Raw genomic sequence first — 115,343 nt, 5'->3', positions numbered from 1 at the left:
GACGGTTGATTACTTTGCAGTTGGTGATTTAGTTGCTGAAATCGACAAAGTTTCTGATGCTGATATTGATGCAAAATATGCAGAAATTGCTAAGACTTACAAGTTGGTTGAAGGCGATAATGATCCTGCAACTTACAAAGAACATGTTAGAGAACAATTACGTCAATACTTTGGTATCAAACGTTTCTTAGACAACAATGGTTATAATGCTTATACTGATAATTTTGAAGATCTTTATGGTTTGAAACAATTACCTGGTTTGGCAACACAATTGTTGATGGCTGAAGGTTATGGCTTTGGTGCTGAAGGTGACTGGAAGTCTGCTGCTTTGGGCCGTTTATTAAAGATTATGGCACATAACGACCGGACAGCATTCATGGAAGATTATACTTTGGACTTACGTAAGGGCCACGAAGCTATTTTGGGTTCTCATATGCTTGAAGTTGATCCAACAATTGCCAGTGACACACCTAGAGTTGAAGTACATCCTTTAGATATTGGTGACAAGGAAGATCCTGCACGTCTTGTATTTACAGGTTCTGAAGGCGATGCTGTTGATGTTACAATTTCTGATTTCGGGGATGAATTCCGGATGATCGCCTATGAAGTATCTGGGAACAAGCCTGAAGCTGAAACACCACATTTGCCAGTTGCTAAACAACTTTGGACACCTAAAGCTGGTTTGAAGAAGGGCGCTACTGAATGGATTCAAAATGGTGGCGGCCATCATACAATCTTCTCATTCACATTAACAATTGAACAATTAGAAGATTTGGCTAAGATGTTTGGTTTGAAGTTTGTTAATATTATTTAATTAAAAAATAAGTTGTAGTATATTTTAAAATTTGATTGTTGTTAGTATTTAAATAGCCCTTAGTTATTGTGTGGACAATGACTGAGGGTTATTTTTTTGTGTTTTTAATAAAAGAGTTCAACGTTATTTTGATTAAATGATTTTATAAAATCATCACTTGGTTTTTTGTCCGTTACAATAAATTCACAAATTTCGGCCCCTATGTCAAGAATCCGAACATAAAAATAAGAAAGAATTGAAGTGTGAGCGTTAAATACAGTTAAACAAATCAAATAACAGTCTATTCAATAGAAATAAACCCTCATATTTTAAAATTGAACGCCAGAAGGCGTACTTAAATAACCCTTTCAAAAATTGCTTTTTTTTGAAAGAGGCACATTTTTTGCACTATGCAACGAGAGAAATTCGATCACTATTGTACCAACGAATATAACTGGTAATAGTTCGATTAGGTTGGAAATTATCTATAAGTTATTTCATTAAAATAACTAAAAAAGTTGTAGTTTTAATGAACAAATCTACAACTTTTTTGATGGTAGGATGGCTAAAATAAATAAATTTTGGCCAGATTTTGAACGTCTGGGTTATCCAGAAGTAATTGTGATCTAAACCTAAATAGATTTATCTTTGGTAGCAAAATCAACTGTTCGATACTGATTTCGATAATCAGATGGGGTCAGTTTGACCCACTTTTTAAAAACAGTAGTGAAATTACTTTGTGATTGAAAACTGAGGTAAAGGGAAATATCAACTATTGAACGGTCGGAATGCTTTAATAGGTGACAAGCTGTTTCAATTTTTTGCTTTTGAATATAGTTATGAATGGTCATTCCAGTCTTCTCAGAAAAAATACGTGAAAGATAAGATGCGTTTACTCCAACAAATTCCGAAATTTCTGTTAGTTTGATACGTTGAAAAATATTTCTCTGGATGTATACCTTGCACTGCTCAATGATGTAGCTACTTTTACCTTGACGAGAAAGGTAAACTTTCTTAGCAAGAAACTGGCAGGTATCAACTAAGAGTGTGTGCATCTCATCCAAACTTTTAATCTGACAAAGCTTTTGAAGAGCAGTGTCACTAATATCATAGGCCAAATCAGGTGCTAAACCACCATCAATTGCAGCCCTACAGGCAAGTGATATGGCAGTAACGGTTGTGTATTCAAAATGTTTGAATCTATCTTTTGAGAGTGGCCCCATTTTTTCTTCTAAAGCATCAAATTGACTAAAACTAACATTTCGATAGTCACCTTGGCGAATTTTCATTAAAAAAAGCTTTTCATTCTCCATGGGTAATCGTAGGAGCCTCGCTTCGCTGTTGTTTAGTTGATACTCTGTCACCAGTTTATCTAAATCGTTTGAATAAACCATTGCTTCACCTCATATATAAGATTGTACCATATTTGTTTTCCTCAATTACTATTTGAAGAGATTTGTTTTTTTGCCAATAAGTATTTATAAGTCTATTTTTTGAAAGAATTTTTTACGTTATTGTTATTAGTAATTTTTTAAATAAATTTGTAAAAAATAGAAAAGAAAAAAGTGAAAAAACGCTTACAATTTAAAGTGTCAATAAATCAATATTACTTTTTTGGGGGAAGAAATGAAAAAATTGGAATAGAAAAAGAGAACTAAAAAATAAAGTATCAGAAAGGATTGGATTTATTCATATTGAGACTAATAATCTGAATGATAAGTTGATTTTAAAATAATTTAAAATGTATTAGGAATGTCTTTTCCTAGTGGAGGTTTAACTTATGAAACTATGCTAAATCGTTGATTATCTGAATTACTGGAGCAATTGCAATAGATAAAGAAAGATATTGTAAAAATTGATTGTAAACTAAACAAAAATAAAAATATTAAAGGAGAAAAACATGAAGACTAAAGAGAAAAAGGTATATCCTAATGATTTTAAATCCCTAATGGGTTTTACCCTTCCTAATTTATCTTATGCATTTACTGGTGTTGTTTTTGGCTTATTTTTTCAATATATAACAGACTACTCTGGAATTGATGAAGCTATGGGTGTTAGTGGATTTGCAGTGGCATTTGGGACTGCATTCTTAGTCGTAAGTCGTATTGTAGATGCAGTAGATGATCCATTACAAGCCTGGATTATGGATAGGGGAAAAGAAAAGAAATTTGGAAAATATAGATTTTTTACTCTCTTCAGTCAAGCATTTATGTTAGTCGGAATAACTGGTTTATTTTTCATTCCTCATTTTGTAAAAGCTAATGTAATCTTATTATGGGGTTGGGTATTGTTATCATACATTATCATGGAAGTAGGCTCAGCCTTTAATGGATTGATGCCAATCCTTCAAAAAGCAACTACAGATTTCCCAACGCGTTCAAAAATCATGACATGGATGCGTATGTGTATGATAATTGGTGCTGTACCCGCCAGCCTTGCAGTACCAATTGCAACAATGCTAAATGCCCATATCAATAATATGGGTCGTTCAGTACAAATAACAGTTTTGTTTTTCATGATTATCGCTGTTAGTATTTCCTTACTTGGTATCAAATTGTTACATGAACCGTTTTTCCAAAAAAAAGACACAAAGGAAGAAGAGACAGCTTTAAACTTTAAAGATCTAAAATTGATGGTAAAAACGAATAAAGCTCTATGGGTACATAATTTTGCATATGTAATCGGGACTGCTTCATTTGGGCTTATGAGTGGGATGATGATTTATTATTTAAAATGGCAATATACAGCAGATTTATCTACTGGTGTAGTAGATAATACAAAATACGCTGCAATATATGGGGTTTCTAGTGTTATTTCATTAGGATTAGGCTTTGTAGCACCGATTTTAGCTAATCTCTTCGTCAAAAAAATTGGTAAAGTTGATAGAGCTGCTAGGTTGTTAATGTTAACAGCAAGTATCTTCTATTTCCTAATGTTTGTATTAATTAGGTTAGGTGTGCTTGCTAATTTGCCAATTGTATACGTTGTCCTTAACGCCTTGGCAGGGATTCCGATTAGCATGGCCACCATTCCATTTCTACTATTAAATGTCGAGGTGGCGGACTTTACTGAGTATAAAACTGGAAAAAATATGACCGCGACGACCACATCAGTGAATAAATTTCTTGAGAAGACTGTTGGTGCCTTGACGGGTGCAGCTACAGGTTTCGTTCTAATATTAGCCGGTTATAGCGTTAATGCACAAACAGGGGCATATGCAGGGGATTTAAGTAAAATTCCTGGGATGATCTCAAATTTTGAACTATTTGTTACGGTTATACCAGCAATTTTGTGCTTGTGCTGCTGGGCTATTTATAGATTTATGTATCCAATTACTCCAGAAATAAGAGCTGAAATGAAAAAAACTTTGGAAGAAAAACATGATGTTACTACAGAAAATGAGTAATATCTAGATTAAAATGATACTCTACGATTGTGTTACATTGGAAATTCTACGACAAAAGGCTTGTGGAAAGCAATATCACATCAAACACGGTATAGTATTTTTAATATTAGAGATAGTTCCTTTCCGAAATTGTAAAGAGCCTAACCTTTGACAATCACTCCCGTTCAAAAACGAGTAGCTTATCCAAGTATATACGTGATCGTGGGCACAATTTGTTGAAATTGATGAGAGAAATATACTTACAAATTTTCAAAGTTGTGGCTAGACTACAGTATAATCACTTCTGCTGAGCTATATTTGTTCTAAGTCAACTCAATTTTATTTGTAATATAGTACAAAAAAGCACAACACATTTTCCTTTAGTGTTGCGCTTTAGTTGGATGAAAGGAAAGGATTAAAAATATGAAGAAAATTAATGTGGAAAAACTAGAGTCAAATCTGAGAGCAGTTATGACGCGTACGGTAGAGGCAGGACAGATGTTAGGTGGGATTTGTCAGATAAACCAAGATGGGAAGATGATATCTAGAGTTAGCGTGGGTACAGCTAGATTAGGTGAGGAAAGTCCAGTCCAGGATAATGATATATTCCGTTTAGCATCCATGACCAAAAATATCTGCAGTGTGACCACGATGCAAATGATTGATCAAAATAAAATCACTTTGGATACGGAGATTTCTAAATTTTTCCCTGGATTTAAAAATAAATGGATTGCAAAAGTGGATGATAAGGGAAATATTATCCCCGATCGTAAGTCAAATGTTCCAATAACAGTGAGACATTTGGTAACGCATACGAATGGAATTATGGCGTCCGATCCAGTGGGCGCTAGAATGATATTACAAACAGGTGGCTTTATTAAGGATAGTTTTAAAGACTTAAAAGACGGTGTAGATTTCTACGAGAATGAGGCGATGCTTTCATTTGAACCAGGCAGTATGTGGGCATATAGTGGTATGGCTGGATGTGATTTGCTCAGCCGTATGACAGAAATGATAATGGATATGCCGTATGATGAGTATGTTAAAAAATTTATAACTGAGCCGCTGGAAATGCCGGATACTGTGTTTGAACCCACACCTGAACAATGGAGCCGCTTAGTAACAGTACTGAATAAAGACGAGAATGGAAAATTTAACGACGATCCGGAATCTCTTGGAAAAACAATCTTTTCAGCGCCATTAAGCTACCATTCAGGAGGAGCTTCATTGGTCAGTACCTTGAATGATTATATGAAATTTTCTGAGGCAATTCGCCGCGGAGGTATTGGAAGTAATGGTTACAGAATACTTTCGAACGAACGAGCAAATATGATTGGAAAGCCGTTAACAGCAAGAGGAATGCAAGGGATGTTTTTCCCAAGTATGCAGTTTGGCGTATTAGTGAATATCCGCTCAGGTAGTGATTCTCTACCGGATGGCTGTTACGGATGGGGTGGTGCCTACGGTTCATTAACGTGGATTGATCCTGTAAACCGCATTAATGTTGTATATATGAGAAATTCCAGACTTCTGGCCAATATTCTTGATACATCAACCGGAGACAAAGTATTTGAGAAGTCAGTACTAGATTCACTCTATGATTAGAGTGAAAATATTATCCAATAAAGAGGAATAGTTATGTTAACAGAATTGGAGAAAATTAATTTACTCCCAGAAGAGCAAAGAAATACTCTTCTTGTCATGATGGCATTACGACCTGATGATCTAGTCGAACAACCAGAGGTAAATAAATGGTATACCTATTATCCGGAAAATTGTATTTGTTCAAATAAAGTACCGTATAAAGGTACGATGAAAATAGGGACAGAGAACAAACTGTTAATTCTCTTTTGTGGTGGAGGAGTGGCTGCTGATGCATATTCAGCAGCCAGACCTGACAAAATTAATCAAAGGGATGTAAAAGAGACGTTTTATTTGCCTGATACAGATGTTATCGGTTACTTTTTCGGTAGATCGGGTCTTGCGAATCAAAAAATTGAAGAAAACCCTTATAAAAACTGGTCCGTCGTGGTGATTCCATATGCAAGTGGAGACTTCCATTGTGGGACAAATGATTTCTATTATAACGACGAAGAAGTTGGCGAAGGCGTTTGTCATCATCTAGGCTATCTGAACTTTTGCGCAATGATCGAAAAAATTCAAGAATTTGTTCCCAATCCTGAAGAGGTGATTATTTCCGGATTCTCTGCAGGCGGATTTGGTGCTGCGTTACTAACCAACGATATTATTTCTAAATTTCCGAAGTGTGAGGATTTCTATTGTTTAATTGATAGTTCTTCGTTGGAATACGATGGATGGACAAAGACAGCGGTCAATCAATGGAAAGCACCGGAGTCAATTTCAGAAGTAATGATGAGTAATAATCTTATGGTTGATGCCATATTGGATGCTAATAGTAAACAGGGTAAGAAATTGAAATTAGCATTTACTTGTACGTATCGTGATGCACTTCTCGTAGAAGCACAAAGTTATTTGGATTTTAGAGTAAAGAAATCTGATAAAGTTACAGGTGATCGCTTGCAGCAAGTGTTAAGAAACACCTACGAAGTGTTACATAAAGCAATTCCAAATATGTCATTTTATTTTTATGATATGGCAAGTAATGAATTAGAAGGAACAGGGCTAACAGATCATACGATTATTGGTGTAGAAACAGTATTTAATATGTCGTATGAAGGAATTAGGATGATTGACTGGATAGCTAATACTCAAAAAGGTACGAATCAGAATGTCGGTGTTGAGCTACTATACAAAGAGAATTAAAGTAAGATAATCAATGGGATATTGAATTCTGTAGTTGTCATAGAGATGAAGACAAGAAAGCAAAAAAAGATTAACGTGCTTTAACATGCCGCAACAATGGATAGATTAATTATCCTAATATTTAAGGCATGTCCTCGTTTCTCAAGCAAGAGTTGGAAAGAGCATGGCTTAGAGGGTAGAATCACGTTTCACCCGATACCGGTTTACTCTTAGAAGATAGATTATAAGTGAAGCGATATCTATATCAGAATGTAGAAGACAAAAGTGGAACACGGTTATTTGACGATTATTGGCCTGCAATAGAAGAGGAGAAAGTATAAATGAACGACAAAATATATACAAATGGGTTATTTTTCAACTTTTTCATGGAGGAACAAGAGGAAGATCTCGGAAAAAGGCTTGATCTAGTAAAGAGCGTAGGTTTTAATGAAATTATTGCCAGCTATCAAACTAAGGGAATGGAACCTGCTAAATTTGATGAGACATATTTTAAAGCGCTTGACCGATTGGTTCTGGCGCTGAAGAAAAGAAACATGCGCTTCTGGCTAGAAGATTATGCGCCCTTTCCTACTGGAAATGCTAACGGGGCATATCAGATGGAGGAATACAGAGATTTAAATAAACGCTTTGTTGACGAACGCCATATCGATATAGAGGGACCAGCAAGGGAAGTTGTTCTTCGCACAGATCATTATTACATGCCATGTACGGTAAAGCTATCCATAAATTCGATGTTAAGTCACCTAACTATCGAAATAAGTTGGCAATTGTTGCATGTAAGCTACTGGATGCCGATGCATCACCGTTTCAGGTCGTTCTTGACATGAATACCGTTATCAGATTGGATGAATTTGAACATGGTGGCTTTCTCAAGTGGAATGTGCCCGAAGGTAAATGGAGAATCTTTGTGTTATTTGAGACGCCGGAATCAGCAGGTCGCCCTTACTTTATGAATTTACTAAGCAAAGAGTCAGTTGCTCTGGAATTAGAGAAAGTACATCAACCACTGTACGAGCACTTAAAAGATGAAAGTTCGAAATCGTGGTTGGGCTTCTTCTATGATGAACCGGAGATTGGAAATAACGGAGGCGATGCGGTCTTCGATTACTTTATGTTACCTGGTAAACGAGGCAAAGAAACATCAGACTGTGATACTTTTCCTTGGAGTTCTGAAATGGCAGAGAAACTAGCTGAATTTGATGAGGAATGGCTCCTTCACTTACCAAGCTTGTGGTACGATGCTGGCGATGTCGGAAAGGATTTTCGCAGAGATTATATGAACGCTGTGTCGCTCCTTGTAAGAGATAATTATAATGGACAGGTGTACGCATTTTGCCAAGAAAAGGGCATCGGCTATATTGGCCATGTGTTGGAAGATGAAGGCTGTCATGACAAATTGGGTTGTGGCCCTTCACACTATTTCAGACAGCAGTACTATCAAGATGAAGCGGGAATAGATGTGATTGCTGGGCAAATCATGCCAGGTAAAGACGGCGTATTATCGTGGTATGGAGCAGGAAATGCAGATGGTAGCTTTTATCATTATGGATTGGCAAAACTTGCTGCTTCAGAAGCGCATATCAATCCGATAAAGAATAACCGGTCCTTTTCAGAAGTATTTGCTATGTATGGTCAGCAAGGGATGGCAGAACGGAAGTTTCTAATCGATCATCTTCTTGTAAATGGTGTAAACCGTATGCTTTTTATGGAAGAGTTTATGACAACTGCGAGAGAAGAATATACAGACATCTTGCTTGATTATACAGATCGCATGTGCCAATTGTTACGCACGGCAACACCAATTCGTGAAGTGGCAATTCTTTACCATGCCGAGGCAGAATGGCGGGAAGGGGATAAAGCAGGGAAGTTTCACCGTATTGGATCAGAGTTGGCGCGACACCAAATCGGTTATGATGTGATTCCAGCAGATGTCTTCGCATTTCCTGAGAAATACCTTACAAATACTGATAATGGGTTGGAAATAAATGGTCACGCATATCGATGTCTAATTATACCGGCATGTGAGGCTTTGCCAGAAGAAGTGAAACGATTTACTGAAAAAGCTAGGTTACAAGGATTCCCAATAATATTTGTTGACCGCGTTCCTGATTCAGTGAATATCGAGGCGATTCAGATTTCCGATTTATTTGAAGATGTAAATCAACGATTGTCTCAAAATTTAGAATTCACAGGTACTAATGTCCGTTGGCTTAGAACGTCACACATCCGAATGCAAGATCAAGATATCTACTTGTTGCATAACGAAGCGCCTCAAGGAGCGATGACTGTTCACTGTAAGGTCAAAGATGGCGCGATAGTAAGATGTGAAGATCCAGTTACGAGAGAAAAAGTGACACCGAGCCAAAAGCTATTGTCTGATGGGACGAGAGAAGTAACCTTAACTTTGGGGCAATATGAAATGACGCTTTTAATGACTGAGCAGACAGAAGAAGATACGGCAGTCCAAAGCAATATTGTAATAAGTGAACGACCAATGAAGTGGACCCTGCGGTTCCCTGATGGACAAGTGAGTGACACAGAAGCAAACATTCCAACACCGGAAGATTATATAGGGTATTCATTTGATGGGGCATTAAGTTATCAAACCATGATGGAAATAGAAGACGTACCGAAATGGATCGATTTAGGCTATGTATCAGATTGTTGTGAAATGTTTATCAATGGTGAGAGCGCTGGAAAGAGAATGAGTGCACCGTATCGATTCCGTGTTGATTCCCTTCTGAAACCAGGGACAAATAAAATTGTGGTAAACATTCTGGCATCTGCAGGAAATGGAAATGATAGCAGAAACTTCTTTGGAGTACCCGCTCAGTTTCTGACGGCTTTACCTTACAGTGAAGTTTTACCAATGGGACTTCGAGGACCAGTATGTGAGATAAGTGAGATGTAAGGGGTACAGTTATATGAAGGGCAAATAATACTTTGTAAACTGATGTGTTTGACCAATAAACGATAAAGTAGGAAGAAATAGTCAATGAGTAAATTAGTGAACGAAGCATCAATACCTGCTCTGCTTGAAGAAATGACTCCAGAAGAGAAGGTAGACTTTTTGGTAGGGAAAACAGCTTTTACTACTCAGGAAATGCCAAAGTATGGCATACCGTCAATATTATATCTGGATGGAGCAACTGGTGTAAACCTACTCCAGTATGTTATGGAAATGATTGGAGAAATTATACCATCAGAAAATAATGATGAGTATGAAGAGACGGAGCAGTCCAGTAACGAAAGCGGTGCTGGAGCGATGGCATATATGAAGTATGTTACAACGGATATTCCTGTACCAGACACATTTAATTTGAAGGAACAGCAATTAATAGAAGCCTTACGACAAAGGGTGAAAGAATTGCGCCCGAATGGCGTAGAGCCCGGATGCTTCCCGCCGGGGACACTTCTAGGAGCGACGTGGAATCCAAGCGTTGTCTATAAAGTGGGTGAGGCAGTTTCGAGAGAGGCAATGGCATACAATGTGGATGTATTGCTCGGGACACCAAATACCAATATTCATCGAGATCCAAAGAATGGCCGATTGTTTGAATCTTTCTCTGAGGATCCTTATCTCAGTGCTAAGCTTGCACCAGTTTTCAGTAAAGCTGTGCAGGATCAAGGAATGGTTGCGGATGTTAAGCACTTTGCGGCAAACAATCAGGAGACGTTACGTCAAGGAGTTGATGAGTTAATCTCGGAGAGGGCGCTCAGAGAGATTTATTTGCCAGGCTTTGAAGCAACAGTAAAAGAGGGAAATGTTCTGTCGGTCATGAGTGCTTATAACTCAATTAATGGTGTGCCGTGCTCACAAAATCATTGGCTTCTCACCGAAGTCCTAAAGGAAGAGTGGGGATTTGAGGGTCAGGTGGTTTCCGATTGGGGTGGTGTATATGATCAGGTAGCAGCACTTCAAGCGGGGAATGACTTGGATATGCCTGGGCCGAGAGGAAAGGAGAAACTGTACCGTGCAGTAGAAAGTGGGACAATCTCCCTGGAACGACTGGATGATGCTGTAACCCGTACGTTAAAAGTGATATTAAAAACTCCTAAGTTTAATGGGAAGAAATATCCTGAAATAGATACTAAACTTTCAGAAACGGCAGCATATAATGCAGCTGCTGAAGGAATTACGTTACTAAAAAATGAGAATGTTTTGCCATTAAATAGCGGAGCTAGTATCTCACTGTTCGGGAAATTATCTAATCGTTTTATTGAATCGGGTTCAGGAAGTGCTCAGGTCGATACGTCAAGATTTACAAGCTTAACAACAGAACTAGCTAGATATACGGAAAATATCTGTACAGAAGAAATTTCAAAAGACACAGAATTTGTTATTATCACAGCTGGTGCTTCTGGTCAAGAAGGAAAAGATAGACCAGATATGGATTTTGATGTGGAAGATCAGAAGATGTTGGAAGAGTCGATTCGATACGCAAAATCCGAGAATAAGAAAGTGATTCTATTGCTCAATGTGGCTGGGCCAGTAGAACTGATGCCGTATATAGATTCGATTGATGCTTTGGTATGCATGTATTTTCCAGGAATGGAAGGTGCGAGGGCTATGGCAGATATTCTGTTTGGTAAAATCAGTCCAAGTGGTAAACTTCCGATCACGTTCCCAAAAACATACCGTCAGACTCCGACGGCAATTAATTTCCCAGGAGAATACGGCAAGGTTAATTACGGGGAAGGAATCTTTGTAGGATACCGATATTATGATTATAAAGGATTTGAACCACTTTATCCTTTTGGGTTTGGATTGAGCTTTAGTAAATTCTCAATACCGAAAATAGAACTAACAGAGAAAAGCTATGATAGTCGTTCAGAGAATCCGCTTAGAGTGAAAGTAGAAATCAAGAACGAAGGACTAATAGAAGCGAAAGAAGTAGTACAGCTATATATTCACAGTGATAATTCAACGCTTCTAAAACCAGAAAAAGAATTGAAAGGCTTCAAGAAGGTAAGCCTTCTTCCAGGAGAATCAATAATTGTAACGATAGAACTATTTCCAAAGGATTTTGCGTCTTATGATACGCAGCATAAAGATTGGACTGTAGAACCTGGAAATTATGAAATTCTGGTAGGAAGATCGTCTCGACAGATTGATAAAACCATATCAGTTGAAATTACAGGACCGAACCCTTATGGCTGTTCTTTAAATAGCACAATTGAATTCATTGAAAAACATGAGTGTGCTGTAGAAGTATGTAAGGAAGTTCTTGGAAACTACTTTGATGAAGAACGATTAAAGAATAATGTCATTTATTTTGGCAGTACACCTCTAAAGGTTTATCTGGAAAAAACAATTCCAAAAGTAAACGAAGAGGAATGGGAAAGACTTCTTCATTTATTGGAGCAAAAACTAGTACAGTGCGATGTGAAGAAATAATTTAGTTATGTTGTAGAATTTTCTATCCTAATCAGATTTGACATGAGGAATGAGTTATTAAAATGAAAGAAAAAATTAAACTTTTGAAAAACTTTCAGTACGAAAACACTGAAGTAGATAGTGTTCAATTTATTGAAAATAATACAGATCCGATAACAGAGGCAGTTGGTAATACAATTCCATTTTATCGAGTAGAATTGACAGTTCACACACCAGAAAATACATCGTTTAAAGTTGCAGTTGGATTACCAATAGAAAAATGGTGGAACGGTAAATTTCTTGGTACCGGGAATGGTGGAGCAGCTGGAGGAATCGTTGAAATCTCTATTATTAATGGCGTCAGTAGAGGATATGTAACTGCCAACACTGATATGGGGGTTAGTCAAGATACGAATAATGATATAGGAAAGATTGAGGTTTGGAAAAATTACGGTTATCGGTCAACGCACATCATGACTCAAATCGGGAAACAATTATGTGAGTATTTCTACCATCAAAGTCCTGAACACTCATATTTCATGGGAGGCTCAACAGGAGGCCAACAAGCATTGAGCTTAGCTCAACGGTTTCCGACAGATTATGATGGTATCGTTTGTTTATCTCCAGCGTTTAATCGAGTTGATCTCCATACTTTCTTCCTATGGAATTGGCAACACATCCATCGTCGATTACCTAATGGTTTCAATAAAGATACTCTTGAGAAATGGCATAAAATAATTATCGATAAATATGTACTTGAAGCGGAAGGAAAGATTGGTGATAACTACTTAACACATCCACATCTGATTTCCAATCCTCTAAAGAATACAGAGATGTATACTTTAGCACAAGAAATATTTACAAATGAGGAAATTGATGCTCTTTTTGAAATATATGAGGGACCGAAAGACCTTCTTCCACATTTGGCCTACTTCCCGGGAGCAGAATTGGAGAATTTAGGGCTGATGGATCTGAGCAATAAAGAACAGTTTGCCAAAGACTACTTCTATGTATTTAGATGGGCTTTAGGAGAAAATGTAGATTTATTGAATACGGATATTGACGAGTTGTATGTAAAGACCAAAGCTATTTTAGCAGAACACTTGGATGCAACGAGCACCAATCTTGACGAGTTTAAAGCAAATGGAGGAAAATTGCTTAACTTTGTTGGAAGCAGCGATGCAATTATTCCTTACCAGACCATTATGAACTATTACGAAGAAATTAAACGTGTTTATTCACCCCAAGAAACACAAGACTTTTACAGATTCTCAATTATTCCCGGATGGGGTCATATTTATGGAGGCCCAGCTATTTTAGATATCGGAATGATTGGACTAAAGGCCATTCCAAGAGTAGCAGAGCATGATGTATTGTCTTGTCTTGAAGCTTGGGTAGAAAAAGGCATCACACCAACAAAATTTAGTGGAGTTCATCTAAAGCGAGAGGAAAATGATTTAGTGTTTGACTATTCAATTGATAGTATTGTGACTTAAAATAGGAGTTTGTAGACGTTTAGTGTTTGCTCGAAATTGCAATAATTTAATGTAAAAATACAATGAATACGTATTACGTGGAGAAATTATTAACAAGGCTTAGGCTCCTATACTAGAAATACGGACAAGTTGTTCGCTATAATCTATTAAAGAAGTTTTTATTATGCAAACAAAAACATCAGCTACAAGATATTCAAAAGAATTTAGAGAGTCAATGGTATCACTAAGTCAGACCGGTCGGTCTGCTAACTCACTTTCGAAAGAATACAATGTAAGTGTTTCTACACTTACAAAATGGATACGGCAGGCAGATCCATTGGATCGAAATGTTCTTTCAATAAAAGAACGTGAATTGCTAAAAGAAAATAAACGTTTGAAAGAAGAAATTGACATTTTAAAGCGAGCGGCGGTGTTTTTGGCAAAGAATTAATCAATAAGGGACGGGCTACTGTACTACGAGTAGTTCGTGTCAATTTAGAAGCAAAGCACCGTGTTACTCGCATTTTAAGCGTTCTTAAGATTCCTAGAACAACGTATTATGATTATTTAAATTGGCAACCAAGTAAGCGAATGATTAGACGACAACAGATAAAAGAAAAGGTATTAGCGTCCTGGTTAGCTTATCCGATGTATGGGTATCCGAGGATGACCAAGTATTTTAATGAAGCGCTCAACTGGTCAGTTAGCCGCTACCTTATCTATCGCCTTATGCGTGAGCTCGGCATACACTCACGGATGATTAAAAAAATGAAAAAACCTAAAACGTATACTGAAGTTCCCCAATTACCAAACCTAATAAGAAAAATGACTGACTGGTCTAAAGTACTTTTAACAGATATCACATATATCCGAGTCAAAGGGAAATGGAGGTATTTAGCTAGTCTATATAATCCAGAAACCCGAAGGGTTATCGCCCATAAGATCGGAGCCCATATGACAAAAGAGCTGGCCACGAGTGTGTTGGAAAAAGTAGATTTGCGCAAACTCGGCGTAGAGATTGTACACAGTGATATGGGGAGCCAATACACAAGCGATTTATTCAATCAGGCATTACAAAATAAACAAATAAAGCACTCCTACTCTCGAAAAGGGTGCCCAGGAGATAATGCTAGAATAGAAAGTTTTCACTCGATTTTGAAGCGAGAATATGTCAATTTTCAGTCCTTTCAAACACTGGATGAAGCCATTGTTGGTATTGATAGTTATATTCGTTGGTACAATAGTGATCGAATTTCTCTCGTTGCATAGTGCAAAAAATGTGCCTCTTTCAAAAAAAAGCAATTTTTGAAAGGGTTATTTAAGTACGCCTTCTGGCGTTCAATTTTAAAATTTGATTGTTGTTAGTATTTAAATAGCCCTTAGTTATTGTGTGGACAATGACTGAGGGCTATTTTTTTGGTGTGGTATTGTAGAAAATATATGATGCAGTAACCATTATAAAAGCTTCAGTGATTCGTTTTAGTGAGGACACGTTAAAATTACAAGATAGCTGTTGTAGAAAGTTCAAAACGCAGTAGTATGCGTCATTAAGTGTGATTATCCGGAACCTTTCGCCTGAACCAAGCGTAGCTGGCTTTTGTTGGTAGGGGAGTGGTATTGCACTGTTGTTTTTAGTATTGCTGAAGCGCAGTAACAGTATTTGGATATATTTTAATCGGATAAGAGTCGACAAGGAAGCGTCGTTGTATACAAATATTAGAAGAATAGATTGATAAACAAATAAAGCGGCTAGGTCAAAAATTAATTCTTGACCTAGCTGCTTTCATGATAATAGTAGAACTAAGGAATACTATTTACTTTACGAAAAATTTGTATTTACGATTTCGTAATTGTACAAATGAAGCAAGTAATACACCAATAACTGTAAAGATAATATCAATCCAAAAGACTTTAAGCACGCTTGTTGCAGTGGAATCAATGATGAAACTTGAAACGAATGGACCGACGAAGTAAGTTAGAGCCGCTGCAAAACTATAGTAACCAGTGACACGTCCTTTTTCATATGGGAAGTAGGTTGTTAAAACAGATAAGCCTAATTGCCATACACCACCAGCGGCGAAGAAACCAATTACAGCACTGGTAATTCTGGCTAATGCAACGCTTGGAGCAATGGCTAAGATGATTAAGAAAATAACCGAAATGAGTGGATAGAAGATAACCAGATAGATTGGTTTGATTTTTGTAACTAGGAAAGTTGTTGCAAAAACAGAGATTAATGAAGAAATGGCATACCATGAAATTAAAGTTTTTGCAGCACCTTCGGCTAAACCTAAAACGGAAATATCAAAGTTAGGAATATATTGAGTATAAACATAGAATGTAAATGAAATTGTGAAACCTAAGGCAATAAGCGCAATACCGTCAATTTTCATACTTGGTTTTGGCCGATTATCATCAATTTTTTCAGCCTTAACAGGGGTATCTTCGTTAGCAACGGTCTCATCTTTTTTTGTAGTTCCTTGTGGTGCGAATTTACTAAAAACGATAAATACTATATCGAGAATAATGATTGCAACAAGGATCCATAATGTAATTTTGGCATTTGGAATTGTAGCAACAACAAATGGTATTACGAATTGTGCCAAAGACATTGCAGCTTTTACTAATGAGTTCATACTTGCTGATTTAGCTGGAAATGCTTCAGAGAGTGCCGGATAGGCTGCAGCATCACCAAAAGAATTTGTGAAGCCTAGGAATAAGGAAAAGATAGAAGCCATAATTATATTAGTACTAAAAATTAAGCCAACGAAGAACACAACGGTACAAGACATACCTACGAGAAGGATAGGTTTTCTACCAAATTTATCTGAGAAAACACCTGCAAAAAGAATCGTTAAAAGTCTACCAATCCCCATCATTGAGATAACGGTTGAAATACCTGCTAAATTAGTGTTCCAGGATGATTGAAAATATGAACTATATTGAGAAATGATAATTTGGGCAATACTTAAAACGGCATAACAAATATAAATACCTATAGCTGTTGGTATAAAATTAGATTTCGATGTTGTAACTTTATTATCAGACATCAAAAAACCTCCTAAGTTTAGTGTGACACTAACAGACCTAAACTAGAAAAATTATCATATCAAAAAGAACTCTTTTCTAATTTAGGGGAAAACTTAAGAGGATGGAATTATATTAAATTACGTCAAGTTAAAAGGTTCACTAATTATTTTTAATAATAACAGATTTCTATAAAAAAACAATAAGAACTAGTTTTTATTTTTAATGAGATATTCAAATTGACTAATATCATAATCTAAAATAAATCGAATAAAGGATTCGACTTCTTTACTTCTAGGGGATGAATTATTGTAGGCTACATAAACAATTCTGGTATTAGCTGGGATTTTCAGTGGGATCTTAGCTAAATCGAATGGTGCTAAAAATGAAGTATCCGCACAAATGCCAACGCCTTGGCCAGAAGCTACTAATCCAGCAATACCAACCTCATCTATCTGTTTATTGTTATTGTTTATGTTTGATAGCTTGGACAGTACATCTTTTTCAATTGTTTCCCCAATAGGAATTTCGGGTGTATAAGTAATAATATTTTGATGATTAAGTTGACTAAGTGTTACTTTTTTGACTTTTGCAAGCTTGTGCTCCTTAGGAACGAGAACAATAATTTCTTCAGCATAAAAGGGAATAAATTTTAAATCGTCGTATCCAGATTTATACGAGCAGATACCTACATCGAAAGCTTCTTTTGTTAATCCGTTCATTACTGGAATAGAAGCCTTGCTGGACAATATAAAATGCGTAGACTTATTAATAGATTCCTTGAAGTCTCTTATGATCTTAGGTAAGACAGTCCCAAAAGTAGTAGGTAAACAAGCAATTTTTATAGTATTGGGCTGTTGATTCAACAGTTTTTGTGCTTCGCTAATACCATGATCTAATTCATCTAAAGATGTACAAATAGTTTCATAAATGGATTTACCAAATTGAGTAAGCTGCATTTGGTGTCCATTTTTTTTTAAGAGTTTTCCACCAAGCTCTTCTTCAAAAGATTTCATAGAGTTACTTAAACTAGGTTGACTTATAAATAGTTTACTAGCTGCCTTTGTATATTGTTTTTCTTCTACAAGGACTCGAAAATAACATAATTGATTTAAGTTCATAAACTCCTCACTCCATTCAACTAAACCAGATTTATAACAGTTCTGAGCAAATATCTTATTGAATGCAAACTATGAAAATTCATAAATCCACAACAATAGAATTATTCTATGGTTCGTTAACATTCTATCATAAAAAAGTCTACATATATTAAGTTAGCAAAATTAATAACAAAATATTGCTGATGTATTTATTTTACAAATAATTCCATAGTTAAAAAGAATTTGAATATAACATACTGCGGGGTTATTGTGTATGCAAGGGGATGGAAAGCGTTTTCTTTTTTATGAAAGGGAACTAATCTAAATTGTAATACTCGTGAGGTGAATTTCAAAAATATAGAGATTTAATTGGTTTTTATTGCAACTATGTGAATGTATTATCAGAATTAACCTAATAATTGATAGAAAAAATCTATTAAAATCATGGAGGAATTTTCAATGGCTAAAAAAGTTAATCTTACACCAGGACAAAAAGTTTCAGAAAAGGATTTTGAAGATTATTTGATTCAAATTAAAGAGTTAGCAGAAGGTCCATTTGATGAAATGCAAAAGGAAGTAGAAGTTACTAATACTTTCCCAGAAGAGTTCTATAAATTATCAATTGAAAATGATCTATATCGATTCGCTTTACCACTAAAATATGGTGGCTTTGGTTTATCCCAAAAACAAATTTTCCAAGTTCAAGAAATGTTTTCTAGAGGCCCTGGTGGTATGCGGATGCACTTACATCATGCTGCCGACTTAAACTGGCGTATCATGGACGAATTTGGACAAGAAGATTTAAAAGCAGAAGTATTGCCAAAAGTTCAAGATAAAACAATCTATACCAACTTTGCTTTGACGGAAGAAACTGGTGGTACTGGTGCTGACGTACATACCACAGCCATTGAAGATGGTGATTTCTACATCTTGAATGGTGAAAAATTCTTAATCTCCCATACAGACTGCAGCGATGCAACTTATGTTGTAGCTGTAACAGATCCAGAAAAAACTGGTGACGATCGCTTAAGTGCTTTCTGGGTACCCGTTGATTTACCAGGTTACGAAATTGTTCCAATGCCACATATGATGGGCTGCCGTGGTGCAGGACATGCCGGCTTACGTTTCACAAATGTCAAAGTACCTAAACGCTATTTGTTAGGCAAACGTGGTGAAGGTTTGCACGTTGCAATTTCTGCATTATCTATTTCTAGAGCACATATTGCTGATAGTAATTTAGGGATGGCACAACGGATGTTAGAAATGTCCATTGCTCGTGCTAAGGATCGTGTTACTTTTGGTAAACCATTAGTTAAACGTCAAATGATTCAACAAGAAATCGCTGATATGGGTACTGAAATTTTCGCATTACGTTCTATGTTATATGACTTAGCAGAACAATACGATAAAGGCGAAGATATTGAAGAAAAAGCAGCAATGTGCAAACTTCAAAGTATTAATACAGTAAGAATTGTTTCTGATTATACTTTGGAAATCTTTGGTGGCATTGGCTACTTTGAAGATAATGAATATGGTCCAGTAGAACGTATGTATAGAGATTGCCGTGCTATGTGGCTCGAAGAAGGTCCGCGTTCTGTACAGCGGGTTACAGCAGCTCGTAAATTAATTCAAGATAACGGTGTAATTAAGTAAAGATTTCGATCTTTATGCCGATAGCGGCAATTCAATTTTAGAATTTAGCTGTTATCGGCATTTTTTGGAGGGACATTAAATGGACGGTATTCTTAAAGGCGTTAAAGTTATTGATATGACTACTTTTCTTGCTGCACCAACTGTTGCCAGAATTCTTGGTGAATGGGGTGCTGATGTTATCAAAGTGGAGTCACCAAAAGGAGACCCCGGTAGAACACAAGGTTCTGTCTTCAATATGCATTATTCAGACGATGAAAATTTAGGCTTTGATATTTCTAATATGAATAAACGCTTTGTCACATTAAATACTAAGAGTGATGAAGGGTTAGATATCATGTATCAATTATTAAATGATGCAGATATTTTCTTAACTAATATCAGAGCAAAATCATTGGCTAAGATGGGATTAGACTATGAAGCCTTACACAAGAAATTTCCAAAATTGATTTTTGGACAAGTGCTAGGTTACGGAGAACATGGTGACAAAAAAGACGCTGCAGGTTTTGATGCTACTTGTTATATGGCTCGTGGCGGTATCTTAGGTACTACCATGGAATTAAATGAAACACCTATGAATCCTTCCAATGGATATGGTGATTTTCAAGTGTCTATGTGTTTAGCCGCAGGACTTTGTGGTGCATTAGTAAAACAAAGAGCAGATGGAATTGGTGAAAAAGTAACGGTTAGTTTACATCATGCGGCTATCTTCATGCAAAATGTAGCCATGGTGTCTGCGCAATACGGCAACACTTATCCTAAGACAAGAAAAGAAATTGCTAACCCATTTAATAATACTTATAAAACAAAAGATAATCGGTGGTTAGTAATGTGCGTTCCGGTTTATGGTCGAGACTACAACAAAGTAATGACTGTATTAAATCGTAAGGATTTAGTAGATAATCCGCGCTATAACGATGTAGATGAAATTAATAAAAATCACTTAAATAACGAGTTTGTTGCCATTATGGGAGAAGCTTTCCAAAAAGAAACTTTAGATCATTGGGTCAAAGTTTTCTCAGAAAATGACTTGCCGTTAGAGCCTTGCTACGTACCAACTGAAATTTATAAAGATGAAGAAGCATTAAAGAATGATGAATTAAGAGAAATGACTTTCCCTTCAGGTGCAGACCGGATGATTCCAACGAATCCTGTGCGATTTGAATCTCAAGGGAATCCAGAACTTAAAGTTTCTCGTGCTCAAGGATCAGACACAGCTGAAGTTCTGAAAGAATTGGGTTATTCAGAAGATACCATTCAAAAAATGCAAGCAGATGGCATTATTGGTTTAACAAAAAATATCTAGAATTGAAAAACTTTTAAAGAAGGTCGAGGGGTAAAGATGGCTTTACAATATACAGAAGATCAACAAGACTTTATTAATATGGTGCATGAGTTTGCTGAAGCTGAATTAAAACCACATGTTAGAGAATGGGATGAGATGGGACTTTGCCCCCCTGAGGCTTTTGATAAAGCTTTCGAAATGGGTCTGCATATGTTAGAAGTACCAGAAGAACCAGGTGGTATTGGGTTACCTTTTGAAACAACAGCGATGATTTTTGAAGAATTAGCTAAGTATGATGCCGGTTATGCAATTACTTTGGTTTCTACCTTCGTAGCATTAAGATCTGTTATTTTAACAGGGGATGAAAAGCTATCTAAATATTTCGCCGACATCATTGCGCCAGGTAAATTTGCGGCTTTCTCTTTAAGCGAAAATAATGCGGGTACTGACGCTGGCGCTGTTGCAGCAACTGCAAAAAAAGTTGGTAATGAATATGTTTTGAACGGTGAAAAAACATTCGTGACTAACGGTAATTTGGCAAGTTTATATGTTGCCATTTTTAGAACTTCAGATGATGGTAATCGTGGCTTAAGTGCATTTCTTGTTGAACGTGATAGAGAAGGTATTACAGTTGGCAAGCATGAAGATAAAATGGGGTTACGGTTGTCAGATACAAGTACAGTAAATTTTGACAATGTTCACATTCCAGAAGATAACTTAATTGGAGAAGAAGGACAAGGCTTCAAAATTGCCTTAAATTCTTTAAATCTTTCCAGAGCATATGTAGCGACACTTGCTGTTGGAATTATGCAACGTGCATTGGATGAATCCGTAAAATATGCCCAAATGCGAGAACAATTTGGTAAACCAATTTTGAAATTCCAAGCAGTTCAAGAGATGTTAGCAAACATGGCTATTCAAACAGAAGCTTCAAGATTGATGGTTAATAATACCATGAAGATGATGGATCAAGGTTTATCTGTTCGTAAAGAAGGTGCTATGACAAAGACCTTTGTTTCAGATTTAGCGCAGGAAGTAACTTCTAATGCGGTTCAAGTTTTTGGCGGTTACGGCGTCTCTAAAGAATACCCTGTTGAAAAATTGATGCGTGATGTTAAAGTATTCCAAATTTTCGAAGGCACAAATGAAATTCAGAGAATGACTATTGCCAACGAATTGAATAAAGAATACGCAAAGAAATAAAGTAAATTTGGAGGCAAGCCATGAATATTGTTGTTTATGTAAAAGCGATGGTTGATCCTGATAAAGCAAGTGATGATTTAACTTTGGTATCAGAACCGGCTAAAAATGGCACTGCAGTTATTTTAAATCCCTATGATAAGAATGCTATCGAAGTAGCTTTGCAATTGAAGGAAAAATATACTGGTGAAGTTACTGCCGTTTCATTCGGTGGAGATATTGAAACGGAAAAGGTCTTACGTGAGGCACTTTCGTTAGGCTGTGACCATGCGTTCAAGGTTAACGATGAAGGTTACGAATCTCTAGATGCTTTTTCTCCAATGCTTGGTAGCGTTTTAGGAAAAGTTCCTGTTGCCGATGTATCATACTTTATTACTGGTCGAGAAGCGGCTGATGATAATCAATCGATTATTGGTGCTAGTATTGCAGCTGCAGTAGATGCAGATTTTGTAGATAATGTGGACGAAATTGAGTTTTTAGAAAATCACAGTTTAAAATTAGTTTCTAGATGGGATCAAAGTGAGTTATCTGGAATTTATGAAAAAACACCATTAGTTATTTCTGTTACAGATACAATTAATACGCCTAGATTACCTAGTTTCAAAGCCAAAATGCAGGCTAAAAAAGCCAAGTTAGATGAAGTTAAAGTTTCAGACTTAACGGACCTTGACTTGACTCAATTGAATAATCTACGTGAAAAAGTAGATAGCACTGGCGTTTTTGAACCAGAAGTTATTAATAAAGAGAATATTATTTATGACTTAGAACAAGATGAACAGGCTGTGGATAAGCTTATGGATAACTTAAAAGAAAAAGGTATTTTATAAAGAGGGGCTACTTATGAATAATCAAACAGTATACTTGTGTGCTACAACGGATGATCAATCAGAAGTAGAAGCACTTCAAAAAGTTGTTCAAGAAAGCTTTTCTACAGCATCTATCACAGTTGTTGCTTTTCAAAGTGAGGCTTTAGATCAAACAAAATTTCAAGCTAGTTTTGATCAAAATGTAGACGCAATTACTTTTTTAAATGTAGAGAAGCTGTCAGTTTTAGATCCTAATGCAGTGGCCAAAGCGTATAATCAGTATTTCCAAAAAAATGATGCTGGTAGAATAATTTTTTATGCTAATAGGTTTAATAATGGTATTGCTGCACGGGTAGCTGCTTCTAACTTAAGCGCTATTGTTACAGATGTAGAAAAAATTGAAGCAACTGATGATCATTTGAATTTAGTAAAGAAATCATATTCTGGCGCATTAAAACGTCAGATTACGGTGACTGATGCAGCACCATTAATCATTACAGTAAATAACTCAAATATAACCTTAGAGAAAGTTGCTGCAAAAGAAACTGCAGTAACTGAAGAAACTCTAAGTATTGACTATCAAGTACCGAAAACTGCAGTATATAAGTCTTTAGTGGATAATGATAATTTAAATTTGGACAATGCTGAAGTCGTTGTTGCTGGTGGTCGGGGGCTTAAAGGTGCTGAAGAATTTAAGAACTTAGAAAAATTAGCAGAGAATCTCAGCGCTGCTGTGGGTGCTTCTAGACCAGTAGTGGATAATGGCTGGGTACCTAATACATTAATGGTAGGGCAATCCGGTAAATCTATAGAACCAGATATTTATTTTGCTTTCGGAATTTCAGGTGCTGTGCAACATACAGTAGGTATCGAAAATGTCAAAACTATTGTGGCTATTAATAGCGATGAAAAAGCACCAATTTTTAAAATAGCAGATTATGGTATTGTCGGAGATGCGAAAGAAGTTATTGAGAAAATGACAGAAATTACAGCTCAAAAATAGTAGAGATACATGGAGGGCGTTGCCCATGTCTAATGAAAAGCAAACAAATTATTCAAAATTTAAATTTAAAACATTAGCTGAAGCCTGGGCAAGGCGTTGTGAGATGTCACCACAACATATCTTTTTAATTGAAGAAGGCCAACAAATTACTTATGAACAGATGGATAGACTAAGTAACAAGGTAATTGAATTCTTCAAACAACAAGGTATCCAAGCAATGGATTTAATCGCTATGCAATTGCCAACAAGTATTGCGTCTATTGCAGTCGTGATTGCGAGTTTTAAAGCGCATGTAGTGATGATGCCATTGAGTATGCATCTCGATGCCAAGGAATTTGAACGTATTTTTAAAAAAATGGCGCCAAAGATGTTTATTCTTGCTAGTTCAGATTTATGTACTGAATTAAAAAATGGAGAAGTACAGTATCATTCAGTGGATTCAAAGCTGTTTGATGGTGCATGTTTGATAAATACTGATAAGATTGGGTCTAAACTGTCTCCGAATATTGCGGCAATGTTAACTACTTCAGGAACAACCGGACTGCCTAAAGGCGTATTACTCTCTCAAGAAAATATTTTGTACAGTGAATCGCACTTTACAGATATTTATGAGATAGATCAGACCGATCGATTATTACTAGCATTACCTATTAACCATGCGATCGGGTTTCACCACGGGATTGTTTCAACCTTTCTAACGGGTAGCACCTGTGTCTTACTAGAAAGATATGATTCTGAGAAAAGTATAGAGTTAATTCAAAAATATCATTGTACCTATGCATTAGCTGTGCCTACAACGGCTTATGATCTATTTAGAAAGGCACCGTATAAAGGATTTCTAAAAAAGATTATATGTGGTGGCTCCCCAATTTCTGATCAATTATTAGAGGCATCTATAGACAAAGATGTACCTATATATAATGTCTTTGGAACAACGGAAAGTGTCCCATTTGTTTGTACAACGCCAGAATACTATAGACGAAAAAATGGCCATACGACAGCAGGCTTTCCTATTCCGGGCGTTGAAGTACGATTGATTGATTCTAAGAATAAGGACATTACTGAAAGTCATCGGTCTGGTGAAATCTATGTTCGAGGACCAATTGTATTTGAAGGATACTTTCAAAACGACATTGCAACACAAAAAGTCTTAGATGAAGCTGGTTGGTTCCATACTGGAGATTTAGGTTATTACAATCAGGATCTAGCACTGGAGGTTACCGGACGAATTAATGATATTATTGTTCGCGGTGGAGAAAACATTTCTTCAGTTACAGTGGAAAGTGTTGTTTCTGAGTATTATAAGATACGTCAAGTAGCAGCAATTGGCTTTAAAGATTGTCGACTTGGTGAGCGTATTGCTGTCTGTGTAGTTTTAAAGCCAGCATATGCACATATTACTTTAAATGAAATCACTCATTTTTTAGAATTAAAAAATGTACAAAAAAAATTCTGGCCAGAGAAGATTATTGTCTATAAAACAATGCCTATGACTGACTCAGGAAAGATTATAAAAAAAGCTTTAATTCAGCAGCTTAACGATTATAAAGATTGAAAACTGATTAAAGAGGTGAAGGCTAGTGTCAGCGTTAAATCGAAAATTTAGCATTACAAGGTCTACTGCAATAAGACGACCTTCTCTAATTAGACATACACCTAAGTTTTATCGATTGAAGGGTCAAGATCAAATTTTTGCAACGATCTCCAAGGATGATAATTTTAAAGATGCTCCAGATATTTTTGAAACCATCATCCCGGTTATGAATGCAGATAGTAGTTTTACACCTCAATATCAGATTATCGGTGGATTCAATAATAATGCGATTCAAATTACGCTACCGGACGACAGCCAAGAAGAATCATCAAGTGATGTTATCCAATGGATTTGTTTGTTAACTTTCACAGGATTTCAATTCAAATATATTGGGCCAAACACCAAAAGAAAAGTTTTGTTTGCTCTAGCTGATGAAGATGCCTATTGTTACTGTGACAAAGATCCTTGTATTGAGTGTCGATTTAAATGTAAGAATGGTTTTGCTGTATACACTTATTGGCGTGATAAGGGATTGTACGGGCAGGACATATCAGCTTTTAGTAATAAATAATACAATTTATAAATTTTAGAAAGCGAGGAACTTTCGATGGAATTAAAAGATAAAACGGATATTTTCAAGATTGTTAGCCAAGTAGTGCCCGAAAAACAATTAATTCAAAAAAGTGAGATCTCTGAAGATTACGGTCATGATGAGATGGGGACGATCTTCCATTTACCAGACCTTGTTGTAAAAGCTCAATCTACAGAAGATGTTTCAGCAGTCATGAAGATTGCTAATGAATATAAGATTCCGGCAGTTGTTCGTGGTGCAGGGACAGGTTTAGTTGGTGGCTCTATTGCTATAAAGGGTGGTATCTTAATTGATTTGTCCGGGATGAATCAAATTAAAGAATTAGATGCTGACAACTTAACGTTAACTGTTGAACCTGGTGTACTGTTGATGGATATTAAAGAATATGCTGAGAAAAAAGGTTTCTTTTACCCACCAGATCCAGGTGAGAAATCTGCAACTATCGGTGGAAATATCTCTACTAACGCAGGTGGTATGAGAGCTATTAAGTACGGTGTAACCCGGGATTATGTCCGAGCATTAACAGTGGTAGCACCTAGTGGAGACATAATGCATTTAGGCGGTAAAGTAGTTAAAAATAGTTCAGGTTTTGACCTGAAAGATTTAGTAATTGGCTCTGAAGGGACATTAGGTATCGTTACTGAAGCGACTCTAAAACTTATTATGAAACCAGAGTATACAGTGAGTCTATTAGTACCTTTTGAAAATTTTGAAAGTGCTATTAGTACTGTGCCAGTTATCTTAAGATCTGGTATTACGCCAACAGCCGTTGAATTCTTCGAAAATGATTCAGTTAATTTTTGGGAAGAATTCTCTGGAAAGGTTTTCCCAGAAGCTAACCATCAAACATACTTACTATTGTCTTTTGATGGTCAAAGTACAGAGCGCGTCGAAGAAGATTATGAAAAAATTGCAGAGTTATGTTTTGAAAACGGCGCTGAAGATGTTTATGTATTAGATGACGAAATCCAACGTAATCAAGTTTGGACAGCCAGAGGGGCATTTTTAGAAGCTATTAAGAGCTCTACAACAGAGATGGACGAAGTAGACGTTGTTGTACCAAGAAGTAAGATTGTTGAGTTTATTACATTTACGCACAAAACGGCGCAAGAACAGAATATTCGCATTCCTGGGTTTGGACATGTCGGGGATGGTAACTTACATTTTTATATTTGCCGAGATGACTATGATGATGCAACTTGGAAAGAAAAGTTAAATAACGTATTTGAGCTTTTGTATACAGAAGGTAAAAAAGTTGGTGGACAAGTATCCGGTGAGCACGGGATCGGTTTAGCCAAAAGAGAATATTTGGGTCAATCGTTAGATGATTCTGTAATTAGCATGATGCGTTCTGTAAAGAGTGCTGTTGATCCTCATAATATTTTAAACCCTGATAAAGTTATTTAGGTCGTTAATCCCGCTTCGTGTTTATTGTAAAAGGTAGTAAACATGGAACGGGATAATTTTATATGTGGATGAAAATATGAAACGAGGGAGTAACATGGAGCGTTCAGAAAGATTAAGGACGAGTATTAATTTATATATTAACTATTTAGTTCATGGGATGGCTATTGTAATTTTAGCTCAAAATATGACAGCCTTGGCACAACAATGGAATGCTACAGATGCTGGTGTTTCTTTTGTAATTTCTTCTCTAGGTATTGGTAGACTGCTAGTTTTATATATTTCAGGTGTATTATCGGATAAATATGGTCGAAAAATATTTGTAGAATTAGGTATTTTAACTTATATTCCGTTTTTCATTGGTATAACACTAAGCCCTAATATGTATGTGGCCTATTTCTTTGGAATACTTGCAGGGATGGCGAATTCATTTTTAGATTCAGGAACATATCCTGCACTTATGGAGCTTTATCCTAATAATCCAACAACAGCGAATATTTTAATTAAGGCTTTTGCATCTACTGGGGAATTAATTCTTCCTATATTAGTTACCGTAATTGAACACTTCAACCTATGGTATGGCTGGTCATTTATTGCTTGTACCGTAATTTTCATAGTTAACTTTATGTTTATTAGTAGAGATAAATTTCCTAAATTATCGACTGTACCAAAAAATAAATCAGAGCAGAAAGTTAAAAGACAATGGACATTCAGTGAAAAGACTAATGCAGTTGCGTTAACTATTTATGGTTATGTATCCATGTCCACATTTTATTTAGTGAGCCAATGGCTAACAAAATATGGACAGTCTGTTTTAAATATGAATACGGCACATGCAAGATATTTAGTGAGTATATACAGTGTAGGTTCAATAGTTGGTGTAATTGTTTCAGCTATTTTGACAGGATTACATATTCGTTCTACACGATTAATGGTAATTTACACACTGATCTCTTTCATCACATTAATGGGTATATCGTTTATTTTGACACCTACAATCTTGTTCGTAGGCTCGTTTGTTATAGGCTTTTCAGCAGCTGGTGGTGTTATGCAAATTGGGTTAACTATTATGAGTGAGTTATTCCCAGATCGTAAGGGATTAATTACCGGCGTATATTATACCGCTGGAAGTATTTCATCATTTACGATTCCAATAATTACAGGATATCTTTATAAGACAAGCGTGAGAAGCATAATGTTATTTGATTGTTTCATTGCAGCGCTTGGTTTATTAATAAGCATCATTATTGCAATAAATACGAGAAAAATAAAATTAGCTTAATTATTAAAAATCAAAGCATCTTTCCGGTATCAGAGAAATTTTCTTTGCAATAGGATTCCATAAAGCTTCTGAATCTAGTGACAGCAGGTACCATAAAACGGTTATTTTGATAGACCAAATATATCTGATGGTAGGTAGGGTTTCCTTGTAAATGGATTAAATGGACTAGTTTCTTATCAAGTTGCGGTAAATTTGGAATTAGTGCAATACCATAATTATATTGTACAAATCCTACTATTGTATGGTCTTCTTCTATTTCACAGATGATATTTGGTTTGACATGGGCATGTTTAAAGATGCCATCAATTAGTGGCCGTAAACCACTGCTTTTAGAAAAATAAACTAACGGATACTTTGCCAATTCTTGAATAGACACAGTATTTCTATCAGCTAAAGGATGATTTGGTGGCACTGCTAATACGATCTCTTGTTTGACAAGTGGAATAAATTCTAAAGAAGATGTGGTTTCTTGATCGTTGATCTGAGATAGGTAGGAAGATACAACTAGATCATGTTCATTATTAAGAAGCTGCTTTAATAAAGTGCGCGTATTATTTTGAACAAATTCAAAGTTGATCTTCTGATCAGCTTGCCTTTGTTTAAATTGCGTGATTAGTTCAGGAATTAACCGCTGCCCCATTGTGTATGTGAAGCCAAGTTTTACACGGCCAGTTCCGGAGTCTAAGGACTGTTCCAGTGTTTCTTTACCTCGATCAATTTCAGCTAAACCTCTAGTAATAAATTGTAAGTAAATTTTTCCAAGATTTGTGAGTCGGATATTTCGACCATCTTTTTCAAAAAGTGGTACACCAAGCTCTTCTTCAAGTTTATCAATAGCATAACTCAGCGTTGGTTGAGATATACCTAAATTTTCAGCGGCTTTGGACATGTGTTGGGTTCTAGCTAACTCTTTAAAAAATAATAAATGTCGCATATTCATAAGTAAAATCACCTCAAACAAATTATAGAATAATTGAATTAATATATCCATTAACTTTTATTTATTCTATAGAATGTGCATGTTAATCTTATTGTGAATTAATTATAAAAGTAATTATATACAACTCTAGGAGGACTATAAAATGACAACAAGAATTGATGGACACACGATTTTAATTGGTTTAATGGCTTATCCAATCAGACATTCTATGTCGCCAACAATGCATAATAGTGCATTTGAAAAACTAGATTTGAATTATGCTTACCTTGCTTTTGAAATCACAAATGATGAGTTACCAAATGCGATCGAAGCTATTCGGACTTTGGATATGCGTGGATCCAACGTATCTATGCCAAATAAACAAAAGGTCATTCCTTTGTTGGATAAGTTAGATCCTGCTGCTGAATTAGTGGGGGCTGTAAATACTATTGTTAATGATAATGGTGTTTTAACTGGATATACAACTGACGGTACTGGGTTTATGAAATCTTTAGAAGATGAAAACTTAGATATTCGTGGCGAAAAAATGGTGTTAACAGGTGCTGGTGGTGCAGGAACAGCGATTGCAATTCAAGCAGCCCTAGATGGTGTTAAGGAAATTTCAATTTTCAATCAAAAAGATAGTTTATGGGAAAATGCTCAGCGTAACGTTGCAATTATTAACGAAAAAACAAATTGCAAAGCAACTTTATTTGATCTTTCAGATCAAGATACCTTTAAAAATGAAATTGCTGATGGCTTAATATACTGTGATTCTACAGGTGTTGGTATGAAACCTTTGGAAGATTTATCTTTAGTAAATGATCCAAGTTGGTTTAGAAAAGATATGATTGTTTATGACACTGTTTATGCACCTAGAACGACAAAATTAATGAAGGTAGCTGAAACGGCTGGTGTTAAACATGTATTCAATGGTTTAGGGATGATGTTAGAACAAGGTGCAGAAGCATTCAAGCTTTGGACTGGTGAAGACATGCCGACAGATTACATTAGAGACTTATTATTCTCTGAGTAATGAAAAGCGTAGTTGAATAGGGGGTAGCTATCTTGATTGAAAAAACAGGTATAGAAGTTAGAGATATTACAATCGGTTCAGGACAGCCTAAAATTGCTGTACCGATAACTGGCAAAACACAAACTGAAATATTAAGTCAAGCTCAAGACATCATTGCAGCAGATCCGGATATTGTAGAATGGCGAATTGATTTTTTTGAAGACGTCACCAATCCTGATAGTTTGAAGACAGCAGCACAGGCGTTACGTAAAATTCTGAAAGAAACAGCTTTATTAACAACTTTTAGAACCAAAGGAGAGGGCGGTGTATTAGCCCTAGCTGATGATGCTTACTTTAATATTTGTAAAAATGTAATTGAAAATAAATTTACGGATTTGATCGATGTAGAATTGATGCACGATGAAACAGCCATAAAAGAATTAATTACATTATCCCATGAAGCAAATGTTTATGTTGTTATGAGTAATCATGATTTTGAAAAAACAGCCTCTCAAGAAATACTTTACGGAAAATTAGAGCAGATGGCAGATTTAAATGCGGATATCGTTAAAATTGCTGTGATGCCTCAAAGTGTTGATGATGTTTTAACGCTATTATTTGTTACTAATGAAGCTAGAAAACAATTGGGTATGCCTGTTATCACGATGTCTATGGGGGATATCGGGAAAATTTCACGTATTTCTGGGGAAGTGTTTGGATCTGCCGTCACATTTGCCACGGTTGGTGCGGCTTCAGCACCAGGACAGATACCTATTAAAAATTTACGACAAGATTTAAGCGATTTAAATTTGAGTTAGGAGCAAATTAGATGAAAACATATTCACATATTTTTAAACCATTAACTGTGAATGGCATGACCTTGCGGAACCGTATTATTATGCCACCTATGGGCTCAAATTTCGCTAATTTTGATGGTAGTATAAATAATGATCACATTAAATATTACGAACAAAGGGCAAAGGGCGGTACAGCATTAATTACTTTAGAAAATGTTTGTATTGATTATCCAATGGGCACAAATGGGACCACGCAGTTGCGAATGGATAATGATCAATTTTTACCAGGCCTTTGGAAATTTAATGAACGCATGCATGCTTATGGTGCTTGTACATCTGTTCAGATTAATCATGCAGGTGCTTCAGCAACTGGCCTGAGACTCAATGGACAACAGCCACTCTCTGCATCGGATGTTCCTTCAAAAATAGGCATGACGCACCCTAGAGCTTTGACGGTTGAAGAAATCCATCACATTATTAACTGTTATGCTGATGCTGCTGATCGTGCTAAAAGAGCGGGTTTTGATTGTGTTGAGGTACATGCCGGTCATAGTTACTTATTGGATCAATTTTTATCTCCTCATTATAATCATCGTACAGATGAATATGGGGGCACACCTGAAAATAGAGCGCGCCTTGCAAAAGAAGTGTTACTAGCTGTTCGTAAAGCAGTTGGACCAAGATTTCCAATAGCTGTTCGCTTTAGTGCAGATGAATTTATTGATGATGGGAATTCTTTAGAGGATACATTACAATTATTATCATATTTTTCTGAACCTGCTGATATTCTAAACGTTTCTGCAGCTGTAAACCAGAACTTGCAATATCAAATTGATAAAATGAATTTACCAGACGGTTGGCGTTCATATATGGCCAAAGCTGTGAAAGAAAAATTTCATAAAATAGTTGTTACTTCAGGTAACTTTAGATCTCCAGAAATAACGGAACAAGTTTTAGCGGATGGAGATGCTGATTTGGTTGCTATGGGGCGGGGGCTGCTAGCTGAACCTAATTGGGTTAACAAAGTTAAAACAGGTCAAGAAGACTTATTGCGCAAATGTATTTCTTGTAATATTGGTTGTGCTGATCACAGAATTGCTAAGGGATTACCAATCAGATGTACCGTTAACCCGGATGTAATTAATGAAGATGATTATAAACAAGATGCAATTAAGCAATCTGTCAAACTTGTTGTAATAGGTGGTGGAACAACCGCATTGGAAGCTGCTTGTTCTGCTGCTGAAATTGGTGCGGAGGTTATTTTATTTGAACAAAAATCTTATTTGGGTGGACTAGCACATCAAATTGCGCAATTACCGGATAAGTGGCGTATTGATGACTATGTTATCTACTTAAAACATCGAGCTGAACGATTGAATAATCTAGAAATTCATCTCAATGAATCAGCCACTATGGATAAAATTAAGGCGTTAGATCCAGATATCGTATTAAACGCTACAGGTGCACACTCTTTTCTACCACCAATTACGGGCTTAAAAGACGCACTTCAAGCTAAGAAACCTAATGTATTTACGATTACGGACCTATTAGAGAACATGTCTAACTTCACAGACAAAGATGAAGATATTTTAGTAATTGGCGGTGGAGCGGTTGGTTTGGATGTAATGGAGTATTACACTGAGCACTATAATGGTCATGTAACTATGATTGATATGCTACCAGAAATAGGTAAGGAATTGGATCTAATTACCAAGATTGCTATGAAAGAATTACTGAATAAATATGATGTGAAACAATATGTTAATACAAAATTAGAAGAAATAGACTCAGATAAAGCAATTGTTTCAGATCATGAAAAAACATTTACGATTAATTTTGATAAAGCGTTTGTTTGTTTAGGTATGAGAAGTTATGTACCAATGATGGCAGAATTAGATCAATATGTGTATGAAAATGATAAGTTATTAGTTAACCTGGGAGACAGTAAAAAAGCACGTAGAATTTATGAAGGCTCTCAAGAGGCTCGTCAAATCATTAATGCGGTACACATGATTGATCAGCAAAAAACTACTCAAATTATTAATCGTCAAAAAAATCTATCCTATTGATAGTTTGAGTTAGGGGTAATGTTATTTGACTAATAATCGATTTTATGAAGTTACTTCTGGAAATTTTTTAGTCACACCGAATATGCTGAATCATATGGAAATTTTACATGGCGGAGAGTTATTTAAGCACTGTGATTCAACAATAGGGTTGTTAGCTTCCGAGTATGCGCAATCTAGGGTAATGACTGTTGGTGCAAAATCATTTAATTTTAAAAAGAAGGCCTATGTTGGGCAGCAGGTATGTTTTTGTACCACATTGATAGCAACTAGTCAGCATACAATGACTTTTTACACAAGAATTACGGCCAAAGATTTTGATGAATCAGAATCGATAGTGATTGGTGATGGTGTATTGATATTTATTGCTGTAGATCGGAATCTGCAACCTAAAATTGTTCCAAAACTAACTGTATTAAATTTAGAAGAAAGAGATTTTATTGAACAAAGAAAACAAGATTTTCAAATTGAATAATTTATAGAGTCAACCTGGGTACCCGTCGTATGGCTTAACTTGATCATTTTTTAAATGAGTTAAGTCATATGACGGGTATCAACTTTATGACTTCAAACCAATGCGAAGAACAGAGAAATGTAAGCGATTTACTAATGAAGGGAAGTTATCGGAGCATGTGGCTTAATTTTATTTTTGCACTCATCCCAATTATCTGGCTAGTAGTTGCCTTAGGCGTTCTCAGAATGGCCGCAGATAAAGCGTGTACGATAGGCTTAATTATCACAATATTCTTAGCAATTGTAGCCTTTAAATTACCGGCAGTAGACACCTTTACCGGTGCGTTGGAAGGCATTGTTATGGGGATCTGGCCCATAGTATATGTGATTTTAGCAGCTTTATTTACTTATAATGTCACCACAAAATCAGGTAGTATGCGAACCATTCAAGACATGTTGTCCGGCATTACAACAGACAAGCGAATTTTAGTATTAATCATTGCCTGGGGCTTTGGTGGCTTTTTAGAAGCTGTGGCCGGGTTTGGGACCGCTGTCGCCATCCCAGCAGGTATATTGATAGCCTTTGGGATAGACCCGATTAAGGCCTCAGTCGTCTGTTTAATTGCTAATACAACACCTAATGCCTTTGGTGCAGTGGGCCTGCCAGTAATTACATTAGCAAATCTAACACATCTGAAATTAATGCCCCTTTCTTTAATCGTCACCTTACAATTACTACCGCTAGTAATCTTAATCCCATTCATTATGGTAACGATGATCGGCGGTAGCGTAAAAGCAATTAAAGGCGTAGGATTAACAACGCTTATGTCAGGATTATCCTTTGGTCTAGCTCAGATCGTTGCAGCTAAGTTCATTGGGGCAGAATTACCCGCAATTGTCGGCTCAATTGCCAGTATTTTAGTGACCATCCTTATGGCACGTTTTCAAGGCGAAAAAGACACAGAAGTACTCAAAACAATTCCTAAACATAGTCCGGCAGCCTTGTTTAAGGCCTGGTCACCGTTTATTTTAATTTTTGTAATCGTTTTACTGGCGTCACCTTTAGTAAAACCAATTAATACGGCTTTAGCAAAAGTGGCCACAAACTTTAACATTTACACAGGGGCCAATGCAGCCCCCTATACAATCAATTGGCTTTCGGCACCGGGGACCTTAATCATTATTGCTGCTATTATTGGCGGTACAATCCAAGGTCTATCCATAAGTACAATTTTTAAAACATTGATTGAAACAGCCAAGACAATTTGGCATACATTAATTACCGTATGTGCCATTGTTGCTTTAGCCAAGGTCATGGGCTATTCGGGGATGACTCAGAGTTTAGCCGTGACATTAGTCGCAATTATGGGACCGTTCTACCCATTAATTGCACCAATTATTGGGGCATTAGGGACATTTATTACCGGCTCAGGCACATCAGCTAATATTTTATTTGGAAATTTACAACTTCAAGCAGCTAACACACTGCAAGTTAGCAGTTATTGGGTTGTTAGTTCCAATGTAGTTGGCGCAACCGCCGGAAAGATGATGTCACCGCAAAGTATTGCGATTGCGGCGGCAGCCACAAAACAAGAAGGTCAAGAAGGGCAGATTTTGAAAGCGGCCACAAAATGGTGCGGTCTTTATCTAGGTATTATTTGTCTATATTTATATGGCACTGGGTTATTATTAAATTATTTATAGAAATAAAAAAAGAGGCTGGCTCAAAAGTAAAGTTAACTTTTGGGTCAGCCTTTTGCTAGTTAGTGATCAAAATCTTCTAATTCAGTACTTTTATCAGCCCATTGTTCTTCTAATGGGGCCATTTCAGCGTCAATATCATCCAATTGTGCTTGTAATGTCTGCATTTTGGAATAGCTGGTTGCAATTTCAGGTGCGGCCATTTGTTCTTGGATTTCTTGACTTTGATTGGTTAAATCATCAATCTTTGTTTCTAAAGCCTCAACTTCTCGCTGTAGCTTTCGTAAGGCCCGTTGCTGGGTTTTACTATCTTTATAACTAATTTGAGCTTGGCTAATATTAGAAGCTGCTGCATCGGGTTCATTTTCTGCTGCTTGCTCTGCTAACAAGGCTTCCTGTTCTCTTTTTTTCTCCAAGTAATATTCGTAATTACCTAAATAAAGGGTGCTGCCATTAGGGGTAATTTCAGTAATTTCAGTGGCTAAATAATTAATGAAATAACGATCGTGAGAAACGAATAAAACGGTACCGTCAAAATTCTTTAGCGCTTGCTGTAAAACTTCTTTACTATCAATATCTAAATGGTTCGTCGGTTCATCCATGATCAAGAAGTTATCATGTTCTAAGGCTAATTTTGTTAGCAATAGACGTGCCTTTTCGCCCCCTGAGAGTTGTGAGACGACTTTTGCCACATCGTCTCCGGAAAATAAGAAACTACCTAACATAGAACGAACGTCTTTTTCGGGCATTGTAGGATGCTCATCCCAAATTTCATCTAAAACGGTCTTAGAGGGGTGTAAATTCTTCTGTTCCTGGTCATAGTAACCAATGGAAACATTTGTCCCTAAATCAATTTCACCTTTTAATAGAGGAATTTGACCAATAATGCTCTTTAATAAGGTAGATTTACCAACCCCATTCGTGCCGATAACGCCATGAATGTGCTGCCGTTTAACATCTAGTTCAACCGGCTGTGCCATAACAGCTTCAGGGCTGTAGCCGATCGCCGCATCTTTGACTTTTAAAACATCATTGCCGCTTTTTTTAGATTCTGAAAAGCGAAAATGAATCGTTTTATCTGAGCCATCTGGACGTTTTAAACGGTCCATTTTTTCTAACTGTTTTCGGCGACTTTGGGCCATTTTAGTTGTAGAAGCACGAACAATATTTTTATCAACATAGTCTTCCATTTTCTTAATGTCGGCTTGTTGTTTTTCATAAGCCTTCCATTCGAGGTCCACTCGTTTTTGTTTTTCATCCAGAAAATAGCTATAATTACCAGTATAGTGGTCTAAGCGATTCTCATGAATCTCGTAAACTTCTTTAGCAGTGTGGTCTAAGAAATAGCGATCATGTGAAACGAGTAACAATGCGCCGGGATAGCCTTGCAGATAGCCTTCAAGCCAAGTTAAGGTATCAATATCCAGATGGTTTGTTGGTTCGTCCAAGATCAGTAAATCACGTTTTTCTAATAGAAGCTTAGCTAATGCTAATCGTGATTTTTCACCACCAGAAAGTGTATGAATTGGCTTGTCTAAAACGGTTTCGGGGAATTGAAAGCCATGAAGGACACTGCGAATTTCAGCCTCATAACCATAACCATTTTTGTCTGAAAATTCAGTTTGCAATTGATCATATTGTTTTAAAATATCTTCATTATGATGATCTGTACCCATTTTAGCTTCTAAAGCACGCATACGCTGTTCCATTTTTTGCAGTGGTGCAAAAACCGTTAGCATTTCTTCATATATTGTACGTTTAGAGTCTAGACCAGTATCCTGGGCTAAATAACCCATGGTCATATCTTTAGGGGTGGTGACTTGACCTTCATCTGGCGGATTGAGGCCAGCTAAAATTTTAAGAAGTGTGGATTTACCAGCGCCATTCGGGCCAACGAGGGCGGCTCGATCACCGGTTTGAATTTCTAAGTTGATGTTTTTGAAGATATAGTCTCCGGAAAATTGACGGGCGACTTTTTGAGCTTGTAATAAAATCAAAATAATTAACCTTTCTTTAAAAAAATGCTAAACTCTTATTAATGGTAAGTGTATAGGCATTTCTAGGATTTTTTCACAAACAAATTACATGTTCAGAAGATAATTTGTTTGATTTTTACTGTTCAGTCAAGTAATATACTTTTGAGTTCATTTCTTGAATAGACTATTATTTCACAAATGAAACTTTATAGGAGAGGAGCTACACAGATGGCAGATATTAAAATACCAAAGGCAACTGCTAAAAGATTGCCGCTTTATTACCGTTATTTGAACTTTTTACATGATGCAGACAAGAAAAAAGTCTCGTCCACAGAATTATCAGAGGCAGTCAAAGTTGACAGTGCTACGATCAGACGAGATTTTTCATACTTCGGTGCACTGGGTAAGCGGGGCTATGGTTACGATGTAGAAGATTTATTGAACTTCTTTAAGAAGACTTTGAATCAAGATCGTTTGACCAATGTTGCCTTAGTCGGTGTTGGTAATTTTGGACATGCCTTATTAAATTATAATTTCCGTCAAACTAATAGTATTCGGATTAGTGCGGCGTTTGATGCAAATGAAGATATTACAGGTACGATTCAGGCAGGTGTGCCAATTTATCCAATGACTGAAATGCACCAACAGTTACAGGATCAGCAGATTGACATTGCAATTTTAACGGTACCAAATCCGGCAGCCCAAGAAGTTGCTAATCGCTTAGTACAAGCCGGTGTTCGCGGTATCTTAAATTTTACATCTTTGCGTTTATCTGTACCAGAAAATGTTCGCGTACAAAACGTGGACTTGGCTAATGAACTTCAAACTTTAATCTATTTTTTAGATCATTATGATGATCGTTTGAATACTAACAGTAGCCTTATTGATGAGGCAGATAAGACAGAGTAGAATTTATTTTATAACCTTAAGGCCAAAACAGATAGTTGTTTTGGCCTTTTTGTCTGCCTTTAAACGGTGATTAAGGGCCCGTGAGCTTTACGGGCATTGTCACCCGTAACTTTTCCCGCTCTGGATTTGAAACGCGTTCCCAAAGACTGATTTCTGCACTTAGCTACGTCTAACTTGTAAGCGAAGCCCGCTCACGGCGTTAGCCTAGGCTATGCTCAAAATCAACCCGTCTTTGGTCACGCTCTGGTTCCAAAACGCGCTCAAGGTCACTGACTTTTCACATAACTACAAATTACTTGTAAGCCAAAAACGGGCTTCCGGCGTAATTTTAGGTTATGCTCAAAGTCAAACCGTGCCCTTTCGCGCTCTGGTTCTACTATATCAAATTTTAATGGTAAAAGCTTTGAATAAAAACGAAGCTATTCATTAAGATGTGGGCGATCATGGTGGTCCAGATGCGGCCGGTGCGGTTATACAGGTAACAAAATAGAAGGCCGATGAGGCTATACATTAAGATGTGGCCGTCTTGGTGGGCGAAGGCAAAGATTAAGGCGGAGATTATGGCGGCGCCGATTTTGCCGGTGAATGGGCTGAGTTCACCAAAAATTGTTTTTCGATACACAATTTCTTCAATAATTGGTAAGAAAATAAGAATACCGATAACGTAATAAGGATAAGATTTCATTGTCGCCAATAAGGTGGCGGTGTTTTGCGAGGTTGTTTGCAAGTTAAATAGTAATTGCTCTAGATAAACGGCTAAATATTGGACTAAGACGGCGGCGACGGCACCTCCTATGCCCCAGACAACTACTTTTGGTTTAGTAGTGTAAGGGTTGGCAACTTCGATTGAATTTTGCGGTGTATATCGCTGCGTCAGCCATAAAAAACCCACCATGCCGATAAAATACCAAAGTGTAACGACTAAAAAGTAGCCGTTCTTAACGGGGATAAAGTGTGCAAATAAATTGGGCATGAGTAATAAAATTAAATAGAGCAGTAGTGTGATAGCGGTGCTGTTTCGTGCTTTCAATGGATCAACTCCCTGTGAAAATTTTTGGAAAATTCATATAAAAAACTTGCAATAATACCTAAACATGTATATTATATTTCTTGTAGTTAGCACTTGTCTATCAAGAGTGCTAAAATTTAATTGGAATATATCATTTGGAGGGATTTCTTGTGTTAAAACCATTAGGTGACCGCGTAATTGTCAAAGTTGAAGAACAAGAAGAAGAAACTGTTGGCGGTATTGTTTTAGCCAGCAATGCTAAGGAAAAGCCACAAACTGGTAAGGTTATTGCCTTAGGTGAAGGTGCTTTAGCTGATGACGGCAAACGTATCCCTTTGTCTGTTAAAGAAGGGCAAGTTGTCATGTTTGACAAATATGCCGGCTCTGAAGTGAAATACGAAGGCGAAAATTACTTGATCATGCACGAAAAAGATATTATGGCAATTGTCGAATAATCTTTTGTGCGTGATAGCTCAAAATAATAAGAAATAAAAAAATAGTAAAACAAAAATATTATTGAGGTGGATGTATAAAGATGGCTAAAGATATTAAGTTTTCTGAAGAAGCACGTTCCGCAATGTTACGCGGTGTTGATAAATTAGCAGATACTGTCAAAACAACATTAGGTCCTAAAGGCCGTAATGTCGTTTTGGAAAAATCTTACGGTGCACCAGAAATTACAAATGATGGTGTAACAATTGCTAAAGATATTGAATTAGAAGATCACTACGAAAATATGGGTGCCAAATTAGTATCCGAAGTAGCTTCTAAAACAAACGATATCGCTGGTGATGGGACAACAACAGCAACTGTTTTGACACAAGCTATCGTTCGCGAAGGTTTGAAGAACGTTACTGCTGGTGCTAATCCAGTTGGGATCCGGACTGGGATCGAAAAAGCAACTGCTGCCGCTGTTGATGCGTTACATGCCAATTCACATAACGTTGAAACAAAAGATCAAATCGCCCAAGTTGCTTCTGTATCTTCTAGCAGTGAAGAAGTTGGTGCTTTAATTGCCGATGCTATGGAAAAAGTTGGTAATGACGGGGTTATTACCATCGAAGAATCCAAAGGGATCGAAACTGAATTAAACGTTGTTGAAGGGATGCAATTTGATCGTGGCTACCTATCTCAATATATGGTAACAGATAATGACAAGATGGAAGCAGATTTAGACAATCCTTACATCTTAATTACTGACAAAAAGATTTCTAACATCCAAGAAATTTTACCATTATTACAAGAAATCGTACAACAAGGCAAATCTTTATTAATCATCGCTGATGATGTTGAAGGTGAAGCTTTACCTACTTTAGTTTTAAATAAAATTCGTGGGACATTTAATGTCGTTGCTGTTAAAGCACCTGGCTTTGGTGATCGTCGTAAGGCACAATTGGAAGATATTGCGATCTTAACAGGCGGTACTTTGATCACATCTGATTTAGGCTTAGAATTAAAAGATACTAAGTTAGAACAATTAGGTCAAGCTGGTAAAGTCACAGTTACTAAAGATGATACAACAATCGTTGAAGGTGCTGGTGCCGCAGCTGACATTAATGAACGTGTAGAAACGATCAAGAAACAAGTAGACGATACAACATCTGACTTTGATCGTGAAAAATTACAAGAACGTTTGGCTAAATTAGCCGGCGGTGTGGCTGTTGTTAACGTTGGTGCAGCTACTGAAACTGAATTAAAAGAACGTAAATATCGGATTGAAGATGCCTTGAATGCAACACGTGCCGCTGTTGAAGAAGGCTATGTAGCTGGTGGTGGTACAGCATTAATGAATGCTATTCCTGCAGTTGCTGCTTTGAAAGAAGACGGCGACGTACAAACTGGGATTAACATCGTCTTACGTGCTTTAGAAGAACCTGTTCGTCAAATTGCCTACAATGCAGGTAAAGAAGGTTCTGTCATCGTTGAACATTTGAGAAATGAAAAAGTTGAAGTTGGTTATAATGCTGCAACTGACAAATGGGAAAACATGGTTGAAGCCGGCATCATTGATCCTACTAAAGTAACACGTTCTGCCTTGCAAAACGCAGCTTCTGTAGCTTCATTGATTTTAACAACTGAAGCCGTTGTTAGTGATATTCCAGAAGAAAACCCAGCGCCAGCTGCACCCGCAGCACCAGGCATGGGCGGTATGATGTAGTCAAAAAGCGTGTGAACTAGAACTTTGCTCTAGTGAACGTATTTAAAAAACCAAGTCAAAGTAATTTTTTGGCTTGGTTTTTTTATTTCAAAAAAATAAATTTTTAAGTGCATAATTGACAAGTAGTGTTAATATATATTTATAAAACGTTAACACAAGTTCATCTTTTGCACATAAAAAAGACAAAGTTTAGACCTTGTGTCATTTGAAGATATTTCTTATAATTATAATAAGAAAACATAGATAGGAGCTGATTTCATGCACTTGATTGAATTACCAATTAAATTAAATGCCAGTCTACACAAAATGATTCCAAGAACAATTAGTTATCTTTATGGTAAATCCGGGATTAAATATTTTAGAACTTACACTTTAGGCAACTTACATGTTTATTACGTAGATGCATTCAATCGAATTGACATCATCATCATGGCGGATAGTCGTCAAGTTAAGTCAGAAGAGATTGATTTTGCAATTGAAAACTTAATGCCAGGCGTTGATAAAGCAAGTCTTGAAATCAACGAAGAGGCAAAAGCGGCAGTTGAAGCAGTTGCTAAGAAAAAATTGCAGTATGCGGATATCGTTATCATCGAACAAAAAGTTAAAGCATAACCTTGCAGATAATACTATGAAAACAGGGCGTTGTGACCTCGAAAAACAAGGGGCACATTGCTCTTTTTTTCGTAGACAATTGTTATGACTTCAATGGTTAAACTTAGAAAAATAAAGCTGTGAAAATGATTATAAATTATTTGAATTTATAATAAAATAAACCATGGTAATTCTCTTTTGAATGTTGTAGACTACAATAGATTGCGATTGCAATATCAGATTATAGAATTTTCGAGGAGAAACAAAGATGCAACAGTTTAAGCGGGTTTTCATTGGCCGCCCATTAAAGTCTTCTGAAGAAGGCGGTCAAAAGTTAGGTAAGCTAAAAGCTTTGGCAATGCTAAGCTCTGATGCGTTATCTTCTGTCGCTTATGGGACGGAACAAATTGTTTTGGTTTTAACACAATTATCCGTTGCAGCGATTTGGTATTCGTTACCAATTGCGGCCTTCGTTTTAGTTTTGTTATTGTCCTTAACCTTATCTTATCGGCAAATTATTCATGCCTATCCTGGGGGTGGCGGTGCCTATAAGGTATCTAGTGATAATTTAGGGCAAAGAGCAGGCTTAGCGGCTGGCGGCTCATTGTTAATTGATTATATGTTGACGGTATCAGTTAGTGTTTCTGCCGGTGCGGAGGCGATTACCTCGGCAATACCTGCACTGTATGGGCATCAAGTAGCCATTTCACTAGTTATTATTTTAGCTTTAATGTTGATGAATTTGCGGGGAATGAGCGAATCAGCATCATTCTTGATGATTCCGGTTTATTTATTTGTGGCAATGATGACTTTAATGATTGTTGTCGGCTTATATAAAATTTTGAGTGGGGCTATTCCATTTAAAGCAGCTGCCACGGTTGGCAGTGTTGTGCCAGGTATCAGTATGGCTTTGATCTTCAGAGCGTTCTCATCTGGGTCATCTTCTTTGACTGGGGTAGAAGCGATCAGTAATGCGGTGCCATTCTTTAAAAAACCTCGGGCCAAACATGCTGCGGAAACATTGGCGATCATGGCTGCAATTTTAGGGTTCTTCTTTGCGGGCATTACCTTTTTGAACTATTGGTACGGCATTGTACCCGAAGCTAAGGTAACGGTCTTGTCACAAGTCGCTAGCACAACTTTTGGACATGGCTTTTTATTTTATATGGTGCAATTTGCCACGGCCTTTATTTTGGCAGTTGCTGCCAATACCGGATTTTCTGCTTTTCCGGTTTTGGCTTATAACTTAGCCCGAGATAAATATTTACCGCATAATTACATGGATCGGGGCGACCGGTTAGGGTACTCAAATGGGATTATGACTTTGGCGCTTGGCTCTGCCTTTTTAATCGTTTTATTTAAAGGGGTTACTGCCAATTTAATTCCGCTTTATGCCGTAGGGGTATTTATTCCGTTCACATTGTCTCAATCAGGGATGATTGTAAAATGGTGGCGGGAGCGGCCTAAAGGTTGGATTGGGAAATCTATCGCCAATTTCACAGGGGCTTTGATTTCTTTTGCCATCTTAATTATTTTATTTGTCTATCGACTAACGGATATTTGGCCATTCTTCATTATCATGCCCGTCTTAGTCTATATCTTTTACAAGATTCATGACCATTACAAAAAAATTGCGGAACAGCTGCGTTTGGAAGCAACGGATGCCGTCTTACATCACTATGATGGGGCAACGGTCATCGTCTTGATTAGTAACATCACGCAAGTTACAAAGGCCGCATTGAGTTATGCGGAATCTATCGGTGATTACGTTATTGCCGTCCATGTTTCCATGGATGAAAATCCGGATAAGGAAAAAGAAATTCAATCTCAATTTAAAAAAGATTTTCCAGAGGTTCGTTTTGTGGATGTGCATTCCAATTATCGGTCCATTGCCAAGCCAGTAGTCCGGTTTACCCATGTGATTAGCAAAAATGCCTTACGCCGGAATTATTCAACGACTGTGTTAATTCCGCAGTTTGTGCCGCGTAAACCTTGGCAGCAAGCTTTGCATAATCAAACGGCCTTACGATTACGCCAAGCCTTTGCCAATCAAAAAAATATTTATGTGACCACTTATTCTTATCATTTAAAAAAATAATTAAAGTCAGTAAGCGATTAAAACAACTTGTAAAATTTTGTTTTGATTGCTTCTTTTTGTTAAAATGGCATATAGACTTTAACGAGGGAGCTACTATTTTGCGGATATTATTTATAGGAGATGTCGTTGGCCAATTGGGCTTAAAATTAGTGCAACGCTATCTACCAGAACTTAAGCGACAATTAAAACCACAAGTGACCATTGTGAACGGCGAAAACATTGCAGATGGCAAGGGCATCACTGAAAAATTATATAAAGCTTTATTGCAAGCTGGGACAGATGTCGTCACTTTAGGAAACCATGCTTTTCGCAAGCGGGATATTTTAGATTTTATTGATGATGCCGCAAAATTGGTACGACCAGCTAATTTTCCAGCCGGTGTACCTGGGACCGGTTACACGATCGTCAATGTCAATCAGACGAAATTAGCAGTTATCAATCTACAAGGGCGTATTTTCTTAGATGCGATTGATGATCCTTTTACGGTGGCTGATCAGCTTTTAACCGAAATTTTAAAAGTAACCCCACTTGTATTTGTGGATTTTCACGGCGAGGTTACTAGTGAAAAATTGGCATTGGCTTATTATTTAGATGGCCGCGTATCGGCAGTTATTGGGACGCATACCCATGTTCAAACCAATGATGCCCGTATTTTACCAGAGGGGACTGCCTTTTTAAGCGATGTGGGCATGACAGGCTCTTATGAAGGTATCCTTGGGGTGAAAAAAGAACCCGTCATTCACAATTTTTTAACAAGATTACCGGCCCGCTTTGAACCGATCGAAGAAGGCACCGGGCAATTAGGGGCTTGTTATATAGATATTGATGAAAAAACAGGCCAGGCCAAAAAAATTAAAACAATTCGAATTGATCGAGATTTTCCATTATTTGAGGTATAACGATGGCGACTGACTTACAAAAACAACTACAAGCATTAGAACCAAATATCGCTGAAGCTTTAGCCGTATTAGATGCGGCTTTGGTGGCTGAACCAATCATTGAAGATTATCAAAAAATTGAGGCGCAAGTTTTAAATAGTCCGCATTTAAAAGAATTACAGGCGGATTTAAAAAAAGCACAGCGGGATATTGTAATTTATCAAAAATTAGAAAAGCCAAAGGCGGCTAAGCAAGCTGCGATGAAGGCCGATACGTTAAAACAAAGTATCGAGCGGGATCCACTAACGATTGCCTATCGCCAAAGTTTATATGAAGCCGATGAAATTTTAGAACACATTACCGGCTTATTTGAAGCTGAATTACAACAGATGATGGCGCCTAAAGCTCAGTAGAAAGGGAGATTTTTGATGCCACAAAAGACGAAAGACACACCAATGATGCAACAATATCAAGTCATCAAGGATCAATATCCTGATGCTTTTTTGTTTTACCGACTAGGTGATTTTTATGAATTATTTTTTGAAGATGCTATTAAAGGGGCACAAATTTTAGAGTTGACCTTAACTTCACGGAATAAAAGTGCCACTGATCCCATTCCAATGTGCGGCGTTCCCCATCGTGCGGCCCAAAACTATGTGGATATTTTAGTCGACAAAGGCTATAAAGTGGCGATCTGTGAGCAAATGGAAGACCCACGGACGGCAGTGGGCATGGTTAAACGGTCGGTGGTGCAGCTAGTTACACCAGGAACGATGATGGCCGAAAAACCGGGGCAAACGAAAGAAAGTAATTTTTTAACCGCAGTCTATCAACAAGATCAGCTGTATGGTTTTGCCTACACAGATCTGGCCACGGGTGAAATTTACGTTTCAGAATTAACTGATTTTGAGGATGTCTTAAATGAATTATTGAGTCTACGTACAAAAGAAGTGGTTGTGCCCGAAACGCTTGATCCTGAAACACGTACTAAGTTGGCACAATTAAATATTTTAATTTCCACACAAGCAGATGCTAAGGCCAGTGCCGAAGTTAATTTTGTCAGTCAAGGTTTAGAAAAAACCACTGAACGGGCAGTTTTGAAGACGTTAGTTTTGTACTTGGTGGCGACGCAAAAACGGTCGTTGGCCCACCTACAAGTTGCTGTAGAATATGAACCAAGTCAGTTCCTACAAATGGCGCATCAAGTAAAAGATACTTTAGAAATCATGCGCTCGATGCGCAGTGGCAGCCGGCATGGCACGTTATTATGGCTGTTGGATCGGACAAAAACAGCGATGGGCGGTCGCCGGTTAAAGCAATGGCTAGATCGGCCGTTATTATCTAAGCAGGCAATTACGTTACGTCAAGATCGTGTTGCCGCTTTTAGTGCACATTTTTTTGAACGCAGCACGTTACAAGAAGCGTTAACTAAAGTTTATGATTTGGAACGTTTGGCTGGTCGAGTAGCTTTTGGCAGTGTTAATGGCCGTGACTTATTACAATTAAAAGATTCACTACAGCAAGTGCCGATTATCAAAGATATTTTAGGCCAAATGCAAACGCCGGTCTTTGATACGTTAATACCGCAAATTGACGGTGTCCCCGAGGTTTATGATTTAATTGATCGGGCTATTTTAGAAGATGCGCCGATTTCAGTAACTGAAGGTGATATTATTAAAAATGGCTATAATACCCAATTAGATGCCTATCGAGATGCCATGAACAACGGGAAGCAATGGATTGCCGCCCTGGAAGCTCAAGAACGAGAAGCAACTGGCATTCATAATTTAAAAATTGGCTTTAATAAAGTCTTTGGCTACTTTATTGAAGTGACCAAAACCAATCTTAATCAAGTGCCTAAAGGCCGTTATGAACGGAAACAAACATTGACTAATGCGGAGCGATACATTACGCCGGAACTAAAAGAAAAAGAACATTTGATTTTGGAAGCACAGGAAAAATCGACGGCTTTGGAATACCAGTTATTTACGACAGTTCGCGAACAGATTAAAAAACAAATTCAGCGACTACAGCAGTTAGCGAGTGTTTTATCAGAAATTGATGTTTTACAAGGCTTTTCAGTAGTAGCTGAAGCTCAACATTATATTAAACCAACCTTTGTCAGCCATCAGCAAGGTATCCATATTACCAATGGCCGGCATCCCGTTGTGGAAAAGGTTTTAGGACCTGAACAATATATTGCCAATGACGTGACAATGACACAGCAGACGGATATTTTATTGATTACCGGACCAAATATGTCAGGGAAAAGCACGTACATGCGGCAGCTGGCTTTAACGGTAATCATGGCTCAAATTGGTTCTTTTGTACCAGCAGACACTTGTGAACTGCCAATATTTGATCAAATTTTTACACGTATCGGTGCTGGGGATGATTTAATCTCTGGTAAAAGTACGTTCATGGTAGAAATGATTGAAGCCAATAACGCATTAAGTCATGCCAGTCAACGCAGCCTGATTTTATTTGATGAATTAGGCCGGGGGACAGCAACATATGATGGTATGGCTTTAGCACAAGCCATTATTGAATACATTCACGATAACATTCATGCCAAAACGTTATTTTCGACCCATTATCATGAATTAACAAGCCTCAGCGAAACTTTGACACAGTTAAAAAATGTTCATGTTGGGGCAACGGAAGAAAATGGGAAATTAATTTTTATGCACAAAGTATTGGCCGGCCCAGCAGATAAATCTTATGGGATCCATGTGGCTAAACTCGCCGGTTTACCAGACAATTTACTGCAGCGGGCAGACCATATTTTGAACCATCTTGAAAAAGACAGTTCGGCGGCAACACCGGCTGCCAGCACAACGTCAGCTTTTAAAGTCGCTGAACCAGCACCAGCACCATTGACCGTCAAAACCAAAACGGAAGCACAACTTTCTTTGTTCCCGGAACCAGTGCCTGAAACAAAACCAATACCAAGTAAGGCTAAAAAAGTGCTAGCAGACTTAAAAACAATGGATCTGATGGATACAACGCCAATGGATGCCATGAATTTGATTTATCAATGGCAAAAATTATTAAAAAAATAAGTTTGATTTGTGGAAAGCGGGGGCAAAAATATGGCTGAAATTCACGAATTATCGGAACAATTAAGTAATCAAATCGCTGCCGGCGAAGTCATTGAGCGACCGGCTTCAGTAGTTAAAGAATTAGCAGAAAATGCCTTAGATGCTCAGGCCACCCAGATTGACATTAATGTCGTTGATGCTGGCTTAAGTAAAATTACGATTAGTGATAATGGACAAGGTATTCCTAAAACACAAGTTGCCTTAGCTTTTTTGCCCCATACAACGAGCAAAATTACGAGCCGGGATGATTTATTCCGGGTGCACTCTCTAGGTTTTAGAGGTGAAGCTTTGGCTAGTATTGCGGCAGTGGCTAAAGTAACAATGCTGACCGCCACAGAATCAGGGCTAGGAACGCAAATCGACCTTGCAGGCGGCCAAGTTTTGGCGCAAAAATCGCAAACATCCCGACAAGGGACTTTTATTTCAGTGAATGATTTATTTTATAATACCCCGGCCCGTCTTAAATATGTTAAATCGGTGAGCACAGAACTGGCGCACATTGCAGATATTGTGAATCGTTTAGCCTTAGCGCATCCCCAAACAGCTTGGACGTTTGCCAATAACGGCAATATATTGCTAAAAACCAGCGGCTCCGGAGACCTTTTGCGGACGATCACAGAAATTTATAGTATTAGTATTGGCCGGCAAATGCTGCCATTAAAAGGGCACGATTTAGATTTTCAAATCAACGGTTTTGTCTCACTTCCTAAATTAACTCGAGCCAGCCGTAATTACGTCTCTTTATTTATCAATGGGCGCTACGTCAAAAATGCCGCTTTAACGAAGGCATTGATTGCCGGTTATGGTTCTAAGTTAATGGTAGGGCGTTATCCGCTAGCGATTATTAATTTGCAGATGGATCCATTTTTAGTGGACGTCAACGTACATCCCACCAAACAAGAAGTCCGTTTAAGTAAAGAAGACGCCTTAGGACAGTTGTTGACAACAAGTGTTTTGAACACCTTGCAGCCGCAAAATTTGATTCCCGATGCCGTGGCTAATCTGTCAGGGACGACTGCGCCAAAAATTAAAAAAGAGCAGTTAGCAATGATGCTAGATGCCACCTCTAAGGATTTTTTGAGTCAAAGCAGCCCTGATGCGCAAACAGTACAAGAACCAGTGGCTCAGAATTATCAGGCGGTTAATTCGCCAGCACCGATAACGAAGCCGGCTGAGCCAACCGTAGAGCCAGAATTGCCGACAACTTCTATTTTTGATGAGCCTAAACGTTTGGCTGCTTGGGATAGTCGTTATCAAACTGAAAAAAATGTCTGGCCATTTGGGCAAGCGGCAACCGAAGAAGTAGCCGCGAAAGCACCCCCGGTTTCTGCCTTGGCCGATCAAACGGCAACCCGGTTTCCAAAGCTGCGCTATATCGGCCAAATCCATGGCACGTATTTAATCGCTGAAAGTACCGATGGCTTTTACTTAATTGATCAGCATGCCGCCCAAGAACGGGTGAATTATGAGAAATATCGGCAAGCGATCGGTGAAGTCAGCCAAGATCAGCAGAATTTATTGGTACCGATTGTTTTGAATTACAGCAGTGCCGAACAGCTAGCCATTCAAGATCGACTGCCACTTTTACAACAAGTTGGCGTACAGTTAGAAAATTTTGGTCAAAATAGTTTTATTGTGCACACCCATCCCACTTGGTTCAAAGCAGGGCAAGAAGAAGCAACCATTCGAGAAATGATTGACGGTATTTTGGCGGATAAGCAAATGACCGTGGCCAAATTCCGTGAAAAAACGGCGATTATGATGAGCTGTAAGCGGGCGATTAAGGCGAACCATCATCTGGATGATCAGCAGGCAAAGGCGTTATTAGTGAAGCTAAGTACCGCAGAAAATCCCTTTAATTGTCCCCACGGCCGGCCGGTATTAGTCCAGTTTACGGAAAAAGATTTGGGGCACATGTTTAAACGAATTCAAGATGCCCATGAAAGCTATGGGCTATAAAAAAAGTTTTCAATTAATTTAAAATGTGCTAAGATAAACTCAAGTTAATTAATTAAACGGAGAATTTCGGCTCTTAGAATGTGGCCATGCATTCTAAGGGCTTTTTTTATTTTATAGGAGTGAAATAAATGAGTTATTTAAAGTTAATTTCAGCAGGCTTACTTGAAATTATCTGGGCCTATACGATGACGTTGTCCCATGGATTTACACGACTATGGCCGACGTTGATAACTTTAGTTGTTTTATGGATTAGTTTTAAATTGTTAGAGTCTGTCATTAATGAATTTGGCGTTGGCGTATCTTATGCAGTTTTCACCGGGATAGGGACTGCCGGAACCGCGTTGTTAGGGATGCTTGTTTTCCATGAATCCCATAATTTATTAAAATTAATTTCACTAACTGTTTTACTGATTGGCATTATCGGTTTAAAATTAGCTGATGGAAAGGCGCGTGCATCGTAATGGCTTGGTTATTATTAATTATTGCGGGTCTTTGTGAATTGGGCTTTATCGCTTTTGTCAGCCGCGCCCAGGCTACTGGGAAACGTTATTATAGTTTGCTGTCGATGCTCTTTGTTTTTGTGAGTATTGGTATTTTGAGTGTGGTTACCAAAACAATCCCATTGAGTATTGCCTATGCTGTTTGGACAAGTATTGGTGCTGTGAGTTCCGTAGGCTATGGGGTCATCGTCCTTAAAGAAAATTTTAATTGGCAAAAGGGCTTTTTTACCTTGTTAATTGTTTTTGGGGTGGTTGGCTTACGATTATTTGGTGCTTAATAAATTATATGCTACAATTAAATAACGCAAACATTTGTACCCCAACTTATTGGTTAAGGAGTTTTCTTCATGTATGAATATTTTATTGGACAGGTGACCGATATTCAGACCGGCTATATTGTTTTAGAGGTCAACCAAATCGGCTATAAACTGTTAGTTGCTAATCCGTATGCTTTTGAAACAGAGCAAACGACTAAAATTTATATTCATCAAACAATTTCTGATTCAGCCCATATTTTATATGGTTTTGTAGATGCGGCAGAAAAACAATTGTTTGAATTATTAATCGGCGTTACGGGAATTGGCCCTAAAAGTGCGTTAGCTATTTTAGCTGCCAGCAACCATAATGGCTTAGTCATGGCTATCCGCCAAGAGGATTCACGTTATTTGACGAAATTCCCCGGCGTGGGTAAAAAAACAGCACAGCAAATTATTATTGATTTGAAAGAAAAAATCACTAAAATTGATGATAGTACCTTACCGCCAGCAGAGACGCCGGTCATGACAGAGACCGAACTATTACCGTTAGGGGTCAAAGATGATGCCTTATTGCAAGATGCTGTTGCGGCTTTAGGGGCTTTAGGCTTTAGTCGACGGGATATTGACAAAGTTATTCCAGAATTGACAGACTTTAATGCCGATACAACGGATGCTTATTTGCGAGAAGGGTTACGATTATTAACCAGAGCTTAGATTACGTGACAAAGGAGCAATTTTTAAATGGCAGAAGAATTTGATCAAGACCGGCTTGTTGCTCAAACTTCAGATGATCATCAAGAAGCGATGATTGAGAAATCTTTGCGGCCACAAACGTTAAAAACTTATATTGGTCAAGAAAAGATTCGACGGGAGCTATCTGTTTATATTCAGGCGGCCAGCAATCGCCAAGAATCTTTAGATCATGTCTTATTGTATGGTCCACCAGGTTTGGGGAAAACAACATTAGCGTTAGTCATTGCCAATGAAATGCAAGTCAACGTACGGACGACAAGTGGCCCAGCCATTGAAAAGTCTGGTGATTTGGTAGCTTTATTGGCAGAACTCAAACCTGGGGATGTTTTGTTTATTGATGAAATCCATCGGCTGCCTAAAGCCGTTGAAGAAGTACTTTATTCCGCAATGGAAGATTTTTATATTGATATTGTAGTGGGCGAAGGGCCTGCTGCCCATCCTGTGCATTTTCCATTACCGCCGTTCACCTTGATCGGGGCGACGACTAGAGCGGGGTTGCTATCTGCACCATTGCGAGATCGTTTTGGTATTGTGGCGCATATGAGCTATTATAGTGTGGCAGAATTGATGCGGATTATTAAACGGACAGCTTCTATTTTTAATTTGACGATTACAGAAGACGGTGCTAGAGAAATTGGGCGGCGTTCTCGAGGGACACCACGAGTGGCCAATCGGCTGCTAAAGCGAATTCGTGATTTTGCGGAGGTCAGCGGGGTGGATGGCGTAGATGCGACGATTGCCGCGCAAGCCTTAACCCAATTAGAAGTTGACGATGATGGCTTAGATCAAGTAGATCGCAAAATTTTACAAATTATCATTGAATTTTATAACGGTGGCCCGGTTGGTTTAAAAACGATTGCGGCTAATGTTGGTGAAGAAGTTCAGACCATTGAAGAAATGTATGAACCTTATTTATTACAAAAAGGGTTCTTAAAACGGACGCCTCGTGGTAGAATGGTCACCGATAAAAGTTACACACATTTGGGTTTCACACGACGAAAACCGGATTAATTAAGAAGTAGAAAGTGGCGGAATATGTTAACAACTGAAGATTTTGATTATAATTTACCAGAAGCGCTAATTGCGCAAACACCTTTAAAAGACCGGGATGCTTCTCGCATGTTGATTTTAGACCATCAAACTGGGACAATGACGGATGCGCATTTTTATGATATTTTGGATGAATTACACCCAGGGGATGCGGTCGTGATGAACGATACCCGGGTCATGCCGGCCAGATTATATGGTGTCAAACCTGAAACCGGCGGTCATGAAGAGGTCTTGTTATTGCGCAATGCCGAAGGGGATACTTGGGAAACCTTGATGAAACCGGCGCGCCGTGCAAAAGTAGGGACTGAGGTCGTTTTTGGTGATGGTGCTTTAAAATGTACCGTTACTGAAGAGTTAGATCATGGTGGTCGGATGGTTAAATTTGACTATGATGGTATCTTTATGGAAATTTTGGAAAGGCTTGGGGAAACACCATTACCGCCTTATATCAAAGCAAAATTAGATAATCCAGAAATGTATCAGACCGTTTATGCTAAAGAAAATGGTTCTGCTGCTGCACCGACCGCTGGTTTGCATTGGACGAAAGAATTATTGCAAAAAGCGGAAGCAAAAGGGGTTAAGCTCGTTTATTTGACGCTACATGTTGGCTTAGGGACATTTAGACCAGTTTCTGAAGATAATATTGAAGACCATAAAATGCACTCAGAATTTTATCGGCTAACGGAAGCTGCTGCTAAAACGTTAAATGAAGTACGGGCGAATGGCGGCCGGATTATTGCAACAGGGACTACTTCCATTCGAACATTAGAAACAATTGGAACTAAATTCCATGGTGAAATAAAAGCAGATAGCGGCTGGACCGATATTTTTATTAAACCTGGTTATCAGTGGCAAGTAGTGAATGCCTTTATTACTAATTTCCATTTACCAAAATCTACGCTGGTGATGTTAGTTGCAGCCTTTACAGGTCGGGATACTATTTTAAAAGCTTACCAGCACGCAATTGATGAAAAATATCGTTTCTTTAGTTTTGGGGACGCAATGTTCATTAAATAAATTTTAAAGAAGCCGGTTTAAAATAACTTTTGACCGTGCTTTTTTTATTGGCGCCTTAAAACCCAGACTTTAGTTTGATTTATTAAAGGATAGGTTGACGACAAGCTGATATATTGCTATATTGTGGAGTGGACTTATTAAGAGGAGTTGTTTACATGGCACCAGCGATTACTTATCGCTTAATTAAAGAAGAAAAGCATACCGGCGCACGTCTAGGAGAGGTAACAACCCCTCATGGCAGTTTTTTAACACCAATGTTTATGCCTGTTGGGACATTGGCATCTGTTAAATCAATGGCGCCGGAAGAATTAAAAGATATGGGTGCGGGGATTATTTTATCCAATACCTACCACCTTTGGTTACGACCCGGCGAGAATATTGTAAAAAAAGCCGGTGGTCTGCATAAATTTATGAATTGGGATCAAGGTATTTTAACAGATTCCGGTGGTTTTCAAGTTTTCTCTTTGGCAGATACGCGTAATATCACCGAAGAAGGGGTCACTTTTAAGAATCATTTGAATGGCGCTAAGATGTTTTTGTCTCCTGAAAAGGCGATGCAAATTGAAAACGATTTAGGTGCTGACATTATGATGAGTTTAGATGAATGTCCGCCATTTTTCGAAAGTTATGATTACGTTAAAAAATCAGTTGCTCGGACGAGCCGCTGGGCAGAACGGGGCTTAAAGGCGCACAGCCGTCCTGAGGATCAAGGCTTGTTTGGTATCGTTCAAGGTGCTGGATTCCAAGATTTGCGGACTCAAAGCGCAAAAGATTTAGTCAGCTTGGATTTCCCGGGTTATGCCATTGGTGGTTTATCGGTTGGGGAATCCAAGGCAGAAATGAATCGAGTTTTGGACTTTACGACCCCATTGTTACCTGGCAATAAACCAAGATATTTAATGGGTGTTGGTTCACCGGATGCTTTAATTGATGGGGTTATTCGGGGTATTGATATGTTTGATTGTGTCCTACCGACACGAATTGGCCGTAATGGTACGGTGATGACATCTCATGGCCGCTTAGTCGTGAAAAATGCCAAATATGCCGAAGATTTTACACCGTTAGACGATAATTGTAATTGCTATGTCTGCCGAAACTATACACGGGCTTATATCCGACATCTGATTAAAGCAGATGAAATGTTTGGCTTACATTTAGCAAGCTATCACAACTTGTACTTTTTAATTCATTTAATGAATCAAGTTCGTCAAGCCATTATGGATGACAATTTGTTGGAATTTCGTGAAAGCTTTTTTGAAGCCTATGGTTTTAATAAAGAAAAGGCAAAGAATTTTTAGAATTCTAGCTAATAATATGAATTTTTGCTAAAATTGAACTAATTAAATAAAATGGGGTGTTTTGAAAGTGAATTTTCTTGCAGCAAGCAGTAATATGTCTTTCATTCTGATCTTAGTGGTCATGGGTGTTGTGATGTACTTTAGTATGATTCGACCACAAAAGAAACAACAAAAGAAACGTCAAGATATGTTTAGTCAAATGAAAAAAGGCGATAATATTGTGACGATTGGCGGTTTACACGGCACAATTGATTCTATTGATAATGAAGCTCAAACAGTTGTTATTGACAGTGATGGCATTTATTTAACCTTTAATTTAGGCGCTATCCGTGATGTTAAACCAGTTGGTACAGCTGCTGTCCCTGGCATTACTGAAAAAGCAGAAGCTAAAGAAGTAGAAGCTGAAACTGAAGATGCAAAAACAGATTCAACTGAAAAAGCAGAAGACACTGAAGATAAAACTGATAAATAAGCCAATTTCTTAAAAATTGGCTGATGTGCATAAAAGAGCGATATTCGATTATTTCAAATTGAATATCGCTCTTTTTGTGAATTTTGTGCATTTGTAAAGGGCTTTCATTTTCGTTTGATAATGATCAAACTACGGTATTATAAGGATTTAAAGGTACGGGCCTTTTATTGAAAATAAGAAAAACAACTAAGTTAAATGCTTGCTATAACTGGAATATAGAGCTATCAATGGATTTAATTGTCTATTTATTTTTTACAATTAAAAAGTGTGAAAAAAATCACTAAATCACTTTACAAAGAAATTTGAATCAGGTATGATACTAATTGTGAAATGAATAACAAAGAAATTAACGATATTAAACCCAAACGGAGGTATCATTATATGCTAAATGTTGGCGATAAGAAAAATACACCTAAGAAGGAAACAATGACCACTGAAACAATGGTGGACAACTTAGTTAAAGATGCGCAAACTGCATTAGATATTATGCGGGGCTTTGATCAAGAGAAAGTGGACCGAATTGTTCATGAAATGGCAATTGCCGGATTAAACAAGCACATGCATTTGGCCAAATTAGCAGTTGATGAAACTGGTCGTGGGGTTTATGAAGATAAAGCAGTCAAAAATATGTTTGCCACTGAAGAAATCTGGCATGCGATCAAGCGAGACAAGACTGTCGGTGTTATCGAAGACGACAAGGAAAAAGATATCATCAAAATTGCAGAACCTGTTGGGATTATTGCCGGGGTGACACCGGTTACCAATCCAACTTCAACGGCGATGTTTAAAGCGATGATTGCTATTAAAACAAGAAATCCAATCATCTTTGCTTTCCATCCCGGGGCACAAAATTGTTCCGCTGCGGCGTTAGATGTTGTGAAAAAAGCGGCCGTTGCTGCTGGGTTACCAGAGGGGGCTTTAAGTTATATTCCAAAGCCAAGTATCGAAGCAACTAAAGATTTGATGAATCATCCCGATGTTGCGACAGTTTTAGCAACTGGGGGTCCAGGCATGGTTAAATCTGCTTACTCTACTGGGAAGCCCGCATTAGGCGTTGGGGCCGGTAATGTACCTGCCTTTGTGGAACAAACAGCAAACATCAAACAAGCTGTTAATGATATGATGCTTTCTAAATCTTTTGATAATGGGATGATCTGTGCTTCTGAACAAGCAGCAATCGTTGAAGCACCAATTTATCAAAAAGTAAGAGATGAATTTATTGCACAAGGGGCTTACTTAGTTAAACCTGAAGAAATTAAACAATTATCTGATGTTGTAATCGATCCTGAAAAACATTCAGTTAACGGGGCAATTGTTGGTCATTCTGCCTTAGAAATTGCTAAATTAGCTAAATTAGATGTTCCAAAAACAACGCAAGTTTTAGTTGCTGAAATTGACGGTGTTGGGGATGCTTATCCATTATCCCGTGAAAAATTATCACCAGTTCTAGCTTTATTAAAAGCAAAAGATAAAGAAGATGGTTTCCGTCTATGTGAAGAAATGTTGGATCTAGGCGGCTTAGGCCATTCTGCTGTATTGCATACAAATGATGATGATTTGATGATTGAGTTTGGGATTCGCATGAAAGCTTGCCGGATTTTAGTGAATTCACCATCTTCAGTCGGTGGGATCGGGGATCTTTATAACAATATGATTCCTTCATTAACGTTAGGCTGTGGCTCATACGGGCATAATTCTATTTCACATAATGTTGGGACGGTTGATCTATTGAATATTAAGACAGTGGCAAAACGCCGGAATAACTTACAATGGGTGAAATTACCGCCAAAAATTTATTTTGAAAAAAATGCCATCAATTATCTTGAAAAGATGCAAGATATCAATCGTGTATTCATCGTCGGCGATCACGACATGGAAAAATTAGGCTATGTGAAAATTGTAGAAGATGCCTTGAAGAATCGGGCACAACCTGTAGAATTTGAATCTTTCTTAGATGTTGAACCTGATCCATCTTCAAACACCGTGTTCAAAGGACAAAAGATGATGAATGCCTTTAAACCAGACACCGTTATTGCGATTGGTGGGGGCTCTGTAATGGATGCGGCTAAGGGCATGTGGATGTTCTATCAAGCACCAGATTCTTCATTCTTTAAAGCAAAGCAAAAATTCTTGGATATCCGTAAACGGACTTATAAGTTCCCTAAACTGGATGATGTTAAATTGATCTGTGTGCCAACAACTTCTGGGACTGGCTCGGAAGTAACACCGTTTGCAGTAATTACAGATAGCGATACAGGCGTTAAATATCCGTTAGCAGATTATGCTTTGACACCAGACGTTGCGATTGTGGATAGTAAGTTTATCCAAACCGTACCAAAGGCTGTAGTGGCAGATAGTGGTTTAGATGTTTTGTGTCATGCAATTGAAAGTTATGTTTCTGTAATGTCTAGCAACTATACGCGTGGTTTGAGTTTACAAGCTATCAAGATTGTTTTTGAAGACTTGAAGAAGAGTTACGATGGGGATACAGAAGCTAGAAGTAATATGCATGATGCTTCCACAATGGCCGGGATGGCTTTTGCCAATGCCCTATTAGGGATTAATCACTCTATTGCCCACAAACTAGGCGGGGAATTCCACTTGCCTCACGGTCGGGTCATTGCCATTACAATGCCGCATGTTATCAAATATAATTCCATCATACCTGAAAAACGGGCACTTTGGGCTAAATACACGTACTTCAAAGCCGATAAAGATTATGCAGATATTGCACGTTACGTTGGTTTGAAGGGCAATACAGATGCGGAACTTGTAGATGCTTTATGCACGGCGATTGCTGATTTAGCAGAAAGCTTGAATGTGAAGATGTCCTTGAAGGATCAAGGCGTTACAAAAGCGCAAGTCGAAGCAGCTGCAGATAAATTGGCAGAATTAGCTTATGAAGATAACTGCACCATCACCAATCCTAAGGAACCATTGATTGCAGATATGGCCCAAATTATTCGAGATGAATGGGCTGGTCCAAAATCAACATTTTAGGAATTGACATTAGTTTCAAAAAGAATATACTTTATGTAAGTAAATATAAAGAAGCTAGGACACTGTGTCCTAGCTTCTTTGTTAAGTTACTACGATTATTGAATGGACACTCATTTTCATGATGTTCAAATATGACAGCTCTATTTTCAGACGATTTATGATTTTGAATGGTACGTATCAATAGCGTTAATTGTAAATAAACTATCGAGATAAGGTCCTTTTGTATTGCATATTTTTCATTTTGCTTTAGAATATAATAGGCACATACTGGGTTTTATTTATCGATTATCAAGGAGGTTTCTTCGTGCAAGATTTATCAGAAAACCGTGTATTGATTTACATTTTTGGTGCTTCAGGCGATTTAGCGCACCGTAAATTATATCCAGCATTATTTAATTTATACCGTAAAGGCTATATTAAAGATCATTTTACGGTAATTGGCACCGCCAGAAGAGAGTGGACCAATGAATACTATCGTAACAATGTCTTAAAATCTTTAGAGGAACTTCCCGGTTCTTTTAATCAGAAATTCTCTTTTATCCAACATTTTCATTACCAATCCCATGATGTTACGGATTCAAAACATTATGATACATTACGTGAACTTGGTGAAAGTTTAGACCGAGTTTATGAAACACAAGGGAACCGCATTTTTTACATGGCCATGGCGCCTGAGTTCTTTTCAACGATTGCAGAACATATCAAATCACAAAATCTGTTGTCGGATACGGGTTATAACCGGATCATTATTGAAAAACCATTTGGCCGGGATTACGAAACAGCAAAGGCTTTAAATGATTCTATCAGCAAGGCTTTTGACGAAAAACAAATTTACCGAATTGACCATTATCTTGGTAAAGAAATGGTTTTAGGCTTATTGCCAATTCGTTTTAGTAACCCAATGTTTGAACAAGTTTGGAACCGTAAATTCATTGATAATATTCAGATTACTTTGTTTGAAGCCTTAGGTGTTGAAGATCGTGCTGAATATTACGATCATACCGGTGCTTTACGGGATATGGTTCAAAATCATATCATCCAAATTTTGGCGTTATTAACTTTGGATAAACCTGAAAAGTTGACCGCCGAAGCTTTGCGGGCACAAAAAGAGAAACTTTATGAAGCATTGCGAATTTATCCAATCAAAGAAGTTGCTAAGAAATTCGTTCGTGGGCAATATGGTTCTAGTGACATACCAGAGCATGAACCGGCTTATCGTTCAGAAACAAAAGTAGACCCTAATTCTAAAATGGAAACTTTTGTGGCTGGTGAAATTAATATTGATAATGATCAATGGCGCGGTGTACCGATTTATATCCGAACCGGCAAACGCATGCCTGAAAAACAGACCCGCGTGGATATTGTGTTTAAAGCGTCTGATCAAATCTTTGATAAACCAGCGGATAAGACGATCATTACGATTGATATTGAACCAACAGAAGGTATTTCATTACTGATCAACGGTAAGAAGATTGGTTTAACTACGGATCCTGTTGGTTATCAGTTAAGCTATCACCATTCTGCAGAACAATTAGCAGAAGTGTTAGATGCTTATGAACGTTTGATTTTGGACGTTATCAAAGGTGAGGCAACGAACTTCTCTCACTGGCATGAACTTGAAGCAACTTGGCATTTTATTGATGTCATCCGTGAGTATTGGGATAATAATGCACCAACAGATTTTCCAAACTACAAGAGTGGTACGAATGGTCCGGAAGCTGCGGATCAATTGTTGAAACAATCTGGTCGTAGTTGGGTCTATAATCCAGAGCCACGGACAAAACGTTAAGCCGTATTTTAAAAGTCTGACCTGATATTTTTATACGAATAAACTGTATTACTACAATTTTAAAAAAAGCTGATATATCCTATTATATCGGCTTTTTATTTGTTATAATGTAAATATCTTCTGTTACTGTTCTTAAGACAAAGGATGGACGGTGTTTGAATGTCTCAAAAAATGTTATTTGAAATGCCAATTTTAAACAATATCGACCGCAAAATTATTCATGTGGATATGGACGCTTTTTATGCGTCCATTGAGATGAAGCGCCATCCGGACGTGCGGCACAAACCGCTGATTATCTCCCATGATCCACGTAAAACCCATGGTAAAGGGGTGGTAACGACTGCAAATTATGTGGCTCGACAATATGGCGTCCATTCAGCGATGGCGGCTCAAAAGGCTTATGAGTTAGTTCGGGGCCACGATCCAGTTTTTATAACACCAGATTTTGCCACATATCACCGAATTTCAGATGAAGTGCACGAGATTTTTCATGAAGTGACCGATGTTGTGGAGCCACTAGCCTTAGATGAAGCTTACTTAGAGGTGACGTCTAATAAGTTGGGGTTTAAGCAGGCGATTGACAGTGCTTTATATATCCAAAGTAAAATTTACAAAAATCTGAATTTAACTTGTTCCACGGGGATTTCCTATAACAAATATTTGGCAAAACTTGCTTCAGATTATCGTAAACCATTTGGCAGAACCGTCATTTTACCACAGCAAGCAGAACTTTTTTTGAAACGATTACCCATCGAAAAATTTCAAGGTGTCGGTAAAAAGACGATTCCTAAGATGCATGAATTAAACATTTTTACAGGGGCGGATCTGTATGAATACTCGGAATATGATTTGATCCAATTATTCGGTAAGATGGGCTATATGCTTTATCGCCGCGTTCGAGGGGTTGATGATCGTCCAGTAGAATCGGATCGGCGGCGTAAATCTGTTGGTAAAGAACGCACGTATAATCCGGTGGTCTATGACGAAGCTTTTATTCAAACACAGTTACAAAAATTTTCTGAAGAAGTTGCACAGATTTTACAGCAGAAACGACTGCAGGCAAAAACGGTTGTTTTGAAGATGCGTAACAAAGATTTTGTCACAACGACAAAACGAGTGACGCTGGAAGAATATATTTCTACAGCCTCGGCGATTTTGAAAGTGGCAAAAGAATTATGGACAGAATATGGCACGTTAACAGATGGTATCCGATTACTGGGGGTTACTGTCACCACATTGTTATCTAAGAATTATGAAAATATAATTTTGCCCTTATCATTCAATTAAAATATCGAGGTTAGAAAAGTGACGACAAAACATGAACAAATTTTAGACTATATTGAATCCGTACCAATTGGCAGTAAAATTTCGGTTCGTTCGATTGCCAAGGCCTTAAACGTCAGTGAAGGCACTGCTTATCGGGCAATTAAAGCCGCTGAAACAAAAGGCTTAGTGACAACCATTGAACGGGTAGGCACGATGCGCATAGAGCAGCGGTTAAAAGGTAAAATTGAGAATTTGACCTTTAGAGAGATCGTAAAAGCGATTGATGGCGAAGTCTATGGCGGGATGAACGGTTTAGATAAGCTATTAGATAAGTTTGTCATTGGGGCCATGACCTTAGAGGCTATGGAACGCTATATTACGCCTAAATCTTTAATGATTATTGGGAATCGAGAAGATGCTCAGCGCTTAGCCTTACAAAATGGGGCTGCGGTTTTAATTACCGGCGGCTTTTCAACATCACAGGCAATTATGGATCTTTCAGAAGAATTGGCTTTACCAGTGTTAGGGACAACTTACGACACGTTTACGGTGGCCGCGATTATTAACCGCGTGTTGACCAATCAGTTGATTAAAAAAGAAATTGTCACTGTAGGGGATATTTATCAACCAGTGACACAAACGGAATACTTATTAAATACGGAAACGGTCCGTGATTATATTAAATTGACCCAAAAAAGCGGCCATTCCCGGTTCCCAGTAACGAATAAACAGCAACGGCTATTAGGGGTTGTTACGGGCAAAGATATTTTGGAACGATCGGATAAAACACCGATCGAAAAAATTATGACAAAAGAACCGTTAGTCGTCCGTAAAAGCAGCAGTGCAGCTAGTGCGGGGCATTTAATGACTTGGAATAGTTTGGAAATGATTCCAGTCGTTGATGATAAATTACAACTTCAAGGGATTGTTTCTAGAAAAGATATCATGGAAACAATGCAGCTGGCGCCTAGACAGCCGCAAGTGACCGATACATTCTATGATCAAATGATTGGCGGTCTGCAAGATAACGATAAGGATATTACCGAACAAGGGCTGGCCCAAGTTAAGGAATCTTATCAATTTGAAGTTCAGCCGCAGCTGGTGAATAATTTAGGGACAATTGCCTTTGGGGTCTTATCCGAAATTGTTGTGGATAGCTGTCAACGGTTATTAAATACCCATTACAAAAAGAATGCGGTTTTTGAACAAATGGACTTGCATTATATGAAATTGATTCAATTAGAAAGTAAATTAACAGTGGAACCATTAATTTTAGATATCGGTCGTCGCTTTGCCAAAATGGATGTCAGTGTGTATGTGAACCATACTTTGGTGGCCAAGGCTATTGTTATGTGCCAATTATTGGAACGCCGTTAATCAAAATATAATTACAATAATGACTTATAAAGTTGTATAATACGATCTTATTGATTTCTTTATACAATCTGATTAAAGCGCCTATTGAAAGGAATGACATTATGACAATCTTCAAAGATATACTTACTAAGATCGAAGCCTACGAGACGATCATTATTCATCGCCACCAAAGTCCGGATCCAGATGCACTTGGTTCCCAGACTGGTTTAGCCAGTGTTTTAAGATCAGCTTTTCCACAAAAAAAGATCTATCAAGTTGGCGGCGATGTTGGGGATTTGGATTGGATTGATACGATGGATGACATTGAGGATACAGTCTACCAAGGCGCCTTAGTCATTGTTTGTGATACAGCAAATACACCACGAATCAGTGATCAACGCTATGATCAAGGCGATTTCTTGATCAAAATAGATCATCATCCAGATGAAGATCATTATGGCGATCTTGTTTATGTGGCTGCTGAAGCTTCAAGCTGTTCTGAAATTATGGTCACATTTGTCAATGCTTGTTCAGATAAATTACATTTGACAGATGACGCAGCACGCAAGTTTTATGCGGGGATCGTTGGCGATACAGGCCGCTTTTTGTACCCAGCTACATCTTCAGAAACGTTCAAGATTGCAGCGGAATTAGTAACTTATGATTTCGCCCACAGTCAAGTAAGTCAGCATATGAATGAAGTTACGTTGCCTCAAGCTAAACTACAATCTTTTGTTTATGAAAATATTCAGTTGAGCGACAACGGCAGCGGCTGCGTACTTATCTCGCAGGCGGTATTACAAGAAATGGGTATCACTGAAGAACAAGCTAAAGCAGTTGTTTCCACACCTGGCCATTTAAAAGGCTGTTTAGCTTGGATTTTAGCAGTTCAACAACCAGACGGACATTATCGGCTGCATTTACGTTCTAAAGGACCAGTGATCAATGGTTTGGCCAAAGCCCATCATGGCGGCGGACATGACTTGGCCAGCGGTGCTAAAGCAGTAGATCAAGCTGAGATTCAGCAAGCTTTTGAAAGTTTACAAAGTCTTGTTGCAGATTACAAGAAAATTGAGGGAAAACATTAATGGCAGCAACTTTTAAACAATTTAATTTATCAGAACAGATGATTCAGGCACTAGAAAAAATTGGTTTTCAAACACCAACCTCTGTTCAAGAAAAACTCTTACCACCCGTTTTGAGCGGTAAAGATGTGATTGGCCAATCGCAAACCGGCAGTGGCAAAACACATACTTTTTTGATTCCTATTTTAGAAAAAATTAATGCAAAATCTGCAACGGTTCAAGCGGTAATCACCGCACCTAGTCGGGAACTAGCCGTACAGTTACAGCAAACTTTTGAGGATTTGATTGCGACTTATAATCCGGATATCCATGTGGCCAACTACGTGGGGGGCACAGATAAAAAACGGCAAATCGAAAAGTTACAGCATCGGCAGCCGCAAATTGTTATCGGCACGCCAGGTCGTATTTTAGACTTAGTAAATAGTGCGGATTTACAAATTCAGACAACACAAATTTTTGTAGTGGATGAAGCAGATATGACATTAGATTTAGGCTTTTTAAATGATGTAGATAAAATTGCCGGTAAAATGCCAGATGATTTACAAATGCTTGTATTTTCTGCAACGATCCCACCAAAATTGCAACCTTTCTTGCGTAAATATTTACACAACCCATTGTTTGAACAAATTAAGGCCAAGACGCTGATTCCAGCGACAATCGAAAATGATTTATATTTCACTAAAGGTAAAGACAAAAAACAAGTATTGCAGCGATTAATCACTTTAGGGGAACCTTATTTAGTTTTAATTTTTGCGAATACTAAAGAAAAAGTTGATGAAATCTTCTATTATTTAGAAGCACAAGGCTTAAATATTGCTCGGATCCACGGGGGTATTCAAGCTAGAGAACGTAAACGTATTATGAGAGAAGTTCAGAATTTAAAATATCAATATGTTGTGGCCACAGATTTAGCGGCTCGCGGGATCGATATTGAAGGTGTTTCAGAAGTTGTCAACTTTGAATTACCAACGGATTCAGAATTTTTCATTCATCGTGTTGGTCGGACTGGCCGCAATGGCCTTGCAGGCACGGCATTAACCTTATACGGTCCGGACGACGAAGCAATGATAGACGAATTAGAAAAAATGGGTGTGCAATTTAAACCAGTCCGGTTGGAAGATGGTGAATTGGTACAAGCGCCTAAACGGGATCGGCGACAAACCCGGAAAAAGAAACAAACTGCTTTAGATCCAACGATTCGAGGCTATGTTAAAAAGGCAAAACGGAAGAAAAAACCAGGTTACAAGCGTAAAATCAAAGAGACCATTGCCCAAGATGAATTCCAAAAACGGAAATTAGAACGGCGACGGGTAAAACGTCAAAAGAAACGGGGTTAAAGTCATGGCCTTGGGTGAAACTTTAATGTTGCCCCAATGGCTGACATTAACGGATCAGCAGCGTCGGCACCAATTTGAACAATTGGTCCGTTATTTTGTGAGCCCATTGGCGAGTGTTGATCAAATCCGACCTTATCAATATCTATTTAAAAATTATCAATTTGAGAGTTATCAAGCATTTGTGAATGGCATTGATTTTGTGTTTATTCCGGGAATTTCAGATTTTATCACGGGACTTGATTTGCCGGCTAAACGGCGGTTAATACAGCAGTTACCAAGTGCAGCGAAAGTAGCAGATCAACGTTTTGTTACCCGTGAAACGGTCATTATCCCGCCAATGCTAGTCGCTAAAAATCCGATCAATTTAACGCAACAGGTTAAAGGTGTTTTGAATGTGTTAACCGGATTTTTTCAAGGTGATTTATTTTTTAAAAAGCGGCGACAACAAGATATTCAAAAAGTTTTGTCGGCATTGCAGCGGCCTAAAACTGCCGATCCATTGACCTTTGAGTTGCCAAAATTTTTTGAAACAGCGATGGGGCAAGTGCGCTTATTGCCAAATTTAGCGGATTATCAATTTTCGGTGAACCGTTTAGATTTAACGGGTGATACACTTTTGTCAGAGCTAGCGCGCCAAGGCTTCGGTCTTGCGGATCGTTATAGTTATTTATATTTGCGGACGTTTAAGCAGCAAACTTACTTTCCTTGGGGCGATACCAGTCAAGCAGCGACGTCAGCACAATTAGACGGGGCGACTTATTTCGGGCTGAATTATGTGAAGGCGCCGACACAAGCTGAATTTTTGCTGGATCAAAGCTTAGTTGGTGCCAGTGCAGATCCGATAGAAACACAAACTGGTTTATCGGCTAGCCCTTATTATCTTGGGCAGACAACGTTAGATCAATTTGTACCAGATCAAGTGTTTTATCGACCAATTATCAATATTGTTTTTCCAGATTGACTTTAAGCTCCAGTCTGCTTATAATAAAAAGGCAAATCAATAGGCCATGATTAATTAGCGCTCATTTACAGGAACGAATGGTTACTGAGAAAATTCGACTGATCTAATTAATCGCTACCTAGCTGTAATTCAGTAAATAAAACTTATAAGATAGATAATTGAGTGGCTAACGAAGACATCGTTGCAATCAAGGTGGTACCGCGTTTAGGCGTCCTTGAACAGCAAAGGTGTCTTTTTATGTTGAAGATTAGGGTAAATTAACCCTGAAACAAATTAAAACGGAGGTAATTTTTTTTATGAAACAACTGACTAGCGGTGAAACCCGTCAAATGTTTTTAGATTTCTTCAAAAGTAAGGGGCATGATGTTGAACCAAGTGCATCGCTAATTCCTAAAGATGATCCAACTTTATTATGGATTAACTCTGGTGTAGCAACGTTGAAGAAGTATTTTGATGGTAGTGTCATCCCTAAGAATCCAAGAATTACCAACGCTCAAAAGAGTATTCGGACTAATGATATTGAAAATGTTGGTAAAACAGCCAGACATCATACTTTCTTTGAAATGTTAGGTAACTTTTCAGTAGGTGATTACTTTAAGGAAAGTGCAATTCCATGGGCTTGGGAATTATTAACGAGTCCAAAATGGTTTGATTTTGAACCAGAAAAACTTTACATTACAATTTACCCTAAAGATACAGAAGCACACCGTATTTGGCATGAAGTGGTGGGTGTACCTGAAGATCATATTTTAAAGGCCGAAGATAACTTTTGGGATATCGGCGAAGGTCCAAGTGGCCCGGATTCTGAAATTTTTTACGATCGTGGTGAAAAATACGACAACTTAGCTGCCGATGATCCTGAAAACTATCCTGGTGGTGAAAATGAACGTTATTTAGAAATTTGGAATATTGTTTTTTCTGAATTTAATCATCTGCCTGATGGGACTTATGTGGAACAACCTCATAAGAACATTGATACGGGGATGGGGCTAGAACGGATGGTTTCAATTATTCAAGATGCACCAACTAACTTTGAAACCGACTTATTCTTACCAATGATTCACCAAACAGAAGCTTTGAGTACGGGTAAAAAATATGGTCAAAATACAGCTGATGATACTTCATTTAAGATTATCGCTGATCACGCTCGGGCAGTGACTTTTGCCATCGGTGACGGGGCAATGCCTTCCAATGAAGGTCGGGGTTATGTATTAAGAAGACTAATTCGTCGGGCATCATTAAACGGTCAAAAGTTAGGAATTAATCATGCCTTTTTATACGATCTAGTACCGACTGTTGGCAAGATCATGGAGAGCTATTATCCAGATGTTTTAGAACAAAAAGACTACATTGCTAAAGTGATCAAAGCTGAAGAAGAACGCTTCCACGAAACATTAAAAGATGGTTTAGACTTATTGAATAATTTGATCGATAGTGTCAAAGCCAGCGGTGAAAAGCAATTAAATGGGGCAGATACGTTCAAACTATTTGATACGTATGGTTTTCCATTGGATTTGACTGTGGAATATGCCAACGATGAAGGCTTGAAAGTGGACGTAGATGGCTTTAAGGCTGAAATGCAAAAACAAAAGGAACGTGCACGTAATGCTCGGGGTGATGTGCAATCCATGGGCTCACAAAATGAATTGTTAATGGCTATCAAAGAACCGAGTGAATTTACGGGTTATGTAGAACTTGTTGATGATCAGAGTACTTTACGAGATATTATTGTCGAAGACCATTTAGCTGATGAAGTGGCCACTGGTAAGGCAACATTGATCTTTGATGAAACGCCATTTTATGCTGAAATGGGTGGTCAAGTTGCGGATCAAGGGGTTATCAAAACTAAAGATGGCCAATTAGTTGCTAAAGTTACGAATGTAAAACATGCACCTAATGGGCAACCGTTGCATTTTGTAGATGTTTTGGCACCAATGCATAAAGATACACAATATAGTTTGCAAGTGGACGCTGAATTCAGACGTAATGTCCGGCGCAATCACACAGCAACGCATTTGCTGGATCAAGCTTTACGTGAAGTTTTGGGTGCTCATACTCACCAAGCCGGTTCTTTAGTAGAACCAGATTATTTACGGTTTGACTTTACAAATCTCGGACAAGTGACGGCAGAACAGTTACAACAAGTTGAAGCAATAGTTAATGAAAAAATCTGGGCAGAAATTCCAGTAAAATCTGTTGAAACGACGATTGATGAAGCTAAAAAGATGGGCGCAATTGCTTTATTTACTGAAAAATATGGTGATATCGTGCGTGTCGTTAATGTAGGTGATTGGTCCATTGAGTTATGTGGTGGGACCCACGTTAGCAATACTTCTGAAATTGGGCTATTCAAGATTAAGTCTGAATCTGCTGTAGGGGCAGGTGTCCGTCGGATTGAAGCGGTCACAGCTAACGATGCCTTCGATTACTTGAATCATCAACAAACACTTTTGAAACAAGCTGCTCAAAGTCTTAAAGTTGTTAAAACAGAAGATGTTTTGGCTAAGATTGAGCAACTTCAAGAACAATTACGGACGGTTAATAAAGATAATGAAAGTTTGAAAGCCAAATTTGCACAACAGCAAGTCAGCAGTATTTTTGAAGAAAGTCAACAAGCTGGCGCGCATACAATCATTACCGGTGAAGTACAAGTTGACGGCATGAATGCTTTACGGCAATTAGCCGATCAATGGAAACAAAAACAAGCTTCAGACGTTTTAGTTTTAGGTACAGCCAATGATGGTAAAGTAAGTTTGATTGTGGCCGTTGCAGATGGAGCTGTTAAAAAAGGCATTAAAGCCGGGGACCTAATTAAGACGATTGCACCGTTTGTAAATGGCGGCGGCGGCGGTCGACCAGATATGGCACAAGCCGGTGGTAAGAAGCCAGAAGGACTGCCTGAAGCAATGAAAGCAGCCTCAGAATGGTTGGCCCAGAAGTAGGGCTACAGATTAAAATTGTGATTTAAACGCAAATCAGTTACAATTAGCTGTAATGAGCATACGAAGTGGGGGTAAGTTGTTATGAGTTCTTTAGATGAGACAATGCATTTTAATTTTGGTGATAATAACAACAAGAATGTCAAGGAAACATTGGAAGCTGTTTATCAAGCACTAGAAGAAAAGGGATATAATCCGATTAATCAGATTGTAGGGTATTTGCTATCTGGAGATCCGGCTTATATTCCACGGCATAACGATGCCCGTAATTTGATCCGCAAACATGAACGGGATGAAATTATTGAAGAATTAGTACGTAATTATTTAGAGAAAAATAAATGAGTCGATTAATGGGCTTAGATGTTGGTTCACGGACTGTAGGGGTCGCTGTTTCAGATTTATTAGGCTGGACTGCTCAGGGCGTGGAAATTATCTCAATTAATGAAGATGAGGCCGAATTTGGCTTAGACCGCGTGGCAGAATTAGTTAAAGCACACGATGTCAGTGGTTTTGTAGTTGGACTGCCAAAAAATATGAATAACACCATTGGACCTAGAGCTGAAAAAGCGCAGGAATATGGGGCACTACTGACGGAAGCATTTGGGCTGCCCATCGATTACATTGATGAGCGTCTGACAACCGTACAAGCAACGCGCATGTTGGTTGAAGAAGCAGATACTTCTCGAAAAAAACGCAAACAGGTTATTGATAAACTAGCTGCAGTAATGATTTTACAAAACTATTTAGATGCAAAAGGTAAATTAATCGACTTATTACATTAATCTATTTTCAATTTGGCCAACTGGCTATGATGGAGGCAAACACATGAGCGATCATAAAGATAATGAGAACTATGCGGCAAATATGGACGACCAATTTATTACGCTTGTAGACGATAAAGGCAATGAAGAACTTTATCAAATTTTATTCACTTTTGACTCAGAAGACTATGGTAAGTCCTATGTCTTATTATATCCAGCAAGTACGGATGAGGATGAAGAAGTAGAAGTCCAAGCATTTTCATTCAAACCAGATCCTAAAGGGGATGTGGGCCAAGGGGATCTTTACCCAATTGAAGATGATGCTGAATGGGCAATGGTTGAAGAAGTGTTAAATACATTCATCGATGATGATGGAGCTGACTATTAATCAAGAATTTAATAAACGAACTGGTTTCTTTTTCTAATTTTGGAATTTATGTTAAAATTATTTCTAATCTGTTCGTGTTTAAAGGAGAGTCCTCATGAACGAGGAAAAACGTCGCTATAAAGCTGAGATTGACGGCAAGACCTATGTCATCATAGGCCCAGGCAGCGAGGGACACATGGCTGCTGTGACGCAAATGCTAAATACACAGCTGGCTGAGATTCAAAAGCTGTCTCCTAGCATTTCTAAGCAAGATGCTGCAATTTTATTAGCTTTTAATGCTATATCAGATCAAATTAAATATGAGAAAGAACTATTCGACTTAAAAAACCAAAAGAATCAAAAATCTGACGAATAGTCTATAGTTGGTGAAGGAAAGAGTATGTTAAGCTTTTTAATTATTTTGATTTTAGCTTATGGTATGTATATAGGCGCTAGAAGAGGGTTAGTTTTACAGTTGTTCTTTACACTTGGTTATCTCGTGTTTTTTGGGATTGCTTATTTAGTGTATAAAAATCTCGGGAAAAATTTAACACTATTAGTACCTTATCCTTCGGCAACAACAAATAGTCAATTTGCGTTTTTTGATTCTAATTTAGGCTTAAAATTGGATACAGCATTTTATGCTGGTTTTGCCTTTGTGTTCATTTTATTTATCGGCTGGCTGATTATGAAATTTGCTGGTATTTTTGTGGCCCACTGGGCATTTTATCCAATGAACTATTCCGTAAGTGTTATCGGCGGAATTGTGCTAGCCTTTTTGACCAATTATGTCGCCGTCTTTTTACTCTTATATTTAGTTGCTTTGATTCCAATCGATAGCTTACAAAGCGTTTTAGGCCAATCGTGGGCTGCGGTGTCAATGGTACGTTATTCTCCAGTTTTAACACATTTGATCACCCATTGGTGGATTGTAGCAGCTTAGATGCTGATAAATAAATTTAGTTTGAGGGGTCGGGGCAAAACCGCGGTTTTGTTTGTGGCCTCTTTTTTAAGTTGAATTATCCGGTTTTGAAAAGGAGTTTTTATGAACCAGAAAATTTTAGAAACCTTAGAATTTAGAGCAATTACAGAACAATTAAAAAATTATGCAGAGACTGCTTTAGGGCAACAGCAGATTATTAATTTACAACCCAGTACAGATTTCCAAACAGTACAGCAGCAGATTGCTGAAACTGATGATGGGGCGCAAATCTATCGGTTAAAGGGGGGTATTCCCCTAGGTAGTTTAGAAAATATTGGACCGCATTTAAAAAGATTACAGATTGGTGCCAGTTTAAATGGCCGGGAATTAGCGGATATTAGCCGGCTTTTACGGACAACCACAGCCATCCATCGTTTTTTTGAAGATTTACAAGATGATGAAGTGGCGTTGCAATATGCCTATGAAATTGTGGCAGAATTAACATTATTACCGCAATTATCGCAAACGTTAAGACGCTCCATTGATGAAGGCGGGGCAGTTTTAGATGAAGCTTCAACGACTTTAAAGTCAATTCGAGGGGGTATTCATCAGCTGTCCGATCAAATTCGTAGCAAAATGGATAATTACACACGAGGCAGCCAAAGTAAGTATTTGAGTGAACCCGTGGTAACGATCCGTGATGATCGCTACGTCATTCCAGTCCGTTCTGAATACCGTGGCCAGTTTGGTGGGGTAATCCACGACCAAAGTGCCAGTGGCCAAACGGTTTACGTGGAACCACAAAGTGTAATGGACTTAAATAACCGTCTGCGGCAGCAGCAAATGGCAGAGGCTCAAGAAGTCCAACGGGTTCTAGCAGAATTATCAGAAGCATTAATGCCTTATTTAAGAGAATTAGGAGCTAATGGCGAAATTTTGGCGCATTTAGACTTTATGAATGCCAAAGCCCGGTTTGCTAATGATATGAAAGCAACGCGTCCGGTGCTGAATGCGGAAAACGAAGTTGATTTAAAAAAAGCACGGCATCCGTTAATTGCACCGGAAAAAGTTGTCCCCAATGATATTTACATTGGTAAAGACTTCCAGTGTATCGTCGTAACCGGGCCCAATACCGGTGGGAAGACGATCACCTTAAAAACATTAGGCCTTATTCAATTAATGGCGCAATCAGGGTTGTTTATCCCAGCTGAAGAAGAAAGCCAAGTTGGTGTTTTCTCAAATATCTTCGCGGATATCGGGGATGAACAGTCTATCGAACAAAATTTAAGTACTTTTTCAGCACATATGGAAAATATTATTTCTATTTTGCGGCAAGTTGATGATAAAGGATTAGTTTTGTTAGATGAATTAGGTGCTGGTACAGATCCTCAAGAAGGGGCATCGCTGGCCATTGCTATTTTGGATCATTTAGGGACTGTAGGCTGTTATGTGGTGGCTTCTACCCATTATCCAGAATTAAAGGTTTATGGTTATGAACGGCCCAAAACGGTTAATGCCAGTATGGAATTTGATGTCGCTACGTTGCAGCCGACTTATCGCTTGATGATTGGGGTACCTGGCCGGAGTAATGCCTTTGATATTTCTAGTCGTCTAGGGATGCCGGAAAGCATTGTGACCAGCGCTAAAACATTGCTGAATGCTGAAAGCCAAGATTTGAATAACATGATTTCAGATTTAGAAAGTCAGCGTAAGGCTGCGGAAACAGAATATCTAGATTTGAGTCAGCAGCTCAAAGAAGCCCAGCAGTTACATGATGATTTGGAATCGGCTTATCATGATTTCTTTGTCGCTAGAGAGAACCAAGAAAATGCGGCGAAAGAAAAAGCCAATGCGATTGTGGCAAAGGCGCAAGAAAAAGCGGATAAAATCATTAATGATCTGCGGCAGATGCAGCTTAATGGTGCGAACACGGTTAAAGAAGATCAATTAATTGCCGCAAATACGAAGTTGAAGAACTTACATCAAGAACCGACTTTAAAACAGAATAAAGTTTTACGTCGAGAAAAACGGAAACAAGTTTTAAAACCTGGGGATGATGTTAAAGTACTATCTTATGGGACACAAGGGACGCTATTGGAAAAAGTTAATGAGCATGAATGGCAAGTTCAAATGGGTATTTTGAAAATGAAAATTGCCACGGATCAATTGCAAAAAGTAGCTGCTTCTGAAAAACAAGCGCCAACTCGGCAATTTGCGACATTGTCTAGTAGTGGCAGTCATGTGTCAACGCAATTAGATTTGCGAGGCAAACGTTATGATGAGGCGATGGCGGACTTGGATCAATATATTGATGCTGCTTTATTAGCAGGTTATCAACAAGTTACGATTGTTCATGGGAAAGGCACCGGTGCGATCCGGACGGGTGTTCAAGAATATTTGAAGAATAATCGGCGAATTAAGAAATTTAGTTATGCGCCGGCATCTGCTGGTGGTAACGGGGCAACCATTGTCACTTTTTAATTCACTAATTTTTTGTAAGAAAAAATTGTTGCAATCAAGCTTGTTTTTGGTAAAATGTGACTATAGATATATGGAGGTGTCAATTAATGGTTCAAGAAATAACAGATCAGAATTTTGAAACCGAAACAGGAAGTGGTGTTGTTTTAACAGACTTCTGGGCAACTTGGTGTGGCCCTTGTCGGATGCAATCTCCAGTGATTGAAAAATTGGCTGAAGAAAATGATGATGTTAAATTTACAAAAATGGATGTTGATGCAAATCCAGCGACACCACAACAATTTGGCATTATGGCAATTCCAACACTAATCGTAAAAAAAGACGGCGCAGTCGTTGAAAAATTAGTAGGTTACCAATCTAAAGAACAGCTTGAAGCAACTTTAGGTAAATATACGGATTAAGATAGAGCGCATCAAAATATGAGCCCTTAGTAAATTTTAAGTTTACTAAGGGCTTATTTTTTTGCCTAAAAATGATTAGATACCGGTCGTAGCAAAGCATTGATCGGCTTACCATTTTGTAAGATTGATGTGAAGATTTTGTACATGGTATTTAAGATGGTGCTGACTATAATAAATTGTAAATCAAAGCAATCAATCAACTGGAGGTGAGTACCGTGCACGAGAAGTGGCAGAATTTTAAACATAAAGATGGCGCACGTTTTTGGCTAAGAACATTACTTTATTTTGGCATCTTAGTTGTATTGATGTACTTATACAGTTATAGCGGTATCAATAATAGCGGCTTTATCTACAATGAATTTTAAAGGAGCGCAAAACGATGACTATTTCTAATATCATGACACAAATTGATCGTGTGGCCGAACGTTATCCACAACGTATCTGTTATCAAGATGGTCTTCAAACTTATACTTATGCACAGTTAAAAATCGAATCTGATCGTGTAGCGGCTTTCTTACAGGCACAGAATTTAAGACAGCGGGCACCGGTTGTTGTTTATGGTAATCAGACGTTTGAAACTGTCGTTACATTTTTAGGTGCGGTTAAAGCTGGGCATGCCTATATTCCAGTGGACAGTCACTCACCTAAAGAACGCCTTGTACAAATTAACGAGGTGGCGCATCCCGCAGCTGTTTTGGAAGTTGTGGATTTACCATTGGAATTAGATGGGCCGCAAATTATTAAGCAACAAGCGTTAAAACAAGTTAGAAATCAAGGCAGTTTGACTTATGATCGGCAGCAAAGTGTAACCGGTGATGCTAATTTTTATATTATCTTCACCTCTGGAACGACCGGTGTCCCAAAAGGGGTTCAAATTAGCCACAATAATTTATTGAGCTTTGTGAATTGGATGTTAGCTGATTTTAATCTCTATGAAGGCATTCGGGCATTATCCCAGGCGTCATATGCCTTTGACTTATCGGTGATGGATTTATACCCAACCTTAGCGCTAGGGGGCACTTTAGTCGCATTGGACAAAGCAGTGACTGATAATTTTAAACAATTATTCGCTACTTTGCCGCAATTAAAATTAAACGAATGGGTTTCCACACCGTCATTTATTGAAATTTGTTTATTAGATCCAAACTTTAATCAAAAGAACTATCCCACATTAAATCGCTTTTTGTTCTGTGGTGAAGAATTGACGGTTAAAACAGCTTCAAAGTTACAAGCACAATTTCCGGACGCTGAAATTTACAACACTTATGGGCCAACTGAAGCTACGGTTGCAGTGACTAGTGTGCAAATCACAGCGGCGTTGTTAAAAAAATATGACCGTCTACCAATTGGAAAGGCTAAAGCAGATACGCAGATGTATGTGGTCGATGAAACTGGCCAACCATTGTCTACTGGTGAAAACGGTGAGCTGATTATCACTGGTCCTAGCGTTTCCAAAGGTTATCTAAATAATCCTGAAAAAACAAAAAAAGCTTTCTTCCAAGTTGATACGCAACAAGCTTATCATTCCGGGGACTTAGGTTTTATTGATGATCAGGGCTTGATTTTCTATCGAGGTCGGACGGATTTTCAAGTGAAGATGCACGGCTATCGGATTGAATTAGAAGATGTTGATCAGAATTTGTTGCAATTAGATTTAGTAAAGCAGGCTAGTACGGTACCTTGTTATAACGATATGCATAAAGTAACCCAGCTTGTCGCTTATATTGTACCGAATGCCAATGATTATACTGATAAATTAACGTTGACCAAAGCAATCAAAATGGCGCTGGGACAGGCAGTTATGCCGTATATGATTCCACAACGGCTGGTTTATCAAGATAAATTACCTTTAACCATAAATGGTAAGGTGGATCGCAAATCTCTGATGGCTGAGGTTAATCAGTCATGATCAATTTACAGCCTTATGAAAATCCCATGTATTTCGGGTATTTATTGATTGGGTTACTCCCGATTATTATTGGGATGTTGTACGAAAAAAGGTTTCGTTGGTATGAAACTTTATTTTCCTTTTGTTTCTTAGTTTTAATTTTTGACGGACCTAAGTTAGGCCAAGGGATTGCTTTAATTGGTTATACAATTTTTGAAGTTTTACTGACTTGGGGTTATGTCCGTTATCGAACAAGACCCAAGGGTGCAAACAAAACGAGCATTTTTGTTTTAGCTGTTATCTTAAGTATTGCGCCCCTCGTAGTCGTCAAATTTACACCGTTGTTTGATCCACAGCATCCTTCAATTTTTGGATTTCTAGGTATTAGTTATTTAACGTTTAAAGTTGTCGGGATGATTATGGAAACTCGAGATGGCATGATCAAAGAATTTAATATCTTGAAGTTTTTACAATTTTTACTATTCTTCCCAACCATTTCATCCGGGCCAATTGATCGTTATCGCCGATTTATTAAGGATTATGATCGAGTACCTACAAAAGAGAAATATTTAGAGCTGTTAGAAAAAGGCGTTCATTATGTGATGATTGGCTTTTTATATAAATTCATTCTAGGTTATTTCTTTGGCACGTTGCTGCTACCAAATATTGAAAAAATTGCTTTAATTAACGGCCATAGCAATGTTTTGGGCTTATCCTGGTCCTTAGTTGGGGTTATGTACGCTTATAGTATGTATTTGTTCTTTGACTTTGCCGGCTATTCTTTATTCGCTGTTGGCATCAGTTACATCATGGGTATCCAAACGCCGATCAACTTTAACAAACCCTTTGCATCTTGGAATATTAAAGAGTTCTGGAATCGTTGGCACATGACGTTATCATTTTGGTTCAGAGATTATATCTATATGCGTTTTGTTTTTTTCATGATTAAGCATAAGGTTTTGAAAAGTCGAATTGCCATCGCAAATTTAGGTTATGTTGTCTTATTTCTAATCATGGGGATCTGGCATGGTGAGACTTGGTATTACATTGTTTATGGCTTATTCCATGCTACGGTGATGATTTTAACAGATGCTTGGCTTCGATTTAAAAAGAAACATCCAGATTTACTGCCATCCAATCGGTTTACAAAAGTGATGTCCGTTGTTTTAACGTTCCATGTTGTTTGTTTTAGCTTTTTGATTTTTTCAGGGTTTTTAGACAAACTCTGGTTTGGTTTTAGATAATAAAATATAAAAGAGGTAATTATAATGGATAACGTACGCGAAACTGTATTAGAAATTTTAAGTGATTTAACGGGTTCTGATGAAATTAAGGCAAATCCAGATATTAATTTGTTCGAGACTGGCTTATTAGATTCTATGGGTACTGTTCAGCTGTTATTAGAATTGCAAGCGCAACTAGACGTGGATGCTCCGGTTTCTGAATTTGACCGTACAGAATGGGCAACACCGAATAAAGTGGTTGCAAAAGTGGAAAGCATGCAATGAAACGCCGCAGAAGACTCTGGCAGATTTTTGGGCCTTTGATTGTTGCAGCGGTCGCAATAACTATGATCATGGTATTACCGATCAGTTTTAAACAGGCGAATTCAAAGACGGTAGAAAAAGCGGCAACATCCTTATCAGCCAATGTTTTAAAGGGGGAATCTCTTAAGGATCAGGCGATGAGTTCTTCAGGTAATTATGTGCCGTTTATTGGTTCTTCTGAATTATCCCGGATGGATCCGTTTCATCCGTCGATTCTGGCTAAAAAATATCATCGAGATTATCAGCCCTTGTTGCTAGGGGCGCCTGGAACCCAGTCATTAACGCATTTTTTCTCAGTGAACGGGATGAGTGCATCGCTGAGAAATAAAAAAGCAGTGGTCATTATTTCGCCACAATGGTTTGTGCGCAAAGGGGTACAGCCGAATATGTTTAGCTTTTATTATTCGCCATTGCAAACGACAACTTTTTTAGAACATGCTAAAAATAATGCAATGGATCGTTATGCGGCGAAACGGCTATTACAAATGCCTTCGGGTACTTCAGATTCAATAATCCATCAGGCGTTATTGCAAGTTGCTGTTGGCTTACCATTGACTAATTTCCAGAAATTCTATATTCAAGATATTAAGGGGAATGCTTTAAAAACCCAAGATGATGTCTTTAGTCGATTGTTCTTAAAAGATCGGGAACGCTATATTCAAAAAGGGCTCAAACATTTACCTTCAAAATATAATTTTACAGAATTAGATGACCTTGCTGGACAATTAGGGGCGGGTGAAACAGGTTCCAATCCTTTTGAAGTAAAAGATAGTTTTTATAGTCGGCGGATTGAACCTTTAGAGCCAAAACTAAAGGGTTCTCAAAGGCACTTCAACTATCAATATGGTCCAGAGTATTCAGATTTTCAATTATTATTAAATAAGTTCAGTCAATTGCATATGGATGTTTTGTTCGTAATTCCACCGGTCAATTATCGCTGGGCTGAATATACTGGTTTGCCGCAAAAGACGTTACGCAATTTTGATCGGAAAATTACGTATCAGTTGCGATCCCAAGGGTTTAATAATATTGATGATATGACGAATGATGATAAAGAAGATTATTTTATGCAAGATACGATCCATCTTGGCTGGCGGGGCTGGTTGGATTTAGATCAGGAAGTTAAACCGTTTTTAGAGACAACTAAAGCGGCACCGCAGAACTATCAAATTAAGCAGCATTTCTATACTAAGGCTTGGCAGAAGACGCCAGCAAAAGCTGTGCCAAATATGGTAAAGACAGCTGATTAAATACAAATAAAAGCAGTTAGATCAAAGTTGATTTTTGATCTAGCTGCTTTTATTGTGCGTTTAACGCCGTCTTTGGTCACGCTCTGGATTCGAAACGCGTTCCAAGCTACTGACAATTTACATAACTACACCTTACTCACAAGCCAAGTTCGGGCTTATGTCGTAAGTTTAGGTTATGTGCATTGTCACCCGTAGCTTGTCACGCTCTGATTCTGAAACGCGTTCCCAAAGACTGATTTCTGCGCTTAGCTACGTCTAACTTGTAAGCAAAGTACGCTCACGGCGTTAGCCTAGGCTATGCTCAAAATCAACCCGTCTTTGGTCACGCTCTGGATTCGAAACGCGCTTACTAGAGCAAAGCTCTCGCCTAACTACGAATTATTCATAAGCAAGATACGCTTATGAATAATTCGTAGTTAGTTCTCGAGGCTTTCCCGCTCTAGTTCACGCTCTGGCTTAAACGCGTTCACCAACACTGATTTCTACATATAACTACGCCTTGTTGTCAGTCGCAAGCGACTACCTGCCAAGCCTAGGCTATGCTCAAAATCAACCCGTATTGGCTCACGCTCTTAAATTTTCTATAATTTCCTTTGGGTCGGTTTGCAAGGTGATTTTTGCGCCATTTTGTTTTTTCGTGAGTTCACTCATGCCTTCTACGACGATGCCTAATTGATATTCCAATGATTGTGCTAAAAAGCCGGTTTCAAATTGGAAGTCTGGGGTGTCTGTTAGTTTCAATCGTTCTTCAACGGTGGTTCCGGTTAATGTAAAGATATATTGGTTGTGTTTTTGTTTGCTTAAGCTCAAATCTCCTAGACTTGTCAAAACAAAGAAGTCTTGGACGGCTTCCAATGTTTCGAGCGGAATTTTTCGAGCGACGGCTTTACCGGCCCAATACAAAATGGGTCCTGTATCTTTGGATAGTAATTCGGGTATTAAGATATCTCTAAGTAAAGCGGTGCCTGCAAAACTCCCGCCAGCTTCTATGTTATTCAGTTTTGAATTTAATTCATCGGACAAATTTGGCCCCTCCTGTGTCACTAATAATACTATTATACTTTTGCTGGCGCATTCGTGCTACTTATTCCTGAGGAAAACTTGAATTTTTAATCAAAAAAGGCCAAAATGATTAAAGCACGGAAATTGTATTTTGAGCTAAAGGGAGAATGGTAATGAATAAGCAACCCATTGGTTATTTAGATTCTGGTGTCGGTGGATTAACCGTTGTTAAAGAGGCTTTACGGCAGTTACCCCATGAAAAAGTTATTTTTATCGGAGATCAGGCACGTTTACCTTACGGCCCTAGACCTGCGGAACAAGTTATTGAGTTTACATGGGAATTAACGCATTTTTTGTTGAAAAAAAACATTAAAATGTTAGTGATTGCTTGTAACACGGCAACGGCTGCGGCTTTGAGCGTCATTCGTCCTAAATTAAACATTCCAGTTGTCGGTGTGATTTTACCGGGCAGCCGTGCTGCAATTAAAGCTACTAAAACTGGTAATGTGGGCATTATTGGTACAAACGGGACGATTAAATCAGATGCCTATGCTCGAACGATTCATCGTAAGAATCAAAATATTCAAGTCACAAGTGTGGCTGCACCAAAACTTGTATCGCTTGTAGAAAGCAATGAATATCAATCTGTTATCGCCAAAAAAGTTGTGGCGGAAACTTTAGCACCTTATAAAAAGCATCCTGTGGACACGTTGATCATGGGCTGTACCCACTATCCACTGTTGCGGCCAATTATTCAAAACGTAATGGGGGATGGGGTTACTTTGATCGATTCTGGTGCAGAAACGGTTAGTGAAGTTTCTACACTATTGGATTATTTTGATATTGCTAATGATGATCAAAATTATCATCCCGAACATGAATTTTATACAACCGGTTCTGCGCAGATGTTTGATACAATTGCAGGGGATTGGTTAGGGATGTCTCAGATGCATGCTGAAAAAATAGATTTAAAACGACTAATCCCACAAATTTCAATGGAAATGGAGCAATGATTAATGACTGAATTACCTAAAACTGTTGTAATTGCTACAAAAAACCCAGGTAAAGCTAGTGAATTTAAAGCTATGTTTGCTAAAGATGCCATCAAAGTTAAAACGTTATTGGATTATCCTGAAATTAATGAAATTTCCGAAACTGGACATACATTTGAAGCAAATGCTCGTCAAAAGGCAGATACCGTCAGTGCTTTATTAAATTTACCCGTGTTGGCAGATGATTCTGGATTAATGATTGATTATTTACACGGTCAGCCAGGCGTCTATTCTGCCCGCTATGCTGGTGATCATAATGATGCGGCCAATAATGCCAAAGTTTTGGCTGAGTTGGCAGGCGTATCTCCTGAAAAAAGAACAGCGACTTTTCATTCTGTTTTGGTATTTGCCAAACCCCATGCCATGGCGCATGATTTGGTAGTGAGTGGTCAGCTCGCTGGTCAAATTGCATTAATTCCTCGAGGGGATAATGGCTTTGGCTATGATCCGTTATTTTTACTGCCAGAATTACAAAAAACAATGGCTGAATTAACATCAGCACAAAAAAATGAAATCAGCCACCGCGCCCAAGCAATGAAAGCTTTAGAAACACAATGGCGGCAGTGGTATTTAACAAAATAATTTTAAGGTGGGCTTAATATGAAATACTTAATTGTGAGCGATAATCATGGCGATCAAGCTATTTTACAAACCCTTTTAAAAACTTATAAGACACAAGTGGATGCTTTTATCCATTGCGGGGATTCTGAGTTGAATTTTAAAGATCCGATGGTTCAAGAAATGACGATCGTTTGCGGGAATATGGATTTTGATGCGCAATTTCCAGAGTCAGCCACTTTAGAAGTTGGCACAGATCGTATATTCGTGGCTCACGGGCACTTGTGGGGCGTCAATTATGGATTGGATAAGTTATATCAGGCCGGTCTCAAAAATCAAGCTAATCTTATTTTTTACGGCCATACGCATCAATTAGCCTGCACGATGGATCAAGGCCGCTTATTACTGAATCCAGGTTCTATTAGTCAGCCACGGGGACAGTATGCTTATTTACGGGGTACTTTTGCAATAGTGACCACTGAGGCAAAAAAAATAGTTGTCGATTATTATAATCGACAACTTAAACCAGTTCCAAATTTACATTTTGAATTTAAAAAATAAGGGCTATAAGAATACTGTTTTATAAAGGGCAATACCTGCAATACCAGCTAAGATAGGGGCCAAAACGGGCACCCAACCATAGTCCCATTGAGAAGAACCTTTATGTTTCAGTGGTAAAATGGCATGCAGCAATCTAGGGCCTAAATCTCTCGCAGGGTTTAAGGCTGGTCCAGTAGGGCCCCCAAGTGAGGCTACTAAAGTCATAACCAAAAAGCCCAATGCTAAATGTGCAGTGCCTAAATTGTCTTGGAAAAAAGGTGCTTTCGTAATGCCTAGTGCTGAGAAGAATAAGATAAATGAACCGACAAATTCTGAAATAAAGCCGTTGAGTTTACTAGTTGTTGCGTCAATTGTAGAAAATGTGCCAAGAATATGTTCAGGATCTTCGGTAATGTCGTAATGGGGTTTGTACATGGCAACAACGACGGCTTGCCCTGCGATTGCCCCAATCATTTGAACAATGATGTAGGGTAACACTTCAGCCCATGGAAACAGGCCGCTGACAGCCAAACCGATTGTAAAGGCCGGATTAATATGGTTCCCAGAAATACTACCAAAGAGTAGCGCTGGAATCATAACCCCACAGCCATAACCTACAGCGATAACCATCCAACCTGCACTATTACCCTTTGTGCCTTTTAATTCGACGTTGGCTACAGACCCGTTACCTAAAATAACCATAATTGCCGTACCCAAGCCTTCAGCGACTAGGCGTGCACCTAATGAAAACATGTATTGCGCCTCCTAAATTGTGTATTAACTTTCCTATTCTATCAAAAGCTTATAGTCAAGTAAATGGCTGATTATAGTTATTTACTGAAAATAACTCAGTTTAAGAGATATTTAAGGTAATTTTCGGCAGTTGTTCATAAATCTATAGGTGAATCTACAAATTTCTAAGGTACAATGTACAGTATAATCAAATAAGGAGAATTTCAATTAATGATATCAACTGAAATTAGCGATATGCTCATGAAGAATAAACGACATTTTTTAATACCAGCCAGTCAAGTTGCTTCATTAAATGCGGATAATTCGTTAGCCCATGCTTTCTTAGTGCTGACAAAAGTGCGTTACAGCCGGATTCCGGTATTAGACCATGAGTCTAAATTTATGGGTGAATTATCCATGCCGTTAATTACAGAACAAATGTTAGGTTTAGATGATATTGACTTACAGCGTTTGGACGGTATGACGGTTGGTGAAGTGATGGATCGGGAAATCGATACTGTTCAAGATCCTTATGATTTAGAAGAAATTTTACATTTATTGGTGGATAATCCATTTTTACCAGTTGTTTCCCAAGATCAAGATTTTGTAGGGATCATTACAAGACGTGAAATGATGAAAAGTTTAAATTATTTAGCCCATAACTTTGATAAAAATCTGAATTTAATGGATAATAGAGATTAGTAGAAAATTAAATAAAGATTAAAGGAGATTTTGTATGGCTTTAAGTGCACAAGAAATCATTAATTATATTGGAAATGCTGAGAAAAAGACGCCGGTAAAGGTTTATCTTAAAGGGGATTTGGCAAAATTAACAATTCCTGAAGGTATTGAAGATTACTTGGAATCCAAGACGGGTACGATCTTTGGCGATTGGTCAGTTATTGCACCTTTCTTAAAGGAAAATGAGGCTAATATTAGCCAATATCATCTTGAAAATGATGCTCGAAATTCAGCGGTACCATTAGCAGATTTGAAACAATACAATGCTCGAATTGAACCGGGGGCCATCATTCGTAATCAAGTCACTATTGCAGATAACGCTGTAATCATGATGGGGGCTATTATTAATATTGGTTCTGTCATTGGTGAAGGCACAATGATTGATATGGGCGCTGTTTTAGGCGGCCGCGCAACTGTTGGTAAGCATGCACATATTGGTGCCGGTGCGGTTTTAGCAGGGGTCGTTGAACCGGCTTCAGCAACACCTGTCATTGTGGAAGATGATGTTTTGGTCGGTGCAAATGCGGTCATTATTGAAGGCGTTCATGTGGGCAAAGGTGCAGTTGTTGCTGCTGGCGCAATCGTAACAGAAGATGTTCCAGAAAATACCGTTGTGGCAGGTGTCCCTGCTAAAGTTATCAAGCATATTGATACTAAGACGCGAAGCAAAACAGAATTACAAGATGCTTTGAGAAATATTTAAGAATAAAAAGGGTCAAGACAAAACTTAAATTTTGGCTGACCCTTTTATTTCGAGCAGTTATTTTATTAAAAGTGAGGTCAACTTATGTTATCAGCAGCGCAATTGATTGAAATTCGGCGTCAGCTTCATCAAATTCCAGAAATTGGATTGGAAGAAGTTGAGACTCAGGCTTTCTTACTTAAAACAATCCAAGCATTACCTCAAGATTATTTGACAATTAAGACTTATCAAACCGCTATTTTAGTTCATGTCACCGGTAAAAAAGATGATTATACAATTGGTTATCGGACAGATATTGATGGTTTACCTGTTGAAGAAGCCACAGGATTGCCGTATGCTTCTAAACATCCCGGTCGCATGCATGCTTGTGGTCATGATATCCACATGACGGTGGCACTTGGCTTATTATCGCGTTTTGCCGATGAACAGCCAGCACATAACTTATTATTTATTTTCCAACCCGCTGAAGAAAATGCTAGTGGTGGTAAACGTTTGTATGAAGCGGGGGCATTGAATGAATGGCTGCCAGATGAAATTTATGGCCTGCATGACAATCCACAGCTGCCCACCGGTGCTATTGGCTGTTGTTTAGGCACTTTATTTGCTGGTACTTGCGAGATCCATATTACCTTACATGGGAAATCTGGACATGCCGCTTATCCGCACATGGCAAATGATATGGTCGTTGCTGGGGCGGCCCTGGTGAATCAATTGCAAACTGTTGTGAGCCGGAGTGTCGATCCAATTGAAGGGGCGGTTGTGACATTAGGTCATTTTTCAGCAGGCACGACGATGAATGTGATTGCTGGACAGGCACAAATTGATGGCACGATTCGAGCACTGACGCAAAAAATGAATTTACATGTGCAGCAACGGGTTCGTGAAATTGTTCAAGGTATTGAGGTCATGTACCAATGCAAAGCGGATTTAACTTTAGAACAGGGCGGGTATTTACCTGTTGAAAATGACGAAACACTGACACAAAACTTTATGGATTTCATGAAGGCACAAGCGGATGTGAACTTTATTGAAACAAAACCAGCAATGACTGGTGAAGATTTTGGCTTTTTGCTTTCTAAAATTAAGGGCACCATGTTTTGGTTAGGGGTGGACAGTCCTTATGCCTTACATTCTGAGCATTTAGCACCAGATGAAGCAGCTATTGAAAAAGGGATCAATGCGATTGAACCGTTCTTAAGATATCGAGATAAGCAGGTGTAAAAATTGACAGAATATGAAGTCGCCACTGGTGCAGTTATTTATAGCCGAATTGCCGGTAAGTTGCAGTACTTATTGGTTGAAAGTAAGGATCGGCATTTCTGGGGTTTTGCTAAAGGACATGTGGAAGCTGGCGAAACAAAAGAACAAGCCGCTATTCGAGAAATTAAAGAAGAAACAAATTTGGATGTTACGGTAGATATGAATTTTACTGAAGAAATTCGCTATCCGCTGCCTAATGGCAAAACAAAAGTTTCGATTTTTTATGTGAGCGAAGTGGCACCTACTGTAGAAACGACAAAACAGTTAGCTGAAATTAGTGCGATCCGATGGTTTGACTATGAGGACGCTTTGGCTAAATTAACCTATGATAATTTAAAAAACGTCTTAATAAAAGCTAACCAGTATTTGACAAGAACGTGAAAAATTATGGTTAAACGGTGTGCATAACTTAAATTTATAAAATAAATAGGCTTCTAAATCAAAAGTAAAATTCTGATTTAGAAGCCTATTTGATTAGATGACAGAAAACTTACAATTTTGCAAGGTCAGGTTGTTTCTGGTTTATCTAAGAAGATAGTTGCTAAAATACCAATGATAATCATAAATGGGATCCAGAGCAGATCGAGCCAAGTTGTTGCCGGCGTCATTGCCGGTTGGATACCACTTTGCCATAAAATAATACTTGCGGCTAAGACAACACCTAAGACACCATAGTACACTTGACTTTCAAAATGTTTTAATAAGTAATGCATTAATTTTGCAACTAAAATAGTTCCGATCAGTGCACCTATAATAAAGGGGCCAATTAAAAGCACAGTCTGAAAACTTGCTTTAGCAGCGGTAAAATCACCTTGTAGTAGATATTTAAGCAGATCTACAATTTGCCCCACTGCGTTGTAAACCGTACCATATTGGGCAATCACCATCAGCATGATCGAGCCGGAAATTCCCGGAATAATCATTAAAGCAACTGAAAAAGCACCGGCAAAAACCATTTGGCCAGCATCTGACCAACTGGAAAGGGCGGTTAAGCGAATGTAACTTTCAGAATGACCGCTACCAAGATAAGTCAGACCTAAAATTAACAAAAAGCCACCTAGTGTTAATAGTAGATAAGGCCATTTGAAATGGATCTGCTTAAGTTTACGCCAGATAAATGGCAGAATGCCTAATACGAGACCTAGGAAAAAAGCATACGCAGGGATGGGAAAACGCTGAGACAGCCACAAAACAACTTTTGTGGAAAATAAAACACCGATAACAGCGCCGATACCAATTGGTGTTAAGAACCTTAATTGCTGTTTAGGGGCTTTTTTAAAGTCATTGATCGCTGCAATTAAAGGTTCATACAGACCGACAATGACGGCAAAAATACTGCCAGAAAGACCAGGAATAACTAAAGCAATCCCGATTAAAAAGCCTTTAATAGAGTTAAGAAATTGCATCATGAGCTCCTTAAGTTATGACTTGGGGGGCGTATAATTTAGATTTAGACCAGTTTCTGGCAAATGAATATTTTCTGCTTTTAAGGCATCTAAGTAAGCTTTTAAAAAGATACGTTGAATGCGAATTTCATCACCATGTAATGTAAACATTTGAATTTGGTAGGCTAACTGGCCTTGACCTAGATCGGTGAGACCTAATAATTCTGGACCTTGTTTAATTTCTGGAAAATCTGGAGTAAGTGTTTGGTTAGTTGCTTTTATAATTTGTTCCAATTGGTCAATGTTTGTATCGGTATGCACCCGAAGATTGATCAAAACTTGGCGGTCACCGCGAGATTTATTGCTGACGATTGAAATGTTTCGGTTAGGGACAAAGTTCAAAGTCCCATCTGCACTACGGACTTGGGTTGTCCGCAAACCAATAGCACTAATCGTTCCGGTGATGGCACCGATTGTAACCACATCGCCAACATCAAACTGCTGTTCAATGAGGATAAAAATACCAGTGACTAGGTCGTTGACGAACCCTTGGGCACCAAGACCTAATGCTAAACTTAAAACGCCAGCACCGGCGAGTAAGGTACCTACAGGGACACCTAAGGTAGAGAGCATGGCGTATAAATAAAAAAATAGTAAAACATAACTAAATAAATTCATCATCAAAGAGTGGATTGTACTGACTCGATTTAAAGAAAAATTTTTATTGCGGCCGTAGCGTCTAAACAAATGGTTGATAATTCGACGGCCAATTTTATTTAAAATCCAAAACAAGAGGCTAAAGGCGAGTAAGGTTAAGAAGGTGGAAATAATTTTAGAGACAACTTGATCCCAGTTAATGCTAGACCATAGTCTTTGAAAAACATTTGTATTCTTTTGAATTGCTTTAACAGAACTCTCAGCAATTGATTCACTTGCTAATAAAAACAGGCCATTCACGGCAGTCACTCCATCATAATTTTGTAAATTTAAGTTTATCACGGAATGAAGCCGGAATAAAATTTTTCCAATAAATTGAAGCGAAAGTTAATTAATGATATGCTAAAAACAATAATCAAATAGCGGAGGTATATGAAATATGTCAGGTGGAGAAATTGCGGGATTAATTGCGGCCGGTGCCTTTTTAATCTTAGTGTTATTCATTGCTGTATTATTGACAAAATTAACAAAAGTGACGTCAGAATTGAAGAACAGTGTCAAACTTGTCAATCAAACGGTTGAAATCGTCAATGATAAGGCTGAAATTTTAGCAACACAGGTGGAAGGCTTGTTAGACAAAAGCAACAAACTATTAGATGATGTGAACGGCAAAGTTCAGACCATCGATCCAGTATTTCAAGCAGCTGGTGATTTAGGTGAAAGCTTGCAAGATCTAAATGCCAGTTCTAGAAATTTAGCATCTAAAGTGAGTGCCACTGCAGAATCTACATCTAAGCTGGGAGCATTTGCCAAGGGCGTTGGTGCCTTTAATCGTTTTAGAAAGAAGCGTCAAGGCTAGATAATAATTGTAATTCTTAAAAATGGAGGACGATGTTATGAGTAAAAAAAATGATCATTTCTTTTTAGGCTTCACTTTAGGTAGTACAGTTGCCTTTGCAGCGGCTTTATTGTTAGCACCTAAGACAGGGGCACAAACTCAAGAGAAATTACAAGATTTGAAAGAAAAATTGACATCTACAGGTAAGCGTTATTATGATTATGCGGCTGATGCTGCCGAGGATTTGAAGGCGGGTACTGGTGAGAAACTCAGTGATTTTTTAGATAGAGCACCAGATATTGACTTAGGCGATAAAGTAAGTGCTGCTAAACAACCGTTTGATCATGTAACTTCTAACTTACGTGCTCATTTTGATGCTGCTAGAGAACAATTAGAGGAAAAAACAGATCGGGACGATTATGATGATATTGTCATTGATGCGACTGATCCACTAGATGCACAAGCTGAAGATGCTGCTCAAGTTCAATCTGCTTTTCAAGAAGCAAAAGCTGAAGATGGTGTTGATCTTAAAGTGGCGGATGCACTAGATCCTGAGCCAGAAGTAGATATGGACGATACGGATGCAGAAGATACGCAGACGCATCCTGAAGCTTAATAGATTATTTAAGTAAATAGATAGCGCTGAATTAAAAGCTAGTTAACTTTTGATTCAGCGCTTTTTTTGTAGCGATTTTGAATGTTGGTTCGTGCTTGTATGATCAAAATTTAATTTCAGAGACGTATTCTAGTTGTCGGTGATAATCTAATTCAATAAAGTCTGTTGGTTGGACGTGTCCCGGTTGTTTTTCAAAGTAAGTGATGTCGGCAATTTGGAGCATTTTATAAACAAACTGTGAGCAAAACATAATGTTACGCCGTAAGGAGTGTTTTGTGACAAGACCCAAAATATTATAGGCACTGCCGGTTTCATTGATTTTGGAGATTGTATCTAGCACAGTTTGTTTTTGGGCTCGGGTAACTGGTAGGCGGTAGATGAGAATGGAGGCGTCAGGTTTCTTGTGAAACGAGGCAACCATTTCGGGATTTAAACCGGGTGGGTAAACCCGTTCGCCACCGTTGTAACTGATGATCGTATCTAAGTCTGGATCAAAACTCAAAGAGGTGTGGTTAAATTGCTTTTGTGTGAATAAAGCGATGAGTTCACTGGCAGCGCTACCGGTATTTGATACCGCAATATACAAATAAGGATCATCTAAAGTTGCAGCGGCTCTTTTGAAATAATCGGAATTTAAGGTGCCATTGTTAATGTAGTGGGTGGCACTGTGTCGATGCAGATCGCTAAAAATAGGTTGTAGGTTTGTTGGCCTTAAAACTTTTTTAAAGTGATTAGCATTATGTAGCAGCTGCTGGATTTTAGCTTGATTTTTTTGAAAGGCTGCAAAGCTGATGGTTTCTAATTCATCAACAGATGGTAAATAAAAAGATTTTAAATTGACACGGGTTAAAATAGGTGCAAGTAAGAACGGTAGTGGTAACAATAAAGCAGCGATCAAATGTAACGTAAATGGTGTGTGACTGGTAGTGGAAAATGTGATGGTTGTGTTAAAGACGATTTGCAAAATCATCATAATTAGATAGCTACTGCTCAAAATAAACTTTAACTGCCGATTAGCATCTAGCGTTGTAAAAGTTTTTAACAGCAAAAAAGTGGTAATAAAAACGATAGTTAGAATAAAAATTGGTAAATTTCCCCAAAAAGCGAGTATCAAAAGTAAGCCAAAAGTAATTTGATATAGTCGCCGATGATAAATCGCAATATTTTGCATAACAGAGCCCCATTTGTTTTTAAAATTAACGTAAATTTAGCTTATCATAATTATTATCAACTCAAAATGGGCTTAAGACTGAATCTTACTCAGACCATAAAAAAATGGATTTAGGAACAAAATACAAATTTTGTTCCAAATCCATGTTTGTTTTTTTAGTATAATTAAACGATCGGTAACTCTAATAAGTCTTTACTTGTTTTTGTAAAAGGCACATTGCCTGTCTCTGTGACATGAATGCAGTCTTCAATTCGAACGCCAGCAACACCAGGAATATAAATCCCTGGTTCAATAGAAAAGCACATGCCCGGTTCAATGACAAGATCGTTACCAGCCATAATTGAAGGATATTCATGATCGGTCATACCGATGCCGTGGCCAAGACGATGATTGAAGTATTCACCATAGCCAGCTTTTGTAATGATTGAGCGCGCAACATTATCTAGTTCTGCAGCGGTAATGCCAGGTTTAGCGGCATCCATAGCGGTTAACTGAGCTTCTAGACAAACATCATAAATTTCTTTTGACTTAGCATCAATTTTACCAAAAGCAACTGTTCTAGAGGCATCACTATTATAACCTTGATGAACCGTTCCTAAATCAAACAAAACTAAAGCATTAGGCGTCATTTTATCTGGTAGGGCAGCGCCATGAGGATTAGCGGCATTAGCACCACTTTGAACAATTGTATCAAAGCTCATGTGCATAACGCCTTGTTTCATCATGTGATATTCGATTTCAGCAACAATTTGTTGTTCTGTCCGATCTTTAGAAATAGCTTTAAAAGCCGTTCTAAAGGCTTCGTCAGCTTCAGCGCCAGCAGCCATCATCAAGTCGATTTCGGCGGCTGATTTGTATAGACGCTGATGTTCAATGAAGTCTGTGGCATTCACATCAAAACTAGCTTCTGGGAAGTTTTGAATTAAAGCTTCATAACGGTGAACTTGTAACTGTGGTTTTTCAATAGCCCATTTTAAAGGGTTTTTAACACGTTGTTTAATATAGTCACTAATTAATGCATAAGGTTCTTGGTGATCTAAGTAACCGTAGACATCATAAGGCCAATTTAAGCCTTTGATAGATTCTACTTCTAAAGCGGGTGCAAAGATGAAAGGATCTGCATCGGCAAATACAAACAGACCTAATGTCCGTTCTAGAGGATCGCTACCAAAGCCAGTGTAATATTCGATATTTTTAGGGTCGCTGACGTAAGTAACATCCAAGTGTTGTTTTTGGGTCCATTGTCTTAGCTGGTCTAATTTATCCATATCTAACCTTCCTTTTTCATAGTCTATGGAATAGTATATCACAGCTTTTATTTTCATTTTCAAAAAACGCTAAGGTTAAAATGACACATATTTTCATGAAATTTTCATAAAAACGCTTGCATTTTTGTTCTAACAGTGTTAAATTTATTTTTGAGAAATGAAAGGGAATTAATATGGAGGTAAAAATATCATGGATAAACAAACAATTACAATCTACGATGTAGCAAGAGAGGCTAACGTTTCGATGGCTACTGTCTCACGGGTTGTAAACGGTAATCCCAATGTCAAGCCAGCTACACGGCAACGCGTTTTAAAGGTTATTGAAGAACTAGATTATCGACCAAATGCGGTGGCTCGGGGATTAGCAAGTAAGAAAACAACAACAGTTGGGGTTATTATTCCTGACGTATCAAACATCTTTTTTGCATCTTTAGCTCGGGGTATTGATGACGTTGCCACAATGTATAAGTACAACATTATTTTGGCAAACTCTGACGAAAGCGGTCAAAAAGAAGTTCAAGTTTTAAACAACTTATTGGCAAAGCAAGTCGATGGCTTAATTTATATGGGTCATACATTGTCTGATGATGTTCGGGCTAAGTTTTCACGTTCAAAAACACCAGTTGTCTTAGCTGGGACAATTGATCCAGACGAACAAGTGGGCAGTGTTAACATTGACTACAAAGAAGCATCTCGCTTTGTAGTGGATAAACTTGTCAAAGACGGCAATGAAAAAGTAGCCTTTATTTCTGGTAGTATGGATTATTCTATTAATCGAGATTATCGCTTAGAAGGTTATAAAGCAGCCTTAAAAGAAAATCATTTACCATACGATGAAAGTTTAATTTTTGCCACAGATTACAGTTACAAAGCTGGCGAATCACTATGGGCTAAGCTAACGGCAATTGGTGCTACAGCAGCTTATGTTGTGGATGACGAATTAGCAGTTGGCGTATTAAATGGGATGTTGGATCACGGGATGTCTGTACCTGAAGATTTCCAAATTATCACAAGTAATAATACAATTTTGACGGAAATGGTCCGGCCAAAACTTACTTCTATTAGTCAGCCATTATATGATATGGGCGCGGTTGCAATGCGGCTATTGACTAAGATGATGAACAAAGAAGAAATTGAAGAAAAAACAATCTTATTACCTTATGATATGATTGAACGTAATTCTACAAATTAAATTTGCATATAAAAAGAGGTGGAGTCAAAATAAATTTTGACTCTACCTCTTTTTTATCACCGTACTTATGTCATAAGTCTAGGTTACGCTCTGTATAAATGCGCTCACCAACACTGATTTCTGCGCTTAGCTACGGCTAACTTGTAAGCAAAGTACGCTCACGGCGTTAGCCTAGGCTATGCTCAAAATCAACCCGTCTTTGGTCACGCTCTGATTCATGCTCTAATCTTTATCTAGTTCTTCAACTTTTTCCATGGCTGTCAAAACGTTACTGGCAGTGATATTGGCGTCAATTAGTCGGAAGCTTTCATGATCACTGGCAGCAATTTCGGCAACTTTTTGCAATGCATCTTGATTGTCGTCAGTAACATTAAGTTGTGCTAGATTAGTTGGTAAGCCTACTTTTTTATAGAATGGTTTCAAACGCTTAATTTCATCAAAATCTTTAGTAAAAGCAAGTTGTACTAGTATGCCATAAGCGACTTTATTGCCATGTAACACACTGTGCGTTGCTGGGATAAAGGATAGACCATTATGTGTAGCATGGGCACCGGCCATTCGACCATATTCAGCGGCAAAGCCACCGACAGTACCGGCTAAAGCGATCACGGTATCCGCAATTCGACCAAAGGCTGGGACGACTTTTTGAGTGTTAATCGCTGCTAAAGCTGGATCGGAATCTTCTAATAGAATATCTAAAATTTGTTTGGCACTGGCAATACCTAAACGGATACCAGCTGTTTTTTCTTCACTTTGTAAGTGGCGTGTTAAACCTTCAATTTCATACCATTTTGCTAAAGTATCACCAATACCGGCGACTAAATAAGCAGGTGGCGTTGTTAACAATAATTCCCAATCAACCAAAGTTAAATCCGGAGCTTTTTTGAAATAAGCAACCCGTTTAAAGGTATGATCGGGATGGTAAATGGCGCCGATTGGTGTGAATGGCGCACAGTTGGAAATTAAAGTTGGGATGGACACCATTTTGGCATCTAAAAATTCAGCGGCATCTTTAGCCGTGTCTAAAACGCGACCGCCGCCGATTCCAATAATAGTATCAATTTGTTTGATTTCATCGGCTAACGCCTGTGCGTTTTCATCACTAGAACTACCATCATAACGATAAATTGGTAAATCTAAAGCTTTACCATAAAACTTAGTAAAAGCCTCAAAAGATTTTGTACCCGTAATAATGGCGCACTTGCCAAAATCTTCTAAATAAGCTTCTAAATTTTCTAGGACATGCGTCCCACCGACATAACGGTTTGCGCCGGGCCGGATTTCACTAGCTGCATTAACACCTGACATATAAAAAGCCCCCTAATATAATAAAAAACTAATACTATTCTATTGTTTAGCTCATTAAAAGTCAATTTTTATTAGAAAAGAGTGTGTATAAGATGAGAATATTTGAAATAAACCAGAATTCAGTGAATCGAGTTTGCCTCATACCTAATCTGACTTATCAAAATACAGCTTTTTGGTTTGACCAAACTCGCCGTGACTGGCAATTAGATCTATTGCTGCCTTTTGACTATGCGCAGCAGCCAGCACATCCGGTAATTATTTGGCTAAGTGGTGGGAGCTGGCAGATGATGGATCGTCAATCCTATTTACCGGAACTTACTTTTTTAGCGCGAGCAGGCTATGTTGTGGCTAGCATGGATTACCATTTGGGTGCGCAAGGTGCTTTTCCCATGCAAATTAAAGATGTGCGGCAAGCATTAGCTTACTTAAAAACGCAACAGGCCATCTATCATTTAGATCTAAATCAAGTTACGTTAATGGGCGATTCTGCTGGGGGGCATTTAGCCTTATTGCGGCAGCAAACAGCAACCAAAGCACAGCTGCAAGCCGCTAGTCCCATTCATTATGTTCAGGCAAATTTACCTAGGACTTTGTTATTGCAAGGTGATGCAGATCAATGGGTGCCTTTTGAGCAAGCGCTTTATTTAACGCAAGCGTTGCAGGCTGCCGGAAATCAGGCAGAATTGTTCAAGCTAAATCAGGGGCAGCATGTGGATCCACGTTTTTTTGCACCAGTAATTAATCAAAATGTTTTGGCCTTTCTGCAAAATAAGTAAATTCTGTTTATAAGAAAAAACTCATTTAAAAATATTAATTTAGCACGATAAAATAAGCATATTTAGCGTATAATGTAAAAATATGACAAAATAATATTAAAATGAGGGGATTCTAATTTATATAGTGGGGATAGGGACGCTAGTTAATACTGGTGCTGTCATTTTAGGTGGTTTTATCGGTTATCTTGGGCAGCGCTTTTTAACGGACCGTTTACAAACAACGATTATGCAGGCGATTGGTGTTGCTGTAATTTTTATTGGTATTTCTGGGAGCTTGAGCCATATGCTAGTGCTTAAAGGGCAGCAGTTAAGTACACAGGGGGTAATGATGGCGACAATATCCTTAGCTTTGGGCGCTTTAATTGGTGAGGCGATTAATATTGAAGGTCGTTTTGTAAAAATTGGTGCCTGGTTGCGGCAACGAGCCGGTCGGGGGAACGATTCAAAATTTATTGATGGTTTTGTGATCGCTTCTTTAACAACGTGTATCGGGGCAATGGCGATTATCGGCCCATTACAAGATGCTTTGGGACATGATCCAACAATGTTGTTTACGAAAGCGATTTTAGATGCGGTGATTGTGGCTTTGTATACGTCATCGTTTGGTATTGGGCCGATTTTTAGCGCACTTCCAATTTTTATACTTCAAGGCCTGGTGACCTTGTTAGCTGTATTTATTGACGATTATTTAACAACAGCGATGACAAATGGTATTTCTTTAGTGGGCTCAATGATGATTTTTTGTATTGGTATTAATTTGTTATTAGATCGAAAAATAAAAGTGGCTAATATGTTACCGGCACTAGTGATTGTTATATTTTATGCTGCTTTATGGCCGATGTCGTAAGCTTAAGCCCATCGTAAAAACAAAAATAGGTTTCTGAAAGTTGGCGATATGCCGGATACTTTCGGAAACCTATTTTAATTAGTAGCCGTTACCACTTAGGCCGGTTGAACCGGTGGTATTGTAAGTACCATAAGTGGAATTGCCGCTGCTATTGGAATAACTGTAATTACCGGTACCATATTGATTAGACAGGCCACTAGAAGTGGTGGTGCCGTCGTCACTAGTACTTGTGCTGCCGCTATAATTACCTTGACTGTAGCCGCTATAGTTGCCACTACCGAAACTGCCAAAGGTGCCATAGGAACCGTTACTATAATAATATTGGGATTCATTATCATCAACACTAGCACTCTTGCTACGGACGGTTTTACCTGTGTAGGTAGAGGTGATACCGTAGTCGTTGCTTCTGCCGAAGAAGTAATTCCAGAACAGTTTGTAATTCTTTTCGCTACCACCAATGGCGAATTTATAAGTTAAATCTTTAGCGCTGCTATCATTAAAGAGCGCTTTTGTTTTTTGCCCGCTGACTTTAGTAGTGACATTATTATATTCAATACTGCCGGCTAAAGTGCCGGTGTCTTCCAGCACAGAAGTGGTCTTAACCGAACTTGGTTTAGACATCTGCTGGTTAAGTTTAAAGATATTCGAATTATTTTCATAAACCGCTGATAAAATATGTGCCCAGTAGGTCAAGTTGTTAGTGCTGGCGTTACTATCTAAGTTGTAATTGTGACCGTAGAAATTATCGTAGCCGATCCAAGACGCCATTGTTACCCCTGGTGTAGAACCGATAAACCAAATATCTCGATAATCATTGGATGTCCCGGTCTTACCAATTAACTTAGATGTGGAAAATGGTAACTGACCACTCAATGATTCGGCAGTACCTTCGGAGACAACGCCGGACAGCATATTTTGCATAATATAAGCGGTACTCTTAGAGAAGACACGTTGTTTGGCTTCAGGTGCTTGATAGATCACTTTACCAGATGGATCTGTAATTTTAGAAATCACGTGTGGTGTGACGTGCACCCCTTGATTGGCAAAGGTTGAAAAGGCACTGGCTTGTTGTAAGACGGTGACCCCATTTGTTGTCCCGCCCAAAGCGATCCCTAATTCACTATATTCTTTGTCACTTAGGTGAATGCCCATTTTTTCCATGTATTCTTTGGAAGTTTTACCCTTTTGTAAGGCGTGGTAAATATTAACGGCAGGGATATTGTAAGATTCAGCTAAAGCTTCACTGACAGACATGAAACGGTTTTGAATTTGTTGTCCATAATCTGTTGGGAAATAACCGCTATAGCTGACTGGGAAGTCGGCAACCATCGTTTGATTGCTAATCAGTTTTGTTTGGACTGCAGGGCCATAAACCAACATTGGTTTGATGGAAGAACCTGGAGAACGTTTTGTGTCAAAGGCGTGGTTCAATTGGAACTTACTAAAGTTACGACCACCGACAAAGCCTAAAACAGCACCGGTTTGATTATCTAATAAAACTGTCCCATTTTGTACATATTCGGTGAATTGTGTTGGCTGCTGCGTTGTGGGGTCAGTAATCGTTGATGTCTTAGATTGGCCTAAATAGCTGGCATATTCTTTGGAAGCCGTCTGCATTTCATCATAGATCTCACGATTGATCGTACTGTGTACACGATAGCCCTTTTGCCGCAGCAATTGATCAGCTTGCTTCCAGTAAGTGTTGTAAAGCTCTGTATCTTTTTTGACAGTTTTTAGCTTTTTGCCATCTTGCTTAACTAAATTATCAATTAAAATATCCCGTGCTTCTACGGTAATGAGATTGTAGACATAACCATAACCACGTTTTTCAGCTTTAGGCGTTTCTTTAGCTTGAAATTCACTCGTAAGATCGACTTTTCTAGCAGCCTCATATTCTGCTTTTGTAATGTCATTATGACGATACATTCGGAATAAAACCGTATTTTTCCGGTCTAAACCAGCAGAAAGATCACTTTTTAAGCTCCCATTTTGTTTGTATGGGGTGTAAACTGAAGGACTTTGCGGTAAACCTGCAATATAAGCCGCCTCAGCTAAGGTTAAATCGCTGGCGTGCTTGTTAAACAATCCCAAGGCTGCTTGTTCCACACCGCCGACGTTTTGCCCCTTATTATTGCGACCAAAAGTTGCCGCATTGAGGTAGTCTGTTAAAATTTCAGATTTAGAGAAATAACGATCTAAGCGAATTGCCAATAGAATTTCAATGGCTTTACGTTTAAACGTTGTTTCAGAAGATAGAATTTTCATTTTAACAAGCTGCTGCGTCAAGGTAGAACCACCAGTTTGTGTCCCAACACCGGCTAGATCGGACAGTAGGGCTCGGGAAATGGCTTTGGGCACAATTCCGTTGTGTTGGTAGAAATATTCATCTTCTGTAGCCACAATCGCTTTTTTCAGATATGGTGAAATTTCATTGCTCTTAACCGGTGTTCGTAACAGATCGGTTGTAATATTGCCCAATTTATCGTTTTTGGCAAAGTAAAAAGCGGCTGATTCATTGGAATCTTCAATTTGGTTTTTCATATTTTGGTAAGTAGGGACGTCTTCTTGACTTGCCAAAGAGGCAAAATAACCCATACCAACCCCAAAAACCAAACTAAAAAGAATGAATGCAGCACTGACTAAAATTAGCAGTAGTGTTTTAACTGAGCTAATTGCCACATTAAAATAAAAGATGATTCGTTGCCAAACACTAGCATTCGCTGGCATTTCGGACGAATCTTTACTATCTACGACTTCTGGGCTTTCATGACCATCATCATATGTAAAAAAATTACCGATCCTTTTGAAAAGGTTTCGTAATTTCTGCCACCATAACTGTGGTTTTTTCAAAATGCTTCCCACCTTTTTTTATACAGGCTATATTATATAACATATTGAAATGGGAAGGTACTGTTTGTCACGAACTTTAAAATTCTTTAGCAAGTGGTTTTGAATAAATCTTGGCGATTAAAGCGAAGAATAAGTGGTAAAATAGGGCTAAACATATTTTGAGGTGACGGTGTGTCTTATAAATTTTTATTATTTGATTTGGATGATACAATTTTTAATTTTAGTGCCGCTGAGTATACGGCATTGGCGGCGATGTTTACTGAAATTGGTATTGAGTTAACACCAGAACTCCGGCATCAATACCATCTTTTTAATCAACGACTTTGGCAGATGTATGAAAAGGACCAGATCACGCGCGCCGAGTTGTTAAAGACCCGATTCATTTTATTTTTCAAAAAAATGAAGTTGGATAATCGGGGGATGAATATAGACCATTTATACCGGGACTGTTTGGCAGCGCAACACCAGTTACTGCCAGATGCAGAATTGTTACTCCAGACGCTACATAAAACTTACCGGCTGTTTGCGGTTACCAATGGGATTGCCCAGACGCAAAATCGACGGTTAACAGAATCAGGTATTGACCGATATTTTGATGATATTTTTATTTCAGAAGCGATTGGTCATCAAAAGCCGCAAAAACCGTTTTTTGATTATACATTTGCGCATATTCCAAATTTCGAGTCTACCCAAGCTTTACTGATTGGTGATTCTTTATCAGCTGATATTTTAGGGGGACAGAATGCAAAGGTTGATACTGTTTGGTTTAATCCAGACTTTCAACCTAACCGTACAAAAATCTTACCTATTTACCAAATTTCACGGCTGCTAGATTTGAATCAATTACTAATCGAGCAAGATTAAAGGTATGCTATAATATAGCTAAATTTATGTTGACGGAGAAGAATATATGAAACAAAATATGATCGAGCAATTTTGGGATAAATATCGAAAAATAAATACACAAGCACCTGAGCATTTCCAAGCTTGGTCGTTTGGCTCTAATGCCCAGACGGCTGATGAATTGGCTAACTTGGTGTTAGCTGGTCGTAAAACGGCAACGGCTTCAAATGCTTTATTATATGAACTGACGAATGAACCCATTCCCAAAGTAGGCGATTTGAGTATTGTCTTAAATGGGTCACAATTGCCAGTTTGCATCATTCAAACGACAGCTGTGCAAGTGGTTGCTTTTAATCAAGTGACCGAGGCCCACGCCCAAAAAGAAGGCGAAGGGGATCTGTCATTAGCTTACTGGCAGCAAAGCCATCGAAAATTCTTTGAAGCAGAATTTAAAACATTAGACCGAGAATTTTCTGAAGATATGCCTGTTGTTTGCGAAGAATTTAAAGTCGTATATAGTTAATAAAAATAAGCACATAATTAAAGACGAGATCGGATCAAACTTAATTGATCGGATCTCGTCTTTAATTTTGAAATGAGTTCTTATTTTGTAAGCCGGTAAATAGCATCTGCATAAATTGCAGTGGATTTAAGAATTTCGTCAATTGGCATGGCTTCATTAGCTTGATGCATCAAATCTTTAGTATCTGGGAATTGTGCGCCAAACGCAACGCCTCGTTTTAGAGCCCGACCATAAGTACCGCCGCCGACAATAACTTCTTGTTTTGGCAGGCCTGTGTGATCGCCATAAACGTCTAACAATGTTTTGACTAATGGGTCTTGACCAGAAACATAATGCGGTACTTCTTGGTGAGGTTTATCGTTAACGGCAAAATCTGTGCCTAAGACGTCGGTCATTTGGGCACCGATTGTCTTTGTATCTGTACCTTGAGGATAACGAATATTAACCGTAATCGTTGCTGTCTGTGTCGCAGTATTATAGTCAAATACTGTTGGGCAAGCAGTTAATGGACCCATTAGGTCGTCTGTGAAGACAATACCGATTTTTTTGCCAGGAACATCTTCGTGGAGTGTCGTACCAATGGTTGTTAGATAAGTCGCGCCATTGGCATCAAAGGCGAAGTCTTTAAGGAATTGGCCTAAGAAAGTCGCCCCATTACGGCCTTCTTGCGGATGTGCTGCATGCGCCCCTTTACCATGTAATTCTAAAGTGTAGGCTTCATCTGCAAAAGTGATCGTACCGGTTAGTTTATTTTTAGTTAAGTAAGTTTGAAATGCCTTTTCAAAAGCAACATCTTGGGCGTGTTTGACGACGGCAGTTGCTGCATGGGGTACCATATTATCGCGGATACCACTTTGGAAACGAATTAAGGTATAGTCTGCTGGGGCTGCCGCTGTTAATTTTTCAGTTAAAACAAAGGAAACAATGCCTTTTTCGCCATTAATAATTGGGAAAGCAGCATCTGGTGAAAAACCATAATCCGGTGTCGGTTCATCTTTTAAGTATTCATTTAAGCCAACCCATTCACTTTCTTCATCTGTACCAATGATAAAATGAATTTTTTGTTTTGGCGCAATGTTTAATTTTTTCAAAATCTTTAAAGCATAATAAGCGGCGATTAACGGGCCCTTATCATCAGAAGTTCCACGGGCAATAATATTACCGTCTTTAATTACGGGCTCAAATGGAGCTGTTTCCCAGCCGTCACCAGCAGGAACAACGTCAACATGGGCTAAAACGCCTAAAATTTCGTCACCTTGTCCGAATTCAATTCGACCGGCAACATTTTTAATGTTTTTAGTGTTAAAACCATCTCGTTGACCAAATTCTAAAACTTTGTGCAGTGCCTTTGCTGGACCAGGGCCCAATGGAAAATCGGCAGTTTTATGTTCGATGTCTCGAACACTTTCGATTTTTAATAGCTCAATTAAATCACGCATTAAATCATCTTTGTAAGCATTTGCTTCTTGTTCCCAGTTGATAGACATGTGGATAAACCTCACTTTAGTTAGAATTTTTTTCATTCACGTGCTCTAAGACAAGCCGGAATATATTAATCACGTGGTCATCGGCTAGAGCGTAAATTACTTCCTTACCGACTTTACGATTCTTAACAAGTTTTGCTTCTTTTAAAGCTCTTAGCTGATGTGAAACAGAACTTTGGGACATATTTAGAATACTCGCAATATCTAAAACACGCAATTCGGATTCGAATAAAGCGTATAAAATCTTAGCGCGGGTTTTGTCACCAAAAGTTTTGAGCATTTGCGTCATTGAATCAATTGTCTTTTCTGAAGGTAAAGACTGTTGAACATTGGCGATAAGTGCTTCGTGGTTGATTTCGTCATTTTTTAACATTAGTTGATCATCCTTTGGTGTTGTTATTAGTATAACTTAAAATCAGAGGGTATAAAGCTTGTTCTTGCTTTAAGGCTAATAGATTTTCAGTTGTTTGCGATGTGAAACGATCATAATTACGTTGTTGGACATAAGTTAACATAGACGGCAGACTAGCTAAAATATTAATGTTGTTCGTCCGCTGGCTCGCATCTTGAGACAAATAGAGTTTCAAGGCTGTTTGGCTGTCATTGGCCATAGACTTAAATTGTACCAGAAATTGACTGCTTTGAACCCAACCAGCTTTAATTTTAAACCAAATTGAACCGGAAACGGAGCGGACAGCCCTAATTTTGTAGTTCTTATTAGGTAAGACAATGCCAGTTGTCCGTTGAGGATAAAGGGGGGAGGCGTAAGCTGTTTGCGTGGTTCTTTTAGGTTTTAATTGAATTTTTTGATTTAAATATAAAGCGGCACTGGTTAAGTCATCCGCAAGATTCACGGCGTTAGCTAAGACAAAGCGATTTTCATCTATTTGATAGTAGGTTTGATCGCCGATGCTAATTCGTTGGCTGACATGAACTGGTGTAAAGGGCTGCAACGCTTTTTTAGTTAGATCATAGCGGTAAGGATTAACAAAAGTTTTAACGGCAGTGTCGCTGACTAAAGCGGCGGTGCTATCCATGTCTGAAATTCGGGCGTTATCTTTGAGCTGCTGATAACTGGCACCGATGCTAGGATAATTGGTCACCACACCATCAATCGGCAAGTTTACAATATAATTCCAGCTCTTTTGTTTTTCAGTCATTTCATCCCAAACGTAAACCTGTTTGCCTAAGTAATGCAGCTCATCAATTAATTGAGCCGTCACCAGTTCGGAGGAAATGTTGATGGCATTAACGTACTGCAGATTTTCAAAGTTAATCCGCTTTAAGCTGCCAACAATAAAAATTCTAGGAATTTCTGGCATTAACGTTTGCATTTGTTCCATACTTTTTTGTGAAAAAGAGTGGACCATGACACGATCAGCCATATTATATTTTTTAATCGTTTCTACAAGCAATGCTTCCATATCTTTAGGATTGCCGGCTTTAGTTTTTTTAGTCTCTACTAAGAACTTTGCATTGGGATTATTTTGATAATGGGCAAAGACTTCATCTAAACTATGGATCGGTTCACCGTTGGCTGTTTGCAGCTTGTGCAATTCTGAGAACGGCTGAGATGAGACGATGACACTTTGACCAGTGACGCGTTCTAAGTTACGATCATGAGAGACCACTAAAACACCATCCTGAGAACGATGCACATCTAATTCCACATATTCTGCACCTTCATTAAAGGCAATGTCAAAGCTTTGAAAAGTTTCTTCAGGAGCATTAATCGGATCCCCCCGATGCCCCACAACTGTAAATCCTGTGGTAAAATAGAAAACGCAAATTAAAAAAATATAAAATAGCCATTTAGGGTATGTTCGTTTGGAATTTGAAAACATAAATCAATCACTTTTCCTTTATTCTGGTGCTTATAATTATTAAACATACCATGAATTTTTAGTTCAAGCTACTTTTTATGGTAGGAGGTTATTTGTCAAAATGATTACAAAATATCAGCAATTAGACTTAATTGAAGAGATTACACGCGTGGATGGGTCAACTTATTATGAAGTTGCCAATATTTTTATGAATGGCCGTGCAGAGTTGGCGGTTATTAGAGGCTTATTAAAAAAAGTTCGGATTTTACAGTTAAATATCGCCCATTCCACAGCGGTAGATATTTATGAGAAATATATTAATGAAACTTATGATTTTCCTGAGGAAGATTTTGATACTTGGGTAGAATGGGCTAAACCAGAAGGGAAAATTCGGGATGCTGTTGATGAAATATTAAAGGCAAACCATATCGGATAACCCTTATAATACGGTTTAGACAGGCTTGTTTTTAGAATAATTAATCTAAATACCATTAAGTTTTAATTTTATGTGAATTAATCCATCTTTTTACTTTACATCTTAAGTGAAGCTTGTTATTATACTAATATTCATTGGCCAGTAGTTCAGTGGTAGAATGCCAGACTGTTAATCTGTGGGTCGTAGGTTCGAATCCTACCTGGCCAGTCCTATTGGTAATCATAAGAAGCGGTTGAGTCAAAAGTTAGCTTTTGGCTTGGCCCTTTTTTTGTGTTTTCAGCAAAATTAAGCTCAAAGTTAATTTGTCACAAGATTGTCACAATCCGCACTTATAGTATGCCTTTGTAAAGGAGTGACAATCATGAAATGGTTTTATCGAGTAACATTAATTATTGGGAGTTTTATCTTAATCCTATCGGGGATTTTAATTTATGCATTTAAGATTGAGCCTTATCGGTTAAAAGTGACAGACTATGTTTTAAGTCAAAGGCAATCCGATACGTTAGAATTAAAAATTGTGCAAATTTCAGATTTACATCTTAAAGCAACTTTTAATACGCATAACTTGGAAAAAGTGGTACAAAAGGTCAACCAGCAAAAACCAGATGTTGTTGTATTTACAGGTGATTTATATGATAATTACGCACAATACCATGATGATCAGCGGGTGAGCCAGACATTACGTCAAATAAAGACAAAATTTGGTAAATTTGCTGTATATGGCAATCATGACTATGGCGGTGGTGCCGGGCAGCATTATGCTAAAATTATGGCGCGATCCGGATTTTTAGTTTTACGGAATACGAGCAAAACAATAACTTTGTTAAATCATAAAAAAGTGCTATTCACAGGGCTAGACGAAGCAATGCTGGGGCATCCGGCAATTTCGGCAATGACTGCAAACAAAAGGGTGGACTATCGCGTTTTATTAATGCATGAACCTGGAATGGTCACTCAGTTTTTAAATTATAGTTATGATATTGCTTTAAGTGGCCATAGTCACGGTGGACAAATTAAAGTACCGGGTTTGCCAATTGTTAATCAAAAGATTTTAGCACAAACAGCTTTAGCGGAAACTTATAGTCAAGGTTGGTATACACTGGCCAATAATTTACAATTATTTGTAAATACAGGTATCGGCACGAGTCATGTTGCGGCACGGTTTGGTGTGGTACCAGAAATTTCAGCGTATCACATTTATATTTAGATAAGGAGTGCGTAGGGATGTTTATTTTAGTTGCTGAAGATGATCCGAATATGGCCAAAATTTTAAAAATGTATTTGCAAAAGGCCGGCTATCAGGTGATGACTGTTGCTGATGGCAGTGCCGTCTTACCGATTTTAGAAAATCAGCCGGTTGATTTATTGGTTCTAGATTGGATGTTACCCAAAGTTAGTGGCCTTGAGCTGTGCCAAGATATACGGCTGCTCAATTTACCAGTCAAAATTATGATGTTGACCGCTAAGACGACTGCAGCAGATGAGTTAAACGGTTTGACCAATGGTGCGGATGAATATGTTAAAAAGCCCTTTGATATGGCTGTCTTTTTAATGCGGGTCAAGAAACTCTTAGGCGCAAAAACAGTCTTATCTTTTGACAAAATTGAATTAAATCCCACTACATTTAGGGTTTCTAAAGCAGGCGTACCGCTGAAACTCACGAAAAAGGAATACGCATTATTAAAGTATTTTTTGGAAAATCAAAATATTGTGCTCACTAGAACCCAGTTGTTAGATCATGTTTGGGGTCTAAATTATGATGGAGATATTCGAACGGTGGATACGCACATTAAACGATTACGGCAAAAAATTGGGGCAGACTATATCCAAACTTGTTTTGGGACAGGCTACAGTCTGCAGGTAAGTCATGCATAAAATAGCCCATAAATTTATCGTCAGCATTGTCTTAGTTTTGAGTCTGGCGAGTTTGACCACAATCTTATTTAATACCCAATATTTAGAACGTTATTATTTAGCGCAAAAGAAACAAACATTACTTACGGTCAGTCAGCAATTAACGAAGCAACTGAAGAAAACGCCTAATTCGGGCCAGGCAATTTCAAAGATTGAAAAAAATCAGCAAGTGGTTATTGCCCAAGTTTCAGATACAACATCATTAGATAATGACACGCTAAATGAGGCAATTCGCAGTGCTTTACAGGCTAAAAATATTGGTTTTCAAAAGTATTGGCTCTGGCAGCAAGATTACCAAGATATCTTAAAAGGCCAACAGCGCGTACGGCTTTATCAGCAACAAGATTTAAGCTATAGCCTGCTGGTGAATTATGTCCAAATTAAGCGGCAATTATTTGCGGTTACGATGATTATCCCGGATATTTCAGATGCGTTTAAGATCATCAATCATTTTTTGATTGCCGTGAATCTGGTGACCATCGCCATTGCGATTATCTTGATTATTTTGTTAGTTCGCAATATTACAAAACCATTGGGGGCTTTTGAACGCTTTGCGGCAAATATGCAAAAAAATAAATTTGTGCCCTTAGTTATTCAAACTCAAGATGAATTAGCCACCGTGGCTACTAGTTTGAATACCATGGGACAACAGCTGGATCATTATCAAACAGCATTAAAAACAAAAAATGCTGAGATGACCCAATTGATGAACAACGTTGCCCATGATTTAAAGACGCCGATTGCCTTAATTCAGCTTTATGCCACTGGTTTAAAAGATGGTTTAGATGACGGCACGTTTTTAGAAACGATTACAAATGAAAGCCAGCAAATGGCTACGGCTTTAGATCGTCTGTTATATCTTTCCAGAATTGAACAAGAAGAAGTGGCCCGAACAACCGTGGATTTAACGGCTTTAGTTCAAAAACTCATCCAAGACTATCAGCCTTTAGCGACTAGCAGTCAGCGGGTATTTGCGGTGGCACTTGAAGCGGGGCTCAAAATAAAAAGTTCAGAGGCGTTGTTGACCTCATTATTGATGAATTTAATTACAAACAGTGTCAAATATGCAGCCAGTTCTGAAATCAAGATTAGATTATTCCAAACTAAGACGGAGATTAATTTCTTAATTACAAATACATTGGCAAATAACGATTTAAACTTTGATCAAATGTGGGCACCTTATTATGTCGGGGAAACTTCCCGAAATAAAAATTTGTCAGGTACCGGCTTAGGGTTATCAATTGTGGCCAAAATTTGTCATAAGCTGCATTATTCGATAACCTATAAAGTAAAAGACCAACAGCTCACCTTTTGGGTAACGTTGCCCAAATCATAGCTTAAGCCAATGATTAATTAAGAAAAGAGCTTAGAATATGGATTATTTTATTGCGGATACGCATTTTTTTCATCAGACTTTATTAGAACCTAATGACTTTGCGCCACGGCACTTTGAATCTGTTGCGGCGATGGATGCCCAATTGGTCACAGCTTGGAATGATCGGGTGACCGCCCATGACACTGTATATCATCTGGGGGATATTGCTTTGCGTCCCGGAAATTTCCCGAAACCGCCAGAAGTTTATACGCAAATAGAAAAATTAAACGGGCATATTATTTTTATTAAAGGGAATCATGATGCCCGTGAATTATTTAAATATATTTCAGCTCGTAATTATGACTTATTGGGTCAGCCTAAATATCAATTTCACGATGTGGGGGCCCTGATTAAATTTAATCATGCGCAGTATTATTTGACCCATTATCCAATGTTTTTAGGGATTGCCACACAGATTTATAATTTGCACGGGCATATTCATCATACGATGATGCCCAGCGCACTAAATATTAATGTGGGTGTAGATGCGCCGGAACGGGACTTATTAACAGTGCCGCTACCGTTTGGGACACCGCTAAAAGCGATTGAAATTGAAGAGATGATTCAGAAGAAACAGGCCTTAATTCAAAATAATAAGAAAATAAAATGATTTTCACATTTATTTTTAATCTTTCTTAGGTTATACTAATTTAAAATACATTTTAGGAGGGGATAGTTTGTTACAGGCCCAAAGCTTGATGCAAATTCGTAGTAAGTTGTTAATGATGACAAGATTAGATAAACATGAGGACGTGGCAGCAATTTTGATTTTAGCTTTTCGCAAATATCAAGCACACAAACTATCTCAAGGTTATTTTGATTACAGTCTGATGCCGCAGTTGATTCCTTTAGTTAAAGCAGCAGAGTTACAAAATGTGGAGAACTTACTAAAACCTTTAATTCAAACAGATTAAATTAAACAAGCGTCTACTTTAGAACAATAAGTTTTGAGGTGGGGGCTTTATTTGTTGTTCAAAAGTTGACAGATTCGGACTAGATCCTTAAGGTAAAATTATTAGTAATATGGCAAAAACTGTCATCATATAGAAAACGAGGCGGCAGGTAATGGTATTTGAGAGAATTCAGATTTTACATACGAATGATTTACATTCACACTTTGAAAATTGGCCTAGAATTCGGCGGTTTATTCAACAACGGCAAGTTCAAGCTGAAACCCAAGGTATTGAAGTTTTTAAATTTGATATTGGGGATGCCGAAGATCGGGTACATCCCTTAACCGAAGCCACTATGGGGCAGGCCAATATCCAGCTATTAAATGAAATTGGTTACGACGGGGCAACGATTGGGAATAATGAAGGTATTGGCAATAGTCATGAACAACTGTGTCATTTGTATGACCACGCTAATTTTGATGTTTTGTTAGCCAATCTCAAAGATGAGACGGGACAAATACCTAAATTCGCGAAACCTTATAAAATTATAACGACTAAAAAAGGTACCCGACTAGGTGTCATCGGCTTAACGGCGCCATTTCTTTTAACGTACCAACCGAATCACTGGTATCCAGAATTAGTTCAAGATGCGTTACCACCGTTATTAGCAGAGTTAAAACCCCAATGTGATTGTTTGATTTTACTGTCGCATTTAGGGATTACTATGGATCGATTTATTGCTCAACATTTCCCTGAAATACAAATCGTATTAGGTGGACATTCCCATCATTTATTGCCTACTGGCGAGCCACACGGGCAGACAATGCTGACGGCGGCCGGTAAATGGGGAGAATATATTGGTCAAGTGGATTTGGATTTAAATACCCAGCATCAGCTTACAAAAGTAACCGCGACTGTTCAAAAAACGGCTGAATTACCGGAAATGACAGGGGATAATGCTGAAATTGACGGTTATGCAGCTAAAGGCCATCAACTGCTGCAGAAAATTAAAGTTGCCACCTTACCGGAAACGCTTAAAGCAAATTACAAAAAGCCAACAAACATGATTAGACTGGCACTAAAAGCGCTAGAGGATCGGGGACAAACACAAGCGGCTGTTTTAAATCAAGGACTCTTTTTAAAAGATTTACCGGCGGGCTTAATTACAATGGATGACTTACATGAACAAATGCCACATCCGATGCACCTGTTAAATGTACGGTTAAAAGGCTATGATTTGTGGCGGTTGGTGATGGAAATGGAAAAAAATCGCGCTTTTTTGCAAGGCTTTCCAATTCGAGGGATGAGTTTTCGAGGCCGTGTTTTTGGTGAGCTGGTTTATGATGGCATCAAAGTTGTGCCAGGGACACGTCAAGTTTTATTTCAAGATCAAGAAATTGATCCAGAAGCGATGTACACGCTAACCACTTTGGATCATTACATGCTGATTCCCTTTTTTCCAACCATTGAAATCGTGGGTGAGAATCAGCTGCTCTATCCAGAATTTTTGCGTCATGTGGTGGCAGCTTATTTAAAAGCGCATTATCCAGTAACGACGACCAATCAAGATTAGGGGAAATATGGTATAATTTTATTGTTTTGTTAGAAAAGAGGTTAAACATGTCGAAGAATCCGCAAATTAAAGATGAAACAACTGAAAAAATTAATGAACTTTTGGATGAAGCCATTAGTACACCAGAACCAGTGCGCTATGTTCGGATTGTAGATGGTCAATTAATGATCAATGGTGTAGATTACGAAGTCGTCAAAGACCATAAAGAGGCATTTGACGTGGATAAGCTAAATGATTGTTATAGTGATATTTTAAATAAATACGATTATATTGTCGGCGACTGGGGCTATGATCAGCTGCGGCTGCGGGGATTTTACCGAGATAATAACCATCAAGCAAATCGAGATCAATTAATTAGTACTTTTGAAGATTATCTTTATGAATATTGTAATTTTGGGTGCGCCTATTTTATTTTGAAACGGACGGGTGCACCTTATAAACCAAAAGAAACTGGTCATAAGAATACTAAGCGAAAGAATCGTTCTCGGCGACGGTCTGCTCCTCGGCGTAATAGTAATCAAGGGACAAATAATACCAAAAAAACAAATAGCAATTCAAACAACAAAAATAATCATAAAACAAATAACCAAGAACAACGGAAACAACAAAAATTTACTGTTCGGCGGTTAGATGAAACTAAATAACGATTTAGAAAGGTTTTTAATTCATGCAAAAGAATTACCAAGGCTACTTTATTGATTTAGACGGTACGGTTTATAAGGGCAGCACAAAAATCCCCGCAGCCAAGCGATTTGTGGAAAGATTGCAAGCGCAGAATAAAGATTTTTTATTTTTGACTAATAACACAACAAAAACACCGGAAGCAGTTGTCGAAAATCTAGCCCAAAATCATGATATTCACGTTGCGCCCAGTACAATTTATACACCTTCTTTGGCAACTGCCAGTTATTTAACGCAGCAAGTTGATGGTCATTGTAGCGACTACAGTGTTTATATTATTGGTGAGTTAGGCTTAAAAAAAGCCATTTTAAATTGCGGTTTTAAATTAAACGAAGTAGATCCTGACTTTGTGATCGTAGGATTGGACTATGACGTGACTTATCATAAATTTGAATTGGCCACGCTAGCTATTAAACGCGGTGCTAAATTCATTGGAACCAATGAAGATACGAATTTGCCTAATGAACGGGGCTTAGTACCTGGTGCAGGGTCGGTGATTGCCTTAGTAGAACGGGCAACGCAGCAAAAAGCATTTTACATTGGTAAACCTCAAGCACCGATTATGACGGCGGCTTTAGATAAAATTGGCTTAGCAAAAGATCAAGTTGTCATGGTAGGCGATAATTTGAATACAGATATTCAAGCTGGTTTTAACGTGGGCATGGATACGTTACTTGTCTTGACCGGCTACAGTCATCGTTCAGATTTGGCAGCATTAACGCAGCAACCGACCTATGTCATAGATTCCTTGGATGAGTGGCAATAAGATGTGGCGGTTAAAACGGACAGGACAGATTTTCGCCATCCTCTTATTTCTATTAACGGCAGCGATTTTTATAACGATTATCGGGACTTTTATTTATTATCCAATAGATGCGAAACAAGCCAATTTACCGCAGATGGTTAATATGACCTTGCAAGAATTGATGAAAAACTATAGCGCTTTAATGGCCTATCTCCATTTTCCGTGGCTAACCCAACTGCAAATGCCTGATTTTCCAAGTTCAGCGAATGGACTGGCGCATTTCGCGGATGTTAAAAAATTATTCATTTTAAATGAGATTTTATTAGTGCTTTCAGCCATAGTTGCGCTACCTACATTAAAACATTGGTACCAACGTAAACAGTTATGGTATCTCTATCGACCTTTTCAGATTGGGGCAGTTCTGCCGATTTTAATCGGTGGTATTGCGGCAACAAATTTTGATCAATTTTTTATAACGTTCCATCATCTATTTTTCAGTCAAAATTCTAATTGGCTGTTTGATCCAGCAGTGGATCCAATTATCAATGTACTGCCAGAGAGCTTTTTCAGTCATTGCTTTATTGTCTTTTTTGTTCTATTTGAATTATTGATGGGCATAGGTATTTATTGGACGCGCCCTAAACGTTGGCTTAACACCTAAAAAACCTGCTAAAATCATTGAATGATTTTGGCAGGTTTTTTGTTTGACCTATTCTTCAATTTTGGCAGGTTTCGTTGAAAATTTATTTTTAAGGTAGACGACTAGCATCGGCAATAGTGAAATTGCGACAATACCCAGGGCAACTAGTGAAAAATGATTTTTAACAAAACTGATGTTGCCGAAGAAATGGCCACCACCGACACATAAAGTCACCCAAGATAACGCGCCGATGAAATTAAACATTAAGAAATGACGATAATTCATATGACTACCCCCGGAAACAAAAGGGGCAAAAGTTCTAACAATAGGGACAAATCGGGCCAAAGCAATTGTTTTACCACCGTGGCGGTCAAAGAAGTTCTCAGCAACTTTGAGTTTGTCGCGATTGATAAGTCGACCGAAGTGGCTACTATCTAAAGCACGATCGCTAAGATGTCGACCAATTTCGTAGTTGACGGTATCGCCAACAACGGCTGCAGTGAGAAATAAAATAAACAAAACACCGTTATTTAAATGATATAACGGGTTAGCAGCCAATGCTGCAGCTGCAAAAATTAACGAGTCACCTGGCAAGAATGGAAAAATGACAATCCCGGTTTCAATAAAAATCATTAGGAATAAAATGACGTAGGACCAATTGCCAAAGGTATTCACTAAAGTTACTAGGTGTTGATCAATATGCAAAATAAAATCGATCAGTTGGGTCATTTAAAGCCTCCTAGAGTTTTGTGGTTAGTATAGAAAAAAATATTTAAGAAATCATGAACACATTGTGATTTAAATCAAAATTTAATAAATATCATCCTGTTTATCTAGGCTGCGATGTGCCATGCGACTGGCAGCTGCGGCGGCAATTGCCCCAACAATGTCATCTAAAAAGGTATGAACCGAGTGATTTCGATGAGCATTTAACTCAGCTAAAATACCCGGTTTAACTTTATCAATGTAGCCATAGTTGGTAAGGCCAATGGAACCATAGACGTTGACGATGGATAACGCCATAATTTCATCAACACCATAAAGACCTTCGTCGGTTTCGATAATGGTCTGTAAAGGCTGTGGCAGCTGTTGCGCTTGTGCAAGTTCATCTAATGTGATACCCGTCATAATCGCGTTTTGTACCTCACGCTTTTTTAAAACAATTAAAACGTTATCGATACACTCTTCAATTGTTAAATCAGTGATGTAATCTTTTTGTAAGAAAAACACCAATTCTGCAATATCTTTAATCGTTACAGCTTCTTGTTTTAAAAGGGCAATGACATGATTATATAGATCGATTTTTGAATTTTCCATAAATTAGGACACCTTAAGGTTTTATTTTTGCATCAGGGATGTGGAGTGTAATGGTTGCTTACGGTCAGGATAAATTGTTTCTAAGGCGTGATTGACAGCAGTTGGAACTTCACCAAAGCCAGCGGCAATAAGTTTTACTTTACCTTTGTATGTGGTAATATCACCAACACTAAAAATCAAAGGTCGACTGCTTTCCATATTATTATCAACTTCAATATCAGAACCGGCCAGCGTAAGATCCCATTTTCTTAGGATACGGCTGTCAGAAGTGAAACCGTAATTTACTAATAGTTTATCAACGGTTAAAGTTTCATGATGATCTGCTTTGAGCTGTTTTAGTCCAATGGCCAATTTATCAGATACTAAGTCTAAGCTATCTAATAAGAAAGGCGTTTTGACAATGACTGAGGAATTCTCCATTTTTTCAATGTTTGATTCCATCCCTCTGAATTTGTCTCGACGATGAATGATTGTCACTGATTTTGCGATATCCTTTAAGGCCAAAGCCCAATCTACTGCGGAATCACCGCCACCAGCAATCGCGACATCATGGCCTTTGAATTTGGACAAGTCTTTGACAAAGTAGCTAACGTAATCACCATCTAACTGGTGGTCGTATTCAAAGGCAAGTTTTCTAGGGGCAAAGGCGCCGTTACCAATTGCAATAATCACGGACTTTGAGTAGTAAGTCTCATGATTTGTTTCGATCTCAAAAACTTTATCTGTTGCTTGGTAGTTGATACTTTGAACAGAAGTATTTAAGGAAATATCTGGATCAAAGTTGTCAATCTGTGATTGCAGCTGACTGATAAGATCTTTACCTTTAACTTGTGGAAACCCTGCGATGTCGTAGATTTCCTTTTCAGGATAAAGTGCTTCAACTTGACCACCTAATTGGGGCAAGCATTCTATTAAATGAACATCGGCGCTTTTTAAGCCGGCATAAAAGGTTGCAAACATGCCAACTGGACCACCGCCGATGACTGTGATGTCATAAATGTGTGTCATATTTTGACGCTCCTTACTATATAGAGTGAAAACACTTAAAGATTATCACAAATTAGCCATAATTTATAGAGGGCGGACCGAAGTAGTTTTGCTTTTAAAGGTTAGGCATTATATTATAGAACTGGTAAAAAAAATATAACATATATAAAGGAGCTAATTTATGAGCTTTCCACAATTAGATTTAGAAAACTATACTGGCCCTAAAGCAGTCATTAAGACAACAATGGGCGATATCGAAGTTGCCTTGTTTCCAGAACAAGCCCCTAAAACAGTTGAGAATTTTACAACTTTAGCAAAACAAGGCTACTATAATGGCATCATCTTTCATCGTGTAATTCCTGATTTCATGATTCAAGGTGGCGATCCTACAGGTACTGGTATGGGTGGCGAAAGTATATGGGGCGAATCTTTTGCAGATGAATTCAGCCAAGAATTATTTAATTTCCGGGGTGCCCTATCAATGGCAAATTCTGGTCCTAACACTAACGGCAGTCAATTTTTTATTGTAAACAATGCCAACATTAATCCACAAATGTTTGGGCAGTTGAAAGATGCCGGTTATCCAGAAGATGTAGTTGAAGCCTACAAAAACGGAGGCACACCATGGTTAGACTTCAGACATACTGTATTTGGTCAAGTGTTAACAGATATGAGTATTGTAGATAATATTGCCGGCGTGCAACGGGATGCTTCTGACAAACCATTGGAAGATATTACAATTACTTCTATTGAAGTCAACTAGAGGTGTTTTAATTGGGTTTCAAAATTGGTGATATTGTTGAGGGTACCGTTACAGGCATCCAAAATTATGGTGTGTTTGTTCTATTAAGTGATGCACAACAAGGGTTAATTCATATTTCAGAATGTGAACATGGCTTTGTTAAAAATGTAAATGAACTATTTAAAGTAGGGCAAAAAGTTAAAGTAATGGTTTTGGATATTGATGAATACTCTAAAAAAATCAGCTTATCCGTCCGTATTTTAAATAGTGATCCGAACGTCACAGATAAATGGCATCGTAAGCATTATTGGACTAATCGCCATTTAGATTATGGCTATAAACCTATTGGTGAAAATATGGTAGGTTGGTTAGCGCAAGCTGAAAAAGACTTCGGTGTTCCAGATATAAGTTAATAAATATTCATATATTAATAAGCCGAATGTTGACTAACGTTCGGCTTTTAATTTTTTTTAATTTTTTTCTTGACGGCGGGCGTTTGAATTGATATTATAGTTAATGTTGTTACGGCGACAAGGGTTACAGCAAAACAAAGTAAAATTTGTTGTTGACAACATAAAAAATAATTGATATAATTATTGAGTTGCTGTTACTTAGCATCGAGCGAATAAATATTCAATTAAATGAATTTTTTATCTTGACAGTTAAGAATCAGCATGATATAATATAAAAGTTGTTTTATGACGTAGGTCTTTGAAAACTGAACAAAGTTTCGATTTTATCAAATGTGCAGGCTAGGTTCTTAGGAACCTAACAAAAGTAACATTTGCGAAGTCAATTCGCTAGCAAACAAAAAAATGAGTCACAAACTTTATTTGAGAGTTTGATCCTG

Annotated in this window: 103 protein-coding genes, 1 tRNA gene and 1 pseudogene (1 of these 105 running past the window's edge); 85 read left to right on the top strand and 20 right to left on the bottom strand. The window is 38.1% G+C overall.

Translation table 11 applies throughout. The features are described from left to right. Positions 1-814: the 3' portion of an L-arabinose isomerase gene (araA, locus tag EKM93_RS05465; protein WP_125713863.1), read on the top strand. Its footprint begins 611 nt before the window's first position; the window shows 814 of its 1,425 coding nt (coding positions 612-1,425); its start codon lies beyond the left edge, outside the window; it ends in the stop codon at positions 812-814. Between the two features lie 611 nt (positions 815-1,425). Here araA and EKM93_RS05460 read toward each other — a convergent pair. After that, positions 1,426-2,187 (bottom strand): helix-turn-helix domain-containing protein, encoded by a 762-nt coding sequence (locus EKM93_RS05460; RefSeq protein WP_125713861.1) that lies wholly within the window; start codon positions 2,185-2,187, stop codon positions 1,426-1,428. Between the two features lie 506 nt (positions 2,188-2,693). On the opposite strand from EKM93_RS05460, the gene EKM93_RS05455 reads away from it, so the two are divergent. From EKM93_RS05455 to EKM93_RS05420, 8 genes are all read left to right on the top strand, one after another. Then, positions 2,694-4,199, top strand: a complete 1,506-nt coding sequence (locus tag EKM93_RS05455; RefSeq protein ID WP_125713859.1) for an MFS transporter — start codon at positions 2,694-2,696, stop codon at positions 4,197-4,199. A 402-nt stretch (positions 4,200-4,601) separates the two neighbouring features. Further along, positions 4,602-5,783 (top strand): serine hydrolase domain-containing protein, encoded by a 1,182-nt coding sequence (locus EKM93_RS05450; protein WP_125713857.1) that lies wholly within the window; start codon positions 4,602-4,604, stop codon positions 5,781-5,783. A 33-nt stretch (positions 5,784-5,816) separates the two neighbouring features. Further along, positions 5,817-6,962, top strand: coding sequence for a pectin acetylesterase-family hydrolase (locus tag EKM93_RS05445; protein ID WP_125713855.1), 1,146 nt, complete (start codon positions 5,817-5,819; stop codon positions 6,960-6,962). Between the two features lie 320 nt (positions 6,963-7,282). Then, positions 7,283-7,789, top strand: coding sequence for a hypothetical protein (locus EKM93_RS05440; protein ID WP_125713853.1), 507 nt, complete (start codon positions 7,283-7,285; stop codon positions 7,787-7,789). Continuing rightward, positions 7,786-9,873, top strand: coding sequence for a hypothetical protein (locus EKM93_RS05435; RefSeq protein WP_164506997.1), 2,088 nt, complete (start codon positions 7,786-7,788; stop codon positions 9,871-9,873). Before EKM93_RS05440 ends, EKM93_RS05435 begins: the two co-directional genes overlap by 4 nt. A gap of 84 nt (positions 9,874-9,957) precedes the next feature. Next, complete coding sequence (locus EKM93_RS05430; protein ID WP_125713849.1) at positions 9,958-12,360, top strand: glycoside hydrolase family 3 N-terminal domain-containing protein; 2,403 nt, start codon at positions 9,958-9,960, stop codon at positions 12,358-12,360. A 62-nt stretch (positions 12,361-12,422) separates the two neighbouring features. Continuing rightward, a complete protein-coding gene (locus tag EKM93_RS05425) occupies positions 12,423-13,835 on the top strand; it encodes a tannase/feruloyl esterase family alpha/beta hydrolase (protein ID WP_125713847.1) in 1,413 nt (470 codons plus the stop codon). A gap of 163 nt (positions 13,836-13,998) precedes the next feature. Further along, positions 13,999-15,083, top strand: a protein-coding gene (locus EKM93_RS05420; RefSeq protein WP_125713845.1) for an IS3 family transposase whose coding sequence is annotated in 2 segments (ribosomal slippage) — positions 13,999-14,236 and positions 14,236-15,083 — 1,086 coding nt in all. Because the reading frame shifts where the segments join, the coding sequence is not laid out codon by codon here. A 545-nt stretch (positions 15,084-15,628) separates the two neighbouring features. On the opposite strand, the gene EKM93_RS05415 is transcribed toward EKM93_RS05420, so the two are convergent. Further along, complete coding sequence (locus EKM93_RS05415) at positions 15,629-16,864, bottom strand: MFS transporter (RefSeq protein WP_125713843.1); 1,236 nt, start codon at positions 16,862-16,864, stop codon at positions 15,629-15,631. A gap of 186 nt (positions 16,865-17,050) precedes the next feature. Further along, a complete protein-coding gene (locus EKM93_RS05410) occupies positions 17,051-17,962 on the bottom strand; it encodes a LysR family transcriptional regulator (protein ID WP_125713841.1) in 912 nt (303 codons plus the stop codon). A gap of 438 nt (positions 17,963-18,400) precedes the next feature. On the opposite strand from EKM93_RS05410, the gene EKM93_RS05405 reads away from it, so the two are divergent. The 9 genes from EKM93_RS05405 (at position 18,401) to EKM93_RS05365 (ending at position 28,697) form a co-directional block, all read left to right on the top strand. Further along, entirely contained in the window at positions 18,401-19,594 is a 1,194-nt protein-coding gene (locus EKM93_RS05405; protein WP_125713839.1) for an acyl-CoA dehydrogenase family protein, read from the top strand. A gap of 79 nt (positions 19,595-19,673) precedes the next feature. Next, on the top strand, positions 19,674-20,897 hold the full coding sequence (locus EKM93_RS05400; protein ID WP_125713837.1) for a CaiB/BaiF CoA transferase family protein: 1,224 nt from the start codon (positions 19,674-19,676) through the stop codon (positions 20,895-20,897). A gap of 36 nt (positions 20,898-20,933) precedes the next feature. Further along, positions 20,934-22,079, top strand: coding sequence for an acyl-CoA dehydrogenase family protein (locus EKM93_RS05395; RefSeq protein ID WP_125713835.1), 1,146 nt, complete (start codon positions 20,934-20,936; stop codon positions 22,077-22,079). 20 nt (positions 22,080-22,099) lie between these two features. Further along, positions 22,100-22,903: an electron transfer flavoprotein subunit beta/FixA family protein gene (locus EKM93_RS05390; protein WP_125713833.1), complete on the top strand. Its 804-nt coding sequence runs from the start codon at positions 22,100-22,102 to the stop codon at positions 22,901-22,903. Positions 22,904-22,916: 13 nt separating this feature from the next. Next, entirely contained in the window at positions 22,917-23,885 is a 969-nt protein-coding gene (locus EKM93_RS05385) for an electron transfer flavoprotein subunit alpha/FixB family protein (protein ID WP_125713831.1), read from the top strand. A 25-nt stretch (positions 23,886-23,910) separates the two neighbouring features. After that, positions 23,911-25,440 carry a class I adenylate-forming enzyme family protein gene (locus EKM93_RS05380; protein ID WP_125713829.1) on the top strand — a complete coding sequence of 510 codons (1,530 nt, stop codon included), beginning with the start codon at positions 23,911-23,913 and terminating at the stop codon, positions 25,438-25,440. A gap of 25 nt (positions 25,441-25,465) precedes the next feature. Beyond that, on the top strand, positions 25,466-25,990 hold the full coding sequence (locus tag EKM93_RS05375; RefSeq protein WP_164506996.1) for a hypothetical protein: 525 nt from the start codon (positions 25,466-25,468) through the stop codon (positions 25,988-25,990). Between the two features lie 36 nt (positions 25,991-26,026). After that, on the top strand, positions 26,027-27,418 hold the full coding sequence (locus EKM93_RS05370) for an FAD-binding oxidoreductase (protein WP_125713825.1): 1,392 nt from the start codon (positions 26,027-26,029) through the stop codon (positions 27,416-27,418). 94 nt (positions 27,419-27,512) lie between these two features. Next, positions 27,513-28,697: an MFS transporter gene (locus tag EKM93_RS05365; protein WP_125713824.1), complete on the top strand. Its 1,185-nt coding sequence runs from the start codon at positions 27,513-27,515 to the stop codon at positions 28,695-28,697. A gap of 10 nt (positions 28,698-28,707) precedes the next feature. On the opposite strand, the gene EKM93_RS05360 is transcribed toward EKM93_RS05365, so the two are convergent. Beyond that, a complete protein-coding gene (locus EKM93_RS05360; RefSeq protein WP_125713822.1) occupies positions 28,708-29,637 on the bottom strand; it encodes a LysR family transcriptional regulator in 930 nt (309 codons plus the stop codon). 142 nt (positions 29,638-29,779) lie between these two features. Between EKM93_RS05360 and EKM93_RS05355 the strand changes: the two genes are divergently transcribed. From EKM93_RS05355 to EKM93_RS05335, 5 genes are all read left to right on the top strand, one after another. Further along, a complete protein-coding gene (locus tag EKM93_RS05355) occupies positions 29,780-30,652 on the top strand; it encodes a shikimate dehydrogenase (RefSeq protein WP_125713820.1) in 873 nt (290 codons plus the stop codon). A gap of 32 nt (positions 30,653-30,684) precedes the next feature. Beyond that, positions 30,685-31,449, top strand: a complete 765-nt coding sequence (gene aroD, locus EKM93_RS05350; protein ID WP_125713819.1) for a type I 3-dehydroquinate dehydratase — start codon at positions 30,685-30,687, stop codon at positions 31,447-31,449. Between the two features lie 11 nt (positions 31,450-31,460). Beyond that, positions 31,461-33,497 carry an oxidoreductase gene (locus EKM93_RS05345; protein WP_125713817.1) on the top strand — a complete coding sequence of 679 codons (2,037 nt, stop codon included), beginning with the start codon at positions 31,461-31,463 and terminating at the stop codon, positions 33,495-33,497. 25 nt (positions 33,498-33,522) lie between these two features. Next, complete coding sequence (locus tag EKM93_RS05340; RefSeq protein WP_125713815.1) at positions 33,523-33,969, top strand: acyl-CoA thioesterase; 447 nt, start codon at positions 33,523-33,525, stop codon at positions 33,967-33,969. Positions 33,970-34,124: 155 nt separating this feature from the next. Beyond that, on the top strand, positions 34,125-35,651 hold the full coding sequence (locus EKM93_RS05335) for an L-lactate permease (protein WP_125713907.1): 1,527 nt from the start codon (positions 34,125-34,127) through the stop codon (positions 35,649-35,651). A 59-nt stretch (positions 35,652-35,710) separates the two neighbouring features. Here the strand turns inward: EKM93_RS05335 and EKM93_RS05330 are convergent, their stop codons facing one another. Beyond that, positions 35,711-37,645, bottom strand: coding sequence for an ABC transporter ATP-binding protein (locus EKM93_RS05330; RefSeq protein ID WP_125713813.1), 1,935 nt, complete (start codon positions 37,643-37,645; stop codon positions 35,711-35,713). Between the two features lie 207 nt (positions 37,646-37,852). Here EKM93_RS05330 and EKM93_RS05325 point away from each other — a divergent pair, with 207 nt between their 5' ends. Continuing rightward, a complete protein-coding gene (locus tag EKM93_RS05325; RefSeq protein ID WP_125713811.1) occupies positions 37,853-38,533 on the top strand; it encodes a redox-sensing transcriptional repressor Rex in 681 nt (226 codons plus the stop codon). A 388-nt stretch (positions 38,534-38,921) separates the two neighbouring features. Here EKM93_RS05325 and EKM93_RS05320 read toward each other — a convergent pair whose 3' ends face one another. Beyond that, positions 38,922-39,563, bottom strand: coding sequence for a CPBP family intramembrane glutamic endopeptidase (locus tag EKM93_RS05320; RefSeq protein ID WP_125713809.1), 642 nt, complete (start codon positions 39,561-39,563; stop codon positions 38,922-38,924). Between the two features lie 149 nt (positions 39,564-39,712). Here EKM93_RS05320 and groES point away from each other — a divergent pair, with 149 nt between their 5' ends. The 35 genes from groES to dltD all read left to right on the top strand — a co-directional run bounded on the left by groES (position 39,713) and on the right by dltD (position 79,021). Beyond that, positions 39,713-39,997 (top strand): co-chaperone GroES, encoded by a 285-nt coding sequence (groES, locus tag EKM93_RS05315; RefSeq protein WP_125713807.1) that lies wholly within the window; start codon positions 39,713-39,715, stop codon positions 39,995-39,997. An 80-nt stretch (positions 39,998-40,077) separates the two neighbouring features. Then, entirely contained in the window at positions 40,078-41,700 is a 1,623-nt protein-coding gene (groL, locus tag EKM93_RS05310; protein WP_125713805.1) for a chaperonin GroEL, read from the top strand. A gap of 258 nt (positions 41,701-41,958) precedes the next feature. Further along, entirely contained in the window at positions 41,959-42,312 is a 354-nt protein-coding gene (locus EKM93_RS05305; protein WP_125713803.1) for a DUF1827 family protein, read from the top strand. Between the two features lie 247 nt (positions 42,313-42,559). Then, positions 42,560-44,389, top strand: a complete 1,830-nt coding sequence (locus EKM93_RS05300) for an amino acid permease (protein WP_125713801.1) — start codon at positions 42,560-42,562, stop codon at positions 44,387-44,389. A 98-nt stretch (positions 44,390-44,487) separates the two neighbouring features. Next, a complete protein-coding gene (locus tag EKM93_RS05295; protein ID WP_125713799.1) occupies positions 44,488-45,288 on the top strand; it encodes a TIGR00282 family metallophosphoesterase in 801 nt (266 codons plus the stop codon). A 2-nt stretch (positions 45,289-45,290) separates the two neighbouring features. After that, on the top strand, positions 45,291-45,680 hold the full coding sequence (locus tag EKM93_RS05290) for a YlbF family regulator (RefSeq protein WP_125713797.1): 390 nt from the start codon (positions 45,291-45,293) through the stop codon (positions 45,678-45,680). Positions 45,681-45,695: 15 nt separating this feature from the next. Continuing rightward, positions 45,696-48,329: a DNA mismatch repair protein MutS gene (mutS, locus tag EKM93_RS05285; RefSeq protein WP_125713795.1), complete on the top strand. Its 2,634-nt coding sequence runs from the start codon at positions 45,696-45,698 to the stop codon at positions 48,327-48,329. Between the two features lie 30 nt (positions 48,330-48,359). Further along, the gene (gene mutL, locus EKM93_RS05280) at positions 48,360-50,327 is read left to right on the top strand and encodes a DNA mismatch repair endonuclease MutL (protein ID WP_125713793.1); all 1,968 of its coding nucleotides are present in this window, start codon (positions 48,360-48,362) and stop codon (positions 50,325-50,327) included. Positions 50,328-50,455: 128 nt separating this feature from the next. Then, complete coding sequence (locus tag EKM93_RS05275; RefSeq protein WP_125713791.1) at positions 50,456-50,788, top strand: DMT family transporter; 333 nt, start codon at positions 50,456-50,458, stop codon at positions 50,786-50,788. Then, a complete protein-coding gene (locus EKM93_RS05270) occupies positions 50,788-51,105 on the top strand; it encodes a DMT family transporter (protein WP_125713789.1) in 318 nt (105 codons plus the stop codon). Before EKM93_RS05275 ends, EKM93_RS05270 begins: the two co-directional genes overlap by 1 nt. A 69-nt stretch (positions 51,106-51,174) precedes the next feature. Continuing rightward, on the top strand, positions 51,175-51,798 hold the full coding sequence (gene ruvA / locus EKM93_RS05265) for a Holliday junction branch migration protein RuvA (RefSeq protein WP_125713787.1): 624 nt from the start codon (positions 51,175-51,177) through the stop codon (positions 51,796-51,798). Between the two features lie 27 nt (positions 51,799-51,825). After that, on the top strand, positions 51,826-52,848 hold the full coding sequence (gene ruvB / locus EKM93_RS05260; RefSeq protein WP_125713786.1) for a Holliday junction branch migration DNA helicase RuvB: 1,023 nt from the start codon (positions 51,826-51,828) through the stop codon (positions 52,846-52,848). Between the two features lie 24 nt (positions 52,849-52,872). After that, on the top strand, positions 52,873-53,904 hold the full coding sequence (gene queA / locus EKM93_RS05255; RefSeq protein WP_125713784.1) for a tRNA preQ1(34) S-adenosylmethionine ribosyltransferase-isomerase QueA: 1,032 nt from the start codon (positions 52,873-52,875) through the stop codon (positions 53,902-53,904). Between the two features lie 155 nt (positions 53,905-54,059). After that, complete coding sequence (tgt, locus tag EKM93_RS05250) at positions 54,060-55,202, top strand: tRNA guanosine(34) transglycosylase Tgt (protein WP_125713782.1); 1,143 nt, start codon at positions 54,060-54,062, stop codon at positions 55,200-55,202. A gap of 94 nt (positions 55,203-55,296) precedes the next feature. Next, a complete protein-coding gene (gene yajC / locus EKM93_RS05245) occupies positions 55,297-55,674 on the top strand; it encodes a preprotein translocase subunit YajC (protein ID WP_125713780.1) in 378 nt (125 codons plus the stop codon). Between the two features lie 381 nt (positions 55,675-56,055). After that, positions 56,056-58,674 carry a bifunctional acetaldehyde-CoA/alcohol dehydrogenase gene (gene adhE, locus EKM93_RS05240; protein WP_125713778.1) on the top strand — a complete coding sequence of 873 codons (2,619 nt, stop codon included), beginning with the start codon at positions 56,056-56,058 and terminating at the stop codon, positions 58,672-58,674. Between the two features lie 304 nt (positions 58,675-58,978). After that, positions 58,979-60,463: a glucose-6-phosphate dehydrogenase gene (gene zwf, locus EKM93_RS05235; RefSeq protein ID WP_125713776.1), complete on the top strand. Its 1,485-nt coding sequence runs from the start codon at positions 58,979-58,981 to the stop codon at positions 60,461-60,463. Between the two features lie 159 nt (positions 60,464-60,622). Then, positions 60,623-61,750, top strand: coding sequence for a DNA polymerase IV (dinB, locus tag EKM93_RS05230; protein ID WP_125713774.1), 1,128 nt, complete (start codon positions 60,623-60,625; stop codon positions 61,748-61,750). An 18-nt stretch (positions 61,751-61,768) separates the two neighbouring features. Further along, complete coding sequence (locus EKM93_RS05225; RefSeq protein WP_125713772.1) at positions 61,769-63,106, top strand: DRTGG domain-containing protein; 1,338 nt, start codon at positions 61,769-61,771, stop codon at positions 63,104-63,106. 101 nt (positions 63,107-63,207) lie between these two features. Further along, positions 63,208-64,173, top strand: coding sequence for a DHH family phosphoesterase (locus EKM93_RS05220; RefSeq protein ID WP_125713770.1), 966 nt, complete (start codon positions 63,208-63,210; stop codon positions 64,171-64,173). Continuing rightward, entirely contained in the window at positions 64,173-65,507 is a 1,335-nt protein-coding gene (locus EKM93_RS05215) for a DEAD/DEAH box helicase (RefSeq protein ID WP_125713768.1), read from the top strand. The genes EKM93_RS05220 and EKM93_RS05215 overlap by 1 nt, the downstream gene beginning before the upstream one ends. Before the next feature lie 4 nt (positions 65,508-65,511). Then, positions 65,512-66,468, top strand: coding sequence for a hypothetical protein (locus EKM93_RS05210; protein ID WP_125713766.1), 957 nt, complete (start codon positions 65,512-65,514; stop codon positions 66,466-66,468). A 296-nt stretch (positions 66,469-66,764) separates the two neighbouring features. Continuing rightward, on the top strand, positions 66,765-69,410 hold the full coding sequence (gene alaS / locus EKM93_RS05205; protein ID WP_125713764.1) for an alanine--tRNA ligase: 2,646 nt from the start codon (positions 66,765-66,767) through the stop codon (positions 69,408-69,410). Positions 69,411-69,491: 81 nt separating this feature from the next. Further along, positions 69,492-69,749 (top strand): IreB family regulatory phosphoprotein, encoded by a 258-nt coding sequence (locus EKM93_RS05200; protein ID WP_125713762.1) that lies wholly within the window; start codon positions 69,492-69,494, stop codon positions 69,747-69,749. Beyond that, positions 69,746-70,189, top strand: coding sequence for a Holliday junction resolvase RuvX (gene ruvX, locus EKM93_RS05195; protein ID WP_164506995.1), 444 nt, complete (start codon positions 69,746-69,748; stop codon positions 70,187-70,189). Before EKM93_RS05200 ends, ruvX begins: the two co-directional genes overlap by 4 nt. Before the next feature lie 43 nt (positions 70,190-70,232). Beyond that, complete coding sequence (locus EKM93_RS05190; RefSeq protein ID WP_125713760.1) at positions 70,233-70,556, top strand: DUF1292 domain-containing protein; 324 nt, start codon at positions 70,233-70,235, stop codon at positions 70,554-70,556. 94 nt (positions 70,557-70,650) lie between these two features. Beyond that, entirely contained in the window at positions 70,651-70,911 is a 261-nt protein-coding gene (locus tag EKM93_RS05185) for a cell division protein ZapA (RefSeq protein WP_125713758.1), read from the top strand. Positions 70,912-70,935: 24 nt separating this feature from the next. Next, positions 70,936-71,478, top strand: coding sequence for a CvpA family protein (locus tag EKM93_RS05180; protein ID WP_125713756.1), 543 nt, complete (start codon positions 70,936-70,938; stop codon positions 71,476-71,478). A gap of 102 nt (positions 71,479-71,580) precedes the next feature. Further along, positions 71,581-73,938 carry an endonuclease MutS2 gene (locus EKM93_RS05175; RefSeq protein WP_125713754.1) on the top strand — a complete coding sequence of 786 codons (2,358 nt, stop codon included), beginning with the start codon at positions 71,581-71,583 and terminating at the stop codon, positions 73,936-73,938. An 86-nt stretch (positions 73,939-74,024) separates the two neighbouring features. Continuing rightward, positions 74,025-74,336, top strand: a complete 312-nt coding sequence (trxA, locus tag EKM93_RS05170; RefSeq protein WP_125713752.1) for a thioredoxin — start codon at positions 74,025-74,027, stop codon at positions 74,334-74,336. 215 nt (positions 74,337-74,551) lie between these two features. Then, complete coding sequence (locus EKM93_RS05165) at positions 74,552-74,701, top strand: teichoic acid D-Ala incorporation-associated protein DltX (RefSeq protein WP_125713750.1); 150 nt, start codon at positions 74,552-74,554, stop codon at positions 74,699-74,701. A gap of 14 nt (positions 74,702-74,715) precedes the next feature. Continuing rightward, positions 74,716-76,245: a D-alanine--poly(phosphoribitol) ligase subunit DltA gene (gene dltA, locus EKM93_RS05160; protein WP_125713748.1), complete on the top strand. Its 1,530-nt coding sequence runs from the start codon at positions 74,716-74,718 to the stop codon at positions 76,243-76,245. Then, on the top strand, positions 76,242-77,468 hold the full coding sequence (dltB, locus tag EKM93_RS05155; protein WP_125713745.1) for a D-alanyl-lipoteichoic acid biosynthesis protein DltB: 1,227 nt from the start codon (positions 76,242-76,244) through the stop codon (positions 77,466-77,468). The genes dltA and dltB overlap by 4 nt, the downstream gene beginning before the upstream one ends. Positions 77,469-77,492: 24 nt before the next feature. Continuing rightward, on the top strand, positions 77,493-77,732 hold the full coding sequence (dltC, locus tag EKM93_RS05150) for a D-alanine--poly(phosphoribitol) ligase subunit 2 (RefSeq protein ID WP_125713743.1): 240 nt from the start codon (positions 77,493-77,495) through the stop codon (positions 77,730-77,732). Next, positions 77,729-79,021, top strand: a complete 1,293-nt coding sequence (gene dltD, locus EKM93_RS05145) for a D-alanyl-lipoteichoic acid biosynthesis protein DltD (protein WP_125713741.1) — start codon at positions 77,729-77,731, stop codon at positions 79,019-79,021. The genes dltC and dltD overlap by 4 nt, the downstream gene beginning before the upstream one ends. A gap of 564 nt (positions 79,022-79,585) precedes the next feature. Here the strand turns inward: dltD and EKM93_RS05140 are convergent. Beyond that, entirely contained in the window at positions 79,586-80,044 is a 459-nt protein-coding gene (locus tag EKM93_RS05140; protein WP_164506994.1) for a YslB family protein, read from the bottom strand. A 152-nt stretch (positions 80,045-80,196) separates the two neighbouring features. Between EKM93_RS05140 and racE the strand changes: the two are divergent. Further along, a pseudogene (gene racE, locus EKM93_RS05135) lies at positions 80,197-81,657 on the top strand (glutamate racemase). 18 nt (positions 81,658-81,675) lie between these two features. Then, positions 81,676-82,194, top strand: coding sequence for a metallophosphoesterase family protein (locus EKM93_RS05130; RefSeq protein ID WP_125713736.1), 519 nt, complete (start codon positions 81,676-81,678; stop codon positions 82,192-82,194). Positions 82,195-82,197: 3 nt separating this feature from the next. Here the strand turns inward: EKM93_RS05130 and EKM93_RS05125 are convergent, their stop codons facing one another. Beyond that, positions 82,198-82,926, bottom strand: a complete 729-nt coding sequence (locus tag EKM93_RS05125) for an MIP/aquaporin family protein (protein WP_125713734.1) — start codon at positions 82,924-82,926, stop codon at positions 82,198-82,200. A gap of 210 nt (positions 82,927-83,136) precedes the next feature. Between EKM93_RS05125 and cbpB the strand changes: the two genes are divergently transcribed. The 4 genes from cbpB (at position 83,137) to EKM93_RS05105 (ending at position 85,990) form a co-directional block, all read left to right on the top strand. Next, complete coding sequence (gene cbpB / locus EKM93_RS05120; RefSeq protein WP_125713732.1) at positions 83,137-83,607, top strand: cyclic-di-AMP-binding protein CbpB; 471 nt, start codon at positions 83,137-83,139, stop codon at positions 83,605-83,607. A 34-nt stretch (positions 83,608-83,641) separates the two neighbouring features. Next, positions 83,642-84,349, top strand: coding sequence for a 2,3,4,5-tetrahydropyridine-2,6-dicarboxylate N-acetyltransferase (gene dapD, locus EKM93_RS05115; RefSeq protein ID WP_125713730.1), 708 nt, complete (start codon positions 83,642-83,644; stop codon positions 84,347-84,349). Positions 84,350-84,433: 84 nt separating this feature from the next. Continuing rightward, positions 84,434-85,570 carry an N-acetyldiaminopimelate deacetylase gene (locus EKM93_RS05110; protein ID WP_125713728.1) on the top strand — a complete coding sequence of 379 codons (1,137 nt, stop codon included), beginning with the start codon at positions 84,434-84,436 and terminating at the stop codon, positions 85,568-85,570. A gap of 3 nt (positions 85,571-85,573) precedes the next feature. Further along, positions 85,574-85,990: a bis(5'-nucleosyl)-tetraphosphatase gene (locus EKM93_RS05105; RefSeq protein WP_125713726.1), complete on the top strand. Its 417-nt coding sequence runs from the start codon at positions 85,574-85,576 to the stop codon at positions 85,988-85,990. Positions 85,991-86,115: 125 nt separating this feature from the next. On the opposite strand, the gene EKM93_RS05100 is transcribed toward EKM93_RS05105, so the two are convergent. Both EKM93_RS05100 and EKM93_RS05095 read right to left on the bottom strand, forming a co-directional pair. Beyond that, positions 86,116-87,015 carry a DUF368 domain-containing protein gene (locus EKM93_RS05100; protein ID WP_125713903.1) on the bottom strand — a complete coding sequence of 300 codons (900 nt, stop codon included), beginning with the start codon at positions 87,013-87,015 and terminating at the stop codon, positions 86,116-86,118. 15 nt (positions 87,016-87,030) lie between these two features. Continuing rightward, on the bottom strand, positions 87,031-87,942 hold the full coding sequence (locus EKM93_RS05095) for a mechanosensitive ion channel family protein (protein WP_125713901.1): 912 nt from the start codon (positions 87,940-87,942) through the stop codon (positions 87,031-87,033). Positions 87,943-88,090: 148 nt separating this feature from the next. On the opposite strand from EKM93_RS05095, the gene EKM93_RS05090 reads away from it, so the two are divergent. Both EKM93_RS05090 and EKM93_RS05085 read left to right on the top strand, forming a co-directional pair. Further along, on the top strand, positions 88,091-88,510 hold the full coding sequence (locus tag EKM93_RS05090; protein ID WP_125713724.1) for a DUF948 domain-containing protein: 420 nt from the start codon (positions 88,091-88,093) through the stop codon (positions 88,508-88,510). 37 nt (positions 88,511-88,547) lie between these two features. After that, a complete protein-coding gene (locus EKM93_RS05085; protein WP_164506993.1) occupies positions 88,548-89,105 on the top strand; it encodes a YtxH domain-containing protein in 558 nt (185 codons plus the stop codon). Between the two features lie 103 nt (positions 89,106-89,208). Here the strand turns inward: EKM93_RS05085 and EKM93_RS05080 are convergent, their stop codons facing one another. Then, positions 89,209-90,276 carry a hypothetical protein gene (locus EKM93_RS05080; RefSeq protein WP_125713720.1) on the bottom strand — a complete coding sequence of 356 codons (1,068 nt, stop codon included), beginning with the start codon at positions 90,274-90,276 and terminating at the stop codon, positions 89,209-89,211. 164 nt (positions 90,277-90,440) lie between these two features. Continuing rightward, on the bottom strand, positions 90,441-91,544 hold the full coding sequence (locus EKM93_RS05075; protein ID WP_125713718.1) for a M24 family metallopeptidase: 1,104 nt from the start codon (positions 91,542-91,544) through the stop codon (positions 90,441-90,443). Between the two features lie 190 nt (positions 91,545-91,734). Here EKM93_RS05075 and ccpA point away from each other — a divergent pair, with 190 nt between their 5' ends. Continuing rightward, a complete protein-coding gene (gene ccpA / locus EKM93_RS05070; protein WP_125713716.1) occupies positions 91,735-92,736 on the top strand; it encodes a catabolite control protein A in 1,002 nt (333 codons plus the stop codon). A 222-nt stretch (positions 92,737-92,958) separates the two neighbouring features. On the opposite strand, the gene EKM93_RS05065 is transcribed toward ccpA, so the two are convergent. Next, entirely contained in the window at positions 92,959-94,044 is a 1,086-nt protein-coding gene (locus tag EKM93_RS05065; protein WP_125713714.1) for an iron-containing alcohol dehydrogenase family protein, read from the bottom strand. Positions 94,045-94,136: 92 nt separating this feature from the next. Between EKM93_RS05065 and EKM93_RS05060 the strand changes: the two genes are divergently transcribed. Together EKM93_RS05060 and EKM93_RS05055 are read left to right on the top strand one after the other, a co-directional pair. Beyond that, positions 94,137-94,820, top strand: a complete 684-nt coding sequence (locus tag EKM93_RS05060; RefSeq protein WP_125713712.1) for an alpha/beta hydrolase — start codon at positions 94,137-94,139, stop codon at positions 94,818-94,820. A 124-nt stretch (positions 94,821-94,944) separates the two neighbouring features. Next, the gene (locus tag EKM93_RS05055) at positions 94,945-95,667 is read left to right on the top strand and encodes a DUF554 domain-containing protein (protein WP_225423634.1); all 723 of its coding nucleotides are present in this window, start codon (positions 94,945-94,947) and stop codon (positions 95,665-95,667) included. Positions 95,668-95,745: 78 nt separating this feature from the next. On the opposite strand, the gene EKM93_RS05050 is transcribed toward EKM93_RS05055, so the two are convergent. Beyond that, positions 95,746-98,517, bottom strand: a complete 2,772-nt coding sequence (locus tag EKM93_RS05050) for a transglycosylase domain-containing protein (protein WP_225423633.1) — start codon at positions 98,515-98,517, stop codon at positions 95,746-95,748. Between the two features lie 171 nt (positions 98,518-98,688). On the opposite strand from EKM93_RS05050, the gene EKM93_RS05045 reads away from it, so the two are divergent. Both EKM93_RS05045 and EKM93_RS05040 read left to right on the top strand, forming a co-directional pair. Further along, entirely contained in the window at positions 98,689-99,381 is a 693-nt protein-coding gene (locus tag EKM93_RS05045; protein ID WP_125713708.1) for a YjjG family noncanonical pyrimidine nucleotidase, read from the top strand. Between the two features lie 46 nt (positions 99,382-99,427). After that, positions 99,428-99,883 (top strand): ASCH domain-containing protein, encoded by a 456-nt coding sequence (locus tag EKM93_RS05040; RefSeq protein ID WP_225423632.1) that lies wholly within the window; start codon positions 99,428-99,430, stop codon positions 99,881-99,883. Positions 99,884-99,963: 80 nt separating this feature from the next. On the opposite strand, the gene pepV is transcribed toward EKM93_RS05040, so the two are convergent. The 3 genes from pepV to EKM93_RS05025 are packed head-to-tail and all read right to left on the bottom strand — an operon-like array spanning position 99,964 to position 103,121. Next, positions 99,964-101,370: a dipeptidase PepV gene (gene pepV, locus EKM93_RS05035; RefSeq protein ID WP_125713706.1), complete on the bottom strand. Its 1,407-nt coding sequence runs from the start codon at positions 101,368-101,370 to the stop codon at positions 99,964-99,966. 16 nt (positions 101,371-101,386) lie between these two features. Then, on the bottom strand, positions 101,387-101,740 hold the full coding sequence (locus EKM93_RS05030) for an ArsR/SmtB family transcription factor (RefSeq protein WP_125713704.1): 354 nt from the start codon (positions 101,738-101,740) through the stop codon (positions 101,387-101,389). 7 nt (positions 101,741-101,747) lie between these two features. After that, a complete protein-coding gene (locus tag EKM93_RS05025; RefSeq protein WP_164506992.1) occupies positions 101,748-103,121 on the bottom strand; it encodes a glycerophosphodiester phosphodiesterase in 1,374 nt (457 codons plus the stop codon). A 190-nt stretch (positions 103,122-103,311) separates the two neighbouring features. Here EKM93_RS05025 and EKM93_RS05020 point away from each other — a divergent pair, with 190 nt between their 5' ends. The 11 genes from EKM93_RS05020 (at position 103,312) to EKM93_RS04970 (ending at position 111,468) form a co-directional block, all read left to right on the top strand. After that, positions 103,312-103,626, top strand: coding sequence for a hypothetical protein (locus EKM93_RS05020; protein WP_125713700.1), 315 nt, complete (start codon positions 103,312-103,314; stop codon positions 103,624-103,626). A 135-nt stretch (positions 103,627-103,761) separates the two neighbouring features. Beyond that, positions 103,762-103,833, top strand: a tRNA-Asn gene (locus EKM93_RS05015). 154 nt (positions 103,834-103,987) lie between these two features. Next, complete coding sequence (locus EKM93_RS05010) at positions 103,988-104,833, top strand: metallophosphoesterase (RefSeq protein ID WP_125713698.1); 846 nt, start codon at positions 103,988-103,990, stop codon at positions 104,831-104,833. Positions 104,834-104,850: 17 nt separating this feature from the next. Continuing rightward, on the top strand, positions 104,851-105,501 hold the full coding sequence (locus EKM93_RS05005) for a response regulator transcription factor (protein WP_125713696.1): 651 nt from the start codon (positions 104,851-104,853) through the stop codon (positions 105,499-105,501). After that, positions 105,494-106,876 (top strand): sensor histidine kinase, encoded by a 1,383-nt coding sequence (locus EKM93_RS05000; RefSeq protein WP_125713694.1) that lies wholly within the window; start codon positions 105,494-105,496, stop codon positions 106,874-106,876. The genes EKM93_RS05005 and EKM93_RS05000 overlap by 8 nt, the downstream gene beginning before the upstream one ends. A gap of 37 nt (positions 106,877-106,913) precedes the next feature. After that, positions 106,914-107,525, top strand: a complete 612-nt coding sequence (locus EKM93_RS04995) for a metallophosphoesterase (protein WP_125713692.1) — start codon at positions 106,914-106,916, stop codon at positions 107,523-107,525. A 67-nt stretch (positions 107,526-107,592) separates the two neighbouring features. Continuing rightward, entirely contained in the window at positions 107,593-107,829 is a 237-nt protein-coding gene (locus tag EKM93_RS04990) for a hypothetical protein (protein WP_125713690.1), read from the top strand. Positions 107,830-107,980: 151 nt separating this feature from the next. Further along, the gene (locus tag EKM93_RS04985; protein WP_125713688.1) at positions 107,981-109,381 is read left to right on the top strand and encodes a bifunctional metallophosphatase/5'-nucleotidase; all 1,401 of its coding nucleotides are present in this window, start codon (positions 107,981-107,983) and stop codon (positions 109,379-109,381) included. Between the two features lie 47 nt (positions 109,382-109,428). Continuing rightward, positions 109,429-110,025, top strand: a complete 597-nt coding sequence (locus EKM93_RS04980; RefSeq protein ID WP_125713685.1) for a YutD family protein — start codon at positions 109,429-109,431, stop codon at positions 110,023-110,025. 23 nt (positions 110,026-110,048) lie between these two features. Further along, positions 110,049-110,828 carry a TIGR01457 family HAD-type hydrolase gene (locus EKM93_RS04975; RefSeq protein ID WP_125713683.1) on the top strand — a complete coding sequence of 260 codons (780 nt, stop codon included), beginning with the start codon at positions 110,049-110,051 and terminating at the stop codon, positions 110,826-110,828. A 1-nt stretch (position 110,829) separates the two neighbouring features. Then, the gene (locus EKM93_RS04970) at positions 110,830-111,468 is read left to right on the top strand and encodes a TIGR01906 family membrane protein (protein WP_164506991.1); all 639 of its coding nucleotides are present in this window, start codon (positions 110,830-110,832) and stop codon (positions 111,466-111,468) included. Between the two features lie 48 nt (positions 111,469-111,516). Here EKM93_RS04970 and EKM93_RS04965 read toward each other — a convergent pair whose 3' ends face one another. The 3 genes from EKM93_RS04965 to EKM93_RS04955 all read right to left on the bottom strand — a co-directional run bounded on the left by EKM93_RS04965 (position 111,517) and on the right by EKM93_RS04955 (position 113,772). Further along, positions 111,517-112,176, bottom strand: coding sequence for a VTT domain-containing protein (locus EKM93_RS04965; RefSeq protein WP_125713680.1), 660 nt, complete (start codon positions 112,174-112,176; stop codon positions 111,517-111,519). 81 nt (positions 112,177-112,257) lie between these two features. Next, the gene (locus EKM93_RS04960) at positions 112,258-112,764 is read right to left on the bottom strand and encodes a phosphatidylglycerophosphatase A family protein (RefSeq protein ID WP_125713678.1); all 507 of its coding nucleotides are present in this window, start codon (positions 112,762-112,764) and stop codon (positions 112,258-112,260) included. Positions 112,765-112,785: 21 nt separating this feature from the next. Further along, complete coding sequence (locus tag EKM93_RS04955) at positions 112,786-113,772, bottom strand: NAD(P)/FAD-dependent oxidoreductase (RefSeq protein ID WP_125713677.1); 987 nt, start codon at positions 113,770-113,772, stop codon at positions 112,786-112,788. Between the two features lie 160 nt (positions 113,773-113,932). Here EKM93_RS04955 and EKM93_RS04950 point away from each other — a divergent pair, with 160 nt between their 5' ends. Both EKM93_RS04950 and EKM93_RS04945 read left to right on the top strand, forming a co-directional pair. Beyond that, entirely contained in the window at positions 113,933-114,514 is a 582-nt protein-coding gene (locus tag EKM93_RS04950; protein ID WP_125713675.1) for a peptidylprolyl isomerase, read from the top strand. An 11-nt stretch (positions 114,515-114,525) separates the two neighbouring features. Further along, entirely contained in the window at positions 114,526-114,906 is a 381-nt protein-coding gene (locus tag EKM93_RS04945; protein WP_125713673.1) for a CvfD/Ygs/GSP13 family RNA-binding post-transcriptional regulator, read from the top strand. The last annotated feature ends 437 nt before the right edge of the window (positions 114,907-115,343 follow it).

It is taken from the genome of Agrilactobacillus yilanensis (assembly GCF_003946725.1).
Lineage (GTDB): Bacteria > Bacillota > Bacilli > Lactobacillales > Lactobacillaceae > Agrilactobacillus > Agrilactobacillus yilanensis.
The sequence above is the reverse complement of the archived record's forward strand: the minus strand, read 5'-3'. Positions and strand labels throughout refer to the sequence as shown.

Coding starts and splice junctions, on each gene's coding strand:
- EKM93_RS05365 (WP_125713824.1), top strand. CDS start 27,513: ATGGAGCGTTCAGAAAGATTAAGGACGAGTATTAATTTATATATTAAC.
- ccpA (WP_125713716.1), top strand. CDS start 91,735: ATGGATAAACAAACAATTACAATCTACGATGTAGCAAGAGAGGCTAAC.
- EKM93_RS05360 (WP_125713822.1), bottom strand. CDS start 29,637: ATGAATATGCGACATTTATTATTTTTTAAAGAGTTAGCTAGAACCCAA.
- EKM93_RS05370 (WP_125713825.1), top strand. CDS start 26,027: ATGGAATTAAAAGATAAAACGGATATTTTCAAGATTGTTAGCCAAGTA.
- EKM93_RS05325 (WP_125713811.1), top strand. CDS start 37,853: ATGGCAGATATTAAAATACCAAAGGCAACTGCTAAAAGATTGCCGCTT.
- groL (WP_125713805.1), top strand. CDS start 40,078: ATGGCTAAAGATATTAAGTTTTCTGAAGAAGCACGTTCCGCAATGTTA.
- EKM93_RS05020 (WP_125713700.1), top strand. CDS start 103,312: ATGATTACAAAATATCAGCAATTAGACTTAATTGAAGAGATTACACGC.
- EKM93_RS05175 (WP_125713754.1), top strand. CDS start 71,581: ATGAACCAGAAAATTTTAGAAACCTTAGAATTTAGAGCAATTACAGAA.
- EKM93_RS05460 (WP_125713861.1), bottom strand. CDS start 2,187: ATGGTTTATTCAAACGATTTAGATAAACTGGTGACAGAGTATCAACTA.
- EKM93_RS05390 (WP_125713833.1), top strand. CDS start 22,100: ATGAATATTGTTGTTTATGTAAAAGCGATGGTTGATCCTGATAAAGCA.
- EKM93_RS05450 (WP_125713857.1), top strand. CDS start 4,602: ATGAAGAAAATTAATGTGGAAAAACTAGAGTCAAATCTGAGAGCAGTT.
- EKM93_RS05380 (WP_125713829.1), top strand. CDS start 23,911: ATGTCTAATGAAAAGCAAACAAATTATTCAAAATTTAAATTTAAAACA.
- EKM93_RS05445 (WP_125713855.1), top strand. CDS start 5,817: ATGTTAACAGAATTGGAGAAAATTAATTTACTCCCAGAAGAGCAAAGA.
- EKM93_RS04960 (WP_125713678.1), bottom strand. CDS start 112,764: ATGGAAAATTCAAAAATCGATCTATATAATCATGTCATTGCCCTTTTA.
- EKM93_RS05300 (WP_125713801.1), top strand. CDS start 42,560: ATGCAACAGTTTAAGCGGGTTTTCATTGGCCGCCCATTAAAGTCTTCT.
- EKM93_RS05180 (WP_125713756.1), top strand. CDS start 70,936: ATGTTAAGCTTTTTAATTATTTTGATTTTAGCTTATGGTATGTATATA.
- EKM93_RS05355 (WP_125713820.1), top strand. CDS start 29,780: ATGACAACAAGAATTGATGGACACACGATTTTAATTGGTTTAATGGCT.
- EKM93_RS05065 (WP_125713714.1), bottom strand. CDS start 94,044: ATGTCAGGTGTTAATGCAGCTAGTGAAATCCGGCCCGGCGCAAACCGT.
- yajC (WP_125713780.1), top strand. CDS start 55,297: ATGTCTTTCATTCTGATCTTAGTGGTCATGGGTGTTGTGATGTACTTT.
- EKM93_RS05085 (WP_164506993.1), top strand. CDS start 88,548: ATGAGTAAAAAAAATGATCATTTCTTTTTAGGCTTCACTTTAGGTAGT.
- EKM93_RS05110 (WP_125713728.1), top strand. CDS start 84,434: ATGTTATCAGCAGCGCAATTGATTGAAATTCGGCGTCAGCTTCATCAA.
- dltD (WP_125713741.1), top strand. CDS start 77,729: ATGAAACGCCGCAGAAGACTCTGGCAGATTTTTGGGCCTTTGATTGTT.
- tgt (WP_125713782.1), top strand. CDS start 54,060: ATGGCACCAGCGATTACTTATCGCTTAATTAAAGAAGAAAAGCATACC.
- mutS (WP_125713795.1), top strand. CDS start 45,696: ATGCCACAAAAGACGAAAGACACACCAATGATGCAACAATATCAAGTC.
- EKM93_RS05040 (WP_225423632.1), top strand. CDS start 99,428: ATGAAACAAAATATGATCGAGCAATTTTGGGATAAATATCGAAAAATA.
- EKM93_RS05455 (WP_125713859.1), top strand. CDS start 2,694: ATGAAGACTAAAGAGAAAAAGGTATATCCTAATGATTTTAAATCCCTA.
- EKM93_RS05275 (WP_125713791.1), top strand. CDS start 50,456: ATGAGTTATTTAAAGTTAATTTCAGCAGGCTTACTTGAAATTATCTGG.
- trxA (WP_125713752.1), top strand. CDS start 74,025: ATGGTTCAAGAAATAACAGATCAGAATTTTGAAACCGAAACAGGAAGT.
- EKM93_RS05430 (WP_125713849.1), top strand. CDS start 9,958: ATGAGTAAATTAGTGAACGAAGCATCAATACCTGCTCTGCTTGAAGAA.
- EKM93_RS05060 (WP_125713712.1), top strand. CDS start 94,137: ATGAGAATATTTGAAATAAACCAGAATTCAGTGAATCGAGTTTGCCTC.
- EKM93_RS05125 (WP_125713734.1), bottom strand. CDS start 82,926: ATGTTTTCATTAGGTGCACGCCTAGTCGCTGAAGGCTTGGGTACGGCA.
- ruvB (WP_125713786.1), top strand. CDS start 51,826: ATGGCAGAAGAATTTGATCAAGACCGGCTTGTTGCTCAAACTTCAGAT.
- EKM93_RS05080 (WP_125713720.1), bottom strand. CDS start 90,276: ATGCAAAATATTGCGATTTATCATCGGCGACTATATCAAATTACTTTT.
- EKM93_RS04950 (WP_125713675.1), top strand. CDS start 113,933: ATGAGCTTTCCACAATTAGATTTAGAAAACTATACTGGCCCTAAAGCA.
- EKM93_RS04955 (WP_125713677.1), bottom strand. CDS start 113,772: ATGACACACATTTATGACATCACAGTCATCGGCGGTGGTCCAGTTGGC.
- EKM93_RS05395 (WP_125713835.1), top strand. CDS start 20,934: ATGGCTTTACAATATACAGAAGATCAACAAGACTTTATTAATATGGTG.
- EKM93_RS04995 (WP_125713692.1), top strand. CDS start 106,914: ATGGATTATTTTATTGCGGATACGCATTTTTTTCATCAGACTTTATTA.
- EKM93_RS05130 (WP_125713736.1), top strand. CDS start 81,676: ATGAAATACTTAATTGTGAGCGATAATCATGGCGATCAAGCTATTTTA.
- EKM93_RS05000 (WP_125713694.1), top strand. CDS start 105,494: ATGCATAAAATAGCCCATAAATTTATCGTCAGCATTGTCTTAGTTTTG.
- EKM93_RS05290 (WP_125713797.1), top strand. CDS start 45,291: ATGGCGACTGACTTACAAAAACAACTACAAGCATTAGAACCAAATATC.
- dltC (WP_125713743.1), top strand. CDS start 77,493: ATGGATAACGTACGCGAAACTGTATTAGAAATTTTAAGTGATTTAACG.
- EKM93_RS05075 (WP_125713718.1), bottom strand. CDS start 91,544: ATGGATAAATTAGACCAGCTAAGACAATGGACCCAAAAACAACACTTG.
- EKM93_RS04965 (WP_125713680.1), bottom strand. CDS start 112,176: ATGACCCAACTGATCGATTTTATTTTGCATATTGATCAACACCTAGTA.
- EKM93_RS05220 (WP_125713770.1), top strand. CDS start 63,208: ATGACAATCTTCAAAGATATACTTACTAAGATCGAAGCCTACGAGACG.
- mutL (WP_125713793.1), top strand. CDS start 48,360: ATGGCTGAAATTCACGAATTATCGGAACAATTAAGTAATCAAATCGCT.
- EKM93_RS04970 (WP_164506991.1), top strand. CDS start 110,830: ATGTGGCGGTTAAAACGGACAGGACAGATTTTCGCCATCCTCTTATTT.
- dinB (WP_125713774.1), top strand. CDS start 60,623: ATGTCTCAAAAAATGTTATTTGAAATGCCAATTTTAAACAATATCGAC.
- EKM93_RS05405 (WP_125713839.1), top strand. CDS start 18,401: ATGGCTAAAAAAGTTAATCTTACACCAGGACAAAAAGTTTCAGAAAAG.
- EKM93_RS05210 (WP_125713766.1), top strand. CDS start 65,512: ATGGCCTTGGGTGAAACTTTAATGTTGCCCCAATGGCTGACATTAACG.
- EKM93_RS05345 (WP_125713817.1), top strand. CDS start 31,461: ATGAAAACATATTCACATATTTTTAAACCATTAACTGTGAATGGCATG.
- EKM93_RS04975 (WP_125713683.1), top strand. CDS start 110,049: ATGCAAAAGAATTACCAAGGCTACTTTATTGATTTAGACGGTACGGTT.
- EKM93_RS05090 (WP_125713724.1), top strand. CDS start 88,091: ATGTCAGGTGGAGAAATTGCGGGATTAATTGCGGCCGGTGCCTTTTTA.
- EKM93_RS05415 (WP_125713843.1), bottom strand. CDS start 16,864: ATGTCTGATAATAAAGTTACAACATCGAAATCTAATTTTATACCAACA.
- EKM93_RS05200 (WP_125713762.1), top strand. CDS start 69,492: ATGAGTTCTTTAGATGAGACAATGCATTTTAATTTTGGTGATAATAAC.
- EKM93_RS05425 (WP_125713847.1), top strand. CDS start 12,423: ATGAAAGAAAAAATTAAACTTTTGAAAAACTTTCAGTACGAAAACACT.
- ruvA (WP_125713787.1), top strand. CDS start 51,175: ATGTATGAATATTTTATTGGACAGGTGACCGATATTCAGACCGGCTAT.
- EKM93_RS04980 (WP_125713685.1), top strand. CDS start 109,429: ATGTCGAAGAATCCGCAAATTAAAGATGAAACAACTGAAAAAATTAAT.
- EKM93_RS05400 (WP_125713837.1), top strand. CDS start 19,674: ATGGACGGTATTCTTAAAGGCGTTAAAGTTATTGATATGACTACTTTT.
- EKM93_RS05410 (WP_125713841.1), bottom strand. CDS start 17,962: ATGAACTTAAATCAATTATGTTATTTTCGAGTCCTTGTAGAAGAAAAA.
- EKM93_RS05190 (WP_125713760.1), top strand. CDS start 70,233: ATGAGCGATCATAAAGATAATGAGAACTATGCGGCAAATATGGACGAC.
- EKM93_RS05100 (WP_125713903.1), bottom strand. CDS start 87,015: ATGCAATTTCTTAACTCTATTAAAGGCTTTTTAATCGGGATTGCTTTA.
- ruvX (WP_164506995.1), top strand. CDS start 69,746: ATGAGTCGATTAATGGGCTTAGATGTTGGTTCACGGACTGTAGGGGTC.
- EKM93_RS05270 (WP_125713789.1), top strand. CDS start 50,788: ATGGCTTGGTTATTATTAATTATTGCGGGTCTTTGTGAATTGGGCTTT.
- EKM93_RS05185 (WP_125713758.1), top strand. CDS start 70,651: ATGAACGAGGAAAAACGTCGCTATAAAGCTGAGATTGACGGCAAGACC.
- dapD (WP_125713730.1), top strand. CDS start 83,642: ATGGCTTTAAGTGCACAAGAAATCATTAATTATATTGGAAATGCTGAG.
- queA (WP_125713784.1), top strand. CDS start 52,873: ATGTTAACAACTGAAGATTTTGATTATAATTTACCAGAAGCGCTAATT.
- EKM93_RS05005 (WP_125713696.1), top strand. CDS start 104,851: ATGTTTATTTTAGTTGCTGAAGATGATCCGAATATGGCCAAAATTTTA.
- EKM93_RS05305 (WP_125713803.1), top strand. CDS start 41,959: ATGCACTTGATTGAATTACCAATTAAATTAAATGCCAGTCTACACAAA.
- dltB (WP_125713745.1), top strand. CDS start 76,242: ATGATCAATTTACAGCCTTATGAAAATCCCATGTATTTCGGGTATTTA.
- adhE (WP_125713778.1), top strand. CDS start 56,056: ATGCTAAATGTTGGCGATAAGAAAAATACACCTAAGAAGGAAACAATG.
- EKM93_RS05215 (WP_125713768.1), top strand. CDS start 64,173: ATGGCAGCAACTTTTAAACAATTTAATTTATCAGAACAGATGATTCAG.
- alaS (WP_125713764.1), top strand. CDS start 66,765: ATGAAACAACTGACTAGCGGTGAAACCCGTCAAATGTTTTTAGATTTC.
- EKM93_RS05440 (WP_125713853.1), top strand. CDS start 7,283: ATGAACGACAAAATATATACAAATGGGTTATTTTTCAACTTTTTCATG.
- dltA (WP_125713748.1), top strand. CDS start 74,716: ATGACTATTTCTAATATCATGACACAAATTGATCGTGTGGCCGAACGT.
- EKM93_RS04985 (WP_125713688.1), top strand. CDS start 107,981: ATGGTATTTGAGAGAATTCAGATTTTACATACGAATGATTTACATTCA.
- cbpB (WP_125713732.1), top strand. CDS start 83,137: ATGATATCAACTGAAATTAGCGATATGCTCATGAAGAATAAACGACAT.
- EKM93_RS05435 (WP_164506997.1), top strand. CDS start 7,786: ATGAATACCGTTATCAGATTGGATGAATTTGAACATGGTGGCTTTCTC.
- EKM93_RS05010 (WP_125713698.1), top strand. CDS start 103,988: ATGAAATGGTTTTATCGAGTAACATTAATTATTGGGAGTTTTATCTTA.
- pepV (WP_125713706.1), bottom strand. CDS start 101,370: ATGTCTATCAACTGGGAACAAGAAGCAAATGCTTACAAAGATGATTTA.
- EKM93_RS05335 (WP_125713907.1), top strand. CDS start 34,125: ATGTGGCTTAATTTTATTTTTGCACTCATCCCAATTATCTGGCTAGTA.
- EKM93_RS05385 (WP_125713831.1), top strand. CDS start 22,917: ATGAATAATCAAACAGTATACTTGTGTGCTACAACGGATGATCAATCA.
- EKM93_RS05030 (WP_125713704.1), bottom strand. CDS start 101,740: ATGTTAAAAAATGACGAAATCAACCACGAAGCACTTATCGCCAATGTT.